Below are 115,343 nucleotides of genomic sequence, written 5' to 3'. Positions count from 1 at the left end.
GGTTGTGGCAGCAGGCGTGCAGCACGACGATCGAGCCGGACGGCAGGGCGTTCAGGTCTTCCAGCAGGCCGGTACGGTTAACGTCGTGGGTCGCGGCGTCGTAGTAACGATAGTTCTGCACCGGGAAACCAGCGGTTTCGAACAGCGCGCGGTGGTTTTCCCAGCTCGGGTCGCTGATCGCCACGACGGCGTTCGGCAGCAGTTGCTTGAGGAAGTCGGCACCGATTTTCAGCGCGCCAGTACCGCCAACGGCCTGAGTGGTGATGACGCGGCCAGCAGCGATCAGCGGCGAGTCATTGCCAAACAGCAGTTTTTGCACGGCCTGGTCGTAGGCAGCGATGCCGTCGATCGGCAAGTAGCCACGGGAAGCGTGTTGAGCGACGCGAATCGTCTCGGCTTCGACAACGGCGCGCAGGAGTGGAATTCGCCCCTCCTCGTTGCAGTAAACACCGACCCCCAGGTTGACCTTGTTGGTACGGGTATCGGCGTTGAATGCTTCGTTGAGGCCCAGGATTGGATCGCGTGGTGCCATTTCGACAGCGGAGAACAGGCTCATTTTTGCGGCGGCTCTGAATGGAGTGTGGAGGGACGTGTCGCGCTCCAGCCGAATGCACTAGAGCGGTGCACAAACGGGGAGCTAGTATAGAGGTCATCCGCGATTGATGGCGACAGTCGATTCGGCTTTTACCGTAAGTTTTTCCGATTATTTTTCGACCGTTAGTCGATTGATCGCGTCAGAGGCTTCAAGGGATGTAGGACGTTTGCCTTGAAAGAGAGGGCAATCGACTCCACATTGAGCACAATCCAGTTTTTTCCTCGGGCGACGTCGGTCGTTTGCGGTCTTTCTCGTTCCTGTCCGGTTTGACCGCGTACGGGTGAACCCAGAGGTATTTCATGTCTGAATTCCAGCTAGTCACCCGCTTCGAGCCCGCCGGCGACCAGCCGGAAGCCATCCGCCTGATGGTCGAGGGCATCGAAGCCGGGCTGGCGCACCAGACGTTGCTTGGTGTGACCGGTTCGGGCAAGACGTTCAGCATCGCCAATGTCATCGCCCAGGTTCAGCGCCCGACGCTGGTACTGGCGCCAAACAAGACCCTGGCCGCGCAGTTGTACGGCGAATTCAAGGCGTTTTTCCCGAACAACGCTGTCGAGTATTTCGTTTCTTACTACGACTACTACCAGCCTGAAGCGTATGTGCCTTCCTCGGACACCTTCATCGAGAAAGACGCCTCGATCAACGATCACATCGAGCAAATGCGACTTTCGGCGACCAAGGCGCTGCTGGAGCGCAAGGACGCGATCATCGTCACCACGGTGTCGTGCATCTACGGTTTGGGCAGTCCGGAAACCTATTTGAAAATGGTGTTGCACGTGGATCGTGGCGACAAGCTCGATCAGCGCGCCTTGCTGCGTCGTCTCGCCGATCTGCAATACACCCGCAACGACATGGATTTCGCCCGTGCGACCTTCCGCGTGCGCGGTGATGTGATCGATATCCACCCGGCTGAATCCGATTTCGAAGCGATCCGTATCGAGCTGTTCGACGACGAAGTCGAGAGCCTGTCGGCCTTCGATCCGCTGACGGGGGAGGTGATTCGCAAGCTGCCGCGTTTCACCTTCTACCCGAAAAGCCACTACGTGACGCCGCGAGAAACCCTGCTCGATGCCATGGAGGGGATCAAGGTCGAATTGCAGGAGCGCCTGGAATACCTGCGTTCCAACAACAAACTGGTGGAAGCGCAGCGCCTCGAACAACGTACCCGTTTCGACCTGGAGATGATTCTCGAACTGGGCTACTGCAACGGCATCGAAAACTATTCCCGCTACCTCTCGGGTCGCGATCCAGGTCAAGCGCCGCCGACCTTGTTCGATTACCTGCCGGCCGACGCCTTGCTGGTGATCGACGAATCCCACGTCAGCGTGCCGCAAGTCGGCGCCATGTATAAGGGCGACCGCTCGCGTAAGGAAACGCTGGTGGAATACGGCTTCCGCCTGCCGTCAGCGCTGGACAACCGGCCAATGCGCTTCGACGAGTTCGAAGGCATCAGCCCGCAAACGATTTTTGTCTCGGCCACGCCGGGCAACTACGAGGCGGAACACGCCGGGCGTGTCATTGATATGGTGGTGCGTCCGACCGGCCTGGTGGACCCGCAAATCGAAATCCGTCCGGCGTTGACTCAGGTCGACGATCTGCTTTCGGAAATCACCAAGCGCGCTGCAGTGGATGAGCGGGTATTGGTCACAACGCTGACCAAGCGCATGGCCGAAGACTTGACCGATTACCTGGCCGACCATGGCGTGCGCGTACGTTATCTGCACTCGGACATCGACACCGTGGAGCGCGTGGAAATCATCCGCGATTTGCGCCTCGGCACCTTCGATGTGCTGGTGGGGATCAACCTGTTGCGTGAAGGCCTGGACATGCCGGAAGTGTCCTTGGTGGCGATTCTCGATGCGGACAAGGAAGGCTTCCTGCGTTCCGAGCGCTCGCTGATCCAGACCATCGGTCGTGCGGCGCGTAACCTCAACGGTCGGGCGATTCTGTATGCGGATCGCATCACCGGTTCCATGGAGCGGGCGATCGGTGAAACCGAGCGTCGTCGCGACAAGCAGATCGCCTTCAACCTGGCCAACGGCATTACGCCGAAGGGTGTGTTCAAGGACGTCGCCGACATCATGGAAGGCGCCACCGTGCCGGGTTCGCGCAGCAAGAAGCGCAAAGGCATGGCCAAGGCTGCCGAGGAAAACGCCAAGTACGAAGCGGAATTGCGTTCGCCGGGGGAAGTCGCCAAGCGGATCAAGGCGCTGGAAGAGAAGATGTACCAGCTGGCTCGCGACCTGGAATTCGAAGCGGCGGCGCAGATGCGCGACGAGATTGCCAAGCTGCGGGAGCGGTTGATCGCGGTTTGAGTGTTGTGGTGACTGGGCTTGCCCGCGAAGAGGCCAGTAAAAGCACCACAAAAACTCAGTGTGCTTCGCCAGCCTTCAATCCCGCCGGCAACTGCTTGGTCAACAACACCGCAATCATGCTGATCCCCAGCGCAATCCCGACAAAGTGAAACGCATCGTTGTAAGCCATGATCGACGCCTGCTGATGCGCAATCTCACTGAGCTTGCCCAGCGCCGCCGCTTCACTGCCTAACCGGTCCGTCAGCGACGCCATGCGCTCGGCGACCTGCGGGTTGCTCGGCACAATCGATTCACGCAAATAATCAAAGTAGGTCTTGGTTCGCGCATCCAGCAACGTGGCGAGGAGGGCGATGCCAATGGCGCCGCCGAGGTTGCGCAGGATGTTGAACAGGCTCGACGCCGAGCCCGCGTCCTGCGGCAGGATATACGCGGTGGCGATCAGCGAGATGGTCACCATGATCAGGGGCTGGCCGAGTGCGCGGATGATCTGGATCTGATTGAACTGCGGCCCGGCGAAATCCGGGTTCAGCACCCCCGAGGAAAAACTCGCCAGGCCGAACAAGCCGAAGCCCAGGGTGCACAGCCATTTCGGCGAGATGACCTTCATCAACTTCGGCACCAGCGGGATCAGGAACAGCTGCGGCACGCCCATCCACATGATCACTTCGCCGATCTGCAGGGCGTTGTAGTTCTGGATCTGCGCCAGGTACAGCGGCAACAGAAAGATCGAACCGTACAACCCGACCCCCATTCCCAGGCTGGAAATACTCGATAAGCCGAAGTTGCGATTGCCCAGGATCCCGAGGTTGATCAGCGGATTGGGTTTGGAAAACTGCACGATCACAAAGGTGATCAGGCTGATCAGCGCGATGCTGCCCAGGGTCACGATCAGGTTTGATTCCAGCCAGTCCTTGCGATGGCCTTCCTCCAGAAAAACCTGCAGGCAGCCAAGGCCGATACCGAGCGTAAGAATCCCCATGTAGTCGGTGCTTTTCAGCAGTTCCCAGTGCGCTCCTTTTTTCTCCAGGCCATACATCAGGCCGGCGATCATGATCAGGCCCGGCGGAATGTTGATGTAGAAGATGTATTCCCAGCCCCAGTTTTCCGTCAGCCAGCCGCCGAGCGTCGGGCCGATGGAGGGCGCGAACGTTGCGGTCATGGCAAACATGGCCATGCCTTTGGCGCGATGGTGTTCGGGAAGCTTGATCAGCGTCAGGGTGAACGCCAGCGGGATCAGCGCGCCGCCGGTGAAGCCTTGCAGCGCGCGGAAAATGATCATGCTTTCCAGGCTCCACGCCATCGAGCAGAGCAGGGACGAGGCAAGAAATCCAAGCGAAACCCACACCGCCAGACGGCGTGCGGACAGCAGCTGCACCAGCCACGCCGTGAGCGGAATCATGATGATTTCCGCGACCAGGTACGACGTGGAAATCCATGAGCCTTCTTCCAGCGTCGCCGACAGCGCGCCCTGAATGTCCTTGAGCGACGAGTTGGTGATCTGGATATCGAGCACCGCCATGAAGGCGCCGAGCATCACGCTCATCACGGCGATCCAGTCCCGCCGGGTCGGTTCGCCGGCCGGGCGGATCAGTTGATCACCGGCCATCGTCAGGGGTGTCTTTGATGTTCACTTTGGCGGTGACCGACATGCCCGGACGAATCTTGCCGTGCAGCGGGTTGTCCGCGGCGAAGGTCAGTTTTACCGGAATCCGTTGTACGACTTTGGTGAAGTTGCCCGTGGCATTGTCTGGCGGCAGCAGGCTGAACTGTGCGCCCGAGGCGGCGAACAGGCTGTCGACCCGCGCTTCGATTGGCGTGTCGCCGTAGGCGTCGAAGGTCAGTTCGGCTTTCTGGCCGGGCTGCATGTGGCCGATCTGGGTTTCCTTGAAGTTGGCCTGAATCCAGATGTCCTGATCCGGGACGATCGACAGCAAATAAGCGCCGGCCTGCACGTATTGGCCTTCGCGGGCGGCACGCTGGCCGATCATGCCGCTGATGGGTGCGTGGATTTCACTGCGGGTCAGGTTCAATTCAGCCTGGGCCAGATCGGTCTTGGCGTTGGCGATCATCGCGTCGAGGCGCTTGATCTCGGCGCTGAGGGAGTTGACTTGCTGGCGCTGACTTTGTGCGTCTGCCTGGGCCTTGGTCACCTGCGAGCGGGCGATGTGGGTATCGGCGGAAAGGGTGGTCACGCGCTCTTCCGACACGTAGCCGGGTTTGCGCAGGGTTTGCGCGCGGGACAGGTCAATCTGCGAGCGACCGAGGCTGGCTTGGCTGGACGCGACTTGCGCCTCACTGGAGGCGATCAGGCTGGCTTGCTGCGTCAGTTTGCTCTGGGCTTGCAGGCGTTCGGCCTGGCGGGTGGCGAGGGCGGCGTTGGCGCGGTCGACAGCGAGGTGGAAGTCATCGCCTTCGAGCTTGATCAGCAACTGGCCCTTTTCGACGTGCTGGTTGTCCTGCACCAGCACCTGATCGATGCGTGCGCCCAGCTGGCTCGACACACGGGTGATCTCGCCCTGGACATAGGCGTTATCGGTGCTTTCATAAAACCGTCCTTTGAAGAACCACTGGGCAAACAAGGCCCCGGCAATCAGCAGGACGATCAGCAGGAAAAAAGACAGGCGACGCTTGAGTTGGGCAGGCATGGGGCAAACTGTAGTCGAGAAATTGTAAGGAAAGTTATCAGCAGGCGAATTTGTCATACAGTCGATAGTGGGTAAATGCCATCGGCTGATAATCCACCATTCATCCCGGCCCAGGCCCGTTGTAGACGCAAACTTGGCTTAAATGCCCTGCTCACTGGAGCCGGGCGGGCAACGCCTGTTACCATTCGCCCTTTGTTTTATCTTCATTTCGAGACTTGCCATGACCACCGTCCGCACGCGCATCGCGCCATCGCCTACCGGGGACCCCCACGTAGGTACCGCTTACATCGCTTTGTTCAACTACTGCTTTGCCAAGCAGCACGGCGGTGAGTTCATCCTGCGGATCGAAGACACCGATCAGTTGCGTTCGACCCGCGAGTCCGAACAGCAGATTTTCGACGCCCTGCGCTGGTTGGGCATCGACTGGAGCGAAGGCCCGGACGTCGGCGGCCCGCACGGTCCTTACCGTCAAAGCGAGCGCGGCGACATCTATCAGAAGTATTGCCAGCAATTGGTCGAGATGGGCCATGCCTTCCCGTGCTTCTGCACCGCTGAAGAGCTGGACCAGATGCGCGCCGAGCAAATGGCTCGCGGCGAAACCCCGCGGTACGACGGTCGTGCACTGCTGCTGTCCAAGGAAGAAGTTGCACGTCGCCTGGCCGCTGGCGAACCGCACGTGATCCGCATGAAAGTGCCGAGCGAAGGCGTGTGCGTGGTGCCGGACATGCTGCGTGGCGACGTCGAGATCCCGTGGGATCGCATGGATATGCAAGTCCTGATGAAGACCGACGGCCTGCCGACGTACTTCCTGGCCAACGTGGTCGATGACCATCTGATGGGCATCACCCACGTGCTGCGTGGCGAAGAATGGCTGCCTTCGGCACCGAAACTGATTCTTCTGTACGAATACTTCGGCTGGGAACAACCGGAGCTGTGCTACATGCCGCTGCTGCGTAACCCGGACAAGAGCAAGCTGTCCAAGCGCAAGAACCCGACCTCGGTGACGTTCTACGAGCGCATGGGCTTCATGCCGGAAGCGATGCTCAACTACCTGGGGCGCATGGGCTGGTCGATGCCGGACGAGCGCGAGAAGTTCTCGCTGCAGGAAATGGTCGACAACTTCGACCTGAGCCGTGTCTCCCTCGGCGGGCCGATTTTCGACATCGAGAAACTGTCGTGGCTCAACGGCCAGTGGTTGCGTGACCTGCCGGTGGAAGAGTTCGCCAGCCGCTTGCAGACCTGGGCGCTGAACCCCGAGTACATGATGAAGATCGCGCCGCACGTGCAGGGCCGCGTTGAAACCTTCAGCCAGGTCGCACCGCTGGCCGGATTCTTCTTCGCCGGTGGCGTGAACCCGGATGCCAAGCTGTTTGAATCGAAGAAATTGTCGGGTGATCAGGTTCGTCAGTTGATGCAGTTGATTCTGTGGAAGCTGGAAAGCCTGCGTCAGTGGGAGAAGGACAGCATCACCGCGACCATTCAAGCGGTGGTCGAGTCCCTGGAATTGAAGCTGCGTGACGCCATGCCGCTGATGTTCGCAGCGATCACTGGCCAGGCGAGTTCGGTGTCGGTGCTGGATGCGATGGAAATCCTCGGCCCGGACCTGACGCGTTTCCGTCTGCGCCAGGCCATCGACCTGCTCGGTGGCGTGTCGAAGAAGGAAAACAAGGAGTGGGAAAAACTCCTGGGCAACATCGCCTGATGAACACCGTCCTGTAGGAGCGTTGCTTGCTCGCGAAGAACGATGACGCGGTGTGCCAGACACACCGAGGCGTCCCGTTCGCCGGCAAGCCTGGCTCCTACAGATCGATGTATACCCCGGATTTACGGGGGGAGGGCGGTAAGTGATTGTTATGTCGGCAAAAAACTTTGGAAATTGTTAAAAATAAATTTGACACGTTTCCGAAGCGCCATTAAGATTCGCCCCGTCCTCAGCGATGAGGGGCTATAGCTCAGCTGGGAGAGCGCTTGCATGGCATGCAAGAGGTCGACGGTTCGATCCCGTCTAGCTCCACCAATTTACACTTCAAGGTCTGGCCACACCGGCCTTGAAGCGATCAACACTCAGCGTTGATCTGTTGTATAGAAGGGTTTGCGTCCCCTTCGTCTAGTGGCCTAGGACACCGCCCTTTCACGGCGGTAACAGGGGTTCGAGTCCCCTAGGGGACGCCAGTTTTACAGAAGCGATGTCGCAAGATGCCGCTCCGCCGCGAGGCGAAAAATCCGGGGCTATAGCTCAGCTGGGAGAGCGCTTGCATGGCATGCAAGAGGTCGACGGTTCGATCCCGTCTAGCTCCACCAATTTTACAGTTCAAGGTCTGGCCACACCGGCCTTGAATCGATCAGCTCTCAGCACTGATCAGTTGTATAGAAGGTTTTGCGTCCCCTTCGTCTAGTGGCCTAGGACACCGCCCTTTCACGGCGGTAACAGGGGTTCGAGTCCCCTAGGGGACGCCACGATTACCCGCTCTGCGGGATTTTATAAGGGTCATTCAATTATTGAATGGCCCTTTTGTTTGTCTGGCGTTTGGCCAAATCCCCCATTTCTCTCAAACTGTTCTTCAGACCAGCGGTCACATCTACGACTTGCGGAAAATTATTATGAGAATAATATTCTAGTCGTAATATTCGGAGGCAACGATGAACGATAAAAAAGCTCAAACCCGCGAACGCATTCTCAAGGCCGCCAGCGCAGCGCTGATTCAGCGTGGCCCGGCCGAACCGAGCGTGGGTGAAGTGATGGGCGCAGCCGGCCTGACGGTTGGCGGCTTCTATGCGCACTTCGAAAGCAAGGACGCGATGATGCTGGAAGCGTTCAAGCAACTGCTCGGTCACCGCCGTAGCTTGATCGCTGACATGGACGCCGAGTTGACCGGTGAAGAGCGTCGCGCGTTGGTGGCGGCGTTTTACCTGTCACGCAAACACCGGGATTCCTCTGAATCCGCGTGCCCGATCCCAGCCTCCGTCGGCGAGCTGGGACGCCTGCCGGACGCATTTCGGGTGGCGTTGAATGAGCATGTGGAAATGATGGTCGCGCAGTTGGCGGCCAGCCCGGAAGACACCGACAAAGCCCTGGCCGACATGGCCTTGATGGTCGGTGGATTGGCTCTGGCGCGGGCGCTGGGGCCGGGAGAGTTGTCTGATCGATTGCTGCGTGCCGCCAAGTCGGCGGTGCAATGACCTGAAGGCAATGGCCTGAGGAGTGAGAGCGATGAGCACGTTAAAGTGGGTTCGTGGCGTTAATGGCACCTTGGGCTGGTTTGCACCGAAACTGGTCGCGAGCAAAATGCGACTGGCGTTCATGACGCCGCGGGATCTGCCGCCGCGTGATTGGGAATTGCCGTTATTGGCGAAATCCGAGCGCATCACACTCCGTTTCGGACTCTCGGCGTTGCGCTGGGGGCAAGGCCCGGCGGTCTTGCTGATGCACGGTTGGGAAGGTCGGCCTACGCAGTTTGCCAGCCTGATCACCGCGCTGGTTGACGCCGGCTACACCGTAGTCGCCCTGGACGGTCCGGCTCACGGTCGCTCGCCGGGCAACGAAGCCAACGTTGTGCTGTTCGCCCGGGCCATGCTTGAGGCCGCCGCCGAGTTGCCGCCGCTGCAGGCGGTCATTGGTCACTCGATGGGCGGTGCCAGCGCCATGCTCGCCGTTCAGTTGGGCCTGCGCACCGAAACCCTGGTGACCATCGGCGCTCCGGCGCGGATTCTAGGGGTTCTGCGCGGTTTCGCCCGCTACGTGCGGCTACCGCCAAAAGCCCGTTCGGCGTTCATTCGCCAAGTCGAAAAAGACGTCGGCATGCGCGCGGCTGCATTGGATGTCTCGCGCTATCAGCTCGACATGCCTGGCCTGATCGTTCATGCCGAAGACGACAACTTCGTCCCGGTCAAGGAATCCCAACTGATCCACGAGGCCTGGTTCGACAGTCGCTTGCTGCGGCTGGAGGAGGGCGGTCATCAACGGGTGCTTGCCGACCCGCGGGTGATTGATGGCGTGTTATCACTGCTGGCCGGTCGCAGCCTGCAATCGCGCCAATCGGCCTGAGCATCCGTTACACTGCCCCGGTCGACATCATTTGACCGGGAGTGGGGCATGGGCTGGGATCGGGCAACGCCATTTATAATTGATCTTGCGGTGGACGCCGAGGACATCGACGGGTTGGGGCACGCGAATAACGCGGTGTACGTGACCTGGCTCGAACGCTGCGCCTGGCGCCACTCGCAGCGGCTCGGCCTCGATCTGGTCGAGTACCGGCGGCTGGATCGGGCGATGGCGGTAGTGCGGCACGAGATCGATTACCTGGCGGCGGCCTATGAAGGCGATGAGTTGCAATTGGCGACCTGGATCGTCGATTGGGACCAGCGCCTGAAAATGACTCGACACTTCCAGCTCAAGCGCCCGAGCGACAACACCACGTTACTGCGCGCGCAAACCACGTTTGTCTGCATTGAGCTGTCCACGGGCAAACCCAAGCGCATGCCGGCGGAGTTCATCGAAGGTTACGGCCCGGCGTTGCAAGTCGCGATTTGAGTGTCTTTGCGGGCCTCTTCGCGGGCAAGCCTCGCTCCTACAGGTTTTGTGTCGTTCGCATAATGGCGGAACGACACAAAACCTGTAGGAGCGAGGCTTGCCCGCGAAGGCGTCCGCACAATCAACACCGCCCGGTCTGACGAAATACCTTCTAACCGCCGAAACCAGTAGACTGCCGCACGTTTTTCGTCGAGTGTGTTTTTCATGCAAATTGCTTTGGCGCCCATGGAGGGGTTGGTCGACAACATCCTGCGGGACGTGCTGACCCGTGTGGGCGGTATCGATTGGTGCGTGACCGAGTTCATCCGGATCAACGACCAACTGCTCACCCCTGCCTATTTCCACAAGTTCGGTCCTGAACTGCTGACAGATGCGCGCACCGCGTCCGGCGTGCCATTGCGCGTGCAGCTGTTGGGTTCCGACCCGGTGTGCCTGGCGGAAAACGCCGCGCTGGCCTGCGAGCTGGGTTCCGAAGTCATCGACCTGAACTTCGGCTGCCCGGCCAAGACCGTCAATAAATCCCGTGGCGGCGCGGTACTGCTCAAAGAGCCCGAGCTGTTGAACCAGATCGTCGAGCATGTCCGTCGCGCCGTCCCGGCGCACATTCCGGTCACCGCGAAAATGCGCCTCGGCTTCGACAGCCCTGACGGTTCGCTGGTCTGCGCCACGGCCCTGGCCGAAGGCGGCGCGGAGCATATCGTGGTGCATGCGCGGACCAAGATGGACGGCTACAAGCCGCCGGCGCATTGGGAGTGGATCCCTCGCGTGCAGGAAGTGGTCAAGGTGCCGGTATTCGCCAATGGTGATATCTGGAGCGTCGAAGACTGGCGCCGCTGCCGCGAAATCAGCGGCGTGGAAGACATCATGCTCGGTCGCGGGCTGGTGTCGCGTCCGGACCTGGCCCGACAGATCGCCGCCGCCCGTGCTGGTGAAGAGGTGGTGGAGATGACCTGGGCCGAACTGCTGCCGCTGATTCAGGACTTCTGGCTGCAAGCCAAAGCCCAGATGACGCCACGCCAATCGCCCGGTCGCCTGAAGCAGTGGCTGGCGATGCTGACCCGCAATTATCCCGAGGCGGTTGAGCTGTTCACCCTGCTTCGCCGTGAAACCGAACTGGATCAGGTTTCGCGTTTGCTGGGGTTGCAGGTAGCCGAAGCGGCCTGAAAAAAATCTCGAAATAATCTCTTGAAATGCAATCAGCGGTCCCTATCTAAGGATTACGCGATGCCGAATTCGGGTCGCGGAGACAAAAAACTTGCTGATTGTTTTCAGGAGATTTGAACCATGACTACTGCATTTTCCCTGGCCCCACTGTTCCGTTCCTCGGTAGGCTTCGACCGTTTCAACGACTTGTTCGAAACCGCCCTGCGCAACGAGCCAGGCAGCACCTATCCACCTTACAACGTGGAAAAACACGGTGACGATCAATACCGCATCGTTGTAGCGGCCGCCGGTTTCCAGGAAGAAGACCTGGACCTGCAAGTCGAGAAAGGTGTGCTGACCATCAGTGGCGGCAAACGCGACGCAACTGAAGGCGTGACCTTCCTGCACCAAGGCATCGCCCAGCGCGCGTTCAAACTGTCGTTCCGCCTGGCCGATCACATCGAGATCAAGGCCGCCGACCTGAGCAACGGTCTGTTGAGCATCGACCTGCTGCGTGTCATTCCGGAAGAGGCGAAAGCCAAACGCATCCCAATCAACGGGACGCAAAAACCCGCTTTGCAGCACTAAGGCGGAGCAATGAAAAAGGGCGCCAATGGCGCCCTTTTTTGTGCCCGCTGTTCTCCTGTAGGAGCAAGCTTGCTCGCGATGGACTTCTGGGCAACGCGTTTATCCAGGCAGTACACGTCATCGTTGACGTCCATCGCGAGCAGGCTCGCTCCTACAGGGTGCGGGTTATTTCAGGAGTTTCTGGAACGCCTCCACCGGCAGCGGCTGGCTGTGCAGATAGCCCTGATAAAAATGGCAGCCCAGTCCCTGCAAAAACTCCAACTGTTCCGGCGTCTCCACCCCTTCGGCAATCACTTTCAACTCCAGGCTGCGGGCCATGGCGACGATGGCGCGGATGATCTCGGCGTCGTTCGGGTCGGTAGTCGCATCGCGAATGAACGACTGGTCGATTTTCAGGGTGTCGACCGGCAATCGCTTGAGGTAAGTCAGCGAGGAATAACCGGTGCCAAAGTCGTCCATAGCGAAGCTGATGCCGAGTTTTTTCAGGCGGCGCATTTTGCTGATGGTGTCTTCCAGATTCTGGATGACGATGCCTTCGGTGATCTCCAGTTTCAGCAGCGAGCAGGGCAGGCCGTGGGTGGCGAGGCTGAGCTCGATGCGCTCGACGAAGTCGTTCTGGCGGAATTGTCGTGGGCTGATGTTCACGCACAGGCTGAAGTCGAGCGGGTCGATCAGGCCCTTGGCGATCAACTGTTTAAAGGCATCGCAGGCTTCGTCGACGATCCAGGTGCCGACTTCCAGAATCAGCCCGCTGTCTTCCAGGACCTTGATGAATTCAGTCGGCGATTGCGCGCCCAATTCCGGATGGTTCCAGCGCACCAGCGCTTCGGCGCCGACGATGCGATTGTCGCGGGCGTCCACCTGCGGCTGGTAATGCACGTCGAATTCTCCCCGGGAAAGGGCCAGGCGCAGGTCGGTTTCCATGCGCAGGCGTTCACTGGCGGCCTTCTGCATGGTGTTGTGATACATCTGGGTGGTGTTGCGTCCCGAGTCCTTGGCCCGATACAGCGCGATGTCGGCGCGTTTGAGCAGGTCGGTCGGGGTCGAACCATGATCGGGAATCAGCGCGATACCGATACTCGGTGTCACTTGCAGGCGCTGGCCGTCGAGGAACATCGGTTCCGACAGCAGTTCGCGCAAGGTGTCCGCCAGTTCGCGGACCTGCTCGCTGACTTCATTGCGCGAACCTTCCAGGCCGCTGAGCAGCACCACGAATTCGTCACCGCCCAGGCGTGCCACGGTGTCTTCCATGCGCACGCTGGCTTCGAGGCGCGCAGTGATGATCTTCAGCACCGTGTCACCCACCGGATGGCCGAGCGAATCGTTGATGTGCTTGAAGTGGTCGAGGTCCAGAAACATCAGGGCGCCGCGCAGGTTGTGGCGTTTGAGCAGGGCGATCTGCTGGCTCAGGCGATCCATCAGCAGTGCGCGGTTGGGCAGGTTGGTCAGCGGGTCGTGGTAGGCCAGGTGGCGGATCTGTGCTTCGGCGTTTTTCAACAGGCTGACGTCCCGCGCGGTCAGCAGCAGGCACGCGGTTTCATTGAGGGTGATCGGTTCTACCGAGACTTCGACGGTCAGCAAGTCGCCATGCTTGTTGCGCCCAAGCATTTCCTGGTGATGCACGCGGCCCTTGATCTGCAGCTCGGCCAGCAGCGCCGAGCGTTGTTTTTCTTCGGCCCAGATGCCGACCTGGTACACCGTGCGGCCGACGACTTCATCGGCGCGGTAGCCGGTCAGGCGGCAGAAACCGTCGTTGACCTCCAGATAGCGCCCGGTGTCGCGTTCGGTGATGGTGATGGCGTCGGGGCTGGAGTGGAAGGCCTTGGCGAACTTCTCCTCGCTGGCCTTGAGCGCCGCTTCCGAACGTTGTTGCTGGGTGATGTCACGCAAAGTGGTAACGATGCACGGCTGGTCGCCGACACTGATCTGGCGGCTGGAAATCACGCAGGTCAGCGACTGGCCGTCCTTGTGCTGGACGATGATGGCGACGTTGTTCAGGCCTTGTTCGCGGATGACTTGTTCGATCCGGCGCAGGCTTTTCGCCGAGGCGTCCCACAGACCGATTTCGTCGGCGCTGCGACCAATCACCTCGGCGGTGCTCCAGCCAAAGGTCTGGGTGAAACTGGAGTTGATCTCGATGAACTGGCCGGTGTCCTGGCGAGTAACGCAGATCGGGTCCGGGCTGACCTGGAACAGGGTGGCAAATTTCTCTTCGGAGGCGACCAGCTTCTGTTCGCGTTCGACCTGATCGGTAATGTCCAGCAAGGTCCCCGCCATGCGTAGCGGTGCGCCGTTTTCATCGCGGTAGAGGCGGGCGCGGCTTTCCAGGTAACGCGAAGTGCCGTCCTCCAGCTGCACGCGGTAGGTCAACTGATAGTTGCCGGCCGGACCTTCGCGCAGGCTGCGATAGGCATCGCGCATGCTGTCGCGCTCCTCGCCGGGCACGCCTTCGAAAAACTCGTCGAAGGATTCATGGAACGGTATGGGGTCCAGTCCGTGCAACTGCGCGGCGCGGGCCGAGCCATACAACATGCCGCTGGGAATGTGCCAGTCCCAGGTGCCGAGCTGCGCCGAGTCCAGCGCCAGATCGAGGCGCTCCTGGCTGTCTTTCAAGGCGAGTTCGGCAGCCTTGCGTTCAGTGGTGTCGAGGAAAGTGCTGAGCAGATAGGGCTGGCCCTCGAGCTCGACTTTTTGCGCGCTGAGAATGCCATCGTGGACCTGGCCATTACTGGCGCGGAACTGCACCTCCATGCTGACCAGCTCACCTTTGGCCTTGGTCGCCTTGACCAGTTTCTCCCGTTGCTCCGGGTGCACCCACAGGCCCAGTTCGAGCGTGGTGCGGCCAATCGCGTTTTGCACCGGCCAGCCGAACAGGCTTTCGAAATACTGGTTGGCTTCGGTGATCAGGCCATCTTCCTGGCGAGTCAGTAGCACCATGTTCGGGCACAGGTGAAACAGCGTCGCGAAGCGTTTTTCCGAGCTGCTCAGCGCCTGTTCGCGCTGACGCTGGTGGGTGATCTCGCGGATCACCCCGATCATGCGTGGTCGCCCGTGTTTGTCCGGCAGCAGGCTGCCGTTGATCTCCAGCCAGTGCAGGCTGCCGTCGGGCCAGCGAATGCGGTGATGCATCGCCTGTTCCAGTGGCGCGCCGGCGATTACCGCGTGGAAGGCACGGAGGGTTTTCGCTCGATCCTCCGGGGGCAACAGGTCGAGGTATTCCAGATCCGCCGGCAACGGTTGCCGGGGGTCGAAGCCGAACAGCGCCTGCGTACCCCGCGACCAACTGATCTGCCCGCGTTCGATGTCCCAGTACCAGGCGCCCAAACGTGCTCCGTTCAGGGCGGCCAGCAGCTGCGGCGCACTCTCCCAGCTCTGCTCGGATCGTTTCGGGTCAAGCGCCTGAATACGTGGCATCGGCGGAATACGGTCAACAGATTTCGGCATTGGCAGGCCTTGGGCTGAATGGGGCGTTAGGCGCAGGTATTTGAGGCTCTATAGGAGTAGCACAAATTAGCCTTGAGTCCCTGGCAGATCGAGTTGTGCATCCAGCAAGGCCATAAAAGCCCGTGCTGCGTTCGACAGCGTCCGTTCGGTGTGCAAGATATAGCCTAGCTGGCGAGTCAGTTGTATGCCGGGCAAAGGTATTCGCGCAACCTGATCGTCAAGCATTGTGCGCGGCAAAACGCTCCAGGCCAGGCCGATCGACACCATCATCTTGATGGTTTCCAGATAATTCGTGCTCATGGCGATGTTCGGCGTCAAGCCTTGGGCTTCGAACAGGCGCCGCACGATATGGTGAGTAAAGGTGTTGCCACCGGGGAACACCGCCGGATGCAGGGCGATGTCCGCCAGGCTGACCGCGCCATTGCTGATCAGTGAATGCTCCGGCGCGGCCACGAAATCCAGCGGGTCGTCCCACACCGGCGTGGCCTTGACCAGGGCATGAGGCTCGGGCGCGAGGGTGATGACGGCCAACTCGGCACGACCGTGGAGGATTTCTTCGTAGGCCACTTCCGAATCGAGGAACTGAATATCCAGCGCCACTTGTGGGTAGCGTCGGGTGAATTCCCTTAACAAGGGCGGCAAACGGTGCAGGCCGATGTGGTGACTGGTGGCCAGCGTCAGGCGGCCGGTCACTTCGCCAGTCAGGTTAGTCAGGGCGCGGCGGGTGTCGTCCAGCACGTTCAGAATCTGATAAGCCCGTGGCAGCAGGGCGCGTCCGGCTTCGGTCAGGCCGACTTCGCGGCCCAGTCGATCAAACAGTCGCACCTTCAATTGCTGCTCCAGCCCGGCGATCCGTTTGCTGATAGCCGGTTGCGTCAGGTGCAGCCGTTCGCCGGCACCGGAGAAGCTTCCTGTCTCGGCAATGGCAATAAAGGCATTAAGGTTGGCCAGGTCCATCGTAGTATTCCAGTTGGTTATCCAAAGCATAAAAAATATGAATTTGAGTTATTTAATGTAACCCCCTAGGATCGACCTCACAAGCCAAAGGGTTATTGAATCTCTCAAGACCCAGGGCATAGAAACACGCTGATGAGGACCGTCTGATGGCCGGCAAAACGCTTTACGACAAGCTTTGGGATTCCCATGAAGTGAAACGGCGCGACGATGGGTCGTCGCTGATCTATATCGACCGCCACATCATCCATGAAGTGACTTCGCCCCAAGCTTTCGAAGGCCTGCGCCTGGCCGGGCGCAAGCCTTGGCGCGTCGACTCGATCATCGCCACGCCGGATCACAACGTACCGACCACTCCGGATCGCAAGGGCGGCATCGAAGCGATTACCGACCAGGTCTCGCGTTTGCAGGTTCAGACCCTCGACGACTACTGCGATGAATATGGCATCACCGAATTCAAAATGAATGACGTGCGCCAGGGCATCGTTCACGTGATCGGTCCGGAGCAGGGCGCAACCTTGCCGGGCATGACCGTGGTCTGCGGCGACTCGCACACCTCGACCCACGGTGCATTTGGCGCCCTGGCCCATGGCATCGGCACTTCCGAGGTCGAGCACGTGTTCGCCACACAGTGCCTGGTCGCCAAGAAAATGAAGAATATGCTGGTGTCGGTCGAAGGCAAACTGCCGTTCGGCGTGACCGCCAAGGACATCGTGCTCGCGGTCATCGGCAAGATCGGCACCGCCGGCGGTAATGGCCACGCCATCGAGTTTGCCGGCAGCGCCATTCGCGACTTGTCTATCGAAGGCCGCATGACCATCTGCAACATGTCCATCGAGGCCGGCGCTCGCGTAGGCCTGGTGGCGGCGGATGAAAAAACCGTGGCGTACGTGAAAGGCCGTCCGTTTGCCCCGAAAGGCGCGGAATGGGACCTCGCTGTCGAAGCCTGGAAAGACCTGGTTTCCGATGCTGATGCGGTGTTCGACACCGTCGTCGAGCTCGACGCCACTCAGATCAAGCCTCAAGTCAGCTGGGGCACTTCGCCCGAGATGGTGTTGGCGGTCGATCAGAACGTGCCGGACCCGGCGAAGGAAATGGACCTGGTCAAACGCGGTTCCATCGAGCGCGCCCTGAAGTACATGGGTTTGACCGCCAATCAGGCGATCACCGACATTCAGCTGGACCGCGTGTTCATTGGCTCCTGCACCAACTCGCGGATCGAAGACCTGCGCGCTGCGGCGGTGATCGCCAAGGGCCGCAAAGTGGCTTCGACCATCAAGCAAGCCATCGTGGTGCCGGGCTCGGGCCTGGTGAAGGCGCAAGCCGAAGCCGAAGGCCTGGACAAGATTTTCCTCGAAGCCGGTTTCGAGTGGCGTGAACCGGGTTGCTCGATGTGCCTGGCGATGAACCCGGACCGTTTGGAGTCGGGCGAGCATTGCGCATCGACCTCCAACCGCAACTTCGAAGGGCGTCAGGGCGCCGGTGGCCGTACGCACCTGGTCAGCCCGGCCATGGCCGCGGCGGCTGCCGTCAACGGTCGTTTCATCGACGTTCGCGAACTGATCTGAGGAACCGCACATGAGAGCTTTTACCCAACACACCGGTTTGGTCGCGCCATTGGATCGTGCCAACGTCGACACCGACCAGATCATTCCGAAGCAGTTCTTGAAGTCGATCAAGCGCACCGGTTTTGGCCCGAACCTGTTTGACGAATGGCGCTACCTGGACGTGGGTTATGCCTACCAGGACAACTCCAAGCGTCCGCTGAACAAGGATTTCGTCCTCAACGCCGAGCGTTACCAGGGCGCCAGCGTCTTGTTGGCCCGCGAGAACTTCGGTTGCGGCTCCAGTCGCGAGCACGCGCCGTGGGCGCTGGAAGAGTACGGTTTCCGCAGCATCATTGCGCCGAGCTATGCCGACATCTTCTACAACAACAGCTTCAAGAACGGCTTGCTGCCGATCATCTTGAGCGACGCTGAAGTGGATGAACTGTTCCAGCAGGTCGAGGCGAATCCTGGCTACGAGTTGAAGATCGACCTGCAAGCCCAGACCGTGACCCGGCCGGACGGCAAGGTCTACAGCTTCGAGCTCGACGAGTTCCGCAAGCATTGCCTGGTCAACGGTCTCGATGACATCGGCCTGACTTTGCAGGATCACGAGGCGATTGCATCGTTTGAAGCCAAGCATCGTGCGAGCCAGCCTTGGTTGTTTCGCGACGCTTGATTTGAAATTGATGTAGTCAGGGCTGGCCTCATCGCGGGCAAGCCTCGCTCCTACAGGTATTGCGCTGTCCTTGTAGGAGCGAGGCTTGCCCGCGAAGAGGCCCGAAAAAACACCCCAAGACTCACCCGAAAAAGGAAGTCCACATGACCAGCACCGCCCAGCACAGCCAGGTAGTCCAAAAGCAATTCGGCGAACAGGCCTCGGCCTACCTGAGCAGCGCCGTCCACGCTCAAGGCACTGAATTTGCGCTGCTACAGGCTGAGCTGGCCGGGCAGGGCGATGCCCGCGTGCTGGACCTCGGTTGCGGCGCCGGTCACGTGAGTTTTCACGTGGCGTCGCTGGTCAAGGAAGTGGTGGCTTACGATCTTTCGCAGCAAATGCTCGATGTGGTCGCCGGTGCTGCCGCTGATCGTGGGTTGGGCAACGTGTCCACGGTCCTGGGTGCCGCCGAGCGGTTGCCATTCGCCGATGGCGAATTCGACTTCGTCTTCAGCCGTTATTCGGCGCACCATTGGAGCGATCTCGGCCTGGCCCTGCGTGAAGTCCGGCGGGTGTTGAAGCCGGGCGGCGTGGCGGCGTTCATCGACGTGTTGTCACCGGGTAGCCCGTTGTTCGACACTTACCTGCAAAGTGTCGAAGTGCTGCGCGACACCAGCCATGTGCGCGATTATTCCGCCGGCGAGTGGCTGCGTCAGGTCAGCGAGGCGGGGTTGCACACTCGCAGCACCACGCGTCAGCGCCTGCGTCTGGAGTACACCAGCTGGGTCGAGCGCATGCGCACACCACAAGTGATGCGCGCCGCGATCCTCGAATTGCAGCAGTCGATGGGTAACGAAGTGCGCGAATATTTTGAGATTGAGGCCGATGGTTCGTTCAGTACCGATGTACTGGTGCTGATGGCAGAACGATAAGCTCGGAAACATAAGCACCGAGCGATAGAATTTTTCCGGGCGTGCCCAAGGGCACACCGACTGATGACATGAGGAAAGCATGAGCAAGCAGATTCTGATTCTCCCAGGTGACGGTATTGGCCCGGAAATCATGGCCGAAGCGGTCAAGGTGCTGGAACTGGCCAACGACAAGTACAACCTGGGCTTCGAACTGAGCCACGACGTGATCGGCGGCGCCGCCATCGACAAGCACGGTGTGCCTCTGGCCGACGAAACCCTGGAGCGTGCTCGCGCCGCCGACGCTGTTTTGCTGGGCGCCGTGGGCGGCCCGAAATGGGACACCATCGAGCGTGACATCCGTCCTGAGCGTGGTCTGCTGAAGATTCGTGCGCAACTGGGCCTGTTTGGCAACCTGCGTCCGGCGATCCTGTACCCGCAACTGGCCGAAGCTTCCAGCCTGAAAGCCGAAATCGTTTCCGGCCTGGACATCCTGATCGTTCGCGAGCTGACCGGCGGCATCTACTTCGGCGCGCCGCGTGGCACCCGCACCCTGGAAAACGGCGAGCGTCAGTCCTACGACACGCTGCCGTACAGCGAAAGCGAAATCCGCCGCATCGCCCGTGTCGGTTTCGACATGGCCATGGTGCGCGGCAAGAAGCTGTGCTCGGTGGACAAGGCCAACGTGTTGGCTTCCAGCCAACTGTGGCGTGAAATCGTCGAAGAAGTGGCCAAGGATTACCCGGAAGTCGAACTGAGCCACATGTACGTCGACAACGCCGCCATGCAACTAGTGCGCGCACCGAAGCAGTTCGACGTGATCGTCACCGACAACATGTTCGGCGATATCCTGTCCGACCAGGCGTCGATGCTCACCGGTTCCATCGGCATGCTGCCGTCGGCATCGCTGGATACCCACAACAAGGGCATGTACGAGCCGTGCCACGGTTCGGCTCCGGACATCGCGGGCAAGGGCATCGCCAACCCGCTGGCGACCATTTTGTCGGTGTCGATGATGTTGCGTTACAGCTTCAACCAGTCGGATGCAGCGGATGCCATCGAGAAGGCCGTGAGCCTGGTGCTGGATCAGGGCCTGCGGACGGGCGACATCTGGTCGACCGGTTGCACTAAAGTCGGTACGCAGGAAATGGGTGACGCAGTAGTCGCCGCGCTGCGGAATCTGTAATCTCTCGGGCCCGCTGCCACTTTCCACTTCGAAAGCAGCGGCCCACTTTTCAAGAAGGTGTAGTTGCGATGAAACGTGTAGGTCTGATCGGTTGGCGCGGTATGGTCGGTTCCGTGCTCATGCAGCGGATGCTGGAAGAGCAGGATTTCGATCTTATCGAGCCGGTGTTTTTCACCACTTCCAATGTCGGTGGCCAAGGCCCGTCCGTGGGTAAGGACATTGCTCCGCTCAAGGACGCTTACAGCATTGAAGAGCTGAAAACCCTCGACGTGATTCTGACCTGCCAGGGTGGCGACTACACCAGCGAAGTCTTCCCGAAGCTGCGCGAAGCCGGCTGGCAGGGTTACTGGATCGACGCCGCTTCCAGCCTGCGTATGCAGGATGACGCGGTCATCGTGCTGGACCCGGTCAACCGCAAGGTCATCGACCAGCAGCTCGACGCGGGCACCAAGAACTACATCGGCGGCAACTGCACCGTCAGCCTGATGCTGATGGGCCTGGGCGGTCTGTTCGAAGCCGGTCTGGTCGAGTGGATGAGCGCCATGACTTATCAGGCAGCCTCCGGTGGCGGCGCGCAGCATATGCGTGAACTGATCAAGCAAATGGGCGTGACCCACGGCGCTGTCGCCGATCAACTGGCCGACCCGGCCAGCGCCATCCTCGACATCGACCGTCGTGTGGCCGAAGCCATGCGCAGCGACGCGTACCCGACCGAGAACTTCGGCGTACCGTTGGCCGGCAGCCTGATCCCGTGGATCGACAAGGAACTGCCGAACGGTCAGAGCCGCGAAGAGTGGAAGGCCCAGGCCGAGACCAACAAGATCCTCGGTCGCTTCAAGAGCCCGATCCCGGTCGATGGCATCTGCGTGCGTGTCGGCGCCATGCGCTGCCACAGCCAGGCACTGACCATCAAGCTGAACAAAGACGTGCCGATCGCCGACATCGAAGGGTTGATCAGCCAGCACAACCCTTGGGTCAAGCTGGTGCCGAACAACCGCGACATCAGCATGCAGGAGCTGAGCCCGACCAAGGTTACCGGCACCCTGAATGTTCCGGTTGGCCGTCTGCGCAAGCTGAACATGGGTTCGCAGTTCGTCGGCGCGTTCACCGTCGGCGACCAGCTGCTGTGGGGCGCGGCCGAGCCGCTGCGTCGCATGCTGCGAATTCTGCTTGAGCGTTGATCGATTGAAGCAATGAAAGAACCCGTGCCCTGAAAGGGGCGCGGGTTTTTTTATGGAAGTTGTGTCGCCAGAAAGGGCCTCTTCGCGGGCAAGCCTCGCTCCTACATGGGGTCGCGCCGCACCTGTAGGAGCGAGGCTTGCCCGCGAAGAGGCCGGTACCGGCACCGCAAATCCCCGGCAGAAATTGCCTGCACACCCTCCACCCGGTAAAGTGCCGCTCCCCCCGTTTCGCCAGAGGTACACCCATGAGCCAGTCCTTTGATATTGCCGTGATCGGCGCCACCGGTACTGTCGGCGAAACGCTCGTGCAGATTCTCGAAGAACGCGACTTTCCGGTCGGTAACCTGCACCTGCTGGCCAGCAGCGAGTCCGCCGGTCATTCGGTGCCGTTTCGCGGCAAGAACGTGCGGGTGCGGGAGGTCGATGAGTTCGACTTCAGCAAAGTACAGCTGGTGTTCTTCGCCGCAGGTCCGGCGGTGACCTTGAGTTTCGCCTCGCGTGCCACGGCGGCCGGTTGCTCGCTGATCGATCTGTCCGGCGCCTTGCCTGCCGATCAGGCGCCGCACGTGGTGCCGGAAGCCAATGCTCAGGTTCTGGCCGGTCTGAAAAAGCCATTCCAGGTCAGCAGCCCAAGCCCGTCGGCCACCACCTTGGCCGTGGTACTCGCACCCTTGCTCGGTCTGCTCGATCTGCAGCGCGTCAATGTGACCGCCAGCCTGGCCGTTTCTGCCCAGGGCCGCGAAGCCGTCACGGAACTGGCCCGGCAAACCGCCGAGCTGCTCAATGTGCGTCCGCTGGAGCCGAGTTTTTTCGATCGGCAGATGGCCTTCAACCTGCTGGCGCAAGTCGGCAAGCCGGATGAAAACGGCCATACGCTGCTGGAAAAGCGTCTGGTGCGTGAGCTGCGTCAGGTCATGGCCTTGCCTTCATTAAAGATTTCCGTCACTTGCATTCAAGCCCCGGTGTTTTTTGGCGATAGCTTTAACGTGACCCTGCAGTCTGCAAGCGCTGTGGACCTGGTAAAAGTCAACGCGGCGCTGGAAGACGCTCCGGGTATCGAGCTGGTGGAAGCCGGCGATTACCCGACGCCGGTCGGCGATGCGGTAGGGCAGGATGTGGTCTACGTCGGTCGGGTTCGCGCTGGAATCGACGACCCGTCGGAACTTAATGTGTGGCTGACGTCAGATAACGTACGCAAAGGCGCGGCGCTCAATGCTGTGCAGGTGGCTGAATTGTTGATAAAAGACCTGCTGTAAAAGATACTTGGCAACAATTTGCAGAATGATTCTGGTCGGGCGTCATGCTCGACCGGATTGCTGAAGGCAAGCCACCCTGCGAGGCTTTCCGGGGCATGAAAGAAATGATCGCGCGCGACGACCCTTCGCCGCCGCGCGCAATGCCTTACGGCAGCGACTATCAACACCTTCTCGCTGGCCGAGGAATGTTCAAACAAAGGATGAGGCTATGGTTCAAGTTCGCAAACTGGTGTTAGCAATAGCGGCCGCCTCGGCGCTGTCCTCCGGTATGGCGCATGCGCTCGGGCTCGGGGAATTGACCCTGAAGTCGTCGCTGAACCAGCCGCTGGTGGCGGAAATCGAATTGCTCGACGTCAAGGAACTCACGGCCGCCGAATTGGTGCCGAGCCTGGCGTCGCCCGAAGATTTCGCCAAGGCCGGTGTCGACCGTCAGGCATTCCTCAATGACCTGAGCTTCACCCCGGTGCTCAACGCCAGTGGCAAAAGCATCTTGCGCGTGACCTCCAGCAAGCCGCTGTCCGAACCGATGGTGAAATTCCTGGTTCAGGTGATGTGGCCCAACGGTCGCCTGCTGCGCGATTACAGCGTGCTGCTCGATCCGTCCAAATTCTCGCCGCAAACCGCTGAAGCGGCTGCGCAGCCGGCGCCGACTCAGACTGTCGCTGCACCGGTGACCGGCGCTACCAAGCCGACCCAATACACCACCACGCCGCGCGATACCCTCTGGGAAATCGCTGCGAAGGCGCGCAATGGCGGCTCGGTTCAGCAAACCATGCTGGCCATCCAGGCGCTGAACCCGGATGCCTTCATCAACGGCAACATCAACCTGCTGAAAACCGGTCAGGTGCTGCGCCTGCCGGATCAGACGCAAGTCGCCAGCGTGCCGCAACCCAAAGCCATTGCCGAAGTCGCTGCGCAGAACACTGCGTGGCGTCAGGGGCGTCGCTATGTAGCGAAGCCTGGAGCAGGGCAGCAGCAACTCGACGCCACCAAGCGCCCTCGCGCTGAAGGCGCTCCTGTGCAGCCTGCCAAGGACAAACTGAGCCTGGTGTCTGCCGAGTCCGGCAAGGCCGGTGGCAAAGGTGCTGCAGGTGATGCGAAGGCCTTGAGCAACAAACTGGCCCTGGCCCAGGAAAGCCTCGACACGACCCGTCGTGACAACGCTGAACTGAAAAGCCGCATGACCGATCTGCAAAGTCAGCTGGACAAGCTGCAACGCCTGATCGAGCTGAAGAACAATCAACTGGCCAAGATGCAGGCCGAAGGTGCTGCGGGTGCGCCGGCTGCTGCTGTCGCGGCGGCCCCGGCGATCTCGGCCGAATTGACGCCGAGCCCTGCGCCCGCAACGCCAGCCCCGGTGGCGGCCGCTCCTGAGGCGGCGCCAGCTCCGGCTGAAACGCCTGTCGAGCCAGCGCCGGCCGCGTCTGGCGATCAGAAATTCAATGACCTGCTGACCAATCCGGTGCTGCTGGGTCTGGTCGGCGGCGGGGCAGTGGTTCTGCTGCTGTTGCTGCTGTTGCTGGCCCGTCGCCGCAAAGCCCAGCAGGAAGCCGAGAAACACCTGCGGATGGCCCGTGCCTTGTCCGAGGAGCAGGATTTCTCCGCTGATCTGGATTTGCCTGAAAGCAGCTTCGAAGGTCTGGAAGTGCCGCCGCCAAGCGTGAAGCTCGCGACCGCGCCAGCTCCTGCACCCGCGCCAACCCCGGCTCCCGCTCCGGCACCGGTCATTGAGCCAGTGGTGGTCATGCCGCCGATTGCCGCGCCACTGGTCGCGCCTGCCGCTGATCGTGATGACGACGTGCTGACCAAGGCGCAGTCGCACATGGCCGCCGGTCGCCTGAATCAGGCGGCGGCGTTGCTGGAAGATGGCATCAAGCAGGAGCCTCAGCGCAGTGACCTGCGTCTGAAGCTGATGGAAGTCTATGGCCAGCAGGGCGACCGCGACGCGTTCGTGGCCCAGGAGCGTCAGCTCGTGGCCAACGGCGAAAACTTCGCCCGTGTCGAAGAGCTGAAAAGCCGCTTCCCGGCCATGGCGGTCGTCGTGGCGGGTGGTCTGGCTGCTGCGGCCGTCGCTGCCGAACTGGACGCCGAATACGTCAAAGAGCTGTTGATGGACGAGTCCGAAGAGCCGGCGCCGGCACTGGCCGATGACGACTTCGACAGCGCGTTTGATTTGAGTCTGGATGATCTGGAAAACGTCGTTCCTGTGGTGGCTGCGCCTGAGCCGACGCCTGAGCCAGAACCAGAGGCTTTGGCCGAACTGGATGAATTCCCGCTGGACGACGACCTGAGCTTTGAGTCGGTGTTGCAGCAACAGACTGAAATCAAGGAAAACCTCGACGACCTGTCGGACTTCGATCTGGACATGGACCTCGGTGCCGATCCGTCGCCAGGGATCCTCGATGAAGACGATTTCCTGTTGAGCCTGGATGACGACGTCAAGGACTTGCCTGCCGTGGAAGTGCCAGCCGCCGCTCCTGAGGTCGCGCTGGATGATCTGGAGCTGCCGGCGGATTTCGATCTGTCGCTGGCCGATGAAATGGACGCTCCGGATGCATTTGCCGCTGAGCTGGATGACGTCAACGCCGAGCTGGATCGTCTGTCGCAGAGCATTGGCGAACCGACCTTCACTGCCGAAGACGCATTGGCTTCCGCCGCTGATGAGCCGGAATTCGATTTCCTCTCCGGCACCGACGAAGTCGCCACCAAGCTCGACCTGGCCCAGGCCTACATCGACATGGGCGACGCCGACGGCGCGCGGGACATCCTCAATGAGGTGGTCAGCGAAGGTGACGCGGGTCAGAAGAGCGAAGCCAAGGAAATGCTTTCGCGTCTGGCTTGAGTGATCGGTAAGGCATAAACAAAACGGCAGCCCATTGAGGCTGCCGTTTTTGTTTTATCGATAATGCGATGGAGTCTGTTGAGGTGTCTTCGCGGGCAAGCCTCGCTCCTACAGGAGTTGTGGATTCCCGTAGGAGCGAGGCTTGCCCGCGAAGCTTTTCGGTTCAGGCCAGCAAATCCTCATAAAACGCACCAAACGGCCGGGTAGGGTGGGCGATCTGGATTTCCAGAATCCATAACCCCACATTCGGACATTCCTCGAAATTCCCCAGATCCCCGGCACGATAAATCGCATGGGGGAAATCACTGATCCGGTGCCCCTTGATTTCCAGGTTCAGCTTCCAGCCCATCGCCGTCGCCTGTTCGTCGGCGTAGCGATACAGCTCGGGACCGGCCACCTGCCGGGTTCGCCAGTAATCGTGAACCTGATCGAACAAGGTCTTCGCGGCCGTCGCGCACGCCTTCATCTCGGAATCAGCGCCGACGACGAACGTTGCGCCGGAGTCGCCTTCATGGCGATCCCAGACCACGCCAAGGTCGATAAAGAATATGTCGTTCTCGGCCAGTACCGGATCGCCTTCGGAGCGCTGCTTGAAGGTTTTCAGGGTGTTTTCGCCAAAGCGGATCTTTGACGGGTGCCAGATGCGGTCCATTCCCAGCTCGTTCAATACCTCAAGGCTCATGGCCAGCGCTTCGGATTCACGCATACCGGGTTTGATGCGTCTGGCCATTTCGTCGATGGCTTCCCACGTCTTGCGTTTGGCGTGCAGCATGCCTTCCAGGCTGTACGCCAGGCCGACGGCTTCTTTGAGAGGTGCATTCATCATCAGGTCTCGGTGGTGTTCTGTTTTTTTTCGTTGTGTAGTTATCTATATAGCGAAGTCTGTATGGACACTGCAACGGCACAAACGACACACGCCTCTGGCGTCCCGGTCCGGCGGCCTTATAATGCCCGCCTTTGCGTAGATCAGCAGGCTGTCACTCCTTGGCAAATATAGATAACCCGGCCGCCGAAATGGCGGCCGACGGCTTTTTCCGCATCGCGTTGGGCGTTGAATACAAAGGCTCTCGCTATCGCGGCTGGCAGCGTCAGGCCTCCGGCGTGCTCACGGTGCAGGAAACCCTGGAAAACGCCTTGTCCAAAGTTGCCGACTCACCCGTGTCGCTGCTGTGCGCCGGGCGCACGGACGCCGGCGTGCATGCGTGCGGGCAGGTGGTGCATTTCGACACGCAGGTCGAGCGGTCGATGAAAGCCTGGGTCATGGGTGCCAACATCAACTTGCCCCACGACGTCAGCGTCAGTTGGGCCAAGGTCATGCCGGCGCATTTTCATGCGCGGTTCAAGGCCATCGCCCGGCGCTATCGCTACGTGATCTACAACGATCAGATCCGTCCGGCGCACCTGAACGAAGAAATTACCTGGAATCACCGTCCGCTCGACGTCGAGCGCATGGCTGAGGCTGCGCAATACCTGGTCGGCACCCACGATTTCAGCGCTTTTCGCGCTGGCCAGTGCCAGGCCAAATCGCCGGTCAAGGAGCTGCATCACCTGCGCGTCACGCGTCACGGCAAGATGATCGTGCTGGATATCCGCGCCAGCGCCTTCCTGCACCACATGGTGCGTAACATTGCCGGTGTATTGATGACCATCGGCGCCGGCGAGCGTCCGGTGGAGTGGATGAAGGAAGTGCTGGAGAGCCGCATTCGCCGTTCCGGTGGGGTAACGGCGCATCCATTCGGCCTGTATCTGGTGCAGGTCGAGTACCGCGACGAGTTCGAATTGCCTGAACGTTACATTGGCCCACACTTCCTGACCGGTTTCACCGAACTTGACGGCTGACGCCCTTGAACGCATTTGTTACCATCCGGGACTTTCTCGGATTTACCCTGAGGTTTTATCGACATGTCAGCCGTTCGCAGCAAGATTTGCGGGATTACCCGCATAGAAGATGCGTTGGCGGCGGTCGAGGCCGGGGCTGATGCCATCGGGTTTGTGTTTTACGCCAAGAGCCCGCGGGCTGTGACGTTCCAGCAGGCCCGCGACATCATCAAGGCGCTGCCGCCGTTCGTGACGACCGTGGGTTTGTTCGTCAACGCCAGCCGTTGCGAGTTGGGAGAGTTGCTCGACGCCGTGCCGCTGGACCTGTTGCAGTTCCATGGCGACGAAACCGCTGCCGACTGTGAAGGCTGGCATCGACCGTACATCAAGGCGCTGCGGGTCAAGGCCGGCGACGACATTGCGGCGGCATGCAATGCGTTTCCAAGTGCCAGCGGTATCCTGCTCGACGCCTACGTTGAAGGTGTACCTGGCGGAACCGGCGAAGCGTTCGACTGGTCTCTGATACCGCAAGGCTTGAGCAAGCCGATCATCCTGGCGGGCGGTTTGACGCCGGACAACGTCGCCGAAGCGATTACCCGGGTTCGGCCTTACGCCGTGGACGTCAGTGGTGGAGTAGAGGCGAGCAAGGGCATCAAGGATCACGCAAAGATTCAGGCATTCATTAACGCAGTACGCAGCAGCAAGTAGTTGATGTGACGGCTGGCAGACTGCCGCCGTCCCAAAATGCACTGCGCTGCACAAAGCAGGCACGGCTGAGGATTGATGGGTTGTACGCAGGTCACGCTTCACTGACCCGGCCACCCACCGATCATCGCCACACACATGAATTTAGCTCAAGGGCATACGCGGGGCTGCGAACCAGAGCGTTCGGGCCGCCGGTACTGGAGAAAGAAAGCATGAGCAACTGGTTAGTAGACAAACTGATCCCTTCGATCATGCGTTCCGAGGTCAAGAAGAGCTCGGTGCCTGAAGGTCTGTGGCACAAATGCCCGTCTTGCGAGGCTGTGCTGTATCGTCCGGAGCTGGAAAAGACCCTGGATGTTTGCCCGAAGTGCAACCACCACATGCGTATCGGCGCCCGCGCCCGTATCGACATCTTCCTCGACGCCGAAGGCCGCAGCGAGCTGGGTGCGGACCTGGAGCCAGTCGACCGTCTGAAATTCCGTGACGGCAAGAAGTACAAGGACCGCCTGACCGCTGCGCAAAAGCAGACTGGCGAGAAAGACGCGCTGATCTCCATGAGTGGCACCCTGCTGGGCATGCCGGTGGTGGTTTCGGCCTTCGAATTCTCCTTCATGGGCGGTTCCATGGGTGCGATCGTCGGTGAGCGCTTCGTACGCGCCGCCAACTACGCCCTGGAAAACAAATGCCCGATGATCTGCTTCGCCGCTTCCGGCGGTGCGCGGATGCAGGAAGCCCTGATTTCCCTGATGCAAATGGCCAAGACCTCTGCGGTACTGGCGCGTCTGCGTGAAGAAGGCATTCCGTTCATCTCCGTGCTGACCGATCCGGTCTACGGCGGCGTCTCCGCCAGCCTGGCGATGCTTGGCGACGTGATCGTCGGCGAGCCGAAAGCCCTGATCGGCTTCGCCGGTCCACGCGTGATCGAGCAAACCGTTCGCGAAAAACTGCCGGAAGGCTTCCAGCGCAGCGAATTCCTGCTGGAGCACGGTGCGATCGACATGATCATTCACCGTCAGGAGCTGCGTCCGCGCCTGGGTAACCTGCTGGCGCAACTGACCGGCAAGCCGACGCCGAAATTCGTCGCCGCGCCAATCGAGCCGATCGTCGTTCCGCCGGTGCCTGCAAACATATGACCCAACGAACCCTTGGCGAGTGGCTCGCCTACCTTGAGCAGTTGCACCCTTCGGCCATCGACATGGGCCTTGAGCGCTCGCAACAGGTAGCGTCCCGCATGGGGCTGGGCAAGCCGGCGCCTCGGGTGATCACGGTCACTGGCACCAACGGCAAGGGTTCCACCTGCGCATTCGTGGCTTCATTGCTGCGAGCGCAGGGTCTGAAGGTTGGTGTCTACAATTCTCCGCACCTGCTGCGTTACAACGAGCGGGTGCAGGTCAACGGTGTCGAAGCGACGGATGCCGAGCTGTGCGAAGCCTTTGCTGCGGTAGAGGCAGGGCGTGGCGAAACCTCCCTGACTTACTTCGAAATGGGCACCCTGGCGGCGTTCTGGCTGTTTCAACGGTCAGCGCTGGATGCCGTGGTGCTGGAAGTCGGTCTGGGCGGGCGGCTGGACACGGTCAACGTGGTGGATGCCGACATGGCGCTGGTGACCAGCATCGGCGTGGATCACGCGGATTATCTGGGCGACACCCGTGAGTCAGTGGCCTATGAAAAGGCCGGCATCTTCCGCCAGGGCGCGCCTGCGCTCTGTGGAGACCTGAATCCTCCTCAACCTCTGCTGGACAAGGCGCGCGAGCTGGCTTGCCCGTTTTTCCTGCGGGGACGCGATTTTGACCTCGGTGTCACCGATCACAACTGGCAATGGCGCGGTCTTGACGCTCAAGGGCGTGTAGTCGAGTTGCATGATCTGCCGTTGCTCGATCTGCCGATGGAAAACGCCGCGCTGGCGTTGCAGGCGTACCTGTTGCTTGGTTTGCCCTGGGTCGATGCGCAGATTATTGATGCGCTGAAAGCCACGCGAGTGGTCGGTCGCCTCGACCGCCGCCAGTTCGACTGGCAGGGCAAGCGTCTGAACCTGTTGCTGGATGTGGGGCATAACCCTCACGCCGCCGAATACCTGGCCCGTCGTCTGGCGAGCCGACCGCCGGCCGGCAAGCGTCTGGCGGTGTTTGGGTTGCTGGCGGACAAGGATCTGGATGGTGTTGTCGGCGAATTGAATGCTAGTGTCCAGCACTGGGCTGTTGCGCCGCTGGATTCGCCGCGGGCACGGCCGGTCGCCGAATTGCACGGGGTGTTGCACAACCTCGGTGCTTCAGTCGCGTCCTATGACAGCGTGGCCGCCGCCCTGGAAGGGCAGTGCGCGCTGGCGACGAGCGACGACGAAATTCTGTTGTTCGGATCATTTTATTGTGTTGCCGAGGCCCTTGAATGGCTGGCCCGGCGCTCCACGGAGGAAGCGGCAAATGGCATTGCTGGATAAGGCTTACAAACAGCGCATGGTCGGCGCCCTGGTGCTGGTGGCGCTGGCGGTGATTTTCCTGCCGATGCTGTTTTCCCGTCAGGATGAGCAGCGTCAGGTGACGGTCGAAGCGCCAGCCGCCCCGCAAGCGCCTTCGGTGCCGCAGGTGCAGGTTGAGCCGGTGGCGGTGCCTGAGCCGCAAGTCTTGCCGCAGGAGCCTGTGCCGAGTGATGACGACATCGCGCAGCAGGAAGAGCCCGTAATGCCGATCGCGCCGACTGCGCCCGTCGCACCTGCGCCTGCCGCAAAACCGGTAACGCCGCCTCCGGCACCGGCTCCGGTCAACAAACCGACGACTGCGCCGAGCCAGCCGATTACCGCCGCACCGGGTAAGCCGGATACTACTCAAAGCCGCGTCGACGCCAATGGCCTGTCGGTCAGCTGGTCGGTGCAACTGGCTAGCCTGTCGAGCCGCGCCAGCGCAGAAAACCTGCAGAAAACCCTGCGCAGCCAAGGCTACAACGCCTACATTCGCACGGCTGACGGCAAGAATCGGGTGTTCGTAGGGCCGTTGATCGAGCGTGCGGAAGCCGATCGTCTGCGCGACTTGTTGAACCGCCAGCAGAACCTCAAGGGTTTTGTGGTGCGCTTCCAGCCTGAGCGCGGTTGAAAACTATCGACCCGATTTGAAATGCACTGACAATCGCAGCTTACCGATAAGCATGGGCTCTGCTAAAATGCGCCGCCTTATCCGTCTGTAGGCTGCACTGTGCCATTTACCTGGGTTGACTGGGCGATCGTTGCAATCGTCGCCATCTCCGCATTGATCAGTCTGAGCCGCGGCTTCGTCAAAGAAGCATTATCGCTGGTGACCTGGATCATCGCAGGAGTCGTCGCCTGGATGTTCGGTGGTGCATTGTCCGAATACCTCGCCGGATACATCGAAACGCCATCGGCACGTGTGATCACGGGCTGCGCAATAATGTTTGTCGCCACGCTGATCGTAGGCGCAATGATCAATTATCTTATCGGCGAATTGGTTCGCGTCACCGGGTTGTCCGGGACCGATCGATTCCTCGGCATGGCCTTCGGCGCCGCGCGTGGCGTGTTGCTGGTGGTCGTGGCGGTCGGGCTGTTGAGCCTGGGGCCGGTACAGCAGGACGGGTGGTGGCAACAGTCGCAACTCGTGCCAAAATTTCTATTGGTCGCAGACTGGTCCAAAAACCTGATTCTCGGGTGGAGCAGTCAGTGGCTTGCCAGCGGTATCAGCGTACCCGCTGAAATACCGTTCAAGGAGCACCTCTTGCCGACGGCCAAAACGCCTCAGTGAGTTGTGTTCAGTTCAGATCCATTAAGTAGGGGTTGCGTCGCATGTGTGGCATCGTCGGTATCGTCGGTAAGTCGAACGTCAATCAGGCGCTGTATGACGCGCTAACCGTCCTCCAGCACCGCGGCCAGGACGCTGCCGGTATCGTGACCAGCCATGACGGCCGGTTATTCCTGCGCAAGGACAATGGCCTGGTGCGTGACGTGTTCCATCAGCGTCACATGCAGCGTCTGGTCGGTCACATGGGCATTGGCCATGTGCGTTACCCGACCGCGGGCAGCTCGACCTCGGCCGAAGCTCAACCGTTCTACGTCAACTCGCCTTACGGCATCACCCTGGCGCACAACGGTAACCTGACCAACGTTGAACAGCTGGCCAAGGAGATTTACGAATCTGACCTGCGCCACGTCAACACCAATTCCGATTCGGAAGTGCTGCTCAACGTGTTCGCGCACGAACTGGCCCAGCGTGGCAAGTTGCAGCCTACCGAAGAAGACGTGTTCGCTGCCGTCACTGACGTGCACAACCGTTGCGTCGGTGGTTACGCCGTCGTGGCGATGGTGACCGGTTACGGCATCGTCGGTTTCCGCGACCCGCACGGCATCCGTCCGATCGTTTTCGGTCAGCGTCACACCGACGAAGGCGTGGAGTACATGATCGCCTCCGAAAGCGTGTCCCTGGACGTGCTCGGTTTCACCCTGATTCGCGACCTGGCACCGGGCGAAGCGGTCTACATCACTGAAGACGGCAAGCTGCACACCCGTCAGTGCGCGACCAACCCGTCCTTGACCCCGTGCATCTTCGAACACGTCTACCTGGCGCGTCCGGACTCGATCATCGACGGTGTCTCGGTTTATAAGGCCCGTCTGCGCATGGGTGAGAAGCTCGCCGAGAAGATCCTGCGCGAGCGTCCGGATCACGACATCGACGTGGTTATCCCGATTCCGGACACCAGCCGTACCGCTGCTCTGGAGCTGGCGAACCACCTGGGCGTCAAGTTCCGCGAAGGCTTCGTGAAGAACCGTTATATCGGCCGGACCTTCATCATGCCGGGCCAGGCCGCACGGAAAAAATCCGTACGCCAGAAGCTCAACGCCATCGAACTGGAATTCCGCGGCAAGAACGTGATGCTGGTGGATGACTCGATCGTTCGCGGCACCACTTGCAAGCAAATCATCCAGATGGCCCGCGAAGCTGGCGCCAAAAACGTCTACTTCTGCTCCGCGGCACCGGCCGTTCGCTACCCGAACGTCTACGGCATCGACATGCCGAGCGCCCACGAGCTGATCGCCCATAACCGTTCGACCCAGGACGTCGCGGATCTGATCGGCGCAGACTGGCTGATCTATCAGGACTTGCCTGACTTGATCGAAGCGGTCGGTGGCGGCAAGATCAAGATCGACAAGTTCGATTGCGCGGTGTTCGACGGCCAGTACGTGACCGGCGACGTCGACGAGGCTTACCTGAACAAGATCGAGCAGGCACGCAATGATGCCTCCAAGGTCAAGACGCAGGCAGTCAGCGCGATCATTGATCTGTACAACAACTGAGTAAACGCGCGGCCTGTAGGAGCGAGGCTTGCCCGCGAAGCTTTTGGTGTTCCCAAAGGCCCCTTCGCGGGCAAGCCATGCTCCTACAGGCCGTTTTTGTATCTATTAGCGAGTAGGGCAAGGAGTGACAGCATGAGTCAGGATTGGGATGCCGGTCGGCTGGACAGCGACCTCGAAGGCGTAGCGTTCGATACCCTGGCCGTACGCGCCGGTCAGCACCGCACGCCGGAAGGCGAACACGGTGATCCGATGTTCTTCACTTCCAGCTATGTATTCCGTACCGCCGCCGACGCGGCCGCACGTTTTGCCGGGGAAGTGCCGGGCAACGTTTACTCGCGTTACACCAACCCTACCGTGCGCGCGTTCGAAGAGCGCATTGCCGCGCTGGAAAGCGCCGAGCAAGCCGTGGCCACCGCCACCGGCATGGCCGCCATCATGGCGGTGGTGATGAGTCTGTGCAGCGCCGGCGACCATGTGCTGGTCTCGCGCAGCGTGTTCGGTTCGACCATCAGCCTGTTCGAGAAGTACTTCAAGCGCTTCGGCATCGAAGTCGATTACGTGCCTCTGGCGGATCTGTCCGGCTGGGACGCGGCGATCAAGGCCAACACCAAATTGCTGTTCGTCGAGTCGCCGTCCAATCCGCTGGCCGAGCTGGTGGATATCGCCGAACTGGCGAAAATCGCTCACGCCAAAGGCGCGATGCTGGTGGTCGACAACTGCTTCTGCACGCCTGCGCTGCAGCAGCCGCTGAAGATGGGCGCGGACATCGTTGTGCACTCGGCGACCAAGTTCATCGACGGCCAGGGCCGTTGCATGGGCGGCGTAGTGGCCGGTCGCAGCGAGCAGATGAAAGAAGTGGTCGGTTTCCTGCGCACCGCTGGGCCAACCTTGAGCCCGTTCAACGCATGGATCTTCCTCAAAGGCCTGGAAACCCTGAACCTGCGCATGAAGGCGCACTGCGCCAATGCCCAGCAACTGGCCGAGTGGCTGGAGCAGCAGGACGGTATCGAGAAAGTCCATTACGCCGGCCTGAAAAGCCATCCGCAACACGCGTTGGCACAGCGTCAGCAGAAAGGTTTCGGCGCCGTGGTGAGTTTCGAGGTCAAGGGCGGTAAAGAGGGCGCGTGGCGCTTTATCGATGCAACCCGATTGATTTCGATCACCGCCAACCTTGGCGACAGCAAGACCACCATCACCCACCCGAGCACCACCTCCCACGGCCGTCTGGCGCCGCAAGAGCGTGAAGCAGCGGGCATTCGTGACAGCCTGATCCGCATTGCGGTCGGTCTGGAAGACGTGGCCGACCTGCAGGCTGATCTGGCGCGCGGGTTGGCTGCCTTGTGATCGAGTTGTCCACGCCGACTACCAGTTCCAATGGCCGCGTCGCACTGGTGACCGGTGCTGCGCGGGGCATTGGTCTGGGGATTGCGGCCTGGCTGATCAGCGAAGGCTGGCAGGTGGTGCTGACGGACCTGGATCGGGTGCGTGGTTCGAAGGTGGCGAAGGTGCTGGGCGACAACGCCTGGTTCATCGCCATGGACGTCTCGAACGAAGGGCAGGTGGCGTTGGGTGTTGCCGAAGTGCTGGGGCAGTTCGGGCGTCTGGATGCGCTGGTGTGCAACGCGGCAGTGGCCGATCCGCACAACATCACCCTGGAAAGCCTCGATCTGGCTTACTGGAATCGGGTACTGGCGGTAAACCTCAGCGGGCCGATGCTGTTGGCCAAGCACTGTGCGCCGTACCTGCGTGCTCACAGCGGTGCGATCGTCAACCTGGCCTCGACCCGCGCCGGGCAGTCAGAACCCGACACGGAGGCCTATGCGGCGAGCAAGGGCGGACTGCTGGCCTTGACTCACGCCTTGGCAATCAGTCTTGGGCCGGAAATTCGCGTCAACGCCGTCAGCCCTGGCTGGATCGATGCGCGAGACCCTGGGGTGCGGCGTGCCGAACCCCTCACAGAAGCCGACCATGCGCAGCATCCGGCGGGCAGGGTAGGGACGGTCGAGGACGTGGCGGCGATGGTTGCCTGGTTGCTGTCGAAGAATGCGGGTTTCGTCACGGGCCAGGAGTTTGTGGTCGATGGCGGCATGACCAAGAAGATGATTTACAGCGAATAGCAGTGCGGGGGCGGTCTTCTGCATTGATGCCGAATGTGCCGGCCTCTTCGCGAGCAGGCTCGCTCCCACATAAAAACGCGGCCCACTGTGGGAGCGAGCCTGCTCGCGAAGCGGTCTGACGGCCGCGCACATCCCCGGGGATGACACGATTTTGTCTTTTTCAGAAAAACTTCAATCCTGCTATTGACTTAGCTTCGTTAGGTGCGTAAATTTCGCGGCCTCAGAGAAGCAAAGGGTGATTAGCTCAGCTGGGAGAGCGTCTGCCTTACAAGCAGAATGTCGGCGGTTCGATCCCGTCATCACCCACCACTTCTTGAGACTCTTGCGAAAGCAGGAGGGAAGCTGAAAAGCCTCCACCGACGCGCAGCGGTAGTTCAGTCGGTTAGAATACCGGCCTGTCACGCCGGGGGTCGCGGGTTCGAGTCCCGTCCGCTGCGCCATATTTTCCGAGTCAGGTTTATCCCTGATTTGAGATTGAAAGAGAGATTGAAAAGTCTCGGAGCCTCAATCAGACGAGTTAGGACGCAAGTCCAAAGCGATACGCAGCGGTAGTTCAGTCGGTTAGAATACCGGCCTGTCACGCCGGGGGTCGCGGGTTCGAGTCCCGTCCGCTGCGCCATATCTGCCTCAAGGCCCACTGAACGCCTTGGAGCTACGAAGAAGCCTCTGGTGATCTTCGAGTCGATAGCAAAGACCCTGGTCGAAAGACCGGGGTTTTTTGTGTCTGAAATTTGGCTTTTATGCCGCTTCACGCTTACCCATATGACCTTTCTGCGCGTCCGTTGCATAAAGGGCTTCCTTCGTAGCTCTGACATTAATTAGAATCACTCTCATTTACGATAACTCCTTGGCACAGGGCTTCTTGAGATGAGTGATGCAGCGATGCTGAAGGAGCAAACCCTCCACGACCTGTACCGCGATCACCGTGGCTGGCTGGAAGGCTGGTTGAGAAGGCGCATGGGCAACGGCTGTGATGCGGCGGATTTGAGCCAGGATACGTTCCTGCGCGTGCTCGCCAGCTCTCAGCGCATCGCTGACTTGCAAGAGCCCCGTGCCTATCTGCTGACCGTCGGCAAACGCCTGCTGAGCAACTTCTATCAGCGTCGCAGCCTTGAGCAAGCCTATCTGGCTGCGTTGGCGTCGATGCCTGAAGACTGTGCGCCATCACCCGAACAGCGCTGGCTGCTGCTGGAAACCCTGCAAGCACTGGATGAGCTGCTCGACGGACTGCCAAGGGCGGTGCGCCGAGCGTTTCTCTGGAGTCAGCTTGAAGGCTTGAACTACCAGCAAATCGCCGAGCGCCTGCGGGTGTCGGAGCGCACGATCAAACGTTACATGGCGCAAGCCTACGAGCATTGCCTGTTGGTGGAGCTGTGAACAGTCAGTCTTCTTCCGATCCCCGTCAGGCCGTCCGGGCTGCCGCGCAATGGCTTGCGTTGCTCGAATCTGGTGGCGCCAATGAGCAGGACCGCGCGAACTTGCAGCGTTGGCGTGACACCTGCGCCAGTCACGAGCAGGCGTGGCAGAAGGCCCAGGCTTTGCGTCAGCGTTTCGCCGATCTACCGTCGGCGTTGGCGTTGAGCAGCCTGGACCGTCCTGATCCGGGCCGACGCGCAGTGCTGAAGCGCGCATTGGGCGCCGTGGCGTTGGTGCCGACGGCCTGGCTGATCAGTCGACAATTGCCTCTGGACGTCTGGCGTGCCGACCTGCACACCGCCACTGGCGAGCGCAAAAAGGTGCAGCTCGCCGATGGCAGTTCCTTGCAGCTCAATACCGCCAGCGCCGTTGATGTGGATGTGCAGAACCGCCGCGTGAAGCTGATAGAAGGCGAGCTGTCGCTGAAGGTGCCGGGCATTGCGCCGCTGACGATCCAGACGAAGTTCGGCAACGTTATCCTCAGCCAGAGCGAAGTCTGCGTGCGCCAGGAGGCATGGGGCTGTCGGGTGTCGGTGTTCAACGGTAGCGTGCAGTTGCAGCCCCTGCATGGGGCGGCACTGGCATTGCGCGAGGGGCAGCAGGTCAGCCTTGAAGCGGCGGGTGTCGGCGCGATCACGCCATTCGATGCGCTTGCACTAGGTTGGCGTGAAGGCGTGCTGATGGCGAAGAACCAGCCGCTGGGGGATTTCCTGCGCGAACTCGGCACTTACCGACCGGGCGTTCTGCGCTGGGAGCCTGAACTGGAAAGTCTGCGTGTCACCGGCAGTTTCCGTCTCGACGACACGGATCGCGTCCTCGCGCTGCTTGCGGCCAGTCTGCCGCTGGAGGTGCATTCCCGAACCCGCTACTGGGTCACGTTGCTGCCGCGCAAAAATAGTGTGTAAAGCCTGTCCCCTTTTTTCGACTCGCTTGTCATTCAAGGCATGTGAACGAATCAAGAGAGCAAATTCAATGCCTGCACCTTGTTATCCGCGTCTGCGTCCGTTGTTGCACCTGAGTCTGCTGCTTGGCCTGAGTGCCAGTCCATTGTTCATAACCGCAAGCTGGGCCGAAGACAGTGCCCGACGCAGTTATCAGGTGCCTGCCGGCAGCCTGAGTGATGCGCTGACCCGTTTCGCGGGGTTGTCTGGGGTCAATCTCTCGGTTGATCCGGCGCTGGTCAGCGGTCGCAACAGTACCGGGCTGTCTGGCGATTACGCGGTCGAGGAGGGCTTTGCGCGACTGTTGCAGGGTTCCGGTCTGCAGTTGCAAGCGGTGGGCGAGCAGGCGTACATCCTGACCCCGGCGCCAGAAGGCAGCAGCCTGCAACTGGCCCCGACCTCGATTCTCGGTGCCACCGGCGGGGCGGACGGCGAGGTGTATGCCGGCGGTCAGGTTGCGCGTCGCGGCTCGCAAGGTTTGCTGGGCTCGAAAGACTTCATGGAAACGCCGTTCAGCATGACCACCTACACCAGCGAGGCGGTCAAGAACTTGCAGGCGCGCACCCTGGGCGAGCTGATCGCCAGCGATCCTTCCGTTCGCGCCACCAACCCGGCCGGTGGGCGCTATGAGCAGTTCACCATTCGCGGGTTCAGCCTGTTCAACAGTGATGTCGCCTACAACGGCCTCTACGGCGTTTTGCCGACCTATACGATCGACATGGAAATGGCCGACCGTGTCGATATTCTCAAAGGCCCGAGCCAGCTCATTAACGGCATCTCGCCGCGAGGTGCCGTGGGTGGCGGGATCAACGTGGTGCCCAAACGCGCGACCGACAAGCCGATCACTTCGTTTACCGGCAACTACGCGTCTGACAGCCAGACCGGCGGTGCCGTGGATATCGGCAGGCGCTTCGGCGAAGACAACAAGTTCGGCATTCGTTTCAACGGCGTAAAACAGTCCGGCGACACCGAATGGGATCACCAGAATGTCGACCGCGAGATGGCCGTGCTGGGTCTGGATTTTCGCGGTGAGCGTCTGCGACTCTCGACCGACCTGGGGCGCACTGAACGCGATACCGACGCCCCGCAGGAGCGCGTGCAAGTCGGTGCCACCGCGCAGGTTCCGCATGCCAGCGATGTCCGCCACAACTATGCGCAGCCCTGGAGCAAGGCGAGTACCAACGACACGTTCGGCACGGTGAACGGTGAGTTTGATGTCAGCGATAACGTGATGCTGTACGGCGGTGTGGGCGCGCGCGAAAGCAATCATGACTTCCTCCGTCATGCTGTTGCGGTCACCAATAACCGGGGCGACTTTAGCGTTCAACCCCGTGACTTCACCCGAGACGAAAGTGTCCGGACGGCTACCGCCGGGGTGCGCAACTGGTTCCATACCGGGCCCGTGAGTCACGAGGTCAACCTGGCTGCCAGCTATTTCTACATGGACTTTGAAAATGGCGGCGCCCGTTATGCCACGGCTAACAGCAACCTCTATAACCCGGTAGTAACGCCGACGCCTGTCAGGCCCACTCGACTCGATTCGAAGGTCTACACCGAGAACCGCTTCAGCGGTCTGGCGCTGTCCGACACGCTGGGGTTCTTCGATGATCGCCTGTTGCTGACCCTCGGCGCCCGCTGGCAGCGGGTGAAGGTTGACGACTGGACGGACGATGTCAAAGGCGACACGGCCTACGATGAAGAAAAGGTTTCGCCGTCGGGCGGCATCCTCTTCAAGGCAACCGACAAGCTGTCGCTGTACGCCAACTACATGGAAGGCTTGAGCCAGGGCAAGATCGCGCCATCGACTTCAGTGAACGAGGACGAAATCTTCCCGCCGTTTATCAGCCGTCAGGTCGAGGTTGGCGCCAAGTATGACGCAGGTGCGTTTGCCGTCACCGCCGCAGTGTTCCGGATCAAGCAGCCGGCCTATGAAACCAACGCCACGACCCGCGTCTTCGGCCCGAACGGCAAGCGCCAAAACGAAGGTGTGGAACTGAGTGTGTTTGGTGAGCCGCTCAAGGGTTTCCGCTTGCTCGGCGGTGTCATGTACATCGACAGCGAGTTGACTGATACCGCCAACGGCACCTTCGACGGTAACCGCGCGCCGGCGACGCCGAAATACAACGTCAACCTCGGCGCCGAGTGGGATGTGCCGACCATGCAGGGGCTGACGCTGACCAGTCGCGGCATCTATTCCAGCTCGCAGTATCTGGACCAGTCCAACGTGAAGGAAATCGATTCGTGGGAGCGTTTTGATGTAGGCGCCCGCTACGCGTTCAAGGTCGAGGAAAAGAACATCACCTTGCGCGCCAACATCGAGAACGTGGCGGGCAAGCGCTACTGGAGTTCGGCCGGTGCTTCGGATGACAGCGAGCCGGGATTGACGCTGTCGACGCCGCGCACGTACTTGCTTTCGGCGACTGTCGATTTCTGAATCGGACCTGTGGGAGCGAGCAGGCTCGCTCCCACAAAGTAGTGCGGTGTTGCTCAGTAGCCGAACTTGTCTCGCAATCCGTAGTACCAGGCGCCCAGCGCCGCAAACGGTGTGCGCAGCAATTGCCCGCCAGGGAAAGGGTAGTGCGGCAAGTCGGCAAACGCGTCAAAACGCTCAGCCTGACCACGCAACGCTTCGGCCAACACTTTGCCCGCCAGGTGCGTGTACGTCACGCCGTGACCACTGCAACCCTGGGAGTAGTAGATGTTGTCGCCCAGGCGTCCGACCTGCGGAAGACGCGACAGGGTCAGCAGGAAATTGCCGGTCCAGGCGTAATCAATCTTCACGTCCTTGAGCTGCGGGAAAGCCTTGAGCATCTTCGGTCGGATGATCGCTTCAATATTCGCCGGGTCCCGCGCGCCGTACACCACGCCACCGCCGAAAACCAGGCGCTTGTCGCCGGTCAGACGGTAATAGTCGAGCAGGTAGTTGCAGTCTTCGACACAGTAATCCTGCGGTAACAGGCTCTTTGCCAACGCTTCGCCCAATGGCTCGGTGGTAATCACCTGGGTTCCGCACGGCATCGACTTGGCTGCCAATTCCGGCACCAGATTACCGAGGTAGGCGTTGCCCGCCACGATGATGAACCTGGCTCTGACCCTGCCCTGAGGCGTGTGCACTATCGGGGTTGCGCCGCGCTCGATGCGTACCGCCGGCGACTGCTCATAAATCGTACCCCCCAACGACTCGACCGCCGCAGCTTCGCCGAGTACCAGGTTCAGCGGATGAATGTGCCCGCCGCTCATGTCGAGCATGCCGCCAACGTATTGCTCGCAGTTCACCACTTCACGAATGCGGCGTTGATCCAGCAGCTCAAGCTGCGTGTGACCGAAACGCTCCCACAGACGCTTTTGAGATTCCAGATGGCCCATCTGCTTGCCGGTGAGCGCGGCGAACACACCGCCGTCCTTCAGGTCGCACTGAATATTATATTTGGCGACCCGCTCACGAATGATCCGCCCACCCTCGAACGCCATCTGCCCCAACAACTGCGCCTGCTTGGGGCCAACGCTGCGCTCGATGACATCGATGTCGCGGCTATAACTGTTAACGATCTGGCCACCGTTACGACCCGATGCGCCGAAACCCACCTTGGCGGCTTCCAGCACCGTGACCTTGAAACCGTTTTCCAACAGAAACAGGGCAGAGGACAGACCTGTGTAACCGGCACCGATCACACAGACATCAGTCTCTACATCACCCTGCAAGGCCGGGCGCGGCGGAACCGCATTGGCCGATGCGGCGTAGTAGGACTCTGGGTAGGGTGTGTTCGCCATCCTGCTGCCTCTGTTTAATATATTTTACGAGTGCATCGATCCTACCCGAGTTAAAAATCGACCGCCAGCCACCGCAAAATCTTCCTTACAGCCGCGAAATTAAATATTTTGCATATTCATAGGGTTAGCTCGAAAAAGGTGTTGACACCCCTCCGGAATTCCGTAGAATGCCGCCTCACAGCAGGCACGTAGCTCAGTTGGTTAGAGCACCACCTTGACATGGTGGGGGTCGTTGGTTCGAGTCCAATCGCGCCTACCAAACAAAATCCGCTCTGCTGGGCGGTCTAGAAGGGCTCACCGAAAGGTGGGCCCTTTTTTGTTGTCTGCGATTTGAAAAACTCCCAGCTCAGAACGCCAATTCGGCACTTGCCTCCAGGTACTCGATCTTCTTTTCGTCGTGCCCCTCCTGATAGTGCTTCGTCATCCTCTCGTTCGCATGCCCCATCAACGCCTGAATGTACTCCTGTGGGAAGCTTGCTGCTCGTACAGCCATCTGAAGTGCGGATCTCGTGAAAAGAGGGGGGCTCGCCGGCTGGCATATGGTCGTAGGCGCGCGCTGCATCCGGGGCCTTGCTGAGCTCCTTGGTCAGGTAGTGCGGGGTTGCCGACGCCCGGTGGTCCTTTGCGTCGATCTGTTCTCGGCGCCGCGCCTTGGGCTTGTAGTGGATCAGGCGTGGCGGCACCAGTGGCGACCGCTCCGTGAGCTGGAGCAGGCCAGGCAGCCTCTGAGGCCGGAGGGGAGGGGAGGCACACATTTTTCAAGGGTGTGCCTTGACCGGAGATTGGTATGGAATCCTGTGGCTACGTTGGACTTGTAGCCTGTCTGGCGCTTTCCAATACCCTTTTTTTAGTAAGCTTCGAAATCGGCAACTCGATGAAGGCAAAGCTCCACCAAGAAAACACCATAATCAAAGAACAAGTAATTATTAGTGTAAGCGTCAGGTTTAAATCAAAGTGATTTTTTGCGCTCAGCATGTACCAAATCACTATCGGATGGATGAGGTATGTGGAGTACGAAAAATCACCTAATTTGGTAAGTATTGAAAGTTTAGGAAGATATCTTTCTTGCGATATGATCGCGATCACGATTATTGCGCTCGGAATCCCAAGCCGCATTGGGTCATGAGTGTCGGTGTCTGGCATTAATGCTACTGCTGCAATCGATATTGCTACCAGAGGAATGGCAGCCATCGGGTTGATTCGTTTAAGTAACCCAAGCTGGTAAATGATGGAGATTATTATCCCCAGCAAGAATTCATATACTATTGGGGCCCCGTAGAATAAGAACGATCCACCCATTTTCGGCAATATGTAAGTCGATATGATAACCCCGAAAAATATCGCAGGAGCTAGAAGGGCGCGGGGCAGGAAAAGAGATAAAAAGAATATCGCATAAAAAAGCACTTCGTAATTTAGCGTCCATCCTACTGTGAGGATCGGATATATTCCTATGCCAGACGGATTTGGGGTGGGAATGAAAAAAAGACTTTTTAGCAGGGATATGCTATCGACGCCCAATAAGGGCATTATGGATGGAGCCCAGTAAATCGTCGCAGCGGTAATTAGGGTGAAAATCCAGTATGCCGGTACTATTCGAGCGGCTCTTTGTATGAAAAATTCTCCAGGTGTCAACGATCTCTGGGAGGCAGAAGTAAAAATGACAAAGCCACTGATTACGAAAAAAATATCAACCCCGATAGATCCGTATAGCGCGATGATATTTGATACTTCATTACTTTTTCCATAACCGAAAATCTGAATGTAGTGGTGGAATACTACAATCCATGCGGCGAGAGCTCTAAGAATCTGAACTGAATTTAGCATTACGATTTCATTCGAAAAAATTGAGTATACCGATAAGCGATCAAATCCGCCTCTTCTCTGGTGGTCCCCACGGTCAATCGTCTGCTGCGGACGCCTGAGCTGCTGGAACAGACCGAGTGGGCGGCGAAGTCGGCGGCGTGGTTCTGGAATTCGAGAAGCCGGAACGTGCCGGCCGATGCCGGAATTTGAGGCGCAAGCGGCGAACGAAGCCGGGGAGCGCGAAAAAGGAACAATCCCTCAACAGTCAATCAACACAGCGATTCAAGATGGTGTCTAGTCCTGAATAAGGTTTACACCTGTTTCAGGACTGGACACTGAGATTTGCAAAGCCCTCGCCGCGCTACATCATCAGGTCGGCTCTAGCCTTCATGTAAGCCGTGGGCTTACATTTGTCGGAAGACCAAAAGCCAGGACCTGGAGCCGCCGATGGTTACTGAGCGGCTTGATTAAAAGTTTTACGGATGTCGGTGCCGAGTATTTCGGTGATCTTTTGATAGCCTTCAAAGTTCGGATGGACTGCGTTATCCCAGAAATAGCTTTGGCTGTTTGGAAGCTTCCTGAACTCGGAGCCCAAGTCGATTATTTTGCAGTCGCATCCCTCGCCATTCCACGCAAGTAACAATCTGTTCACTTCTTCATTGTGTGCATCATGTTCGTCAAGCCGAGGAAGCAGGGTAGAGATGATGACCTGTCCGCCTTTTTCGTTCAGTGCCTTCGCAATCGCTTTCAGGTTTTCAATCGTTTTCGGTGGCGCCCAAAAATTCCAATCGTTTGTTCCTGCAAGCACAAAGTAATAATTGGATGGTTTGATTTTGTCCAAGCGGTCAATGACTTGCTGGGTATTGTTGCCACCTTCACCGGCATGGCCATAACCAACCACATCGGTGTGAGGCCCTACAAACTGCACTCCAGGCAACTCTGGGGCGAGTAGGCAACGGAAATAGCGGCCGTAGCTCCACCAGGTAATCGAGTCGCCTACCATCGTCAGGGTTTTAGCGTTTTTCACGGGTTCTGTTTTAAGGGCGTAAAACTCGTAGGTCCCGGTTTTTTTCGGAGCTTTTCCGGATTCCCACTCAACGTTCCCGACATAAGAAACCCCGTCAATCAGGAAAGCCTCACCCACACGGAATCTCGCAGATGATTTGCCGGAATCCATTTCATAAAGAGTGTCAAAGTCGAACACTGCATTCTTGCCAGTGATGTCGCCGGTCTCCGGCGAGAATTTGATCGCGTCGGATTTCAGCCTTTTCGTCTCAAAAGACCCAATCAGGGTTTTCCCGACGATGGTTGTGGGTTGCATCTCGCAGGCTGCTTGCGCTGTAGAGGCGCACAGCATGAGGAAAAATATTATTTTGCGCATTGGAGCGATCAAATCCATGCCGAATTATGAGCGGGAGTCTACAAGGAGAATGATCGGGTGTCTGTCACATGGCCATCATTGCAAACAAGCGCAGCGCCGGCCTGAGTGACGATCTTCTTTGCACCTGCTTGCAGCTCGCGAATGACCTTGTTTCTGTACTTTGTTTACGTCTCTCGCGTGGGGGAGGGGCAGTCCCCGATTTAATGGGCTACTACTGACAGGCTGATCCAACTCAAACCTGACTGGAGTATCTCGATGCTTGCCCACTGGTTTTTTGCGGCGATTCATCTCTTGGCGTTCGCCCTGGGTTTCTGGGCTGTACTGACCCGCGGCAGCGCTTTTCGGCGGTTAGCCACGGGGCTGGGTGAGGCGCGCAGCGTCTTGATTGCAGATAATCTGTGGGGCATTTCAGCGGTCATTCTGCTGGTCACCGGTGGGATGCGAGCCTTTGCCGGGTACGAAAAGGGCACTGACTACTATCTTCACCAGCCATTGTTTCATCTGAAGATGACACTTTTCGTACTGATTCTGCTACTTGAAATCGCGCCGATGATCACCCTGATCAAATGGCGGATTGCGCAGGCGCGTGGCGCAGCCATTGATGCCAGTCGTGCGAAGCTATTCGCGCGGATCAGCCATATCGAAGCGCTGCTAGTGATGTTGATGGTCGTGGCGGCCACGGGCATGGCGCGGGGAGTGACGTTTGGTTAGCCGAGTACGAATGCATACTTCCCCAGGCTTAATCCGAAACGTCCGACAGCCATGACGTGAGACATGCCGGTAGTATCGGCTTCACGTTCGGGGATGGGGCGGGATGCAGGAGTGATCGCTGTGCGTGAATCTTTAGCCAGCCGTGGTTCGGGGACGAACAGGCTGGCTACTGACTGCAGCAGGATTCAGGATTGCGGCTTGTCCGGGGCGGTCAGGCCTGCCTGAATGCGCTGATAGATTTCTTCGCGGTGTACCGCAACGTCTTTCGGGGCGTTGATGCCAATTCTGACTTGCTGGCCGCTTACGCCCAGAATGGTGATCGTAATGTCATCGCCAATATTTATGCTTTCACCGACTTTGCGGGTGAGTATCAGCATGGTCTTCTCCTTGATTGCTTTGTAGGGCACCTGATTCGGACAGTGCAGAGGTCGGTGGTATCTATAGATTAGTGCGAAGTTTCACGGTTTGGGTGCCTCTTTCTGACGCGCAGATGCTGCATTGATTCCCAAGGCGTAACTATACAGAGGCCGCCTCCATGATTCTCGTTGTTTTGCGCCCATTTTGCGGCACTCGAGAAGTATTCATGGGTGTTAAAATCTCCGCTTTCAGCATTCAGAGGGAAGCGTTGTGCGCAAAATGGCTTTGGTAATCGCAGTACTGGCATTGGCGGGATGCGGTGAGGATAAGCGCGCTGATGCGCCAAAGCCGCAGCCAGCCGTGGCGGCAGCGCCAGCGGCGGTATCTGCGCCGCAGTGGGATCTGGAAGTGCGAGGTGAAATAACCCAGGCTGTCAGCGACCTGAGTGGCTGGCTGATCGAGCACAGTTTCGTTTCCAGCGTGATCAAGGAAAATGGCAAGACCCGCATCCTGATGGGGCCATTCAATTCCAAAGCCGAAGCTGAAGCCAAGCAGGAAGAAGTGCGCGCGGCGCTGACCCGGGCGAAAAAACAGAACATCGAACTGCTGGTCATCGAGCATCCGGTGACTCAGTAAGACGTCATCGGCCGCCCAAACGCTTGGGCGCCAGCAGCACGATTGAAAACGAAAAAGGCCTGGGGCATTCAACCCCAGGCCTTTTTGTTTTCAACAAGCGCTTAACCGCAAGCTTTCATGTCCACCGGCCCGACAAACTCGTTGCCGCGCCCCATCACGCACGCCACGCTCTGATTGCGCTGACGTTCCCAGGCCTGTACCGGATAGGTTTTGTTCCATGCTTCGTACAGTTGCCGATCCTGTTTCGACAGGCGCAAACCGTACTGCTTGCTCATGTAAAAGTACGTTCGGGCGATCATTCCGCGAATGGAAGGGCGGGGCATGACCTTTTTTGCCTTGAAGTCGACCTGGGTCAGGCATGAACCGTATTGACCCGATTGCTCCGGCAACCAGCCAAAACTGAAATTGCTGCGATCGCCATTCACCTCGCCGATGCTCGGCACCAGATTATGCAAGTCGGCCTCGGCCTTCTGGTAAGTCGGGTCGTAGCGCGTGCAGTTCTTGCGTCCGCCTTCCTGCCAGCACTGACGCTGATGGCCGATCTGCCAGGCGGGGACGATGTGCTCCCACTCGATGCGCGAAGCGCGCTTGGCATTTTTGCGTGGCACATAACCGCAGGCCGACAGGTCCACCTTGTTGCCGGTGTATTTACAGCCGCAATAGAACTCGGTGGATTGTGGGGCGTACAGCTTCCAGGCGACTTTCTTGGCTTCGTTGAAGGTGCGCGGGGCGTCAGCTTGCGCGCCCATCGCGAAGAGCAAAAACAGCAAAGCAAAAAAACGGACACTCATTGACTCAATCTTCCTTCGGCACAACCCAGAAAATCTGCACACCGCCATCGTCGCGGTAGGCGAGGGTGACGTTGTCGTTTTCGTCGATTTCTTCGAGTAGTTGCTCCCACTCATCCACTGGCTCGTCCGGAAGTCGGAAGATCAGGGCCGCCTTGGCTTTCTGGGCGGTGGGGGAGTTGATGATTTTCTGAACGCGCATACCCATGCGTACATAGGCATCAGGAGAGGCAGAGGTGGTGGCCACGGAATTGTCCTTATTAAGCTGTACGTGCATACAGTATTTAACTGTAGGCATTTTCGCAACTGCTTAAAATTCAAGAAAATCCTCTGACAGCAGTTTTTCCCGATTGGTGTAGGACGAAGGAGATTTTTTTATCAGACAAGAGACCACTCGCCACGGCCGGCGAGTGGTGAAAGCGGTGCCCGACCGGAACCGGTCGGGCGAGGGCGAATCAGTATTCCCAGAACATCCGTTGCAGCTCTTTGCTGTCATTGGTCTTGGTCAGCGCGACCATGGCCAGGATGCGGGCCTTCTGTGGGTTCAGGTCATGGGCCACAACCCAGTCGTACTTGTCGTCTGGCTGTTCGGCGTTACGCAATACGAAGCCACCGGCGTTGACGTGGGAGGAGCGAATGATTTGTACGCCATCCTTGCGCAGGGCTTGCAGAGCTGGGACCACGCGCGAAGACACCGAACCGTTGCCGGTGCCCGCGTGGATGATGGCTTTGGCGCCGGATTGAGCCAGCGCTTTGTAGGCGGTATCACTCACGTTGCCGTAGGAATAGGCGATTTCGACGTCAGGCAGGCTCTTGATGTTCTTGATGTCGAACTCCGAGTCCATGGTGTGACGCTTGGCCGGAAGGCGGAACCAGTAGGATTTGCCTTCGACCACCATGCCGAGAGGACCCCAGGCACTTTTAAACGCCTCGGTCTTGATGTTGATCATCTTGCTGACGTCGCGACCCGACTGAATTTCATCGTTCATGGTCACCAGTACGCCTTTGCCGCGCGCGTCTTTGCTGCCGGCTACGGCCACGGCGTTGTACAGGTTCAGCATGCCGTCTGCGGACATCGCGGTGCCTGGGCGCATGGAGCCCACGACGATGATCGGCTTGTCGGTTTTTTCCACCAGGTTCAGGAAGTAGGCAGTTTCTTCCAGGGTGTCGGTGCCGTGGGTGATGACGATGCCATCGACGTCTTTGCTGTCAGCCAGTTCGGCCACGCGACGACCCAGTTGCAGCAGGTTGTCGTTGGTAATGCTTTCGGAGGCGATCTGCATGACCTGTTCGCCGCGAACATTGGCCAATTGGCTCAGTTCCGGAACGCCGGCGATCAACTGTTCGATGCCGACTTTCGCCGCTTGATACGTCGCGCTGTTGGCGGCGCTGGCGCCCGCGCCGGCAATGGTGCCGCCGGTGGCCAGGATCACCACGTTCGCCAGTTTCTGTTTGGTTTCGACTTCTTTCGCCTGAAGGGCTGTCGGAAGGAGTAGCAGGAGGGCCAAGGCGCCCGGAACAAAAGTCTTGAAAGCAGATGTCATTATTTTTCTCTCTAGTAGTGAGACGGTGCGGATGCAGGTTCATCTAGATGCGCCCCGGACAGATCTGAATGTCTGGGGTGAATGAGAGGGAGCAGGATCTGTACCAGTCATGTCTGGAAATAAAAAATAGCTTTAACCCAATGATTTGTATCAATTATTCGGACTGTGTTGAGCGAGGTTTAAACGTCCTGTTGTCCGGTTTTCCGAATATGTTTGTCATTTGCGTTCGGCTCTCCGAAAAGGGCTACGACTTCTGTTGAACAGGTCTTCTTGCCAGACGGCAAATCATTGCTAAAGAAACCCGCGCGCAGGTCGATGCCTCTCTGAAGGATCTTTTTATTCAGGAGTTCACATGTCGTTTTCGATAGGCTTTCCCAATGCAGGCGCAATCACCATCGGTGGCAAATCCACCGCAACGATCAAAGCCTTGAGCGAATCAACTTCCGAGGCTTCGACACTGGCGTTGGGTACCGAGGAGGAGGGTGGCGCCACCAAGGTCCGGACCGGCGGCGCGGTGATCGAAACGAAAACGGAAAGCGATAGCGAAAGCGGCAGCGACCAAAGCGTCGTGGTGAAGATGTTGCTCAAGCGTATGCAGGAGCTGCAGCAGCAACTGCGCGAACAACAGCAACAATTGGCGGCGGCTCAAGTGGCGAATTACCCGACACCGGAAGCCAAGACCGATGTCGTCATGTCGATTCAGGGGCAAATTGCCAACACCAGCGGGGCGCTGGCGGAAGTCACAGGCAATCTGGTCAAGGAACTGGCCAAGAGCTCCGGCTCGGGCGGTGTGATCAGCACCACGGCATAAGCGGTTTTGTTACCGCAAGCACAAACCGTGTTTTTCGGCCGTTGACAAATAGCGGCAGGGTTCGCATAGTTCGGTCTACGCAAACGTTTGCGCGGCACTGCCGATGGCTTGTTCCATCGGTTTGCGCGGTGAAACTCATGCCAGCGCAAGCGTTGCTCAGAATAATCATAAGATCGGAGTGAACCCATGAAGCTGCCATTCGCTGGACGTCTTCTCGCTGTCGCTATGCTGGCTGCCGCATCCGCCGCGTTGCCTGTCTCCTCGGCCTTCGCCGACACTGAAAAACCCAAAGTCGCGCTGGTCATGAAATCCCTGGCCAACGAATTCTTCCTGACCATGGAAGACGGCGCCAAGGCCTACCAGAAAGATCACTCCGCCGATTTCGACCTGATCTCCAACGGCATCAAGGACGAAACGGACACTGCGGGCCAGACACGTATCGTCGAGCAAATGATTCTGGCCAAGGTCAATGCACTGGTGATCGCACCTGCTGACTCGAAGGCCATGGTCCCGGTGATCAAGAAAGCCATCGATGCCGGCATCACCGTGGTCAACATCGATAACCAGCTGGATCCAGCGGTCGTCAAAAGCAAAAACATCAATGTTCCGTTCGTAGGTCCCGACAACCGCAAGGGTGCGCGTCTGGTGGGTGAGTACCTGGCCAAGCAGCTGAAGGCCGGTGACGAAGTCGGCATCATCGAAGGTGTGTCCACCACCACCAACGCCCAGGCCCGCACTGCAGGTTTCAAGGATGCGATGGAAGCGGCGCAGATCAAGGTCGTGTCCCTGCAATCCGGTGATTGGGAAATCGATAAAGGCAACAAGGTCGCCGCGTCGATCCTCAGCGAATACCCGCAAGTCAAAGCCCTGCTGGCCGGCAACGACAGCATGGCTGTCGGCGCAGTGTCTGCCGTGCGTGCCGCGGGCAAGGCCGGCAAGGTGCAAGTGGTCGGCTACGACAACATCAACGCCATCAAGCCGATGCTCAAGGATGGCCGTGTCCTGGCCACCGCTGACCAGTTCGCTGCCAGGCAAGCCGTGTTCGGCATCGAGACGGCGCTGAAGATCGTCAAGGGTGAGAAAGTCGACAGCGGCACCAACGGCGTAATCGAAACTCCGGTAGAGCTGGTTACCAAGTAGTCCTTCTGGCGACACAACGGTGCTCGCCCGTCCGGGCGAGCGCATGGAGAGTTTTTATGTCTGTTTGCGCTCCGAACGCTGTCCTCTCGGTCAGCGGTATCGGCAAGACCTACGCGCAGCCTGTCCTCACCGGTATCGACCTGACGCTGATACGCGGCGAAGTGTTGGCGCTGACCGGCGAGAACGGCGCCGGCAAAAGCACGCTGTCGAAGATCATTGGTGGATTGGTCACCCCGACCACCGGCCAGATGCAATTCCAGGGGCAGGATTACCGCCCCGGCAGCCGTACCCAGGCTGAAGACCTGGGTATCCGAATGGTCATGCAGGAACTCAATCTGTTGCCGACCCTGTCGGTGGCGGAAAACCTGTTTCTCGATAACCTGCCCAGCAACGGCGGCTGGATCAGTCGCAAGCAATTGCGCAAGGCCGCGATCGAAGCCATGGCTCAGGTCGGGCTCGATGCGATCGACCCGGACACCCTCGTCGGCGAACTGGGCATCGGTCACCAGCAAATGGTCGAGATCGCCCGCAACCTGATCGGCGATTGCCATGTGCTGATCCTCGACGAACCGACCGCGATGCTGACGGCCCGTGAAGTCGAAATGCTGTTCGAGCAAATCACGCGCCTGCAAGCTCGTGGCGTGTCGATCATCTATATCTCCCATCGCCTCGAAGAGCTGGCGCGGGTGGCTCAGCGCATTGCGGTGTTGCGCGACGGCAATCTGGTTTGCGTCGAGCCGATGGCCAACTACAACAGTGAGCAATTGGTGACCTTGATGGTTGGCCGTGAGCTCGGTGAACACATCGACATGGGGCCGCGCAACATCGGCGCTTCGGCGTTGACGGTCAAGGGGCTGACCCGTTCCGACAAAGTGCGCGACGTCTCCTTCGAAGTGCGCGCCGGCGAGATCTACGGGATCTCCGGTTTGATCGGGGCAGGGCGCACCGAGTTGCTACGCCTGATCTTCGGCGCCGACATAGCGGACAGCGGCACGGTTGCGCTGGGTTCGCCGGCACAGGTCGTGAACATTCGTTCGCCGGCGGACGCGGTCGGTCATGGCATTGCCCTGATCACCGAAGACCGCAAGGGCGAGGGCTTGCTGCTGACGCAATCGATCAGCGCGAATATTGCCCTGGGTAACATGCCGGAGATTTCCCGCGGCGGTTTCGTCAACAACGGTGACGAGATGTCGTTGGCCCAGCGTCAGATCGACGCCATGCGCATCCGCAGTTCCAGCCCGACGCAATTGGTCTCGGAGTTGTCCGGCGGCAATCAGCAGAAAGTCGTGATCGGCCGTTGGCTGGAACGCGATTGTTCGGTGTTGCTGTTCGACGAGCCGACTCGCGGCATCGACGTCGGCGCCAAATTCGACATCTATGCACTGCTCGGTGAGCTGACTCGTCAGGGCAAGGCGCTGGTGGTGGTGTCCAGCGACCTGCGCGAACTGATGCTGATCTGCGACCGCATTGGCGTGTTGTCGGCGGGGCGTCTGATCGAGACATTCGAGCGCGACAGCTGGACCCAGGATGACTTGCTTGCCGCTGCTTTTGCCGGCTATCAAAAACGTGATGCGCTGCTCAACGAAGCAGCGCCTAGGGATCTTTCATGAAAACTGCAACATCTGCCGGTAAACGTAGTGGCAATTTTTACGGCCTCGGCACCTATCTGGGCCTGGCCGGTGCCTTGCTGGCGATGGTCGCGCTGTTCTCGGTCCTGAGCAGCCATTTTCTGTCTTACGACACGTTCAGCACCCTGGCCAACCAGATTCCGGACTTGATGGTGCTGGCGGTCGGCATGACGTTCGTGTTGATCATCGGCGGCATCGACCTGTCGGTGGGCTCGGTGCTGGCACTCGCGGCGTCGACGGTCAGCGTGGCGATTCTCGGCTGGGGCTGGAGCGTATTGCCGGCAGCATTGCTCGGTATGGCGGCGGCCGCATTGGCAGGGACGATCACCGGTTCGATCACCGTGGCGTGGCGGATTCCTTCGTTCATCGTCTCCCTCGGCGTGCTGGAAATGGCGCGTGGTGTGGCGTATCAGATGACCGGCTCGCGCACCGCCTATATCGGTGATGCCTTTGCCTGGCTGTCCAACCCGATCGCCTTCGGCATTTCGCCGTCGTTCATCATTGCCTTGCTCATCATCTTCATTGCCCAGGCCGTGTTGACCCGCACGGTGTTCGGGCGCTACCTGATCGGTATCGGCACCAACGAAGAAGCCGTGCGTCTGGCAGGGATCAATCCGAAACCCTACAAGATTCTGGTGTTCAGTCTGATGGGGCTGCTGGCCGGTATCGCCGCGCTGTTCCAGATTTCCCGCCTGGAGGCGGCGGACCCGAATGCCGGGTCCGGCCTGGAGCTGCAAGTGATCGCCGCGGTGGTGATTGGCGGCACCAGCTTGATGGGCGGGCGCGGTTCGGTCATCAGCACGTTTTTCGGGGTGTTGATCATCTCGGTACTGGCGGCCGGTCTGGCGCAGATCGGCGCAACCGAACCGACCAAACGCATCATCACCGGCGCGGTCATCGTGGTGGCGGTGGTGCTTGATACCTATCGCAGTCAGCGCGCAAGCCGGCGGACCTGAGTCATGGCAACAATCAAGGATGTGGCAGCGCTCGCGGGGATTTCCTACACCACGGTTTCCCATGTGGTGAACAAGACCCGGCCTGTCAGCGAAGAAGTGCGGATCAAGGTCGAAGCGGCAATCAAAAGTCTCGACTACGTGCCCAGCGCCGTGGCCCGCTCATTAAAAGCCAAGACCACCGCGACTATCGGTCTGCTGGTGCCCAACAGCCTCAACCCGTACTTCGCCGAGCTGGCGCGCGGCATCGAGGATTACTGCGAGCGCAATGGCTATTGCGTGATCCTCTGCAATTCCGATGACAACCCGGACAAGCAACGCAGCTACCTGCGCGTGTTGCTGGAAAAACGCATAGACGGGCTGATCGTGGCATCGGCCGGTGGGGACGCGGTGCTGGCAGAAGGTCTGGCGGGCGTGCGCACGCCGATGGTGATTGTCGACCGTGGGCTGGAAGGGGTTGATGCGGACCTGGTGCGCATCGATCACGAGTACGGCGCTTATCTGGCGACCCGTCATCTTCTGGAATTGGGGCATCGGGACATCGCCACCATTGGCGGGCCGGCCAGTACCAGCGTCGCGCAGATGCGTCTGGCAGGTTATTGCCGCGCCTTGAAAGAGGCGGGCGTCGAAGTACCTCGCGAACGCATGCTGGAAAGCGACTTCACCAGTACCGGCGGTTACAGCGCGGCTGCGATCCTCCTGGACAACAATCCGCCCAGCGCTATCTTCGCCGGTAACGACATGATCGGCATCGGCGTGTTGCGCGCCGCCGCCGAGCGCAATATTCGTGTGCCGAGCGAACTGTCGGTGATTGGCTTCGACGATATCCAGATGAGCCGTTATGTCTACCCGGCGCTGACCACCGTGGGGCAGTCGATCCTGCAGCTCGGCGAGATGGCGGCCGAAGTGCTGTTGCGCAGGATCGCCACCCCGGCCATGGCCACCGATCAACGGATCGTGACGCCCAGCATTGTGCTGCGCGAATCGACTGCGCCGCTGGCCGGTGTGTTTGACCACTTCCGTTAAACAGAAAGCACCGTTGAAATTGCATTTATGAGTAGTGATGTATGCCAGCAAAAGTAGTGGTGATAGGCAGCCTGAACATGGACCTGGTGACCCGCGCGTCACGGTTGCCCCGTGGCGGTGAAACGCTGATTGGTGAGTCGTTTGCCACGGTCTCCGGTGGCAAGGGTGCGAATCAGGCGGTTGCTGCGGCGCGACTGGGTGCGCAGGTGTCGATGGTCGGTTGCGTGGGCAGCGATGCCTATGGCGAGGAACTGCGCGGAGCGCTGTTGGCCGACCGTATCGATTGTCAGGCGGTCAGCACCGTCGATGGTGCCAGCGGTGTGGCGTTGATTGTGGTCGATGACAACAGCCAGAACGCGATCGTGATTGTCGCCGGTGCCAATGGTGCACTGACGCCGGCAGTGATTGACCGCTTCGATGCGGTGTTGCAAGCGGCGGATGTGATCATCTGTCAGCTCGAAGTGCCGGATGCCACGGTCGGTCATGCGCTCAAGCGCGGTCGTGAACTGGGGAAAACCGTGATTCTCAACCCGGCGCCCGCCAGCCGACCGTTGCCGGCAGACTGGTATGCGGCCATCGACTATCTGATCCCTAACGAGAGCGAAGCCTCGGCCCTTAGCGGTTTGCCGGTGGATTCACTGGAAACCGCCGAAGTCGCGGCGACCCGATTGATCTCCATGGGGGCCGGCAAGGTGATCATCACCCTCGGTGCCCAAGGCTCGCTGTTTGCCAATGGAAACAGCTTCGAACACTTTCCGGCGCCGAAGGTAAAGGCGGTCGATACCACGGCGGCGGGCGATACCTTTGTCGGTGGCTTTGCTGCCGCACTGGCCGCCGGCAAAAACGAGGTGCAAGCGATCCGTTTCGGCCAGGTCGCTGCGGCGCTGTCAGTGACCCGTGCCGGCGCGCAACCCTCGATCCCCACTTTGTCCGACGTACAGGCCTTTAAAGCACCATGAAAAAAACACCGTTGCTCAACATCGCGCTGTCGCGACTGATCGCTTCCCTGGGGCATGGCGACATGGTCGTGATTGGCGATGCCGGCCTGCCGGTTCCGTCGGGTGTCGAGCTGATCGACCTGGCCTTGACCCACGGCGTTCCGGATTTCATCAGCACGTTGAAGGTTGTGCTCAGCGAAATGCAGGTCGAAAGCCATGTCTTGGCCCAGGAGATTCTGGACAAGCAGCCGTCGGCGCTGGTGACACTGGATGAGCTGAATGCCGAAGGTGCGCTGGGTCGGCGTGAGCTGCTCAGTCATGACCAATTCAAAGTCCTGAGCCGACAGGCGCGGGCGATTGTTCGTACAGGCGAATGTCAGCCGTACTGCAACGTCGTGCTGGTGGCCGGGGTCACGTTCTGATTCGTTTTCGTCTATCTGCTTTTCCACGCACAAGGAGTGCGCTATGTACCGCTATGCTCAGAAACTGCACCATCTGCTCCGGAGTCTGCTGCTTTTGTCCCTGATTACCGCAACAAGCGCCCAGGCGGCGGAAAAGATCGACTTGATCATCGACACCGACCCGGGTGCCGACGACGTGGTCGCTTTGCTGTTTGCGCTGGCGTCACCAGAAGAACTGAACATCCGCGCGTTGACCACCGTCGCTGGTAACGTACGTCTGGACAAGACCTCGCGTAATGCGCGGCTGGCCCGCGAATGGGCGGGGCGCGAGGATGTGCCGGTTTATGCCGGTGCGCCGAAACCGCTGATGCGTACGCCGATTTATGCCGAGAACATTCATGGTAAAGAAGGCCTGTCGGGCGTCACCGTGCATGAGCCAAAGCAAGGTTTGGCAAAGGGCAATGCAGTCAATTACCTGATCGACACCTTGAAAACCGCCAAACCCCACAGCATCACCATCGCTATGCTCGGTCCACAGACCAACCTGGCGCTGGCGTTGATCCAGGAGCCCGAAATCGTTCAGGGCATCAAGGAAGTGGTGATCATGGGCGGTGCTCACTTCAACGGTGGCAACATCACCCCGGTGGCCGAGTTCAACCTGTTCGCCGACCCGCAGGCTGCTGAAGTGGTGCTGAAAAGTGGCGTCAAACTGACCTATCTGCCATTGGACGTGACCCACAAGATCCTCACCAGCGAAGCGCGCCTGAAGCAGATCGCCGCACTGAACAACAATGCCAGCAAGCTGGTGGGCGATATTCTCAACGAGTACGTCAAAGGCGACATGGAGCACTACGGTCTTCCGGGTGGCCCGGTGCATGACGCCACGGTCATTGCCTACCTGCTCAAGCCCGAGCTGTTCACTGGCCGTTCGGTCAATGTGGTGGTTGATAGCCGCGAAGGCCCGACCTTCGGTCAAACCATCGTCGACTGGTATGACGGCCTGAAAGCGCCGAAAAACGCTTTCTGGGTCGAAAGCGGTGATGCCCAGGGTTTCTTCGACCTGCTGACCCAGCGTCTGGCTCGTCTGAAGTAAGTTGTACTCCCGCAGGTGCCAGCCTGCGGGGTTACTCCCTTTCGTTGTATTCAGCGCCCTTGTAGTCGGCCGGGTACTTCTCGAATATCTGTGCGATGAAGGTTTGCGCCGCTTCAGTCCCCAGTTCCTTGACCAATAGATCGATACCAATGATTGCCAGCTCTTCCGGACTGCCCGGGCTGTAAGAGCTGTGGCCTTGTGGCCACTTGGCTTTGATGTCGGCGTCGATGCTTACGGTGGTCATGTTGGCGCTCGTGAATTCGGGAAAGTCTGGGGGGTGAGTTAAGCATTTTGCAGAGTGTTTGGCACTCCGACTTAGGCATGAGGGAAAGGCTATGCGACACTTGGTTTTTGATGATTTTTCAAGGACCGTGCTGTGCAGATTGATTTGAACTCTCCTGACGGCTTGACCCTTGAGGCGGTGCGCCAGCTGCTGGCCTCTGCCAGTGATGATGAGCACACCCAATTGCGGGTGACCAAGGGCGGCATCGCTTACATTTCATCGGGTGTCGTGGGCGGCACTGACATCGGCGGGCTGCTGTTTCGTCTGGAGACGTGGGCCAAGGGCTCGGGGTATGTGGGATTGGTCGCGGCCAGTGACGAAGTGTGGGTCATGCAGATCTTCAATGCGCTGAAAGAGAACTGGCCATCACCACCATTCGATTACATCGATATTTATTGAGCGCAGGTCATATTCAGTCACGATTGCGGGGTGAATGACCGGGAGTGCTCAGGCAAACTCGCCGCTTGTCCGGGTCGAGGGCAGGGCGCTGGCGCTGCCTGTGAAACCAAACTCCAGATTGGCGGTCGCACGATCTCAGCTTAACTATTGAAAAAAGGAGGCTTCATGCCTTGGAAGCTCGCGTCATTGGGTACTTTGTTGGCCGCTAGTCTGCTGGCAGGTTGCAGCAGCACATCTACCGAATCGGCAACAGACCCTGTCACGACGACGGATACCGGCCACAGTCGATGCGAAGCAAAGGCTGCCGAATTCACCATTGGCAAAAAGGCTTCGCCCGCGCTGCTGGAACAGGCGCGTGTTCGCGCAGGTGCGCAGAATGCCCGTATCCTCAAGCCTGACGATATGGTGACGCTGGAGTACCGCTCCGACCGCTTGAACCTGAACACCGATGCCAACCTGGTGATCACGCGCATCAACTGCGGCTGATAGCGTCCGGCTTTTGCTTCACCCATAAAAAACCCCGTCACATGGACGGGGTTTTTTTAGTGCGCCAAGAAATTACTCTGGGCGAACTTGAGCAGCTTGCATACCCTTTTGGCCTTTCTCAGCCACGAAGGAAACAGTCTGGCCTTCTTTCAGGCTTTTGAAACCGTCGCTTTCGATAGCTTTGAAGTGTACGAACAGGTCGTCACCGCCACCTTGAGGAGTGATGAAGCCGAAGCCTTTTTCATCGTTGAACCATTTAACGGTGCCGGTTTGGCGATTAGACATGGTGTATCTCCAAGAAACATATATTTTCAGTAGTACTGTGCTGCTCAGGCCAACTGGGCACACCGGGGTATCATAGTCGAAATGTTCGCTTTGGGAGCCCCCCGGACGTGCTGTTTGCCCTACAGTCGCGCTTTCTTTGTTGCCTGATGTGGCTGAAAGCCCCGATTTAAAAGGCTTTCAGCCGAAAGTAAAGACGATAAAAAAACCTGTAAAACCTGCATAAATTGTCGAAAAAAGCGGTTTTCAGATGCCTTTTACCGGCGCGAAACCCTTTTTTGACACCTTGTCGGGCTTATTTTTTCTGCGGATTATTGGCCTTGCACTTGGAAATCTGGGTCAGGGCCTGTTGTTTCAGGGCGTCACTGGCCTGGTTGTCCATCAGCGACTGAATGTCGCTGGCCGGGTATGACTTGATGGCATCGGCACCACAAGCGCAGTGGGCTTTTGCAGCCGCAGCGCCGATCTGAGGGGTGGCCGCTTGAGTGCACTGAGCCATGTATTTCTCGCGCTCGCCCTTCGGCCAATCGGCATGGGCGGCCAACGGCAGCAACAGGACGATGGGGGCGACTACTGCGAACAAACGATTCAGACGCATGCTGGGATGCTCCTTGTGGGTCAATGTCTTGTTATCTGAGGGGTAAAGCGGGGTTCAAGTTCAGCACTCTGGCATAAAAAGGACTGATTTGCCCCAGCAGAAAACCTCGGCACCGCGACGACCGTTCATCTGTGCTAGCATGCCTGGCTCGAGTATTTGCAAGCTCCGCAGACCTTCAGTCGCGGTGGCGGCAGATGTTCGAATAACCCTGATTTGAATCCCAGTCACTCTGGTTCGGTTTTCCGGTTGGCCGCAAGGCTCCTGCCGCTGTAAGGCAGGCGTTCGTCATTGAATGGCCTGGACCGGATCTTGTACTGGCTCATCCCAACCCACGTGACCTTTGGTAGGGGTCACCACTAGGAGAGGAGGCGCCATGCCAACTATTACTCTTCCCGACGGCAGTCAACGTTCATTCGATCACCCGGTTTCCGTAGCCGAGGTCGCCGCATCCATTGGTGCAGGTCTGGCCAAGGCCACCGTGGCCGGCAAGGTCGATGGCAAGCTGGTCGACGCCAGCGACATCATCAGCGCCGACGCTACGCTGCAAATCATTACGCCAAAGGATGAAGAGGGGCTGGAGATCATTCGCCACTCTTGCGCCCACCTGGTTGGCCATGCGGTCAAGCAGCTGTATCCGACCGCCAAAATGGTCATCGGCCCGGTCATCGACGAAGGCTTCTATTACGACATCGCCTTCGAGCGTCCTTTTACTCCGGACGACCTGGCCGCCATCGAACAGCGCATGCAACAGCTGATCGAAAAAGATTACGACGTGATCAAGAAAGTCACTCCGCGCGCCGAAGTGATCGAAGTGTTCAAGGCCCGTGGCGAAGACTACAAGCTGCGCCTGGTCGAGGACATGCCGAACGAACAGGCCATGGGCCTGTACTATCACGAAGAATACGTCGACATGTGCCGCGGTCCGCACGTGCCGAACACCCGCTTCCTGAAATCCTTCAAGCTGACCAAGTTGTCCGGCGCCTACTGGCGTGGCGATGCCAAAAACGAGCAATTGCAGCGCGTCTACGGCACCGCATGGGCGGACAAGAAGCAGCTGGCGGCTTACATCCAGCGCATCGAAGAAGCTGAAAAGCGCGATCACCGCAAGATCGGCAAGCGCCTGGGCCTGTTCCACACCCAGGAAGAGTCGCCGGGCATGGTGTTCTGGCACCCGAACGGCTGGACGCTGTATCAGGTACTCGAGCAGTACATGCGCAAGGTTCAGCGCGACAACGGCTACCTGGAGATCAAGACTCCACAAGTCGTTGACCGCAGCCTGTGGGAGAAATCCGGGCACTGGGCCAACTACGCCGACAACATGTTCACCACTCAGTCGGAAAACCGCGACTACGCCATCAAGCCAATGAACTGCCCTTGCCACGTGCAAGTGTTCAACCAGGGCCTGAAAAGCTACCGCGAGTTGCCGATGCGCCTGGCCGAGTTCGGTGCCTGCCACCGTAACGAGCCATCGGGTGCACTGCACGGCATCATGCGTGTGCGTGCGTTCACTCAGGACGACGCCCACATCTTCTGCACCGAAGAGCAGATGCAGGCCGAATCCGCTGCGTTCATCAAGCTGACCATGGACGTCTACGCCGACTTCGGTTTCAAAGATGTCGAGATGAAGCTGTCCACTCGTCCGGAAAAACGCGTCGGTTCCGACGAGCTGTGGGACCGCGCCGAAGCCGCATTGGCTGCAGCCCTTGATAGCGCTGGCCTGCCGTACGATCTGCAGCCGGGCGAGGGTGCGTTCTACGGTCCGAAGATCGAGTTCTCGCTGAAAGATTGCCTTGGTCGCGTCTGGCAGTGTGGTACCCTGCAGCTCGATTTTAACCTGCCTGTCCGTCTGGGAGCCGAATACGTCTCCGAAGACAACAGTCGCAAGCATCCGGTGATGTTGCACCGGGCGATCCTCGGATCCTTCGAACGTTTCGTCGGAATCCTGATCGAGCACTACGAGGGTGCATTCCCTGCGTGGCTGGCTCCGACCCAGGCAGTGATCATGAACATCACTGACAAACAGGCCGATTTTGCCGCCGAGGTTGAAAAAACTCTCAACGAAAGCGGATTTCGTGCCAAGTCTGACTTGAGAAATGAAAAGATCGGCTTTAAAATCCGCGAGCATACTTTGCTCAAGGTTCCCTATCTCTTGGTTATCGGAGATCGGGAAGTCGAGATGCAGACTGTCGCTGTGCGTACTCGTGAAGGTGCTGACCTGGGCTCGATGCCCGTCGCCCAGTTCGCTGAGTTTCTCGCGCAAGCGGTTTCCCGGCGTGGTCGCCCAGATTCGGAGTAATTATTATTAAGCGTGAAATGAGACAAGATAAACGAGCTGCACCGAAAGCCCCGATCAACGAGAATATCTCGGCACGCGAGGTTCGGTTAATTGGGGCTGAAGGTGAACAGCTTGGGATTGTGTCAATTGAAGACGCGCTTCTTAAGGCTGAAGAGGCCAAGCTGGATTTGGTGGAGATTTCCGCCGATGCAGTACCCCCTGTTTGCAAACTGATGGACTACGGCAAATCGATCTTCGAGAAGAAGAAGCAGATTGCCGCGGCCAAGAAAAACCAGAAGCAGATTCAGGTTAAAGAAATCAAGTTTCGTCCAGGGACGGAGGAAGGGGATTACCAGGTAAAACTGCGCAACCTGGTACGTTTCCTGAGTGATGGGGACAGGGCCAAGGTATCCTTGCGATTCCGCGGCCGTGAGATGGCCCACCAGGAGCTGGGGATGGAACTCCTCAAGCGAGTTGAAGGTGACTTGCTCGAGTACGGTTCGGTCGAACAGCATCCTAAGATGGAAGGACGCCAGCTGATCATGGTCATCGCCCCGAAAAAGAAGAAGTAATCAACAGGGCACGGCAGGCCTTCTGATTATGTTTATCAACTGAATGCGGAGTATCCGAACATGCCAAAAATGAAAACGAAAAGTGGTGCTGCTAAGCGGTTTCTGAAAACTGCTAACGGTATCAAGCACAAGCACGCTTTCAAGAGCCACATCCTGACTAAAATGTCGACCAAGCGTAAGCGTCAACTGCGCGGTAGCAGCTTGCTGCATCCGTCTGACGTGGCAAAAGTCGAGCGCATGCTGCGCCTTCGTTAATTTTAGTCAAGAATAGAGGAAGTAACTCATGGCTCGTGTAAAGCGTGGCGTCATTGCCCGTAAACGTCACAAAAAAATTCTGAAACTTGCTAAAGGCTACTACGGCGCTCGCTCGCGCGTATTCCGTGTTGCCAAGCAAGCGGTAATCAAGGCAGGCCAATACGCCTACCGTGACCGTCGTCAGAAAAAACGTCAGTTCCGCGCTCTGTGGATCGCTCGTATCAACGCTGGTGCACGTATCAACGGTCTGTCCTACAGCCGTTTCATCGCCGGCCTGAAAAAAGCGTCCATCGAGATCGACCGTAAGGTTCTGGCTGATCTGGCAGTGAACGAAAAAGCGGCGTTTGCTGCGATTGTCGAGAAAGCTAAAGCCACCTTGGCTTAAGTACCCCCGACAGTCACCCGGCCTCACCTCTGTGGGGCCAGGTGTTAAACGTCATAAATAGGGGAAGAGCCTTCAAGCTCTTCCCCTATTTTGTATCTGGAGTCTGTACATGGAAAACCTGGATGCGCTCGTCTCTCAAGCACTAGAGGCTGTGCAAAGCGCTGAAGATATCAATGCCCTGGAGCAAATCCGGGTTCACTACCTTGGCAAAAAGGGCGAATTGACTCAGGTGATGAAGACCCTGGGGAATTTGCCGGCAGAAGAGCGTCCGCAAGTCGGCGCCCTGATCAACGTTGCCAAGGAGCGTGTCACAGAGGTTCTCAATGCCCGCAAGGCACTGTTTGAAGAGGCCGACCTGGCCGCCAAACTGTCTGCCGAGTCCATTGACGTGACCCTGCCTGGCCGTGGCCAGACCTCGGGTGGTCTGCATCCGGTTACTCGCACTCTGGAACGTATCGAACAGTTCTTCACCCACATCGGCTACGGCATCGCCGAAGGCCCTGAGGTCGAAGACGATTACCACAACTTCGAAGCGCTCAACATCCCAGGCCATCACCCGGCCCGGTCGATGCATGACACCTTCTATTTCAATGCCAACATGTTGTTGCGCACCCATACCTCGCCGGTACAGGTCCGCACCATGGAATCGAAACAGCCACCGATCCGCATCGTCTGCCCAGGCCGTGTGTATCGTAGCGACTCCGATATCACCCACTCGCCGATGTTCCACCAGGTCGAAGGCCTGCTGGTCGATCGCGATATCAACTTCGCCGACCTGAAAGGGACCATCGAAGAATTCCTGCGCGTGTTCTTCGAAAAAGAACTGGCCGTGCGTTTCCGTCCTTCGTACTTCCCGTTCACCGAGCCATCCGCTGAAGTCGACATGGAATGCGTGATGTGCAGCGGCAAAGGCTGCCGTGTCTGCAAGCAGACTGGCTGGCTGGAAGTGATGGGCTGCGGCATGGTTCACCCGAACGTGCTGCGCATGTCCGGGATCGACCCGGAAGAGTTTTCGGGCTTTGCCTTCGGCATGGGCGTTGAGCGTCTGGCCATGCTGCGTTACGGCGTGAACGACTTGCGTCTGTTCTTCGACAACGACTTGCGGTTCCTCGCGCAATTTCGCTAGTCGTAACGAATTCTTAGGAGAGCAGGATGAAATTCAGTGAACAATGGCTGCGTGGCTGGGTTAGCCCGCAGGTAAGTCGCGACGAGCTGGTTGCCCGTCTGTCGATGGCCGGTCTTGAGGTCGATAGCGTTACGCCGGCCGCCGGTGAATTCAGCGGTGTGGTGGTGGGCGAGGTGCTGAGCACCGAGCAGCACCTGGACGCTGACAAGTTGCGTGTTTGCCAGGTCAGCAATGGCTCGGAGACTTTCCAGGTCGTGTGCGGTGCGCCAAACGTGCGTCCGGGCCTGAAGATCCCGTTTGCCATGATCGGTGCCGAACTGCCGGGCGACTTCAAAATCAAGAAAGCCAAGCTGCGTGGCGTTGAGTCCAACGGCATGCTGTGCTCGCAAGCTGAACTGCAAGTGGGCGAAGGCAATGATGGCCTGATGGAGTTGCCGGTCGATGCGCCGGTCGGTCAGGACATTCGTGAATACCTGAACCTGGACGACGCCAGCATCGAGGTCGACCTGACCCCGAACCGCGGCGACTGCCTGTCCCTGGCCGGTCTGGCCCGTGAAGTCGGCGCGCTGTACGCCGCTGAAGTCACCCGCCCGGTCGTGGCGACCGTTCCAGCCGTGCACGATGAAGTGCGTTCGGTTGAAGTGCTGGCACCAGCCGCTTGCCCGCGTTACCTGGGTCGAGTCATCCGCAACGTCGACCTGTCCAAGCCTACGCCGCTGTGGATGGTCGAGCGTTTGCGTCGCGCCGATGTGCGCAGCATTGATGCGGCCGTCGACATCACTAACTACGTGATGCTGGAACTGGGTCAGCCGCTGCACGCGTTCGATCTCGCCGAAATCAATGGCGGCATCCGCGTACGTATGGCCGAAGAGGGCGAGAAGCTGGTGCTGCTCGACGGTCAGGAAGTCAGCCTGCGTAGCGATACGCTGGTGATCGCCGACCACACCCGCGCCCTGGCAATCGCCGGCGTAATGGGCGGCGAGCACAGCGGCGTCAACACCGCGACCACTCGTGACATTTTCCTTGAAAGTGCGTTCTTCGATCAGATCGCCGTGGCTGGCAAGGCTCGTTCCTACGGCCTGCACACCGACGCCTCGCACCGCTACGAGCGTGGCGTGGACTGGCAACTGGCCCGTGAAGCCATGGAGCGCGCCACTGGCCTGCTGCTGGACATCACTGGCGGTGAAGCCGGCCCGATCATCGAGACCGTCAGCGAACAGCACCTGCCTTCGATTGCGCCGGTTACCCTGCGTGCGCAACGCATCACTCAGATGCTGGGTATGGAAATGGATTCGGCCGAAGTCGAGCGCCTGCTCAGCGGCCTGGGTCTGAAGATTTCTGCCGATGGGGCAGGGCAGTGGCGCGTTGAAGTGCCGAGCCATCGCTTCGACATCAGCCTCGAAGTCGATCTGATCGAAGAGCTGGCCCGACTGTACGGTTACAACCGTCTGCCGGTTCGCTATCCGCAAGCCCGTCTGGCGCCGCAAGCCAAGGCTGAAGCGCGTAGCGATCTGCCTGAACTGCGTCGCCTGCTGGTGGCTCGCGGTTATCAGGAAGCGATCACCTACAGCTTCATCGATCCGAAACAATTCGAGTTGTTTAATCCGGGTGTCGAGCCGCTGCTGCTGGCTAACCCGATTTCCAACGACATGGCGGCCATGCGCTCGTCCCTGTGGCCTGGTCTGGTCAAGGCGCTTCAGCACAACCTGAACCGTCAACAGGATCGCGTGCGTCTGTTCGAAAGCGGTCTGCGTTTTGTCGGTCAGCTGGAAGGCTTGAAGCAAGAGCCGATGCTGGCAGGTGTCGTTTGCGGTACTCGTCTTCCGGAAGGCTGGGCGCAAGGCCGCGACGTCGTGGATTTCTTCGACGTGAAAGCTGACGTGGAAGCGGTTCTGGGCTTCGCCGGTGCACTGGATTCGTTCACGTTCGTGCCGGGCAAACACCCTGCGTTGCACCCGGGTCAAACCGCGCGCATCGAGCGCGAAGGCCGTTTGGTAGGTTTCGTTGGCGCAATCCACCCTGAATTGTCGAAAACCCTCGGTCTCGACCGTCCGGTCTTCGTTTTCGAGCTGGTTCTGGCCGAAGTGGCGTTGGGTAAAATGCCTAAATTCCAGGAGTTGTCGCGCTTTCCTGAAGTGCGTCGTGACCTTGCGCTGATCGCCGAAAAAGACGTCGCAGCCAGTGCTGTACTGGACGTAATCCGTGAAAATGCAGGGGAATGGCTGACGGACCTCAGGCTATTTGACGTGTATCAGGGTAAAGGCATTGATCCTGATAGAAAAAGCCTTGCAGTCGGCTTGACCTGGCAGCATCCATCGCGCACTCTTAATGACGATGAGGTGAATACCACGACGCAAAACATCCTCACCTCGCTCGAACAAAGGTTGAACGCCACGTTAAGGAAGTGACGTATGGGGGCTCTGACGAAAGCTGAAATGGCGGAACGTCTGTATGAAGAGCTGGGCCTGAATAAACGGGAGGCCAAGGAATTGGTCGAACTGTTTTTTGAAGAAATCAGGCACGCTCTTGAAGACAACGAACAAGTCAAATTGTCCGGTTTCGGCAATTTCGACCTTCGGGACAAACGCCAGCGGCCTGGCCGCAATCCGAAAACGGGTGAAGAAATCCCGATCACGGCTCGCCGTGTGGTCACCTTTCGTCCAGGGCAGAAGTTGAAGGCCCGAGTTGAGGCTTATGCTGGAACCAAGTCATAACGACGAGCTACCCGTCATCCCAGGCAAACGCTACTTCACCATTGGTGAAGTCAGCGAGCTGTGTGCGGTAAAACCGCACGTGCTGCGCTATTGGGAGCAGGAGTTTCCTCAACTCAACCCCGTCAAACGGCGCGGAAACCGCCGGTATTATCAGCGACAAGACGTGCTGATGATCCGGCAGATCCGCGCGCTTCTTTACGATCAAGGGTTCACCATCGGCGGCGCACGCTTGCGTTTGTCCGGCGATGAAGCCAAAGACGACACCACTCAATACAAACAGATGATTCGGCAGATGATCGCCGAATTGGAAGATGTGCTGGTGGTCCTCAAGAAATAAATTCATGCGTTTGAATACTTCCAGTTTTCAAAAGCTTGCGATATATTCTTGAGCGTTCTTCGAGATGAAGGACGAGTTTCACGCCTAGTCGGGGCGTAGCGCAGTCCGGTAGCGCACTAGCATGGGGTGCTAGGGGTCGAGTGTTCGAATCACTCCGTCCCGACCATATTTATCAGTAACTTAGCCGAACTCTAGCCAGTTCGGCTTTTTTACGCGTAGGGACTTTTGCAGGGCTCATCCCGCTTTCCTCCTCAAGATGGTCAGTGCCGGTCCTCGCGAATCGGTGGCTGACACTTTGTTTGCCGCGTCGATCACTTGTCCAGTTCATGCCGGTCGACGGCGACGCCTTGTTTTCCAATGGGAAATTCACGGATGTGCGGGCGTACTTCTGCGTCAAATACCGCACGACACATGCGCAGGTACGCCGGCGCCTGCTTAGCCCGGATGAAACGGGGGAGAAGTGATAGATCCGCAGCCATCACTCTCACTCTCACTCTCACCTCTCCCGATTGACGTGGCTGGCGGCCTCTGCGTCCAGTTTCAATTTGAAATGGCTATTACGAGTGGTGGTTCAATGGTGATAAATTTCGCGTCGTTAGCAAGATGGATGGACGAGAAGGGCGCTCCTAGTCCTGGGATCGGACGACTGCACAACTTTACTTGGCTACAGAGCAGCACTTGTTCCGGTGGACGGTGTATTCGCGCTAACCATTGAGAGACCGAGCAATGCCCGGCAGAAGGGTTACTGGATGCTGAAGAAAAAGCCGGAAAGTAAAGCAGCGGCGACCGCTGCAGAGATTGAAAGATCAATCCAAGCCCTGAGTAAAATGGCTGAACGCCTCTGGGGTGAGGGCCGAGAAGCTGAGGCGAAAGCCCTTCTCGATGCTTTGGATGCATTAAACCGGGCGCTTGATCGGATCAGGATTGGAGAGAGTCGCAGGATTCTCCATTGAGGGTACAAATCAGCTGGCGGCCCAGTTGAGAGCTGGTGATCCGGCAAAAAAGGCAGATATCTGATGTGGCTACTTGAACTTTTATCCCTTCTCGGCGACCTCGGCAATATTCCGCATTACGAAAAACCTCGCAGGGTCTTCACTCGGGGATTTGTCGCATTCTGCGTGCTGGTGGCTGTTTTTGAGCTGATAGTGCTGAACCAGTTCTATGGCACGCGTGGCTGAATTCTTCTGGTGCTGGGAAAAAAGGGGGGCTGAAGAACCGCAAGACCACGCGCTCGGACGCAGCCGGGGTGGCCTGACGACCAAGATTCACATGCTGTGCGATGCCAATGGCGTGCCTTTGCACTTCCTGCTTTCAGGCGGGCAGGCCAGCGATATCGCCTATGCTCAACCGGCGCTGGATGAGGCTTACGTCCCAAGCCTGCCCGGCCGTCCCCGCAAACGCTGCCGTTGGTTGTTGGCCTACAAGGGCTATGGCGCCGAGGCTCTACGTTGTTACTGCGACCGCTACCGGATGCAACCGGTAATCCCGCTGCGCAGCATGAAGCGCAAGCCCAGCCGGGTTTGCCGAGACTGTTTGACCGCCCCAAGTACCGGCAGCGCAACATCATCGAGCATATGTTTGGCTGGTTGAAGGAGAACCGCCGCATCGTTACGCGTTTCGACAAGCTTGCGAGAAGTTATGCGACGATGGTCTCACTGGCTTGTGCCACGCGGTGTTTGCGACATTGCTTTTCGTACAGAGCCTAGGGGGCGAGTGTTCGAATCACTCCGTCCCGACCATATAATTCAAAGGGGTCGCGAGATTTTATCTCGCGGCCCCTTTTTATTTGTTGTCGTTTTCACCCTCAAAAAACGGTTGGCTCTGGGGGAGTCCTCACACTCCAAAGCGCGATTCTCGGCTTTGACGCCTTCTTGTGATCCATAGACGCCGTTTTCTTCCTTTCTTGGAACGCCGAGCATCCAGGGTGTGCTTCCTCTGGTGACCGAAAGGTTAGTTATCAGGGGCGCGCCCCTCCAGGCTTGGTGCTGAAGTGGCACGACTCTGCGGCGACAGTCGAATTCACAGGCAGTGCGTCCGCTAATTCCCTCATTTTTCTATCTCTCGGATCGAACAAGCTGCCTCCCTAAGGCTTGACGTAATAGACTTTTAAATCCATTATGGAAAAATTAATCCATGGCGTGATCAGACAAATCAAAGGTGAAGCCCATAGTAGGTTTCTGCGTGAAGGAGAACTGAATACTCATACCCATCGACCAGCTTTGAACCGATAACAGAAATGATCAGCCACTAGAAATTTTCTGGAGATTTACAATGGATAAAAATTCTAAAAAACGAACATCTGTATTCTCAAAAGGTTTGTTACTCACAAGTTTAGTGTGGGTAACGGCTTGTAATGCCGCGCCTTTCTCAAGTGCCCATGAAGTAGATGACGTTATGGGTTTCCTCATGAGGGAGCAGCGTATCCCTGGGGCGGCAATTACAATTCTTAAAGATGGCAAGCCACTTTATACTTCCGCTTATGGATTTAGTAATCTGGAGAGCAAAACGCCTGCAACGACGGCGACTGTCTTCCAGTCTGGTTCGGTCGGAAAGATGTTTACTTCCTCCGTCATCATGCTGTTGGTACAAGACGGAAAGCTTCAGCTTGACGATCCTATTGCACCCTATTTTCCTGAAGCCAAAGGTATGTGGGACGGAATAACCATTCGCCAAGTCATGCAACAGCGTTCTGGCATACCCGACTATGAGCAATTCAATAGTATCGATATAAAACAAGACTACACAGACGAGCAACTCATTGGCCTTCTCGCATCCAAGAAACTGGATTTCTCTCCGGGGACTCAGTATCGCTACAGCAACTCAGGCTATGTCGCGCTGGGAATGTTGATCAAGCGTGCAAGCGGGAGATTCTACGGCGATCTTCTGCGGGAAAGGCTGTTCAGTCAGTGCGATATGCAAACGGCGCAGGTCAACGTGTTGAAAACCGTTATCCCGAATCGGGCGGCCGGTTACGTTTCCAATAACGGACAGTTGGAAAATCCGGGGCCCGTCTCGCAGAGCCTGGCTCAAACCGCCGATGGAAGCCTGCTGCTGACGATCAATGACCTGGCTGCCTGGGACGCATGCTTGTCCAAAAATAAACCGTTGTCTAAAGAGTCAATCGACGCCGAGTGGGAAGTGCCTTTGATGGCCGACGGGACTCCACCCATTACCGGTTATGGATTTGGTTGGCGCAACAATATTGTGAACGGACATCGGCTTATCGATCATGGTGGGTCGTTTCAGGGATTTCATGCGCACTATGCCAGGTTTGACAATGGCCTTTCCATTGGCTTTTTGGCAAACCTTGAGACTGCTCGTAGCAATTATATAGTTAAGCGTATCGCTGGTATTATTGATCCAGGCCTATTGCCTCTTGAAAAAGAAATTGAAGGTTCAGCGGCTACCACTGAAAAAACCAAAACGGCAATAGTTGCCTTGATGGGTGGCAAAAACGATCCTTTACTGAGTTCCGATATACGCAAGGTGTTTGATGAAAAACACGTAACAGAAATAGAGGCGTCATTTAACAAAGTCACCAATGACACTCAGTTGGTGCAAGTCGGAGAAGAAAAAATTGACGCTGTCACTCACCGTACTTACAAAGCCAGCTCTGGAAAAGTAAATTACATAGATGTTGCAGTGTTGGAAAACAAGATCGTAGGATTGAAATTTTCCTCTGAGTAGTTGGTGATTTTACAGAGGACCGCATCAAGTCCGATAACTTGATGCGGTGGTTCACTACTAGATCCGAAACTGGCTAATCAAACGACCTAGGCGATTACCTAACTCACTGAGACTTCTGGAGGTTTGTGCACCATCTTTGGCGTCCCCGGCGACCACATCAGCCGCCAGGGAGATGTGAGTCATACTACGGTTTACTTCCTCGGCCACAGCGGTCTGCTCTTCGGACGCGCTGGCGATCTGAGCGTTCATGTCGTTAATTGTATAAATCAATTGGCTGATGGCATCCAGCGACAATCCCGCCCGGTTTGCCAGTTCCCCTGTTGTTCGGCCTGTTTCGCTGGAGCGGCCCATCGTGATCATGGCATCTTGGGTGCCTTTTTGAAGCAGGCTGATCATCCCGTGGATTTCCTGGGTACTCTTTTGCGTACGGCTGGCCAGGGCTCGAACTTCGTCGGCGACCACTGCAAAACCACGACCCGCATCGCCAGCCCTTGCTGCTTCAATGGCAGCGTTCAAAGCCAATAGATTGGTTTGCTCCGCAATAGAGCGAATGACGTCAACTACACCGGCAATCAACTGCACGTCCTTGTTCAAGCTGTCCAGAGACGAGCTACTTTGTCCTATTTCCTCAATCAACGAATGAATGCTTTCGATGCTTTTGTTGACGACATCTCTTGCCTGCCCACCAACATCGCTGGTTTCTCGTGCTGCTTGCGAAGCACCTTGGGCGCTGACGGAGACCTGATGCGCAGCCGTGGACATTTCATGAATGGCTGTCGCCACTTGATCAGTCTCTTGGCGCTGACGATCCATGGCCTGCTCTGAGCGCTGGGCCTGGGCCGACATATCTTCGACCAGTGCCGTCAGTTGCCCGGTCATCTCCACGATTTGACGCACAAGGTTATGAATTTTTTCCACAAACAAGTTGAACGAGTGAGCCAAATCACCCAGCTCATCGTTGCTCGAAACTGGCAGGCGGTGTGTCAGGTCGCCATCTCCAGCGGCGATGTCGTCCAGGTTCTTCTTGATGGCCAGTAAAGGTTTCACAATGCTGTTTCCTAGCCAAATGCCAATCAGTGCCACAAGGAGCAGCACGCAAACGGCGAGGAAAAGGATGTACGCGGTGTACTGACCGATTCGCTCATAGCGCTCACTGGCGATGGCCTGTACCTGAACTTCAAGATCATCCAGATTCACTTGCGTGCCCACGATCAAGTCCCACTTCTCCAGATAAACGGTGTAACCGAGCTTGGGCGTAGGTTTCGGGCTGACGGGGGTTTGCCAGTCGTACCGGAAAAAATGTGTACCCGTCTTGGCCGCTTCAACCAGCCCTCGAATCACATACACGCCGTTGGCATCTTTGCTATCAACAAAGCTCTTGCCGATATCGGTGTTCAGGTTGGCGGAGAACACTCGAACAGACGAAGAGTCATAGCCGTAAAAATAGTTTTGTTTAGCGAAACTCAGCGTTCGCAGAATCTTCACAGCCTGATCCCGAGCGTCGGAATCCCCATATTTGGAAGCGTCATATATCGGCTGAATCGACGCTTGGGCAATTTCCATATAGTGCTTCAGTGAAGTTTTTCGCTCATTGATCAAGAGGTCGCGCGTCTGCTCAACCTCCTCGGATGCCAGCTTTTGCAAAACCCAAAAAGTGATGCCGCTGATCACTGCAGCCAGCAAAAGGCCAGGGATGATCGTCAGAAGGATGACTTTGCTACGAAGACTTAACGTCACGATGAGTTTCGCCTCATTCAAGAGATTTTATTTTTATCCACCCATTTTTATCTCGGCCAAGGCTGGCTCGACGACGCATAAAAGGAGGGAAGCTTTTAGGTTGGAGCGGTTGAGCCTGGAGCGATTTAAGGCCTTCTTTTGTTAAAAACACTATTAATGATCGATCGATCAATAGTAGTCTACGCTCAGCTCAAACGGCTTGTCGATGGCCGGTGAGGACGATGGCTGAGTCACCTTCAAGCCAGGTGCTGATATTGGAGATGAGCAGGCGCGATGCACAAAGGTGGGTGCCGGCAATGAGGTATCTCGCTCAATTGCGCGCCATTGACTCAAGAGGGGACGTTGACTACGCCGCGCATCTTTTGCGCAAGACGCAACGTCACGTTGCGTCCTGCCCATATTCTCTCGAGGGGGAGTGCCGCCTATTTTGTTGACCTGACAAACAGTAAAGCGAGTGACCTTTCATTGGAAAGTCACCGCTGTCGAACTTCAGGAGTCTATGGCATGGGCGTTTCTACAAGTGGTACAGCAACGACGATACAAAAAGCTTCAATGACCAGAGGGCTGGTGCTTCTGTTTGCGTTTTGTTGCGGTGCCATCGTGGCCAACATCTATTACGCACAACCGATCATCAGCTTGATTGCCCCGGATATCGGTATGTCGAGTGGCCACGCGAGCCTTATTGTTTCGCTGACTCAGATTGGTTATGCACTCGGATTGTTTTTCCTGGTGCCCTTGGCGGACCTGGTCGAAAACCGCCGACTGATGATAGCGACGATCGTGATTACGATCTTCAGTCTGCTCGCCGCTGGTTTAGCCCGGCAGCCGAGCGTATTTCTTGTCGTATCGGCGCTCATCGGTTTCAGCTCGGTCTCCGTGCAAATGCTTATTCCATTGGCCGCGCATCTGGCACCGGAAGAGTCTCGCGGCCGAGTGGTTGGCGGGATCATGGGCGGCTTGCTGCTGGGGATTTTGCTTGCGCGGCCGCTGTCGAGCCTGATTGCTGATCATTTGGGCTGGCGGGCAGTGTTTATCGGGGCTGCTGCCTTGATGCTCATCATCTCCATAGTGATCGGCATGACCATGCCCAAATGGCAGCCAGCCCATCGTGCGTCGTATGGTCAACTGCTGATGTCCCTTGGACAACTGTTTTGCCGCGAACCCGTATTACGTCAGCGAGCGCTTTATCAAGGGCTGATGTTTGCATCGTTCAGTTTGTTCTGGACCGCCGTACCGCTGGTGTTGAGTCGTGAGTTCGGCCTCACGCAAAGTCAGATTGCGATGTTTTCTCTGGTCGGCGCCATCGGTGCAGTCGCTGCACCTATCAGTGGTCGACTCGCTGATGCAGGGCACACTCGACGAGCCTCACAGTTGGCCATGGTGCTGGGCGTGGTGAGTTTCCTTCCAGCCTTCATTAATCCCTTTTACGGTGTGATTGGTTTGGCTGTCACCGGTGTTGCTCTGGACTTTGCTGTGCAGATGAACATGGTGCTTGGCCAACGAGCCGTCTACGCCTTGGGCACCGCCAACAGAGGCCGCCTGAATGCGTTGTACATGATCAGTATCTTCGTTGGCGGTGCAATCGGTTCCTCGGTGGCCAGTTCGCTTTATGAACATGCCAGCTGGTTGGCGATTGCAGCGGTGGGAAGCGCCTTGTCGCTGGTCGCTCTGATCGCCTTCTCGATTGTTTCTCGTCGAGCCGGGCAGGTTCACTGAGTCGATCGGTCGCTGGAACGCGCAATGCCCAAGATGAGAACGGGGATAGTCGAGGAGTGTCATGGACAAGTTGCTCGCATTGAAAATGTTCGTCCAGGCTGTGGATTCGAAGGGCTTTTCTTCCGCTGCTCGACAGTTGGGCCTGGCGACGTCTTCCGTGACCCGGATGATCGACGGGCTTGAGGCTGAGCTGGGCGCTGTCCTGCTTAACCGTTCCACGCGGCAAATCTCATTGTCAGATGCCGGGGCCGCCTACTACTTGAAAGCGCGGGAGGTGTTGAACGCTGTAGCCGAAGCGGATGCTTCGGTCACTGACCGTGGGGAAGTCCCCGCAGGGCATCTTCGTATTTCCGTACCTGTGGCACTGGGACGTCGTCTGATTGCGCCGCATATCGCCGCGCTTTTGAAGCGTTACCCGCAACTCGTGTTGGACATGACGCTTTCAGACGACATTGTTGAGTTGTTGGGTGAGCGCGTCGATCTATCGATCCGGTTGGGCTCCGCAGCAACAATGGACGGTGTAGTCAGTCGTCCTGTCGGTCATTTCAGTCGTAGGGTGGTTGCCAGTTCCGAGTACCTGAATGCGCATGGTTTCCCCGAACATCCTATGGACCTCATGCAGCACGAATGCATGCGCTTTAGTTATGGCCAAAAGCAACAGGTTTGGAGTTTCTTAAAGTCCGGTGAGAAGACTCGAGTCCCTATTGAAGGCCGCTTTAAAAGCAACAATGCGGAGGTTTTGCGCGAGGTCGCGCTGGCGGGCGGAGGGGTGGCTCTTTTACCTGATTGGCTCGTCAACGATGATATTGGTAGCGGTCACCTGACGTCATTGTTCGAGTCTTTTGTTGTCAATCCGAACGACGCGAGTTCGGTTATCTCTGCGCTGTATCTCCCCAATCATCGCGGCTCCAGGCGCGTCAATGCATTTATCGATTTCATCAGCGAGTTGCTCGGGCCTGAGGGCTTGCCAGTGAGCTGATCTCGTTACCGTTGATTAATTTAAAGCGTTGGATTTCGACGTAATGGACCACTTTCGCTGTGTAGATACAGCAGACCCGGGAGGTTTGAATGAGCGCCGCAACATTGCATTACGTGTACGACCCGTTCTGTGGCTGGTGCTATGGAGCGGCACCAATGATCACGGCGGCCACCACGATTCCTGGCCTGGAAATTCAGGCTCATGGTGTAGGCATGTTATCGGGAGACAAAAGCAAGTTTGTGTCGGGTGAGTGGCGCGATTTTGTTCGTCCCCACGAAGCTCGGATTACCGCGTTCAGCAAACAAACCTTCGCAGACGCTTACGTCCAGGGCGTACTCGACCATGAAAACGTTTACCTGGACTCTTCACCGCCCATTGCAGCCATGATGACGGCTCAACAGCTGTCAGGACGCGGCATTGAAATGCTCAAGCGTTTGCAAGTCGCGTACTACCAGGAGGGACGGGCCATTGCTGACCGTGGGGTGATTGCCGACATTGCCGGCGAGCTTGGCTTTGAATCAGATACGTTTATGGCGGCTTTTGATTCGGTCACCGCAGACTCATTGCAGGATCATCTTGAGCGCAGTAACGGGATGCTGGAAGCCCTGAGTGCGCGTGGCTTTCCAGCATTTGCGCTGGAAATCGATGGTGAGATGGAAGTGTTGGCCATGGGGCATTATTTAAGTCGACCCACATTGTTCAAGACGGATATTGAAAGCCGCCTGGCCAAATAGGTGTGGTTCATAGCCAGCACATTCTTTTGTTTTGTATGATGCCTGAATGAAGCTCTAGTGAGGCGTTATGCAAGACTCAAAAAATGTGGACGAGAACGAGCCAGGCAAGTCAAAAGACTCCGCAAGCCTCGTCAAATCGACGACTCGACGCCTTTCGCCAGAGGTCAGGGAAAAGCAGATTGTGCAGAAAGCCATCGAGCATTTTGCGACGTGCGGATTCTCGGGGAGCACCCGTGAGCTGGCGCGACAACTTGATGTTACCCAGCCTTTACTCTATCGATATTTCCCTAGCAAAGAGGCGCTGATAGATCGCGTGTACGACGAGGTGTACCAGTGGGATACCTCGTGGGAAGCGATGATCAAGGATCGCTCGGAACCCCTTCAGTCTCGTCTGGTTCGTTTCTATACCTCATACGCAGGGGTGATTCTGCGGCGGGAATGGATTCGTATCTTCGTTTTCGCCGGGCTGACACGTGAAGGTATCAACGATCGGTATCTCGCCAAATTGCGTGAGCGAGTCTTCATTCCTGTCATCGCAGAGATTCGCCATGCTCATGGATTGGCACCCTCCTCAGGCGAAACGATCAATGACAAAGAGCTGGAATTGATCTGGAGTTTGCATGCCAGCATTTTCTATATCGGCGTGCGCAAATGGATTTACGATCTTCCAGTAACTGAGGACATTGATGCGCTGATCGAGCAGATGGTCGATGCATTCCTTAACGGCAGTCCCCACGTATTGCAACAAGTCGATAACGACCTCGGCGAGAAGCCTGGCTTGAATTGACCGGCTTCAATTTGAGTTGGTTTTTCTGCTTTATCCGCCCGCTGATCTTTTGCTTTGCCTCTCTTTTTTGTCGACCACTCATCACCTGTTTCAGTCTTCAGCTGATCAGGTGGTAGGGGGCGTACGCATGTCATTTTGCCCTGAAAAGCCCTTTCCCAACGCTTGAAACCCGCTTCCCCTTTGCGCCGCCATGACGTGGTTCAGGCCAGCCCTCAAAAATTTGACCCATCGGCTATTTACTTCAATTTCGTCAGGACGTATTGTTTATCGAGTGATAAATAAATACAAAAAACGTTGGAGGCACCATGCAAGTCCTGAAGCTCGCTCATTACTCGATCCGGTCGTTCGACCTGGAGAAGTCCAGCCGATTTTATGAAAGGGTGCTCGGTTTTACCCCTGGCTATCGGCCGCCGTTCGATTTTCCTGGCGTTTGGTTGTACATGGGAGGAGATGAGGAGGACTTTGGCACGGTCCACATTATCGGGATTGACCCTTCCAACCCCGAAGGTCTGAAGAACTACCTCGGCGATAAAGAAATCCCGCTGACAGGCACTGGAACCGTTGACCACATCGCCTTTCTGGTCACTGGCCTGGTTGCATTCTGGAGCGTCTTCAAGGCCGAAGGCATTGCCTGGCGTGATCGCACCGTTCCGAGCCTCGGCCTGCATCAGGTTTTCATCGAAGATCCGTCAGGTGTCACCATCGAGCTCAATTTTCCAGCCTCCGAGATTGAAGCGGTTGGTTCTTACGCCTCCCATGTAGCTGCCACTGTGGGAGAGCGGCCATGATCAATACGTTGAATAAACCCCGCGCTATTGTCGTGGGCGGTTCGCTGGGTGGCCTGTTTGCAGCAAATATGCTGTTACGCAAAGGTTGGGATGTTGAGGTTTTCGAACGTGTTCCGGATGAACTCGCTGGACGAGGCGCCGGGATCGTTACCCACCCTGAATTGTTCGAGGCGATGGCCGCTGCGGGAATTCCCCTCGATGCATCTGTCGGTATCAATGTGCTTTCGCGTGTCACGTTGGCCCAGGATGGCGATGTGGTACTTGAAAACGCGCTCCCACAGACGTTGACCGCGTGGGGGAAAATGTACCAGGTTCTTCGCGCCGCATTTCCGGACTCGCTTTACCGCAGCGGTGGTAGCGTCATCTCGGTTGAAAGCACTGACACGCATGCCAGCGTCACGTTGGCCGATGGCACAACTCATCAAGCGGACGTCATTATTGCCGCTGATGGATTTCGGTCGACAATCCGCCAGCATTTTTTACCTGACGTACACCTGCAATACGCTGGATATATCGCATGGCGTGGGTTAGTCGATGAAAGTGCGCTATCGGACTCTGCCCACGCAGCGCTATTCGATAAATTCGCTTTTTGTTTGCCGCCACACGAGCAGATCCTGGGGTATCCAGTTGCCGGGCACTCCAACAGCACTCTTGTAGGCGAACGCCGTTATAACTTCGTGTGGTACCGCACCAGTGACGACGACGATTTGCGCGATTTGTTGAGGGACGAAAGCGGGAAACAATTTGAAGGTGGAATTCCTCCGGCGCTGATACGTCGTGATGTGCTCGACACTATGTACCAGTCCGCCGAGACATTACTTGCCCCGCAGTTCGCCGAAGTTGTAAAGAAAGCCGCGCAACCTTTATTCCAGCCCATTTACGACCTGGAAGTACCGAAGATGAATTTCGGGCGTGTCGCTTTGCTTGGCGACGCGGCATTTGTGGCGCGTCCCCATTGTGGAATGGGTGTTACCAAGGCCGCCGGTGATGCGTTGGCAATCGTCGAAGCACTTGAGCGACATGCATCCGTCGAAGAGGCATTGGCGGACTATAGCGAGCAACGCTGTCGTTTCGGGGCGTCGATTGTTCAGCATGCCAGGCATTTGGGTGCGTATATGCAGGCGCAACTGAAAAGCGAGGAAGAGCGCGAAATGGCTGAGTTGTACCGAACCCCGGAAGCCGTAATGCGCGAGACAGCGGTGCCCGTGAAGTTTTAATACAGCCAAAAGCCCTTTGCAGGAGACAACCATGGAACATGCATATCCGCAAGACGGTGGCTCGGCCCTGTCCGCTGAACAGGTTGATAACGCTATTCAAAACCCGATTCTCGAAAATCCGGAGTTTCGTGCTTTGGTAAAACAGCGACGGATATTTTCGTGGAGTATGACTGCCCTGATGTTGGCAGTTTATTTCGGATTTATTCTTTCTCTAGCCTTTATACCGGCCCGTTTGGGTACACCTATCATCGAAGGGCAACCGATGACATGGGGCGTTCCAATTGGCTTTGGAATGCTCGCCTTCACGATTCTTCTCGTTGCTGTCTACGTATGGCGAACTAATACCTGCTACGACCCTAAAATAAAAACAATCATCAGGAGCTTCAACAAATGAAGCGTCTACTTATTGCAGTCTCAGCCATCCTGGCGTCGGTAGCGGTATACGCTGCCGACGCTCCGAGCACAGTCCACAAACATAACCCCATTGCCATCGGCATGTTTCTAGCGTTTGTTATTTTTACTCTGTTTGTCACACGATGGGCCGCACGTAAAAACAATAGCGTTGCCGATCACTATGCCGCAGGCGGAAAAATTACCGGCTTCCAAAATGGTTGGGCCATCGCCGGAGACTATATGTCCGCGGCGTCTTTGCTGGGTATCTCCGCGTTGGTGTTTACCAGCGGTTTTGATGGACTGATCTACTCAATCGGTTTCCTTGCAAGCTGGCCGATCATTCTGTTCCTGATTGCCGAGCCATTACGCAATCTAGGTCGCTACACGCTGGCGGACGTACTGTCCTATCGCCTGAAACAACGACCCATAAGAGCGTTTGCGGCGTCCAGTTCGATCGTGATCGTTCTGCTTTATCTGGTTTCTCAGCTGGTAGGCGCTGGAAAGCTGGTGGAATTGCTGTTCGGTTTCGATTACACCGCCGCTGTGCTTCTCGTCGGTACGCTAATGGTCATCTATGTTTTCTTTGGCGGGATGCTGGCAACCACCTGGATTCAGATCATCAAGGCAGTCTTACTGCTGACTGGCTGTGTCTTCATGGCTTTCATGGTCTTGTCCGAATTCGGATTCAGCCTGAACCAGCTGTTCACTCAAGCTACCCAAGTGCATCCATCCCATGTAGCAATCATGAGTCCAGGAGGGCTGATTACTGACCCTGTGTCTGCGATTTCCCTGGGGCTGGCATTAGTCTTCGGTACGGCAGGTCTTCCACATATTCTCATGCGGTTCTTCACCGTCGGTAACGTCAAGGCTGCACGCCAAAGTATTCTTTATGCCACCGGTCTTGTCGGCATAGGGTACGCACTGATCGTCATCATCGGTTTCGGCACCATCGCCCTGGTTGCCAGCAATCCTGCCTATCATGATGCGTCAGGTGGAATATTGGGTGGCGTTAATATGGTTGCGATTCACCTCGCACATAACGTCGGCGGCAATGTCTTCCTCGGGTTTATGTGTGCGGTATCGTTCTCGACAATATTGGCAGTAGTGGCAGGGTTGACCCTTGCAGGCTCGTCTGCCGTTTCTCATGATCTTTATGCACATGCCTTGCGCCGTGGTACCGCAAGCGACCGTGAAGAAATGCGCGTCTCTCGTGTTACAACCATCGTGCTGGGTGTGTTGTCGATTCTGCTGGCGATTGCTTTCGAGAAACAGAACATCGCATTTATTGTGAGCTTAACGTTCTCCATCGCCGCAAGTTCCAATTTTCCAGTGCTGTTGTTGTCGATTTACTGGAAGGGTTTAACGACGCGTGGCGCCGTGATTGGCGGATCGTTGGGGCTGGTGTCTGCAATTACCCTGTGCATTCTCAGTCCTACTGTTTGGGTCAAGATTCTCCATCATCAGCAAGCCTGGTTCCCGTATGAATACCCGGCCCTGTTCTCAATGGCTGTCGCATTTATCGGTATTTTCTGGTTCTCCATTACTGATCGTTCCGCCAGCGCTGTAGTTGAACGCAGTCGATTCGAAAATCAGTTGGTCGATACGGAGTTGGGTACGCCGGCAACATGGAAGGCGCAACTTAAAGCTGATTAAGCCAGATGATGGCTGTCTGCATTAAATAACTACAAGTTTCTGCATGAACGTGTAGCTCCTGCAACGCTGGTCGCGAGAAGTTGAATTTTAATAAGCGAACTATGGTTTGGCTGTGTGCTTCTCGCGCACCATAAGCTGTCGGAATACCTACGTCTGGAAAGTCGCTTAATAGTTCATACAAAAATAACAAATTAAACTTGGGTGAAAATAAATGAAGTGTACTTTTGCTGTTGCGGCAGCCATGTGTGTATTGGCGCAGCAAGCCCATGCGGCTGGTTTTGTCGATGATAGTAAGGCTGCGATTAAACTGCGTAACTTCTATATCAATAGCGATTACCGAGACTCGGCAACACCCGCTCAGAAAGCAGCCAACCAGAGTTATCAAGCGGAGTGGGGGCAAGCCTTTCAACTCGAATTCATCTCGGGTTATACCCCGGGGCCTGTAGGTTTTGGTGTTGATGCGTTGGGCATGCTGGGCGTCAGGCTGGATTCAAGCGCCGGTAAACATGGCAATCCGACGGGTACGAACTACGGTGGCGTGGTATTTCCAAGTGACGGCGACCATGCGGTTGACGATTTCTCCAACTTGGGGCTGACCGGGAAAATGAAAATATCCAAGACCGAACTGAAGCTTGGAACTCTGGTCCCAAAACTGCCGGTGATCTTCAGCAATGACGGGCGTTTGTTGCCTCAAACCTGGCAAGGAACCCAGGTTTCTTCGGCCGACATCAAAGACCTGACCTTGATCGGTGGGCAAATTGAAGAGGTGAAGGGGCGCAACTCCAGCAACAATGAAAATATGTCCATTGCAGGCGCCAATAATGCGGTCACTGGCCGCTTCAGTAATAAATTCATTTACGCCGGTGGCGATTACAAGCTGACTAAAGATCTAACCTTGCAGTACTACTACGGCAATCTCAAAGATTTTTATAAGCAGAATTTTCTTGGCCTGATTCACAACTGGGCAATCGGACCTGGTGTGCTGACCAGTGATGTTCGATACTTTAATAGCAAGGATGATGGTGCAAACGGCCATGATCCTGCGTATTTTACGACGGGCTACTATGGCGGTAACACGCTGAAAGGAAAAGTCGATAACGATTTGTACAGTGGGTTGTTTACCTACGCGGTTGCGGGTCACACTTTCGGAGCAGGCTATGAGGTCAGTGATGGGAAAAGTGACTTCCCTTATTTAAACCAGGGGGACGGCCCCACCACCTACACCATCACGGAAATGCAGGTTCAGAAGTTTGTTCGTGCTGGCGAGAAGTCGTGGCAAGCCCGTTACTCTTTTGACTTCGCAAAACTGGGTCTGCCTGGTGCGACGGCAGGTGTTGTGTATGTTAAAGGTAATGATATCAATACTGTCGCATCTAGCAATTCCAGCGAATGGGAACGTGATATTACGCTCGCCTATGTCGTGCAATCAGGCCCCTTCAAAGGCTTGGGCGTCATGTGGAAAAATGCAATGGTGCGGAATAATATCCCGAACGCCCGCCAACAAGACGAGAATCGCGTGATTATAAATTACCAGTTGGCATTGTTTTGATTTTTAAACGCAGGCGATAGTTTGTAGCGGAAACTATGCGGTGAGTCAGTGCTGTTGTGACTGGCCACTGTAACTGACAGGCAGCGCTTTAACAGGTGTTGCATGTACATGTCGTTCTCTTCCAACGGCATGTTTTTAAGTAGAGTAACGTTTCCCTTAGTTGGGGTAGGGCGGTGCAAGTGATCCTTCACCGCCCTTTTTTATTCTGCACGGGGGTCGTTCATGATCCCAGAGCATCCAGCCAACCACGTCGCGCCAACGGCAGATCGAGCAAGCGCTTGCCGACGGCATCACTGATGGCGTTGCCCAGCGCCGCGGCCATGGGGCCCTGGACGATTTCCGCCGCGCCGAGGAATGGCTGGCCGGGCTGATCAATCATGTGCACCTCGACCTGTTTCGGCAACTCGGGAAAACGCATGATCGGATAGCCGCTCCAGTCGAAGCTATGCATGCCGCTGGCGTCATAGAGGATTCGTTCATAGAGCGTCCAGCTGGCGGACTGAACGATGCCACCCTGGACCTGATTGAGTAGCCCATCGGGGCTGACTATTTGCCCCACATCGACGGCGGCCACCACCCGATCAATCGTCACTTGCCCGGTCTGTCGTTGCACATGCAGCTGCACGGCGATGGCGCAGTAACCCATGATGTTTTTATAGCGAGCGAAGGCGAAGCCGATTCCGCTGCCGGGGCCAGTTGCCTTTTGCGGCCAACCGAAGCTGCTGGCCACACGTTCCACCACTGCCCGTGCTCGTGGATCGCTCAAGTGATTGAGGCGAAATTGCACCGGGTCCACGGCGGCCTGCGCTGCCAGTTCATCGACAGTGCTCTCGATGGCGAACACGTTGATATGGGCGCCGAGCGAACGCATGGCCGAGGTCCTGAACGGCATGGTCAGAACGAAGTTCAGATCGACCTGCAGGTTGGGTATCTCGTACAACGGAACCGAGTTACGGTCGCCGTCACCCTCGGGCTGGGCAATAGGGATCGAAGGGGCTGGGGTGAAGGGCCTGGCCAACAGCCACGCCGGTAACAAGCGCCCGGCATTGACGATACGTTCGTTGTGCGGCGTGCTCCAGAGTTCGTATTTCCAGTCCCGAAGGCGCCCGCCGTCGTCCAGTCCTGCTTCCACTTCGGCAAGCATTGCCGAGCTGTAGGGCTCCCAAAGATTTTCCTGCTCGCGCATCCATTGCACCCGTATCGGCTTGCCGGGTATGGCCATGGCGATCAGCGCGGCATCGGCTGCGGCGTCATCCGCGCCGTTATGGCCATAGCAACCGGAGCCTTCGGCGTGGATGCAACGCACCTGTGCCACCGGCAGGCCGACCATCTCGGCGATGCCCATGCGCAGAGGATAGACGCCTTGAGTGTGAGTCCAGACAGTGAGTGTTCCGTCCTGAAACCAGGCCATTGCACACGACGGCCCGATGGAGCCGTGCATGAGGTATTGCTTGGTCACCCGTGCCTTGTAGGCGCGTGGCGCAGGTTGCGCGAGGTTGCCCTTGGCACTCACCGGGTAGCGTCGCGCTGGCAACTCGGTGAGGAGTTGATGGATATGTGTTGAGTCGGGCAGCGGATTACCTTCTGTCCAGCGGGCAGAGGCGTAGCCTTCGCGCATCGCTTTGACTGCCAGCCATTCATCGGTGGCGACCACGGCGAGGTAACTGCCGTTGCGGACCAGTTTCACCACTCCGGGGAGTTTTTTGAGGGCCGCCTCATCGATGTCCAGCAGCTGACTGCCGCGCCGGGGTGGGCGTATCACACGGGCATGCAGCATGTCGGGCAGACGCATGTCTTGCACATAAGCCGCACCGCCGCTGACCTTGGCTGGAATGTCCAGTCGAGGCAATGATGTGCCGATCAGTGTGAAGCTGCTGGCAGGCTTGAAGGGCGAGCTGGCCGATGCGAAGCGATGCAGTTGAACCCCGACAACCGCTTGCACGTAGGTCATGCTGCGACCTTGCGCATCGTAGATCACGGCGTCCCGCGTGCTCAGGCTGTCGACTTTCTGCTGCCATTGCCGTGCTGCGGATTCGAGTAATAGCTGACGCACCTGGGCCGCGGCGTTGAAAAGCGCAGTGCCGCTGTCGACGATTGTATGGCTGCCGGCGGTATAGCCTTCATTGGGTGTCAGCGCGGTGTCGGCGGTGAGAAAACGGATGAGCCCGGGCGACACTTCCAGGCGCTCGGCGGCGATCTGCAGGAGCGCCGTTTTGACGCCGGTACCCAGCTCCACTTTGCCGGTGTAGACGGTGATGCCATCTTTCGCGTCAATGCGGATCCAGGCGTCCAGATAGGGCGTGGCCCGCAGGCTGCCCGGCAGGTCAGGTGCCAGGATTTGCGTGCCCAAGGTGTCCACTTCGGTGTCGGCGAAGGCGCGCGGAATGCCTGGGAGCATCGCGAAACCCATCACCAACGTGCCATTGATCACGAAAGCACGGCGGCTCAGATTGACGTTTTGCGTCGAGGTTTTCATACCTTGGCTCCCTGCGCGATGACCGACTTGATAGCGGCGAGGATCCGCACATGGGTGCCGCAGCGACACAGGTTGGGTGCCATGTGGCGACGGATCGTTTCATCATCCGGATGAGGGTTGGCCTCCAACAAAGCCTGCGCCCGTACGATCATCCCCGCGATGCAATAACCGCACTGGGCCGCCTGTTCGTCGATAAAGGCCTTCTGCAACGGCCCCGGTTGGTCGGCGCTGCCCAGGCTCTCCACGGTGCGCACAGATTTTCCCGCCAGCGCGCCGCACGGTGTCAGGCATGAAAACACCGGTTTGTCGTCTACTAAAACCGTGCAGGCGCCGCACTGACCCAGGCCGCAGCCGTACTTGGCACCATTGAGCCCCACCTGGTTGCGCAAGGCATAAAGCAGCGGCATGTCTTGCGCAATGTCCAGTACATGAGTCTTGCCGTTGATGTCGAGTGTGATCACGGTTGCTGCTCCTGAGCCCGAATGCTCTTGATAGTTTTCTCCAGGTCCGTCCAGGGTCTGGTCGCGCAGCTGTCGGTGCGCAAATACTCGGCAATGGCGGCCAGATGGCTATCGTCGAGGTTGTGTGCAAAGGCCGGCATGTAGTGGCTGGGAGCGGCACTGGACATCGGGATGCCTTGCAGGATGGTTTGGATTAAATTGCGTGGTGAGTCCGCCGTTACTGCCGAAGTGCTGGCCAGAGCGGGCCTCGATTCAATGGCGCGCATCGGGGCGGCGGTGCCGTGGCAGCTCGCGCAGGCACCTTCGAATAACGAGGCGCCCAGAAGCGCCTTGGCACTGGGCTTTGCCTCAGAGGTACAGGGCGGCAACGTCGCATCCGGTGAGGTTTTCTTGAGGTCAAGAATGTACTGCGCGATGGCATGGGCATCTTCCTCCGGCATCTGCGCGATGCTCAGGCTGACCGGCAACATAGGGCCCGCTGCTGCGCCGTGTCCTTCGGCGACCTCGCCGGTCAGGTAGGCGACCAGTTGGGCTTCATTCCAGGGATGTTGCGCAGAGGCCATTGCGCGCAGGGCAGGGGCCGTCCAGCCGTCGACGATACCGCCGTTGAACAGCTCGCTGCTTTTCTCCCCGCCAATCAAATTCAGGGGCGAATGGCAGGATGAACAGTGTCCCGCGCCCTCGACCAGATAGCGTCCGCGGTTCCATTGCGCTGTTTGCCCGGGAAGTGTTTCCAGCGGATCCCCATGCAGGAACAGCAGGTTCCAGAAAGACACCAGCGGACGGAAATTCATGGGAAAGACCATATGGTTTTCCGGTGCGGTGTAGTTGACCGGGTCCACGCTCATCAGGAAGGCATAGGCATCCGCAATATCTGCATCGCTCATCTTTCGGTAATGCACGTAGGGGAACGCCGGATAGAGAAAATGGCCGTCGCGCGCGATGCCTTCACGCATGGCCCGTTCAAAGGCGTCCAGCGACCACTGGCCGATACCGGTTTCCCGGTCTGGGGTTATGTTGGTGGTGAAGAGTGTTCCGAAGGGCGTTACCAGCGGCAATCCTCCCGCCATGTAAGCGCCGCCAGGTCGTGTGTGGCAGACCGCACAATCGCCCGCTTCGACGACGCGTCGGCCTCTGTCCAGGGTCTCGCGATCTGCATTTTCGGGCGGGCTGACAGTGGCGATTTCCGGTCTCCACATCATCCAGAATGCAAACCCTATCCCCACGATGCCGATTGCCAGAACGGCACCGATGATCGTATTGCGCTTCATCGCCTTACCTCTCGAGCTCAGTTAACGACAGATTTTTCAATCCGCCGCGTGCGATTGGCGTACGGCGACTTTCTGTGGCGTGAGCTTAGAGAGGGCGGTTGTGATGGAGTACCCCATCAAGGCGCAACGCTACATTGCGCCCAGCGCAACGACGTCAGAATTAACAACCGTTAACTCGCGCCACTTGCGCGCTTGTCCAAAGATGGATCCTCAAGGAATGTACCGATGGCATTGAAGGAGTTTCATGGACAAGCTGCTCGCACTGAAAATGTTCATCCAGTCGGTAGATTCCAAGGGCTTTTCGGCGGCCGCCAGACAACTCAATCTGGCGACTTCTTCAGTGACCAGAATGATCGACAGGCTTGAGGGTGACCTCGGTGCCGTGCTGCTAAATCGCTCTACCCGGCAAGTCACGTTGACGGATGCCGGGAGCGCTTATTACTTGAAAGGCCGGGATATTCTGAATGCCATGGCGGAGGCTGACGAGTCGGTTTCGGATCGTGGTGAAGTGCCCGCAGGGCAGCTGCGTATTTCGGTCCCCGTGGCGTTTGGACACCGCCTCATCGCCCCTCATATCTCCACGCTTTTAGAGCGTTACCCAATGCTCATGCTGGATATGACGTTATCTGACGACATCGTCGATCTGCTCGGCGAAAGCATCGATCTATCGATCCGGATGGGGTCGCCGGCGGCGATGGAAGCTGTGGTCAGTCGCCGCATCGGCAGCTTTCGACGCCGGGTGGTCGCCAGTGCCGAGTACCTGAATGCTCGCGGACTTCCTGACCAACCCATGGACCTCATGCGATACGAGTGCATGTGCTTCAACTACGGTGCACCGCAGCAGGTCTGGACATTTACAGGCAAGGGACAAGCGATTCGCGTGCCCGTCGACGGGCAGTTCAAGAGCAACAATGCCGAGGTTTTGCGTGACGTGGTACTGGCCGGTAGCGGGGTGGCGCTTTTGCCCGATTGGCTGGTCAATGATGATATCGACAGTGGTCGATTGACGTCCTTGTTCGACGCTTTTGTCGTCAATCCGGACAGCGCAAGTTCGGCGATCTCGGCCCTGTACCTGCCCAACCACCGCGGCTCGAAACGTATCAATACGTTTATTGATTTCCTCAGTGAATTACTCGGATCGGAGTGTCAGCTCGTGAGCTGATCGCCCCACCTTTGCGTTTTGCGAAACGCAACGTTGTGCAGAAGGTGGATTCTCTGGCGGGGACCGGGCGCCTACCGTGGGGGTGTGAAAACATTCAACCACGGAGACTGCCATGAGTTTGCACTCATCCAAGATTCAGGTGACTTACGACTTCATCTGCCCATGGTGCTGGATCGGTGAGGAAAATCTCGAACGCGCGCTTGCCGCTTCGGATTATTCAGCTGACGGCCACATTACGTTCCTGCCTTATCAGTTGAACCCGGACATGCCTGTTCAGGGCATGGATCGTAAAGCCTACCGCTCTGGCAAGTTCGGCAGCTGGGCGCGTAGCCAGGCCATGGACGCACAGGTGACCCACGCCGGCAAGGCTGTCGGTCTGGAGTTCGATTACCAACGAGTCGAAAAAACCCCCAACACCTTGGCAGGGCATCGGCTGGTATGGCGAGAGCAACTGGCGGGTAGAGACGCTTCCCTCCTGATCAAGGCCATTTTCAAGGCGTACTTCAGCGAGGGGCGGGATATCGGCGACCTCAATGTGCTGGCCGACATCGCTGCCGAAACGGGGCTGGACCGGGGGGCTGTTGTCGACTTTCTCAGCACCGAGGAAGGCACCGCTGAAGTCCTGAAGCTGGAGGCCATAACCAAGGCCTCCGGTGTGCGCTCGGTACCGAGTATTCAGATCGCAGACGACGTCATCAGTGGTGCTCAGCCCATCGAAGTAATGATCCAGATACTAAGACGAAGCCAAGCGGCTTAAGCCGTTTTTTCAATCCCTATTCATTCAGGAAATCATCATGACTCATCACTTGTTCAGCCCGATCAAACTCGGCCTGCTCACCCTTGATCATCGCGTCGCCATGGCCCCTTTGACTCGCTCCCGTGCGGGCCAGCCTGGCAACGTACCGACCTCAATGAACGTCGAGTACTACCGTCAGCGTGCCAGTGCCGCGTTGATCATCACCGAGGCTACGCAGATTTCGCAGCAGGGGCAGGGTTACGCCTGGACGCCCGGCATCCATAGCGACGAGCAGATTCAGGGCTGGAAAGCTGTCAGCGAAGCCGTGCACGCAGAAGGCGGGCGCATCTTCCTGCAGCTCTGGCATGTGGGGCGGGTGTCGCACCCGGTATTTCAACCTGACGGCGGCCTGCCGGTGGCACCGACCGCGCAACCGGTCCCCGGCAAGACGTTCATCCTGAATGAAAAGGGCGAGGGGGTCTGGGGTGATGTACCGGTTCCTCAGGAACTGGACATTCCAGGCATTGAAGCGATCGTCGCCGACTTCCGCAAGGCCGCTCGCAATGCACTTCTTGCCGGTATGGACGGTGTGGAGATTCACGCAGGCAATGGCTATCTGCTTGACCAATTTATCAACAGCGCCAGCAACCAGCGTAGCGATCGCTACGGTGGAAGTATCGAAAACCGCGCGCGGCTACTGCTCGAAGTCGTGCAAGCCGTGACCGAAGAAATAGGCGCCGAACGTGTTGCTGTGCGCCTGACACCGATGGGGCGTTTCATGGGCATGGGCGATGACACTCCGGAACAGACCTTTGGCTACATCGCATCCCGGCTCAATCACTGGAATCTCGCTTACCTGCACCTGGTAGAACCGATGATGGTCGGCACGGTGCTCGACGAAAGTAACGATCCCCGCTGGGACGCCATCATCAAGCAGCTGCGTACTGACTTCCATGGCGTTCTGATGCTGGCGGGTGGTTACACCGGCGAAACGGCCGAGCAGGCCATCGCGCAGGGGCGTGCCGACCTCATCGCTTTTGGTCGCCCGTTCATTGCCAACCCCGACTTGCCAGCGCGTTTGCGTGGCCGTACCGAACTCAATCCGGCGGACGGCAACAGCTTTTTTGGCGGCGACGCCAAGGGGTACATCGACTATCCGGTGTTGGCATAACGCAACGTCGAATCCAGAGGCTGTGGGAATCACCCTGCTACGAGGAGAGAGGTAATGAAGAGTTCAGGCGTTCCGAAGGCCTTGGTCATTGGTGGTTCCCTGGGAGGACTGTTCGCCGCCACGGCGTTGCGTGCGATTGGCTGGCACGTCGATATTTTCGAGCGATCCCCCGCGGCGATGGATAGCCGTGGTGGAGGCATTGTTCTGCAAGCAGATGTTCTTCAGCATTTTCGCTATGCCGGAATCAAACCTGCCAATGCACTTGGGGTCCGCTCCCATGATCGTCTGTATTTGAATCGAGCTGGCACCGTCGTGCATAAAGAGCCGATGCCGCAAACTCAGACGTCCTGGAACACGCTCTACAACTCATTGTTCTCTGCCTTTCCTGCCGAGCACTATCACCGTGGAAAGACGCTGGTTGATCTGACTCAAAATGAGCAACGAGTGACTGCGAATTTTGCAGATGGCAGCAGTGCTGAGGGAGACCTGCTGATTGGTGCCGATGGTGCGGGTTCAACCGTGCGAAGTCTGGTGTTGCCTGGTGCGCAATACACCTATTCGGGGTATGTAGTCTGGCGTGGTCTGGTTGATGAAGACGGACTTCCAGAGTTCGCCAAAGCGCAGCTTTACGAAGACTTTGTCTTTCAACAAGACCCTGAATCGTTGATGTTGGAATACATGGTGCCGGGCTTGAATGGCTCGGTTAATCCTGGCGAGCGACGGTTCAACTGGCTCTGGTATTTGAAAGCTGCCCAAGGCGCAGCATTAGATGCTGTGCTTACTGATAACAATGGTCATCGGCGTAGTCACTCCATTCCACCGGGAGCCTTGGCCGCTCAGCAGGATGCTTACCTGCGGGACATGGGTGAGCAGCATGCCAACCCGGCTTTTCGTGAACTGATTCGCCAGACCAAGGATATTTTCGTTCAAGCGATCCTTGATCTGAAAGTCCCCCAAATGGTGTTTGGTCGCGTGTTGCTGACTGGCGATGCCGCTTTTGTGCCGCGTCCTCATACGGCCGGCAGCACGGCCAAGGCCGCCCGCAATGCACTGTCCCTGGCTCAAGCGATCGACGACATTGGCGACATCGATAAAGGCTTGCTGGTCTGGCAGCAACTGCAACTTGCAGAAGGCAAGCGTATGGCGGATTGGGGGGTGAGAATGGGTGACCGGATCATGGGCATCAACTGATCCTGATTCAGCAGCTTTAACTGGATAAAGTTCGTTTACAGGCGGGGTGTTGTTGCCGTATTTCCAGTCTGGAATATAAAAAGAGGAGAAAGCTTCAGCTCGAAGCTTTCTCCTCTTTTTGGCATCTGCATGTTTTAAGGCATTAACCATTCAGGCAAGCGCTACCGAATATCTTGTATTGCAGGTCGTGCGTTGCGCCCTTGTGATCCACATACACCATGTGCGCATCCACCGGGCCGCAAGCGTTATTTGTGTCCTCGGCGGTAGTGATGTTGATGACTTTGGCGATATCCATGTGTTCGGAGTAGTTGTAGTGCTCAGGTTCAGGAGTGGCGACCTTGACGTTGGAAGCGCTTTGGGCGGAAGCGTAAACGCTGAACATCATGAGTGAGGCGAGCATTGCGTATTTCATGAGGGTGATTTCCAGAGGTTGTTTAAGAAGGAACTCTTTGTGTGCTTCTGGAGTTAATTGTGATGTCGAGCGTTAGTTTATAAAAATACCCAATTCAAATACCGGTAATTACCACAATTGATGTGTCACCAACGTGCCTGACAACAAGTGACTGATAAGTTGCATGATCGACAAAGCGCCAGGTATTGCTCACTTGTCCACTTCGTCATGAAGGCTTGAATCGGAGCAAAAAAAAAGGCCGGTCAGACCGGCCAAAGGGAAATTGAGTGTTTCGCTAAAGTTATCCGCGGAGTCCGAGGATTCTGGCCGCGTTTCCACCGAGCACTGCAGCCTTCTCGCGGGGGCCCAGACCTACGCTTTCTACAAAACGCACCGGTTGTTCGTATCCCATGTCGAAGCAGTAGTCGCTGCCCAGTACCAGATGGTCGATACCGACATTGGCGATCAAATAGTCCAGAACCGGCCCGGAGTGTGAAACGGTGTCGTAGCTGAATCGCGTCAAATAGCTGCTCGGCTTTTGAGCCAGGCGCCGCGTCTCTGGACGTGAATTCCAGCCTGCGTCGAGACGCCCGACGAGTATTGGCAATGCTCCACCGGCGTGGGGCAATGACACATGCAGCTGTGGGTATCGATCCAGTACTCCACCGAGAATCAGGTGTGAAGCCGCGATAGCGGTATCAAACGGGTTGCCCAGCAGGTTGCTCAGGTAATAGTTACTCAAGCGGCTGCCGCCAACCGTTTGTTGCGGGTGCAGGAACACTGGCAGTCCCAGCTGTTCAATGCGGGCAAAGACTGGTGCAAAGCGTGGATCGTCCAAGTCCAGACCGTTGATATTGGTGCCCATATAAACGCCCCGCACCCCGGGCAGTTCGGCTGTGCGTTCCAGCTCGATAATGGCGTCGTGCACATCCAGCATCGGCAACGTCGCCAGCACCACAAAACGCAGCGGGTGTTGGCGATGAACAGTTGACGCGGCATCGTTCCAGGCACGTGCCAGGCGAGCATTGAGTTGACGATCTGCCCAGTACACCATCGGCACGCTCAAGGACAGCGCCTGAACATCGACGCCTGCGCGATCCATGTCGAGCAAGCGCGCTTGCACATCGATAAATTTCAGGGGCAAAGGCCCTAATCCGCCAGCCGGGGTAGCGAAGCTGAATGAGTTCTCCTGGCGGGTATAGCTTCCACCGAAAGCTTTGCCATCACCGCCCAAGAGGTGCAAGAACTCTTCAGGATAGTAATGCGCATGGATGTCCACCGATCTCACCGGGATGTCGGCACCCCTCTTGATCGGCCCCGCCGAGGCGGGTACCAAACGGGTGACCAGCAGGCCGCCCGCAGTAGCTGCCATGATGCCTAGCAGTTGGCGACGGGTCTTCGAGAGACAGCAGGGACATTGCATGGTCAATCTCCTTTTTATTGTTTTTGTTGGGCGATGAACGCCGAGACGCCTTTATTGATCAGTCGATTACTTTTGAATTTTGATTATCAATCGATAAATTGAAATAATGCAAGGGGCTTCAATTGGCCCTCGTTCTCAATCGGAATCATGGGGGGAGCGTTGGTGGTGATGTACGTTCTGCTATAGTCGCGAGCTTACTGATCGCTCGATAAAAAGAAGTGGCAATGACTGACTCTACGTCTGATCCGATAGACGCGCTTGATTGGCGGAGTCGCCGCAAGAGCGACCGCGCAGGTAGTCAGAAGCCATGCAAGCCCAAACCCGCTACCGATTGAGCACAGCCATGCAAGACGCCCACCGCCTGGTCATGCACAGTCGTTACCTTTACTTTTCGATCTCGGAATCCGTTCATGGATAAGTTGCTGGCGCTCAAAATGTTTGTCGAAACGGTTCGCTGCGGTGGTTATTCGGCAGCGGCGCGCAAGCTCGGCATCTCCACTTCGTCAGTGACGCGACAGGTAGCCGGACTGGAAAGTGAGTTAGGCGCCAGCCTGCTTAACCGCACCACGCGCAACACCAGCGTCACGGTGGCGGGCCAGAACTATTTTGATAAAGCCGTGGCGATCCTCGAGGCCATCGACGAAGCCGATGCCGTCGTTACCGACCGCGGCAGTGAAGCCCAGGGGCGATTACGGGCCAGCGTCCCGGTGGAATTCGGCCGACGTATCATCGCTCCCCATCTGGGGCGGTTGCTTGAGCGCCATCCTGGCCTGGAGATCAGCCTTTCGCTGAGCGACGAGGTCAGTGACCTGCTCAGCGAGCAAATCGATGTGTCCGTGCGTCTTGGTTCATCGGTTGTCAGTGATGACATCGTCAGCAAGCGAGTCGGTGATTTCCAGCGTTGGGTGGTGGCAAGTCCCGAATACCTGACGCGTACCGGGCTGCCCCGGCACCCGCGTGACCTGTTGGAGCATCAGTGTCTGCGTTTTGATTACCGCACGGGTCACCACAATTGGACCTTTCAGGGCGACGAAGAAGTTATCCGCTTGAATGTGCAGGGACGGTTGCAAAGCAACAACGCCGACATTCTGCGCGAGGCGGCGTTGGCCGGTGGCGGGGTGACGCTGTTGGCCGATTGGCTGGTGCGTGACGACGTCAGCGCAGGTCGGCTCACGCGCGTGCTGGAGCAGTATGAGGTCAACCCTGGCAGTGCAAGCACCTGCATCAATGCGTTGTATCTGCCCAATCATCGTGGTTCCAGCCGCATCAATGTGTTCATAGAGTTTCTCAAGGAAATACTCGCCCCCTAAGCACGTCCTGTGCATTTGACCAGACGGCGTTGCGCGTCGCTTTTGACCGAATCGAAATGCCGGCCGATGCCATCGCGGCGCACAGCGTGCTGCCTTGATTGCGCGTTCGCGCAACAGCAGCGTTGCCGAATGCGCAACGAAGCCTTGCAGTGGGCAGCGATTCTCCCGGCGTGCCCGGGTTCGTAAAGTGATGCCCATCAACTGACCCCGGTCGTCAACGCGCCACCCCGCGGCACTGACAAATTTTTTCAATTGGAACTCGCCCCGATTCGGCCGGCTACGGCCCGCTATCGCCTGGCGAAAGTATGAGGAATGTCCCATGAAACCCCTGCAGACGGTTCCCTTGATCCTCTCGGCTCTGGCGCTGGCGGTCGTGCTCGCTGGCTGCAAGCAAGAGGCCCCCGCACAAGCTGTCACACCGCCACAGGTTGGTGTCGTGACGCTTCAATCACAAACGTACACAGTGCAAAGCGAGCTACCGGGGCGTACCGCGCCGTTCCGCGTTGCAGAAGTGCGGCCGCAAGTGGACGGTATCATCGAGCAGCGTCTGTTTGACGAGGGCAGTGAGGTGAAACCCGGACAGCCGCTGTACCGCATTGATCCATCACCGTACGAAGCAGACGTAGCCCGCGCCCGCGCATCGTTTCAACAGGCCCGTTCCCTCGCAGACCGTTATCGACAGCTGATCGGAGAAAAGGCGGTGAGCCGTCAAGAGTTCGAGGATGCACAGGCGCGACAACTGACGGCGGAGGCTGACCTCAAACGTGCCGAGATCAACCTGCGTTACACCCGTGTGCTCGCACCGATTGCTGGCCGCATCGGCCGCTCCAGCGTGACCGAAGGTGCGCTGGTGAACAACGGCCAGGCAGCGGCCATGGCATCGATTCAGCAACTCGACCCCATCTATGTCGATATCACCGAGTCATCTGCAAACCTGCTCAAACTGCGTGATGATCTCAAGCAAGGGCGCCTGGAGACGGCGGGGGCGGACGCCGCCGTGGTGAGCCTCGCGCTGGAAAATGGCAGTGCCTATGGACTGCCAGGGCGCTTGAAGTTTTCTGAGGTGTCAGTCGACCCCTCCACCGGTTCGGTGATCCTGCGCGCCGTGTTTCCCAACCCGGAGCACCTGCTACTCCCAGGCATGTTTGTGCGTGCAAAACTTCAGAGCGGCGTCCGACAAGCCGCCATCCTTGCTCCGCAGCAAGGGGTGACCCGCGACCTGAAGGGTAATCCCAGCGCACTGGTGGTCAGCGCTGATGGAACCGTTGAACAGCGTCCCCTGACGGCCAATCGCACAGTGGGCAACCAATGGCTGGTGGAGCGTGGCCTCGAAGCGGGCGATCGATTGATCACTGAAGGGCTGCAGTTCGTCAAGCCAGGCATGAAGGTCTCCGTGACTGCCGCGCAAAACGTGGCACCGGTGTTGGCCGGTGCCGTGGCTGGGGGGAACTGAACATGTCCAGGTTCTTTATCGATCGGCCCATTTTTGCCTGGGTACTCGCATTGATCGTCATGCTGGCGGGCGGGCTGGCGATCCTCAAGCTGCCCGTCAACCAATACCCTGACATCGCTCCGCCAGCGATTTCGATTCAGGTGACCTACCCAGGAGCATCGGCCCAGACCGTGCAGGACACCGTGGTCCAGGTCATCGAGCAACAGCTCAACGGCATCGACAACCTTCGCTACGTCAGTTCGGAAAGCAACTCCGATGGCACCATGGCGATCACGGTTACGTTCAACCAAGGGACGAACCCCGACATCGCTCAGGTTCAGGTGCAAAACAAACTCAACCTGGCCACGCCCTTGCTTCCGCAGGAAGTGCAGCAGCAGGGGATCCGGGTGACAAAAGCGGTCAAGAACTTCCTGATTGTGATTGGCGTCGTTTCCGAAGACGGCAGCATGTCCCGCGAGGACCTGGCCAACTACGTGGTATCCAACATGCAGGATCCGCTGTCGCGCACTTCCGGCGTCGGTGACTTCCAGGTGTTCGGCGCGCAGTACTCCATGCGGATCTGGCTTGATCCTTCGAAGCTGGTCAGTTTCGGCCTGACGCCCGTCGATGTGAAAAGTGCGATTCAAGCCCAAAACGTGCAAGTGTCTTCCGGTCAGATTGGCGGCCTGCCTGCACTGCCGGGCCAACAGCTCAACGCCACCATCATTGGCAAAACCCGCTTGCAGTCAGCAGAAGAATTCAAGGACATCCAGCTCAAGGTCAATCCTGACGGCTCCGAAGTGCGTCTGGCCGATGTGGCCGATGTCGCATTGGGCGGTGAAACCTACAGCGTCAACGCCCAGTTCAACGGTATGCCGGCGTCCGGCATCGCCATCAAGCTTGCTCCCGGGGCTAACGCGCTGGACACCACCAAGGCGATCCACGACACCCTTAACCAACTGCAACCGTTTTTCCCTCGCGGTATGAAAGTGGTCTACCCCTACGACACCACGCCAGTGGTGCGCGACTCGATCCATGGTGTGTTCCATACTCTGGGTGAGGCGATCGTGTTGGTGTTCCTCGTGATGCTGCTGTTTCTGCAGAACCTGCGCGCGACCATCATCACCACGCTGACCGTTCCTGTCGTCCTGCTGGGTACGTTCGGTGTTCTCGCGGTCGCCGGTTTCACCATCAACACCTTGTCGATGTTCGGCATGGTGTTGGCCATCGGCCTGCTGGTGGATGACGCCATCGTCGTGGTCGAGAACGTCGAGCGTGTCATGCGTGAGGAGCGGTTGTCGGCGAAAGAAGCCACGATTCGCTCGATGAAACAAATCCAGGGCGCGCTCGTGGGCATTGCCATGGTGTTGTCGGCGGTGCTGTTGCCGATGGCATTTTTCGACGGGTCAACCGGCGTCATCTACCGTCAGTTTTCCCTCACCATCGTGTCGGCGATGGCCCTGTCGGTGCTCACCGCGCTGGTGTTCACGCCTGCCTTGTGCGCCACGATGCTCAAGCCCCATGACCCGACGCATGGGCTCGCGCGTCTCGGCTTCTTCCGTGCTTTCAATCGCGGGTTTGATCGCGGCGTGCAACGCTACGAGCGTGGTGTCGCCGGGATGTTGCGGCACAAGGCGCCGGCATTCCTGGCCTACCTGTTGATCGTCGTTGGCATGGTCTTGCTGTTCAGCCGCATCCCCACTGCGTTTCTGCCCGATGAAGATCAAGGCGTGATCTTTACCCAAGTGCAGACCCCCGCCGGGTCCAGTGCTGAGCGCACGCAAATGGTGCTCGACAGTGTGCGTCAGTATTTGCTCGCCACTCCTGAGCAGGGGGGAGAGGCTAACGCTGTAGACGCCGTGTTTACCGTGAATGGATTCAACTTCGCGGGGCGTGGGCAAAGCTCGGGCATGGCTTTTGTTCTGCTCAAGCCGTGGGAAAAGCGCGGTCCTGAAGATGCGGCGCTCGCGTTGGCCAAGCGCGCTCAAGCGAAATACAGGGGCATGCGCGATGCAATGGTCTTCGCCGTGGTGCCTCCAGCAGTGCGTGAGTTGGGCAACGCTTCGGGCTTTGATTTATTCCTGCAGGATCAGGCCGGCGTCGGTCACGAAGTCCTGGGGCAGGCGCGCAATCAGTTCCTGCGTCTGGCCTCCGAAAGCAAAGTGCTGACAGCGGTTCGACTCAACGGCCTGAGTGATGAGCCCCAGTATCGGTTGAAGATCGATGACCGGCGGGCGAGGGCGCAGGGCGTTTCACAAACAGACATCAACACCACGCTCTCTGTGGCCTTCGGCGGCAACTACGTCAATGATTTCATTGACCGTGGCCGAGTCAAAAAAGTGTTTGTACAGGGCCAGGCCAGCGCGCGCATGTCCCCTGAAGATCTGGACAAATGGTACGTACGTAACGCCGCCGGGAAGATGGTGCCGTTCTCCGCTTTTGCCTCCGGCGAGTGGGTCTTCGGTTCTCCCAAACTGGCGCGCTACAACGGTGTGCCGGCAGAGGAAATACTGGGTGGTCCGGCACCGGGTTACAGCACGGGTGATGCCATGGCTGAAGCACAGGCCATCGCTGCTCAGTTGCCGCCTGGTGTCGCGCTGGCGTGGACGGGCTTGTCGTATGAAGAAAAGCTATCCGGGTCTCAAGCGCCTGTCATGTATGCGCTTTCGCTGCTTGTAGTGTTCCTCTGTCTCGCGGCCCTTTACGAAAGCTGGTCCATTCCCTTGGCCGTGATGCTGGTGGTACCGCTGGGTGTTGTGGGGGCATTGCTTGCCACGACCTTGCGCGGCCTGTCCAACGACGTGTTCTTTCAGGTAGGCCTGCTGACGACAGTCGGGCTGGCGGCGAAGAACGCCATCCTGATCGTGGAGTTCGCCAAGGAACTGCATGAGCAGGGCATGGGCTATGCCGAAGCGGCGATTGAGGCGGCGCGGCTTCGTTTGCGTCCCATTGTCATGACCTCGCTTGCGTTCATCCTCGGGGTTGTGCCGTTGGCTATCTCCACCGGTGCAGGTTCTGGCAGTCAGCATGCCATTGGCACCGGTGTGATCGGCGGCATGCTGACCGCCACCGTCCTGGCCATCTTCTGGGTTCCACTCTTTTATGTGTCGGTGTCGTCACTGTTCGCACGTCGATCGTCCGTCGCTCTGGCCGCAGTCGCTCACGAAGAGGTCATGTCATGATCAAACCATTCAGTTTTCTGGTCCTGAGTTCGTTGTTGTTCAGTGGATGCTCTCTGATCCCGGAGTACCAGCAACCTCAGGCACCGGTGGCGGCGACTTACCCCTTGGCGCCAGTGTCACGTGATGAGAGTGCCGCAGCGCTCGATTGGCGCGAGTTCTTTTCCGATCCGGCCTTGCATCGATTGATCGAGACCGCACTGGCCAACAATCGGGATATCAGGATTGCCACGTTGAACGTCGAGGCCTATCAGGCGCGCTATCGCATTCGTCGCGCGGATCTGTTGCCGGACGTCTCGACGGCGGGCAGTGGTAGTCGTCAGCGAGTTCCGGCAGATCTGGCATCCGGTGATAAAGCCACGATCGAGAGTCAGTACTCTGTCGGGCTGAACGTGAGTTATGAGGTGGATTTGTTCGGCCGTGTGCGCAGCCTCGATCAAGCAGCATTGCAGCGTTACCTGGCCAGTGAACAAGCACAGCGTTCAGCCCGTATCGGGCTGGTGGCAAGCGTTGCAAATGCCTGGCTCATTCTGCAGGCCGATCAAGCGCTGGAGCGACTGACCAGCGATACCCTCGACACCTATGAAAACAGCTACCAGCTGACACGTCGCAGCGTTGAAGTAGGTACCGTTTCAGATTTGGCGTTGAGCCAGGCACAAACCCTGGTGCAAGGCGCTCGCGGCTCGATGGCCCGGTATCGTCGGCAGGTTGCCGAAGACCGAAACCAGTTGGTGTTGTTGATTGGAGGTGAACTCCCCACCGATCTGTCGAGCGGTGATTGGGAGCGACAATCCTTACCTGAGGTGCCAGTGGGATTGCCGTCGGATCTGCTCAACCGTCGGCCCGACATAGTGGAAGCAGAGTTATTGCTCAAGGCTGCCAATGCGGATATCGGCGCAGCCCGGGCTGCGTTCTTTCCCCGAATCAGCCTGACGGCGGATGCTGGCACCTCGAGCGAAGAACTGTCAGGGCTCTTCAATGGAGGCTCGGGTGTCTGGAGCTTTTTCCCCCGGATCAGTCTGCCAATCTTCAATGCAGGCCGCTTGCAAGCCAGCCTGGACGTCACTCAAGTCGAGAAAGACATACAAGTGGCGCGTTACGAAAAGGCGATCCAGTCTGCCTTCAGGGAAGTCAGTGATGGACTGGCTGCAACGCAGACCTTTGGACAGCAGATTGAGGCGCAACAAGGGCTGGTCAGCGCGAGTGCCAAATACTATCGGCTGGCGGAAAGTCGCTACCTGACAGGTATCGACAGCTCTTTGACTCTTTTGGACGCGCAACGGACGCTGTTCGCTGCACAGCAAGCGTTGATCAGTGATCAGTTGGCCGAACGAGCGGCAACTATCGATTTGTACAAAGCGCTGGGAGGAGGGTGGCAGGGCTGACATGACGACCACGGATCCTCCTTTTGGCCATGAAATGGATTACTCCTGCTTTTACGCCCCACAACACAGTAGCGCCTAAGTATTCGTCTGCGCAGCGCCAAAGCAGAGGGGGCGGGAATTGGACAGAGTGATGGCCATTGGCTAACGTCATGTAGCCTCCCTCCGAATCACAAAACGGCGGATTACCAAGGCATGCAAATCGATCTACCGCCCGAGCCGGGAAGCGAATCAAGGGAGATAGAGGCATGGAGAGTGCTGGGGCGGACTTTGATTTGATCGAGGTTTCTGGAGGTCCTCGGTTCCGACCTGGAGAATCCCTTGCTCGCAAGTGAAGCTTTTTCTCAGCTCCCGAAAGCAACTCACGACACGATCAAAATCACGTTTTAGAGTTGGTTGATATTGGTAGGTTGTTGTTAGTCCCGTCGTTAGTGCCAGATAATTTGATGTTGATGGAAAAGCTGGAGAAAAGTCGGGGGCAGCAGGTGGCCCAGAAGAATACTGAAGAGGCGAGGTAACGTGGAAGTGCGATGTTTGCCATCTTTAATGGCAAATTTTTCGTCTTTCAAGGAAGGCTTAATATGCGCTTTCTAATTCTTGTGTTTCTTGTTCTCACGCTGCAAGCCTGCGCTCCGATATCGTATCGCGAAACCGATGAGGGAAGGTTTGAAGGCGCCTTGGATGTGCGCTGGATCAAGAATGACTATTTTCTGTTTGTTCCAAGCAAGGATGATCCGTTTCGATTTACACGTTCTAATGGTGAAGTAATTCGCCCTGGCCCCATGTATACCGATGGGGGGTCAATTCCTCGATTTTTATGGGGCGTCAATGGTTATTCCCCTTGGGGGTACGCCCCCGCTTATATCATTCACGATTGGCTTTTCGTGGCTCATGAGTGTGGTTACCCCGGGTACAAGGATTACTCGTTCAAAAATACGCACATCGTCCTGGCAGAGGGTTTGAAGGCGGTGATGGAGGTAAGTCCTGAGATTCGAAATTACTTTGTTTTTGAATCGGTGGTTGCAGCCGTCAGTTCGCCCATAGCGAAACGGCTCTGGGAGAAGGGTATATGCAACGAACCCGTAGCTTTCAACCTGCTGGGCATTCCTGAACAAACGCCTCCTGGGGAGTTGCTGATGACAATAAAATTCAAATAGTGGCTGACGCGCAGTTCCACTCAGCTGCCCGAGGTCAATGCCGGAGTCGTGACGGGTGATGCTGTCGTTTTTGCGGCTCAGAAGCGCCTTTCGGCTTGTTACAGGCAGGTGATATCAACCCTGACCAAGAAGCCCACGGATGCCGGTCAAACATTTGCCCGCTACAATGCGTGCCTCGACCGTGACAAACCAGATAAAAAAATATGTCCTTGCCCAAACATCACCTGGAACTGCTCAGCCCTGCCCGTGACGTGAGCATCGCTCGCGAGGCGATCCTGCATGGTGCCGACGCCATTTATATCGGTGGCCCGAGCTTCGGCGCCCGCCACAATGCCTGTAACGAAGTGAGTGAGATCGCCGGACTGGTGGAGTTCGCCCGGCGCTACCACGCCCGGGTGTTCACGACGATCAACACGATCCTGCATGACAATGAGCTGGAGCCAGCCCGCAAGCTGATCCATCAGCTCTACGATGCCGGCGTCGATGCGTTGATCGTCCAGGACCTTGGCGTGATGGAGCTGGATATTCCGCCGATCGAGTTGCACGCCAGCACCCAGACCGACATCCGCACCCTGGCACGGGCGAAGTTTCTTGACCAGGCGGGCTTCTCCCAACTGGTACTGGCCCGCGAGCTGAATCTGCAAGAGATTCGCGCCATCGCCGACGAGACCGATGCGGCCATCGAATTCTTCATCCATGGCGCGTTGTGTGTGGCGTTCTCCGGCCAGTGCAACATCTCCCACGCACAGAACGGTCGCAGCGCCAACCGTGGCGACTGTTCACAGGCCTGTCGTTTGCCGTACACCCTCAAGGACGACCAGGGCCGCGTCGTCGCCTACGAAAAACACCTGCTGTCGATGAAGGACAACAACCAGAGCGCCAACATTCGCGCGTTGGTGGAAGCCGGCGTTCGCTCATTCAAGATCGAAGGGCGCTACAAGGACATGGGCTACGTGAAGAACATCACGGCCTACTACCGCCAGCGCCTGGACGACGTTCTTGAAGATCGTCCGGACCTGGCCCGTGCGTCCAGTGGCCGCACTGCGCATTTCTTTGTGCCTGACCCGGACAAGACCTTCCACCGTGGCAGCACCGACTACTTTGTCACCGACCGCAAGGTCGACATCGGTGCCTTCGATTCACCGACTTTCACCGGCCTGCCAGTGGGCGTGGTGGAGAAGGTGGGCAAGCGTGATTTGCAGGTGGTGACCTCTGAGCCGCTGTCCAACGGCGACGGTCTCAACGTGCAGATCAAGCGCGAAGTAGTGGGCTTTCGCGCCAACATCGCCGAGCCTAAGGGTGAGTTCCTCGAAGAGGGCGAGAAGCGTTATCGCTACCGTGTCGAGCCCAACGAGATGCCGGACGGGATGTACAAGCTGCGGCCCAACCATCCACTGAGCCGCAACCTGGACCATAACTGGCAGCAAGCCTTGCAGAAGACTTCCGCTGAACGTCGTATCGGCCTGGCCTGGGTCGCACAGCTGGACGAGCAGCGCCTGCAACTCACCGCCACCAGCGAGGAGGGCGTCAGTGCCAGCGTGTCTCTGGACGGTCCGTTCGGTCTGGCCAACAAGCCGGAGCAGGCCCTGGACCAACTGCGTGATCTGCTCGGTCAACTGGGCACCACCGACTACCACGCCACCGGCATCAAGCTGGAAGCAACCCAGGCGTTCTTCATCCCCAACTCGCAGCTCAAGGCCTTGCGTCGGGAAGTGATCGAAGCGCTGACCGCGGCCCGTCTGCTGGCCCACCCACGGGGTGGTCGCAAGGCCGAGACAAACCCGCCGCCGGTGTACCCGGAATCGCACCTGTCGTTCCTGGCCAACGTCTACAACCAAAAGGCTCGCGACTTCTATCACCGTCACGGCGTCAAGCTGATCGATGCAGCCTTCGAGGCCCACGAGGAAACCGGAGAAGTGCCGGTGATGATCACCAAGCACTGCCTGCGTTTCTCCTTCAACCTCTGCCCCAAACAGGCCAAAGGGGTCACCGGCGTTCGCACCAAGGTCGCGCCGATGCAACTGGTGCACGGTGATGAGGTGCTGACGTTGAAGTTCGACTGCAAACCTTGCGAAATGCACGTGATCGGCAAGATCAAGGGCCACATCCTTGACCTGCCGCTACCGGGCAGCGTCGCGGAGCCGGTCGTCGGTTACATCAGCCCTGAAGATCTGCTCAAGACGATTCCTCGCGCGCCCCACTGAAAGGTGGGCTAACCCGCATCAGGGACAGGGACGTTTCTTGATCGGTGTCAAACGGGTGGGGCGGGCAGCTCTGTATTCTGTGAAGCAACACTCGCGCGCCCTTGCGGATGAACGCGCGAGTTCCCATTGGGCCGAAGTTCACCGGCACTGGCGACACAATGGGATTGATGTTCCTCTCGCTGAGTCATCAGAGCCATCCCTCTCATGGTCTATCCCGTTTTTTTGACATTGCACCTGTTCGCCGCGCTGATCTTCATCGGCACGGTGTTCTTCGAGGTCCTGTTTCTGGAAAGCATCCGCAAGCAATTGCCCGACAGGGTAATGATGCTGGTCGAGCAGGGGATCGGTCGTCGAGCACGGACGCTGATGCCGTGGGTGTTGCTGGTGTTGTTCGGCGCGGGGATCGGCATGGTCTGGCAGCGCTACTTGCCCGCTCTTGCCACGCCGCTGGCGTCCTCGTTCGGCACGTTGCTGATGGTGAAAATCGTCGTTGCCGTGAGCGTGCTCCTGCATTTTCTGGTGGCCATGATTCTGTTCAAAAGCGGGCGCATGAACGCTCGTTACCTGCAATTCATCCACGGCAGTCTGTTCTGCCATATGGTCGCCATCGTCTTGCTGGCCAAGGGCATGTTTTACCTGACGTGGTGACCGATGGTCGGCCTCTGCAAGCACTTGGCTGGCGGCTTGATACAAATCAAGGAGCGATGATTGCCGATCCCGGACACTGAAGATCTGCAGCCAGTCTGGGAGACCCGTCATGCTCGATTTCTTTCACAACCCTGGCGAGCTTGTCGCTCGGTGCGATCAGGGTGTGCTCGACCCCAACTGCCATGCCGATACGCAAAAGTTTCACAACGGCATCGGCTCTCTGGATTTGCTTCGTGCCTTGCGCGTCAGCCGCCAGAAACGCCGGCCGCTCTCCCTGAACTTGCGCCTGCCTTCCAGCCTCAAGCCATCCTTTTGCACCCTTGCTGATGCCTGTGGCGAGCAGGGCGCCATCGAGCAGTACCTGCGGCGTCTGGAGCACGAGATCGACCTGGTCGGTTGCCACACCCATCCAGAGCAACGGGTCGAGCAATTTCACCTGGGCGGTGGAACGCCCACCATCGCCCATATTCAGCGACTGATGGGGCATTTGCGTCGCCGGTTCAACTTTCTGGCGCATGAGTCTGGTGACTACAGCGTTGAAGTGGATTTGCATCACACCGATTGGTCGACCATGGGCGTGCTGCGTGACCAGGGATTCAATCACGTCAGCATTGGCGTTCCGGACATCGACACCGAGTGCGAGATGTCCGTGGCTTGCTACCAGAATCCGGCGCCGATCCATTCGCTCATCGATGCCGCGCGCACGTTTGGTTATCGCTCCATCAATGTCGATCTGGGATTTGGCCATGCCTGGCAAACGCCGGACAGTTTTGCGCTGAAGCTGACGACGATTATCGAGCTGGAGCCCGACCGCCTGATGGTGTTCGACTACGCACGGCCGCCACGCCGCTATCGGCCTGTGCTCGGTGACAAGGCCAGGGCGTTGTGCAGCCAGGACGACAAAGGCGCGATGCGTCAGATCTGCTTCGAGCAATTGCTGGCAGCGGGGTATCACTACATCGGCATGGGGCAGTTTGTCCGGCCCGATGATGACCTGGCGATCGCTCAGGAGCGAGGCCGCTTGAGCCGCACCTGCGACGGTTTCACCCGTCACGGCTATTGCGACCACATCGGGTTCGGTGTGGGCGCCATCAGCCGGATCGACGATTTGTACACGCAAAATACCGACGCCATTGAGCGCTATCAGCGTCAGCTGGACAACGACCAGCTGCCGACTGCTCGTGGCTGGCGTTTCGAGGCGGGGGAGCAGATCAGGCAAATGGTCATGGAGCGACTGGCGTGTGATCAGGAGCTGGATATCCGTGCCATCGAGCGGCGCTATGGGCTGGTGTTCCCCATGTATTTCTCATCCGTCTGGCCGTTGCTGGAGCAATTGAGTCGTGACGGTTTGATTGAATTGTCAGAGCGTTTCATCAGCATCCTTCCCGCCGGCCGGCAGGAGGTGGATGCTATCTGCAGCCTGTTTGAAAAGGAGGTGGACAGTGCAAAACATTAACCCACCTGCGAGTTGATTAATCATGAAGCCTTCATTCGATTTCAATCGTGCCCTGGTCGAAAAATATGACCGGCCCGGGCCGCGCTACACCTCTTACCCGACGGCCCCGCAGTTTCATCAGGCGTTTGCCGTTGACGACTATCAGCGTGCCGCCCACGACAGCAACCAGGCCGCAGTGCCGAAACCGTTGTCGGTGTACATCCACATCCCGTTCTGCAAAAGCCTTTGTTACTACTGCGCCTGCAACAAAATCATTACCCAAAAGACCCATCGTGCCGTCGAATACCTGACGTACCTCAAGCGTGAAATCGCCATGCAGGCCGCGCTGTTCGACAGCACGCGCAAGCTTACGCAACTGCATTTGGGCGGGGGCACACCGACGTATTTGACCCAAGAACAACTGGCCGACCTGATGGACTGCCTGCACCAGGCATTCGACATGGACGACAGCGATGACCATGAGTTTTCCATCGAGGTCGACCCGCGCACCATCAGCAGCGAACAGATCCACTCGCTGCGCCAATTGGGCTTCAATCGCCTGAGCTTTGGCGTGCAGGACTTCGATCCCGACGTCCAGGCGGCGGTCAATCGCCAGCAAAGTGAAGCGCAGATTTATGCGCTGGTCGCGGCGGCGCGCGAGGCGCAATTCAAGTCGATCAGCGTCGATCTGATTTACGGCCTGCCCCTGCAAACGGTGCAGAGTTTTGACGTCACCCTCGCCAAGATCATTGCCCTGCGCCCGGACCGGATTGCTGCCTACAGTTATGCGCATCTGCCGGAGCTGGTGCGCGCGCAACGGCTGATTCGCCCGGAGGACATGCCACCGCCGGAGCGCAAGCTGGAGTTGCTCGAACTGACCATTCGCCGTTTGACCGAGGCCGGTTATGTCTACATCGGCATGGACCATTTCGCCTTGCCGGATGACGAGCTGGCGCTGGCCCGCGCCCATGGCACGCTGCAACGCAATTTCCAGGGGTACTCGACCCATGCCGACTGCGACTTGATCGGCCTCGGGGTGTCTTCGATCGGCAAGGTCGGCGACAGCTACAGCCAGAGCGTCAAGGAGCTTTCGCAGTACTACGCGCGCATCAATCAAGGTCTGCTGCCGGTGCATCGGGGTTATCGCCTGAGCGCTGACGACCTGTTGCGCCGCGAAGTGATCAGCGACCTGATGTGTCATGGCCGGATCGATTTCGCCAAGTTCGAAGCACGTCACGCGATCTGCTTCACCGAGTATTTTGCCGAGTCATTGGCCCAACTCGGCGAGCACGTTCGCGACGGGCTCTTGCAGATTCACCGTGACGAGCTGGTGCTGTTGCCGCAAGGGCATTTGATGATGCGCAGCGCCGCGATGGCGTTTGATGCCTACTTGGGCGATCAGCAAAAAGGCCAGTTTTCGCGCACTGTTTGAGACATTCGGGCGCTCTGGAACGGGGATTGTCGGCAAGTTGATTTCAATCAAGGGACGGGGGCGCAATGCTCCCTAACATGACCGCAGACCCTTTGAAATCAGCCCGCTCATGACAATCTCTTCGCCTTCGATACCTGGCAACCTGCGCATCTGGAGCGTTGGTCTGGTGGTGACGGTCTTGCTGATACTCGCGATGTTCGCGGTGGTTGAGGCCAAGTCATACGGCGACATCGAGCAGCAGCGTATCGAGAAGGTCTTCCCGCAAACCGATTCGGTTTCCGCAGCGGAAGGCCCGTTCAAGGTGCGGACGATATCAGCGGGCGGCAAGGTCATCGGTTATGTCTTCCAGAGCCTGGACGTGGTGGACATTCCGGCCTACTCGGGCAAACCGATCAATACCCAGGTGATCCTCGACACCGCCGGTGTTATTCAGGATGCCTACGTCCTGGAACACCATGAGCCGATTCTGCTGATCGGCATCCCCGAAGAAAAACTCCACGGTTTCAGTGCCCGCTACACAGGGATCAAGGTCAGCCAGCGAGTGGTTGTCGGCCACTCCAGTGACCCGAGTGCGGTCACCGTGGATGCCATTGCCGGCGCAACCGTCACCGCCATGGTGGTCAATGAAGTCATCATGCGGGCCGCCCATGAAGTGGCCGTATCGCTCAAGCTGATCGAAGACAAGGGGGCAGTGGCGAGCAAGCCCGCCACTGTGCGCCAGGACTTTTTCGAGCCTGCCACCTGGGAGCAACTGAGCGGAAACGGCGCCATCCGTCGCTTGAACCTGACCCGTGGACAGGTCGATGCCGCCTTCAAAGGCACCGAGGCCGAAGGCGTCGACACGGCCGCGCCTGACCAGGTCGATGACACCTTTATCGAGCTGTACACCGCCGACCTGAACCCGCCGACCATTGGCCGCGCGTTGCTGGGTGACATTCAATACCGTGTCCTCATGCAAGAGCTCAAGCCCGGCGAGCAAGCCATTGCTGTATTGGGACGCGGCTTGTATTCGTATAAAGGCTCGGGTTATGTGCGCGGCGGGATTTTCGACCGGGTGCAATTGCGCCAGTTCGGCAATGTCATCAGCTTTCGCGACATGGACCATCAGCGCCTCTCCGACGTGTTCGCCAAGGGCATGCCCGAGTTCAATGAGATGTCGGTGTTCATTGTGCGCAAGCAGGCGGGTTTCGATCCAGGATCGCCCTGGTCCCTGGAGTTGCTGGTACGGCGTCAGACCGGTCCGGTCAGCGGCATGTTCAGCAGCTTCGAACTGTCTTATCAATTGCCCGAGCAATACCTTGAGCGCCCCGCACCGAGTGCCGAAGAACTGGCTGCCATCGAGGAAGCCAACCGGCCGATGTGGTTGACGATCTGGTATCAGAAACACTTCCAGGTCGGTGTACTCGCCACCGCGTTGTTGCTGCTGACCGCGATCCTGTTCCTGCAGGACAAGTTCACCCGCCGCCCGCATTTCCTGCACTGGCTGCGTCGCGGTTACCTGATCTTCACCGTGGTGTTCCTCGGCTGGTATGCGCTGGGGCAGCTGTCGGTGGTCAATGTCCTGACCTTTGTCCATGCGTTGTTCGAGCACTTTCGCTGGGAGCTGTTTCTCACCGACCCGCTGATTTTCATGCTGTGGGTGTTCACCGCCGCGAGCATTCTGTTGTGGGGGCGTGGGGTGTTCTGCGGCTGGTTGTGCCCGTTTGGTGCCTTGCAAGAACTGATCAACGAAGCCGCGCGCAAACTGAAAATCCCCCAATACGAATTGCCCTTCGCGGTGCATGAGCGGTTGTGGGCAATCAAGTACATCATTTTGCTGCTGCTGTTCGGTATCTCCCTGGAATCCATGTCCACCGCCGAACTGTTCGCCGAGGTGGAACCGTTCAAGACCGCCATCACCCTCAGGTTCGACCGCCAATGGTGGTTTGTCCTTTACGCGGTGGCGCTGCTGGTCATCAACATCTTCACGCGCAAAGTCTATTGCCGCTACATCTGCCCGTTGGGTGCCGCGTTGGCGATCCCGACCAAGCTGCGCCTGTTCGACTGGCTCAAGCGCCGCAAGGAATGCGGCAACCCCTGCCAGTTGTGCGCCAAAGAATGCGAGATCCAGGCGATTCACCCGGATGGGCGGATCAATGCCAACGAGTGCCACTACTGCCTCGATTGCCAGATGACTTACCACAACGAACACAAATGCCCGCCGCTGATCAACAAGCGCAAGAAGCGCGGCAAACCGGCTCCTGTGGCGGCGCAACTGATACCTGTCGTGGAAGTGACCGCCCCTGAATGACGCGCCCTTGTAGGAGTGAGCCTGCTCGCGATGGTCGCTAACGTTGACGCGTAATGACTGGCTCAACGCGGCGCTCTTGAGTCCATCGCGAGCAGGCTCGCTCCTACAGTTGACCGAGTTCTACCCGCACACCGTTTTATCCCTTCAAGGAGTACGCAGCATGACTGACACAGAATCCACAAAACCGGTGCAGGAAGAAGAGCACACCGGACTCAGCCGTCGCGGTTTTCTCGGTAGCAGCGCCGTCACCGGGGCGGTGCTGGCAGGGGCCACGACATTGGGCGGGGCGGTGTTCAGCCGCGAGTCATGGGCGGCTGCGGTCAAGGATGCGCAGGCGAAAACCCATGTCGGCCCCGGCGAGCTGGACGAATACTACGGCTTCTGGAGCGGTGGACATCAGGGCGAAGTGCGGGTGCTGGGCGTGCCGTCGATGCGCGAGTTGATGCGTATTCCGGTGTTCAACGTCGACTCGGCCACCGGTTGGGGCCTGACCAACGAAAGCAAGCGCATCATGGGCGACAGCGCGAAGTTCCAGAACGGCGATTGCCATCACCCGCACATCTCCATGACGGACGGCAAGTACGACGGTAAGTACCTGTTCATCAACGACAAGGCCAACTCCCGTATTGCGCGCATCCGCCTGGACATCATGAAGTGCGACAAGATGCTCACGGTGCCGAACGTGCAAGCCATTCACGGCCTGCGCCTGCAAAAAGTGCCGTACACCAAGTACGTGTTCGCCAACGCCGAGTTCGTCATTCCGCACCCCAATGACGGCCACACCTTCGACCTGCAAGACAAGAACAGCTTCACCATGTTCAACGCCGTCGATGCCGAAAAAATGGAAATGGCGTTTCAGGTGATCGTCGACGGCAATCTGGACAACGCCGACATGGACTACACCGGCAAGTACGCCGCGTCCACCTGCTACAACTCGGAGAAGGCCTACGACCTCGGCGGCATGATGCGCAACGAGCGCGACTGGGTCGTGGTGTTCAACATTCCGCGCATCGAAGCCGCGATCAAGGCCGGCAAGTTCATCACCCTGGAAAACTCGAAAGTGCCGGTGGTCGACGGTCGTAAAACCGATGGCAAGGACTCCGAATTCACCCGTTACATCCCGGTGCCGAAGAACCCCCACGGCCTCAACACCTCATCCGATGGCAAGTACTTCATTGCCAACGGCAAGCTGTCGCCAACCGTATCGATGATCGCCATCGACCGCCTGGACGACCTGTTCGCCGATAAATTCAAGGACCCGCGCGAAGTCATCGCCGCCGAGCCGGAATTGGGCCTGGGCCCGTTGCACACCACCTTCGACGGTCGCGGCAACGCCTACACCACGCTGTTCATCGACAGCCAGGTGGTGAAGTGGAACATGGCGGACGCGGTACGTGCCTACAAGGGCGAGAAGGTCAATTACATCAAGCAAAAACTCGACGTGCATTACCAGCCCGGCCACAACCACGCGTCGCTGACCGAAACCAGTGAGGCGGACGGCAAGTGGCTGGTGGTGTTGTGCAAGTTCTCCAAGGACCGCTTCCTGCCGACCGGGCCGCTGCACCCGGAAAACGACCAGTTGATCGATATTTCCGGCGAAGAAATGAAGTTGGTGCACGACGGCCCGGCGTTTGCCGAACCGCACGATTGCATCCTCGCGCGGCGGGATCAGATCAAGACGCAAAAAATCTGGAACCGTAACGACCCGTTCTTCGCCGCCACCGTGGAGTTGGCCAAGAAGGATGGCATCAACCTGGAGACCGACAACAAGGTGATCCGCGACGGCAATCATGTGCGGGTCTACATGACCTCCATGGCACCGGCGTATGGCCTGACCGAGTTCACCGTCAAGCAGGGCAACGAAGTGACCGTGACCATCACCAACATCGACCAGATCGAGGACGTGTCCCACGGTTTCGTCATGACCAACCACGGCGCGAGCATGGAGATCAGCCCGCAGCAAACCTCGTCCATCACCTTCACCGCCGACAAGGCCGGCCTGCATTGGTATTACTGCAGCTGGTTCTGCCATGCGCTGCACATGGAAATGGTCGGCCGCATGAAGGTCGAGCGGGCCTGACGGTTGAGCATCGACAGGAGCGGACCGATGACCGACATCAAGGGAAACCCGATCAAGGTGATCGCGCTTGCGCTCCTGCTGATGCCCGGCAGTGTGCTGGCGGTGCAACCCATTACCACGCTGCCGTTGCGCCTTGACGCCGAGCAACGCTGGCACGTGCCGGCGGGCGAATACCGTGGCTCGTTCAGCGTCGATCAGCCGATGCAGATTGTGTGCGAGCCCGGCGCGGTTTTTCAGGCGCAAGGGCAGGGCAACGGGGTGATTGTCAGCGCACCGGACGTCGGGATCGAGGGCTGCACTTTTCTGGACTGGGGGCATGACCTCACGGCCATGAATGCGGCGGTGTTCCTCCAGCCCAAGGCCCGTGGCGCGGTGATCAAAGGCAATCGACTGCAAGGCCAGGGTTTCGGGATCTGGGTCGATGGGACTCAGGATGCGAGCCTGATCGACAACCGCATCCAGGGCGATCCGGCGATGCGTTCACAGGATCGCGGTAACGGCATTCACCTGTATGCAGTACATGGCGCCAGGGTCATCGGCAACCAGGTGCGCGACACCCGCGATGGCATCTACATCGACACCTCCAACGGCAACCTGCTGCAAGGCAATACCCTGGAAGACCTGCGTTACGGCGTGCATTACATGTTCGCCAACGACAACCAGCTGATCGGCAACACCACCCGCCGCACCCGCACCGGCTACGCCCTGATGCAAAGCCGCAAGCTCACGGTGATCGGCAACCGCTCCGAACAGGATCAGAACTACGGCATCCTGATGAACTACATCACCTACTCGACCTTGCGCGACAACTTCGTCACCGACGTGCGCGACGGCTCGACCGGCGACAGCATGATCAGCGGCGCCGAGGGCAAGGCGCTGTTCATCTACAACTCGCTGTTCAACCGCATCGAACACAACCACTTCGAGCACAGCGCCGTGGGCATTCACCTCACCGCCGGCTCCGAAGACAACCGCATCGCCGACAACGCGTTTGTCGGCAACCAGCGCCAGGTCAAATACGTCGCCACCCGCTTGCAGGAATGGTCGGCGGATGGTCGGGGCAATTACTGGAGCGACTATCTGGGCTGGGACCGCAACAACGATGGCCTGGGCGATATCGCCTACGAACCCAACGACAACGTCGACCGCCTGCTGTGGCTGTACCCGCAGGTGCGGCTGTTGATGAACAGCCCCGGGATTGAACTGCTGCGCTGGGTGCAACGGGCGTTTCCGGTGATGAAATCGCCGGGCGTACTCGACAGCCATCCGTTGATGAAATCCACCACGCACACCCTGACCAAGGAGCCCGTCACATGAATGTCGTCGATCTGGAAGGCGTCAGCCAGCGTTATGGGCACACCACGGTGTTGCATCAGTTGAGCCTTAGCCTGGCCGAAGGCGAAGTGCTGGGTTTGTTCGGGCACAACGGCGCGGGCAAGACCACCAGCATGAAACTGGTGCTCGGTTTGTTGCAGGCCAGCGAAGGGCAAGTCAGGGTGTTTGGCCGCTTGCCCAGTGATCCGAATGTCCGGCGTCTGCTCGGCTATTTGCCGGAGAACGTGACGTTTTATCCGCAAATGAGCGGTCTGGAAACCTTGCGTCATTTCGCGCGACTCAAAGGGGCCGCGTTCGCTCAGGTGGACGGGCTGCTGGAGGAAGTTGGCCTGGCAGGGGCGGCGCATCGACGGGTCAAGACCTACTCCAAAGGCATGCGCCAGCGCCTCGGACTGGCGCAAGCGTTGCTCGGCGAACCGCGCCTGTTGCTGCTCGACGAGCCGACGGTCGGCCTCGATCCCATCGCCACTCAAGACCTGTATCGGTTGCTCGACCGTCTACGCAGCCAGGGCACCAGCGTCATTCTCTGCTCTCACGTTTTGCCGGGGGTCGAGGCGCATATCAATCGTGCGGCGATCCTGACCCAGGGGCGTCTGCTGGCCCTCGGCAGTCTGCGCAGCCTGCGCGAGGAAGCCGGGTTGCCGACGCTGATTCGCGCCAACGGGCTCAAGCATGCCGGCCCCTTGCAGGCCTCGTGGAACATTGCAGGGCATGTCACTCAACGTTGGGGCGTGGAGGGCCTCGAAGTGGCCGCGCTCAATGGCAGCAAACTGGGCCTGTTGCGCCAGTTGCTCAATGAGGATGAGCCGGCTGACGTGGAAATCACTCCGCCGTCCCTGGAAGACCTCTACCGCTATTACATGGGACGGGCCGCTGCGACCCACAGTGGAGAGATTCTATGAACCCGATCTGGAACATGGCCCGCAAGGAATTCAATGACGGTTTGCGCAACCGCTGGTTATTGGCGATCAGCCTGTTGTTCGCGGTGCTGGCCACCGGCATTGCCTGGTTGGGCGCGGCGGCGTCCGGTCAGTTGGGCTTTACCTCGGTGCCCGCGACCATCGCCAGCCTGGCCAGCCTGGCGACGTTCCTGATGCCGCTGATCGCCTTGATGCTGGCGTATGACGCCATTGTCGGCGAGGACGAAAGCGGCACCTTGCTGCTGTTGTTGACCTATCCACTGGGGCGCGGGCACATCCTGCTCGGCAAGTTCATTGGCCACGGGTTGATCCTGGCGCTGGCGACGCTGATCGGTTTCGGCTGCGCGATGCTCGCGATCGCCGTGCTGGTGGACGACGTCGAGCTGAGCCTGCTGCTCTGGGCCTTCGGACGATTCATTGTGTCGTCGACGCTACTGGGCTGGGGCTTCCTGGGGCTGGCTTATGTGCTGAGCAGCGTGGCAGCCGAGAAATCCACGGCCGCCGGTTTGGCGCTGGGCGTGTGGTTCTTTTTCGTGCTGGTGTTTGACCTGGCGCTGCTCGCCCTGCTGGTGCTCAGCGAAGGGCACTTCAACCCGAAAGTGCTGCCCTGGTTGCTGCTGTTCAATCCCGCCGACCTCTATCGCTTGATCAATCTTTCCGGTTTTGACGCCGTCGCCAGTACCGCTGGTGTGCTGACCCTGGGCAGCGATTTGCCTGTGCCGGGCTCGATGCTCTGGCTCTGCCTGCTGTTGTGGGTGGCGGCGCCGTTGGGTACGGCCTGGCTGCTGTTCCGTCGACGGGCGACTTGAATTCTTACTTTGGTTTTTTGGAGCACCTGATGATGAGAACGCTTGATTGGAAGACGCTGCGCAACCTGGCGGGCCTGATGGTCTGTGTGCTGCTGACGGCGTGTGACAAACCCGTGCAAGCCAGCTACAGCGATGCCCCCAGCGCCTTTCATCCCAGTGATGAGTGCCATGTCTGCGGCATGATCATCGACGGCTTCCCCGGCCCCAAGGGCGAAGTGGTCGAGCACAGCGGCATCAAGAAATTCTGCTCCACGGCGGAAATGATCGGCTGGTGGTTGCAACCGGAAAACCATCATGGCGATGCCAGGCTGTATGTCCACGACATGGAGCACAGCCCTTGGAATTCGCCGGATGACACCCAACTGATCGATGCCAAAGATGCGTATTACGTGGTCGGCACCCGGCTCAAGGGGGCGATGGGTGTGGTGTTGGCGTCGTTCTCCAGCCAGCAGGCTGCTGAAAAACTGGCCACGGAGCAGGGCGGTCGCGTGCTGCGGTTCAGCGAGATCGATCAGTCGGTGCTGCAACAACCGGCCATGTCGCACTCGACTCATTGAGCTGTCGATCCATTGAGAAAATCTGATCGCCGTCAAGTCGGTATTTTTGCATCTGTTCAAAGATAGGGTCCCGCCAGGTCCCCAGTGCTTGGCATCGACGATGCCCAGGAGAACATGATGCAAACCGAGTTTCAGGATCGTTTGGCCGTGATCACCGGCGCCAGTTCCGGGATTGGCCTGGCCTTGTGCGCGGCGCTTTTGCCGCGTGGGGTCAGGGTGTTGGCGATGTCGCGCACCGTCGGTGACTTGCCGGCCTTGCAGCAGATCTATGGTGAACGGCTGCAATGGTGTGCCGGGGACGTTACCTGCGAGGACGATCTGCAAGGGTTGGCCCGGCGGGCGGCGACGTTGGGGCGGGTGGATTATCTGGTGCCCAACGCCGGCATTGCCGAAATGGCCGATAGCCTGGATATGCCGGCCTTTCAGCGGCAATGGGCGGTCAACGGTGCGGGTGCGTTGAACACCTTGGCGGCGTTGCGCGGTGAGTTGGCGAACCCGGCGTCGGTGGTGTTTGTCGGCAGCTTCCTGACGGGGTCGAGTTTTCCCGGTCTGGCGGCCTGCATTGCCAGTAAGGCCGCACTCGCGGCACAGGCGCGCACTTTGGCGGTGGAGTTTGCCCGTTTCGATGTGCGCATCAACCTGGTCTCGCCGGGGCCGACCGCGACCTCGATGTGGGACAACCTGGGCTTGAGTGATGGTGAGCTTGACGATGTTGCTGACACGCTTGGCAAGCGTCTTTTGCCGGGGCATTTTCTTGATGCGTCTGCGGTGGCCAACGTGATTATTTTTCAGCTGTCCCAGGGGGCGCGGGGGGTTTATGGACAGGACTGGAAGGTTGATAACGGTTATACGTTGGGCTGAGGGGGGCTGAGGGGGCT

General features: G+C 58.1%; 100 protein-coding genes, 9 tRNA genes and 3 pseudogenes (1 of these 112 running past the window's edge). 89 read left to right on the top strand and 23 right to left on the bottom strand.

Annotation, left to right across the window (positions count from 1 at the left end; translation table 11 throughout):
* Positions 1-556, bottom strand: partial view of an amino acid aminotransferase gene (locus tag KGA97_RS02705; protein ID WP_008028323.1) — the 5' portion only. It extends 641 nt beyond the left edge of the window; only the first 556 of its 1,197 coding nucleotides appear in the window; its start codon is at positions 554-556; its stop codon lies beyond the left edge, outside the window.
* Positions 557-894: 338 nt separating this feature from the next.
* On the opposite strand from KGA97_RS02705, the gene uvrB reads away from it, so the two are divergent.
* Positions 895-2,910, top strand: a complete 2,016-nt coding sequence (uvrB, locus tag KGA97_RS02700; RefSeq protein WP_223480169.1) for an excinuclease ABC subunit UvrB — start codon at positions 895-897, stop codon at positions 2,908-2,910.
* Positions 2,911-2,965: 55 nt separating this feature from the next.
* Here uvrB and KGA97_RS02695 read toward each other — a convergent pair whose 3' ends face one another.
* Both KGA97_RS02695 and KGA97_RS02690 read right to left on the bottom strand, forming a co-directional pair.
* On the bottom strand, positions 2,966-4,456 hold the full coding sequence (locus KGA97_RS02695; protein WP_223480172.1) for an MDR family MFS transporter: 1,491 nt from the start codon (positions 4,454-4,456) through the stop codon (positions 2,966-2,968).
* Positions 4,457-4,505: 49 nt separating this feature from the next.
* The gene (locus KGA97_RS02690; protein WP_192416862.1) at positions 4,506-5,555 is read right to left on the bottom strand and encodes an HlyD family secretion protein; all 1,050 of its coding nucleotides are present in this window, start codon (positions 5,553-5,555) and stop codon (positions 4,506-4,508) included.
* A 220-nt stretch (positions 5,556-5,775) separates the two neighbouring features.
* Here KGA97_RS02690 and gltX point away from each other — a divergent pair, with 220 nt between their 5' ends.
* The 10 genes from gltX (at position 5,776) to KGA97_RS02640 (ending at position 11,817) form a co-directional block, all read left to right on the top strand.
* Positions 5,776-7,257: a glutamate--tRNA ligase gene (gene gltX / locus KGA97_RS02685; RefSeq protein WP_008037650.1), complete on the top strand. Its 1,482-nt coding sequence runs from the start codon at positions 5,776-5,778 to the stop codon at positions 7,255-7,257.
* 239 nt (positions 7,258-7,496) lie between these two features.
* Positions 7,497-7,572: transfer RNA gene (locus KGA97_RS02680), tRNA-Ala, on the top strand.
* 79 nt (positions 7,573-7,651) lie between these two features.
* A tRNA-Glu gene (locus KGA97_RS02675) sits at positions 7,652-7,727 on the top strand.
* 53 nt (positions 7,728-7,780) lie between these two features.
* Positions 7,781-7,856, top strand: a tRNA-Ala gene (locus KGA97_RS02670).
* 80 nt (positions 7,857-7,936) lie between these two features.
* Positions 7,937-8,012, top strand: a tRNA-Glu gene (locus KGA97_RS02665).
* A gap of 183 nt (positions 8,013-8,195) precedes the next feature.
* Complete coding sequence (locus KGA97_RS02660) at positions 8,196-8,735, top strand: TetR/AcrR family transcriptional regulator (RefSeq protein ID WP_008037648.1); 540 nt, start codon at positions 8,196-8,198, stop codon at positions 8,733-8,735.
* Positions 8,736-8,766: 31 nt separating this feature from the next.
* Positions 8,767-9,600, top strand: a complete 834-nt coding sequence (locus KGA97_RS02655) for an alpha/beta fold hydrolase (RefSeq protein ID WP_008037646.1) — start codon at positions 8,767-8,769, stop codon at positions 9,598-9,600.
* 48 nt (positions 9,601-9,648) lie between these two features.
* Positions 9,649-10,086: an acyl-CoA thioesterase gene (locus tag KGA97_RS02650; RefSeq protein ID WP_008037643.1), complete on the top strand. Its 438-nt coding sequence runs from the start codon at positions 9,649-9,651 to the stop codon at positions 10,084-10,086.
* A 204-nt stretch (positions 10,087-10,290) separates the two neighbouring features.
* The gene (locus tag KGA97_RS02645) at positions 10,291-11,250 is read left to right on the top strand and encodes a tRNA dihydrouridine synthase (protein WP_192226348.1); all 960 of its coding nucleotides are present in this window, start codon (positions 10,291-10,293) and stop codon (positions 11,248-11,250) included.
* 120 nt (positions 11,251-11,370) lie between these two features.
* A complete protein-coding gene (locus KGA97_RS02640; protein ID WP_008028306.1) occupies positions 11,371-11,817 on the top strand; it encodes an Hsp20 family protein in 447 nt (148 codons plus the stop codon).
* A 165-nt stretch (positions 11,818-11,982) separates the two neighbouring features.
* Here the strand turns inward: KGA97_RS02640 and KGA97_RS02635 are convergent, their stop codons facing one another.
* Positions 11,983-15,261: a PAS domain S-box protein gene (locus KGA97_RS02635; RefSeq protein WP_008028304.1), complete on the bottom strand. Its 3,279-nt coding sequence runs from the start codon at positions 15,259-15,261 to the stop codon at positions 11,983-11,985.
* A 66-nt stretch (positions 15,262-15,327) separates the two neighbouring features.
* Positions 15,328-16,218, bottom strand: a complete 891-nt coding sequence (locus KGA97_RS02630) for a LysR family transcriptional regulator (protein ID WP_008028303.1) — start codon at positions 16,216-16,218, stop codon at positions 15,328-15,330.
* Positions 16,219-16,364: 146 nt separating this feature from the next.
* On the opposite strand from KGA97_RS02630, the gene leuC reads away from it, so the two are divergent.
* The 7 genes from leuC to KGA97_RS02595 all read left to right on the top strand — a co-directional run bounded on the left by leuC (position 16,365) and on the right by KGA97_RS02595 (position 25,790).
* The gene (gene leuC / locus KGA97_RS02625) at positions 16,365-17,783 is read left to right on the top strand and encodes a 3-isopropylmalate dehydratase large subunit (RefSeq protein WP_008028300.1); all 1,419 of its coding nucleotides are present in this window, start codon (positions 16,365-16,367) and stop codon (positions 17,781-17,783) included.
* A gap of 10 nt (positions 17,784-17,793) precedes the next feature.
* Entirely contained in the window at positions 17,794-18,438 is a 645-nt protein-coding gene (gene leuD, locus KGA97_RS02620) for a 3-isopropylmalate dehydratase small subunit (RefSeq protein ID WP_008028298.1), read from the top strand.
* A 143-nt stretch (positions 18,439-18,581) separates the two neighbouring features.
* Entirely contained in the window at positions 18,582-19,349 is a 768-nt protein-coding gene (locus tag KGA97_RS02615; protein WP_192226352.1) for a class I SAM-dependent methyltransferase, read from the top strand.
* Positions 19,350-19,428: 79 nt separating this feature from the next.
* Complete coding sequence (gene leuB / locus KGA97_RS02610; RefSeq protein WP_008037639.1) at positions 19,429-20,511, top strand: 3-isopropylmalate dehydrogenase; 1,083 nt, start codon at positions 19,429-19,431, stop codon at positions 20,509-20,511.
* A 68-nt stretch (positions 20,512-20,579) separates the two neighbouring features.
* Entirely contained in the window at positions 20,580-21,692 is a 1,113-nt protein-coding gene (gene asd / locus KGA97_RS02605) for an aspartate-semialdehyde dehydrogenase (protein ID WP_008037636.1), read from the top strand.
* A 245-nt stretch (positions 21,693-21,937) separates the two neighbouring features.
* Positions 21,938-22,948 (top strand): aspartate-semialdehyde dehydrogenase, encoded by a 1,011-nt coding sequence (locus tag KGA97_RS02600; protein WP_207285153.1) that lies wholly within the window; start codon positions 21,938-21,940, stop codon positions 22,946-22,948.
* Positions 22,949-23,156: 208 nt separating this feature from the next.
* Positions 23,157-25,790 (top strand): FimV/HubP family polar landmark protein, encoded by a 2,634-nt coding sequence (locus KGA97_RS02595; protein ID WP_223480168.1) that lies wholly within the window; start codon positions 23,157-23,159, stop codon positions 25,788-25,790.
* Between the two features lie 163 nt (positions 25,791-25,953).
* Here the strand turns inward: KGA97_RS02595 and KGA97_RS02590 are convergent, their stop codons facing one another.
* A complete protein-coding gene (locus tag KGA97_RS02590; RefSeq protein ID WP_223480171.1) occupies positions 25,954-26,613 on the bottom strand; it encodes a M24 family metallopeptidase in 660 nt (219 codons plus the stop codon).
* A gap of 191 nt (positions 26,614-26,804) precedes the next feature.
* Between KGA97_RS02590 and truA the strand changes: the two genes are divergently transcribed.
* The 15 genes from truA (at position 26,805) to KGA97_RS02515 (ending at position 40,514) form a co-directional block, all read left to right on the top strand.
* The gene (gene truA, locus KGA97_RS02585; protein WP_032828713.1) at positions 26,805-27,629 is read left to right on the top strand and encodes a tRNA pseudouridine(38-40) synthase TruA; all 825 of its coding nucleotides are present in this window, start codon (positions 26,805-26,807) and stop codon (positions 27,627-27,629) included.
* A 63-nt stretch (positions 27,630-27,692) separates the two neighbouring features.
* Entirely contained in the window at positions 27,693-28,316 is a 624-nt protein-coding gene (locus tag KGA97_RS02580; protein ID WP_223434816.1) for a phosphoribosylanthranilate isomerase, read from the top strand.
* A gap of 209 nt (positions 28,317-28,525) precedes the next feature.
* The gene (gene accD / locus KGA97_RS02575) at positions 28,526-29,446 is read left to right on the top strand and encodes an acetyl-CoA carboxylase, carboxyltransferase subunit beta (RefSeq protein ID WP_008028281.1); all 921 of its coding nucleotides are present in this window, start codon (positions 28,526-28,528) and stop codon (positions 29,444-29,446) included.
* The gene (folC, locus tag KGA97_RS02570) at positions 29,443-30,750 is read left to right on the top strand and encodes a bifunctional tetrahydrofolate synthase/dihydrofolate synthase (RefSeq protein WP_223480167.1); all 1,308 of its coding nucleotides are present in this window, start codon (positions 29,443-29,445) and stop codon (positions 30,748-30,750) included. Before accD ends, folC begins: the two co-directional genes overlap by 4 nt.
* Positions 30,734-31,399, top strand: coding sequence for an SPOR domain-containing protein (locus KGA97_RS02565; protein WP_008037624.1), 666 nt, complete (start codon positions 30,734-30,736; stop codon positions 31,397-31,399). Before folC ends, KGA97_RS02565 begins: the two co-directional genes overlap by 17 nt.
* 99 nt (positions 31,400-31,498) lie before the next feature.
* Positions 31,499-32,059, top strand: coding sequence for a CvpA family protein (locus tag KGA97_RS02560; protein WP_008028275.1), 561 nt, complete (start codon positions 31,499-31,501; stop codon positions 32,057-32,059).
* Positions 32,060-32,100: 41 nt separating this feature from the next.
* The gene (gene purF / locus KGA97_RS02555; protein WP_007935163.1) at positions 32,101-33,606 is read left to right on the top strand and encodes an amidophosphoribosyltransferase; all 1,506 of its coding nucleotides are present in this window, start codon (positions 32,101-32,103) and stop codon (positions 33,604-33,606) included.
* A 132-nt stretch (positions 33,607-33,738) separates the two neighbouring features.
* Positions 33,739-34,950 carry an O-succinylhomoserine sulfhydrylase gene (locus KGA97_RS02550; protein WP_008037621.1) on the top strand — a complete coding sequence of 404 codons (1,212 nt, stop codon included), beginning with the start codon at positions 33,739-33,741 and terminating at the stop codon, positions 34,948-34,950.
* Positions 34,947-35,723, top strand: coding sequence for an SDR family oxidoreductase (locus tag KGA97_RS02545; RefSeq protein WP_008037619.1), 777 nt, complete (start codon positions 34,947-34,949; stop codon positions 35,721-35,723). Before KGA97_RS02550 ends, KGA97_RS02545 begins: the two co-directional genes overlap by 4 nt.
* A gap of 233 nt (positions 35,724-35,956) precedes the next feature.
* Positions 35,957-36,032: transfer RNA gene (locus KGA97_RS02540), tRNA-Val, on the top strand.
* 54 nt (positions 36,033-36,086) lie between these two features.
* Positions 36,087-36,163 (top strand) — tRNA-Asp (locus KGA97_RS02535).
* Between the two features lie 102 nt (positions 36,164-36,265).
* Positions 36,266-36,342, top strand: a tRNA-Asp gene (locus tag KGA97_RS02530).
* A gap of 248 nt (positions 36,343-36,590) precedes the next feature.
* Positions 36,591-37,100, top strand: coding sequence for a sigma-70 family RNA polymerase sigma factor (locus tag KGA97_RS02525; RefSeq protein ID WP_223480166.1), 510 nt, complete (start codon positions 36,591-36,593; stop codon positions 37,098-37,100).
* A complete protein-coding gene (locus tag KGA97_RS02520) occupies positions 37,097-38,044 on the top strand; it encodes a FecR domain-containing protein (RefSeq protein ID WP_223480165.1) in 948 nt (315 codons plus the stop codon). The genes KGA97_RS02525 and KGA97_RS02520 overlap by 4 nt, the downstream gene beginning before the upstream one ends.
* A gap of 67 nt (positions 38,045-38,111) precedes the next feature.
* On the top strand, positions 38,112-40,514 hold the full coding sequence (locus KGA97_RS02515; RefSeq protein ID WP_223480164.1) for a TonB-dependent receptor: 2,403 nt from the start codon (positions 38,112-38,114) through the stop codon (positions 40,512-40,514).
* 53 nt (positions 40,515-40,567) lie between these two features.
* Here KGA97_RS02515 and KGA97_RS02510 read toward each other — a convergent pair whose 3' ends face one another.
* Positions 40,568-41,851 carry an NAD(P)/FAD-dependent oxidoreductase gene (locus KGA97_RS02510; RefSeq protein WP_192226372.1) on the bottom strand — a complete coding sequence of 428 codons (1,284 nt, stop codon included), beginning with the start codon at positions 41,849-41,851 and terminating at the stop codon, positions 40,568-40,570.
* 182 nt (positions 41,852-42,033) lie between these two features.
* On the opposite strand from KGA97_RS02510, the gene KGA97_RS02505 reads away from it, so the two are divergent.
* Positions 42,034-42,110, top strand: a tRNA-Val gene (locus KGA97_RS02505).
* A gap of 542 nt (positions 42,111-42,652) precedes the next feature.
* On the opposite strand, the gene KGA97_RS02500 is transcribed toward KGA97_RS02505, so the two are convergent.
* Complete coding sequence (locus KGA97_RS02500) at positions 42,653-43,675, bottom strand: acyltransferase family protein (protein WP_008037601.1); 1,023 nt, start codon at positions 43,673-43,675, stop codon at positions 42,653-42,655.
* Between the two features lie 75 nt (positions 43,676-43,750).
* Between KGA97_RS02500 and KGA97_RS29520 the strand changes: the two are divergent.
* Positions 43,751-43,858: pseudogene (locus tag KGA97_RS29520) on the top strand (glycoside hydrolase family 19 protein); the annotation flags it as partial.
* 247 nt (positions 43,859-44,105) lie between these two features.
* On the opposite strand, the gene KGA97_RS02495 reads toward KGA97_RS29520, so the two are convergent.
* On the bottom strand, positions 44,106-45,053 hold the full coding sequence (locus KGA97_RS02495; RefSeq protein ID WP_223480163.1) for an SGNH/GDSL hydrolase family protein: 948 nt from the start codon (positions 45,051-45,053) through the stop codon (positions 44,106-44,108).
* Between the two features lie 237 nt (positions 45,054-45,290).
* On the opposite strand from KGA97_RS02495, the gene KGA97_RS02490 reads away from it, so the two are divergent.
* A complete protein-coding gene (locus tag KGA97_RS02490) occupies positions 45,291-45,746 on the top strand; it encodes a DUF2214 family protein (protein WP_223480162.1) in 456 nt (151 codons plus the stop codon).
* A gap of 185 nt (positions 45,747-45,931) precedes the next feature.
* On the opposite strand, the gene csrA is transcribed toward KGA97_RS02490, so the two are convergent.
* A complete protein-coding gene (csrA, locus tag KGA97_RS02485) occupies positions 45,932-46,123 on the bottom strand; it encodes a carbon storage regulator CsrA (protein ID WP_008028241.1) in 192 nt (63 codons plus the stop codon).
* Positions 46,124-46,373: 250 nt separating this feature from the next.
* Between csrA and KGA97_RS02480 the strand changes: the two genes are divergently transcribed.
* Positions 46,374-46,739 carry an SPOR domain-containing protein gene (locus tag KGA97_RS02480; RefSeq protein ID WP_223434824.1) on the top strand — a complete coding sequence of 122 codons (366 nt, stop codon included), beginning with the start codon at positions 46,374-46,376 and terminating at the stop codon, positions 46,737-46,739.
* Positions 46,740-46,840: 101 nt separating this feature from the next.
* Here KGA97_RS02480 and KGA97_RS02475 read toward each other — a convergent pair whose 3' ends face one another.
* From KGA97_RS02475 to KGA97_RS02465, 3 genes are all read right to left on the bottom strand, one after another.
* On the bottom strand, positions 46,841-47,530 hold the full coding sequence (locus tag KGA97_RS02475; protein ID WP_008028239.1) for an endonuclease: 690 nt from the start codon (positions 47,528-47,530) through the stop codon (positions 46,841-46,843).
* Between the two features lie 4 nt (positions 47,531-47,534).
* Positions 47,535-47,825 carry a DUF1654 domain-containing protein gene (locus KGA97_RS02470; RefSeq protein WP_008037577.1) on the bottom strand — a complete coding sequence of 97 codons (291 nt, stop codon included), beginning with the start codon at positions 47,823-47,825 and terminating at the stop codon, positions 47,535-47,537.
* A gap of 157 nt (positions 47,826-47,982) precedes the next feature.
* A complete protein-coding gene (locus tag KGA97_RS02465) occupies positions 47,983-49,071 on the bottom strand; it encodes an asparaginase (protein WP_008037575.1) in 1,089 nt (362 codons plus the stop codon).
* Positions 49,072-49,423: 352 nt separating this feature from the next.
* On the opposite strand from KGA97_RS02465, the gene KGA97_RS02460 reads away from it, so the two are divergent.
* The 8 genes from KGA97_RS02460 (at position 49,424) to KGA97_RS02425 (ending at position 57,061) form a co-directional block, all read left to right on the top strand.
* Positions 49,424-49,882 (top strand): hypothetical protein, encoded by a 459-nt coding sequence (locus KGA97_RS02460; RefSeq protein ID WP_008037574.1) that lies wholly within the window; start codon positions 49,424-49,426, stop codon positions 49,880-49,882.
* Between the two features lie 186 nt (positions 49,883-50,068).
* Positions 50,069-51,022, top strand: coding sequence for a sugar ABC transporter substrate-binding protein (locus KGA97_RS02455; protein ID WP_008028234.1), 954 nt, complete (start codon positions 50,069-50,071; stop codon positions 51,020-51,022).
* Between the two features lie 56 nt (positions 51,023-51,078).
* Positions 51,079-52,632 carry a sugar ABC transporter ATP-binding protein gene (locus KGA97_RS02450; RefSeq protein ID WP_223480161.1) on the top strand — a complete coding sequence of 518 codons (1,554 nt, stop codon included), beginning with the start codon at positions 51,079-51,081 and terminating at the stop codon, positions 52,630-52,632.
* Positions 52,629-53,606 (top strand): ABC transporter permease, encoded by a 978-nt coding sequence (locus KGA97_RS02445; protein ID WP_008028232.1) that lies wholly within the window; start codon positions 52,629-52,631, stop codon positions 53,604-53,606. The genes KGA97_RS02450 and KGA97_RS02445 overlap by 4 nt, the downstream gene beginning before the upstream one ends.
* A gap of 3 nt (positions 53,607-53,609) precedes the next feature.
* On the top strand, positions 53,610-54,629 hold the full coding sequence (locus KGA97_RS02440; protein ID WP_223480160.1) for a LacI family DNA-binding transcriptional regulator: 1,020 nt from the start codon (positions 53,610-53,612) through the stop codon (positions 54,627-54,629).
* 41 nt (positions 54,630-54,670) lie between these two features.
* Positions 54,671-55,588, top strand: a complete 918-nt coding sequence (gene rbsK, locus KGA97_RS02435; RefSeq protein WP_223480159.1) for a ribokinase — start codon at positions 54,671-54,673, stop codon at positions 55,586-55,588.
* Positions 55,585-55,989, top strand: a complete 405-nt coding sequence (rbsD, locus tag KGA97_RS02430; protein WP_223480158.1) for a D-ribose pyranase — start codon at positions 55,585-55,587, stop codon at positions 55,987-55,989. The genes rbsK and rbsD overlap by 4 nt, the downstream gene beginning before the upstream one ends.
* Positions 55,990-56,032: 43 nt before the next feature.
* Positions 56,033-57,061, top strand: coding sequence for a nucleoside hydrolase (locus KGA97_RS02425; protein ID WP_008037564.1), 1,029 nt, complete (start codon positions 56,033-56,035; stop codon positions 57,059-57,061).
* Positions 57,062-57,092: 31 nt separating this feature from the next.
* Here the strand turns inward: KGA97_RS02425 and KGA97_RS02420 are convergent, their stop codons facing one another.
* On the bottom strand, positions 57,093-57,305 hold the full coding sequence (locus KGA97_RS02420) for a hypothetical protein (RefSeq protein WP_223434830.1): 213 nt from the start codon (positions 57,303-57,305) through the stop codon (positions 57,093-57,095).
* Between the two features lie 132 nt (positions 57,306-57,437).
* Here KGA97_RS02420 and KGA97_RS02415 point away from each other — a divergent pair, with 132 nt between their 5' ends.
* A complete protein-coding gene (locus tag KGA97_RS02415) occupies positions 57,438-57,743 on the top strand; it encodes a hypothetical protein (protein ID WP_008023976.1) in 306 nt (101 codons plus the stop codon).
* A 165-nt stretch (positions 57,744-57,908) separates the two neighbouring features.
* Positions 57,909-58,229 (top strand): I78 family peptidase inhibitor, encoded by a 321-nt coding sequence (locus tag KGA97_RS02410; RefSeq protein ID WP_008037562.1) that lies wholly within the window; start codon positions 57,909-57,911, stop codon positions 58,227-58,229.
* Positions 58,230-58,301: 72 nt separating this feature from the next.
* On the opposite strand, the gene KGA97_RS02405 is transcribed toward KGA97_RS02410, so the two are convergent.
* Together KGA97_RS02405 and KGA97_RS02400 are read right to left on the bottom strand one after the other, a co-directional pair.
* Complete coding sequence (locus tag KGA97_RS02405; protein WP_003179963.1) at positions 58,302-58,514, bottom strand: cold-shock protein; 213 nt, start codon at positions 58,512-58,514, stop codon at positions 58,302-58,304.
* Between the two features lie 292 nt (positions 58,515-58,806).
* Positions 58,807-59,109 (bottom strand): hypothetical protein, encoded by a 303-nt coding sequence (locus KGA97_RS02400; RefSeq protein ID WP_192226388.1) that lies wholly within the window; start codon positions 59,107-59,109, stop codon positions 58,807-58,809.
* 373 nt (positions 59,110-59,482) lie between these two features.
* Between KGA97_RS02400 and thrS the strand changes: the two genes are divergently transcribed.
* From thrS to KGA97_RS02355, 9 genes are all read left to right on the top strand, one after another.
* Positions 59,483-61,405: a threonine--tRNA ligase gene (thrS, locus tag KGA97_RS02395; RefSeq protein ID WP_008023971.1), complete on the top strand. Its 1,923-nt coding sequence runs from the start codon at positions 59,483-59,485 to the stop codon at positions 61,403-61,405.
* Positions 61,405-61,956, top strand: coding sequence for a translation initiation factor IF-3 (gene infC / locus KGA97_RS02390; protein WP_172435341.1), 552 nt, complete (start codon positions 61,405-61,407; stop codon positions 61,954-61,956). The genes thrS and infC overlap by 1 nt, the downstream gene beginning before the upstream one ends.
* A gap of 60 nt (positions 61,957-62,016) precedes the next feature.
* A complete protein-coding gene (gene rpmI, locus KGA97_RS02385) occupies positions 62,017-62,211 on the top strand; it encodes a 50S ribosomal protein L35 (protein WP_002553160.1) in 195 nt (64 codons plus the stop codon).
* Positions 62,212-62,239: 28 nt separating this feature from the next.
* Positions 62,240-62,596 (top strand): 50S ribosomal protein L20, encoded by a 357-nt coding sequence (gene rplT / locus KGA97_RS02380; protein WP_007905879.1) that lies wholly within the window; start codon positions 62,240-62,242, stop codon positions 62,594-62,596.
* A gap of 109 nt (positions 62,597-62,705) precedes the next feature.
* The gene (gene pheS / locus KGA97_RS02375; protein ID WP_007905876.1) at positions 62,706-63,722 is read left to right on the top strand and encodes a phenylalanine--tRNA ligase subunit alpha; all 1,017 of its coding nucleotides are present in this window, start codon (positions 62,706-62,708) and stop codon (positions 63,720-63,722) included.
* 26 nt (positions 63,723-63,748) lie between these two features.
* Positions 63,749-66,130 (top strand): phenylalanine--tRNA ligase subunit beta, encoded by a 2,382-nt coding sequence (gene pheT / locus KGA97_RS02370; RefSeq protein WP_223480157.1) that lies wholly within the window; start codon positions 63,749-63,751, stop codon positions 66,128-66,130.
* A 3-nt stretch (positions 66,131-66,133) separates the two neighbouring features.
* A complete protein-coding gene (gene ihfA / locus KGA97_RS02365) occupies positions 66,134-66,436 on the top strand; it encodes an integration host factor subunit alpha (RefSeq protein WP_002553164.1) in 303 nt (100 codons plus the stop codon).
* Complete coding sequence (locus KGA97_RS02360) at positions 66,417-66,773, top strand: MerR family transcriptional regulator (RefSeq protein ID WP_003179985.1); 357 nt, start codon at positions 66,417-66,419, stop codon at positions 66,771-66,773. The genes ihfA and KGA97_RS02360 overlap by 20 nt, the downstream gene beginning before the upstream one ends.
* 89 nt (positions 66,774-66,862) lie before the next feature.
* A tRNA-Pro gene (locus tag KGA97_RS02355) sits at positions 66,863-66,939 on the top strand.
* 68 nt (positions 66,940-67,007) lie between these two features.
* On the opposite strand, the pseudogene KGA97_RS02350 reads toward KGA97_RS02355, so the two are convergent.
* A pseudogene (locus KGA97_RS02350) lies at positions 67,008-67,094 on the bottom strand (integrase); the annotation flags it as partial.
* A gap of 428 nt (positions 67,095-67,522) precedes the next feature.
* On the opposite strand from KGA97_RS02350, the gene KGA97_RS02345 reads away from it, so the two are divergent.
* The 4 genes and pseudogenes from KGA97_RS02345 (at position 67,523) to KGA97_RS02330 (ending at position 70,460) form a co-directional block, all read left to right on the top strand.
* Entirely contained in the window at positions 67,523-67,726 is a 204-nt protein-coding gene (locus tag KGA97_RS02345; protein ID WP_223452328.1) for a hypothetical protein, read from the top strand.
* A 63-nt stretch (positions 67,727-67,789) separates the two neighbouring features.
* On the top strand, positions 67,790-67,951 hold the full coding sequence (locus tag KGA97_RS02340; RefSeq protein ID WP_223452330.1) for a hypothetical protein: 162 nt from the start codon (positions 67,790-67,792) through the stop codon (positions 67,949-67,951).
* Between the two features lie 2 nt (positions 67,952-67,953).
* Positions 67,954-68,479: pseudogene (locus KGA97_RS02335) on the top strand (IS5 family transposase); the annotation flags it as partial.
* A gap of 565 nt (positions 68,480-69,044) precedes the next feature.
* A complete protein-coding gene (locus KGA97_RS02330) occupies positions 69,045-70,460 on the top strand; it encodes a serine hydrolase domain-containing protein (protein ID WP_223480156.1) in 1,416 nt (471 codons plus the stop codon).
* A 57-nt stretch (positions 70,461-70,517) separates the two neighbouring features.
* On the opposite strand, the gene KGA97_RS02325 is transcribed toward KGA97_RS02330, so the two are convergent.
* Positions 70,518-72,197, bottom strand: coding sequence for a methyl-accepting chemotaxis protein (locus KGA97_RS02325; protein ID WP_223480155.1), 1,680 nt, complete (start codon positions 72,195-72,197; stop codon positions 70,518-70,520).
* A gap of 504 nt (positions 72,198-72,701) precedes the next feature.
* On the opposite strand from KGA97_RS02325, the gene KGA97_RS02320 reads away from it, so the two are divergent.
* The 9 genes from KGA97_RS02320 to KGA97_RS02280 all read left to right on the top strand — a co-directional run bounded on the left by KGA97_RS02320 (position 72,702) and on the right by KGA97_RS02280 (position 82,013).
* Positions 72,702-73,913: an MFS transporter gene (locus tag KGA97_RS02320; protein WP_207286480.1), complete on the top strand. Its 1,212-nt coding sequence runs from the start codon at positions 72,702-72,704 to the stop codon at positions 73,911-73,913.
* A 61-nt stretch (positions 73,914-73,974) separates the two neighbouring features.
* The gene (locus KGA97_RS02315; protein WP_223434846.1) at positions 73,975-74,892 is read left to right on the top strand and encodes a LysR family transcriptional regulator; all 918 of its coding nucleotides are present in this window, start codon (positions 73,975-73,977) and stop codon (positions 74,890-74,892) included.
* Positions 74,893-74,981: 89 nt separating this feature from the next.
* Positions 74,982-75,626, top strand: a complete 645-nt coding sequence (locus KGA97_RS02310) for a DsbA family protein (RefSeq protein ID WP_223480154.1) — start codon at positions 74,982-74,984, stop codon at positions 75,624-75,626.
* 67 nt (positions 75,627-75,693) lie between these two features.
* Positions 75,694-76,413 carry a TetR/AcrR family transcriptional regulator gene (locus KGA97_RS02305; RefSeq protein WP_223480153.1) on the top strand — a complete coding sequence of 240 codons (720 nt, stop codon included), beginning with the start codon at positions 75,694-75,696 and terminating at the stop codon, positions 76,411-76,413.
* Positions 76,414-76,718: 305 nt separating this feature from the next.
* Positions 76,719-77,201: a VOC family protein gene (locus KGA97_RS02300; RefSeq protein ID WP_223434848.1), complete on the top strand. Its 483-nt coding sequence runs from the start codon at positions 76,719-76,721 to the stop codon at positions 77,199-77,201.
* Positions 77,198-78,418 carry an FAD binding domain-containing protein gene (locus KGA97_RS02295; protein WP_223480152.1) on the top strand — a complete coding sequence of 407 codons (1,221 nt, stop codon included), beginning with the start codon at positions 77,198-77,200 and terminating at the stop codon, positions 78,416-78,418. The genes KGA97_RS02300 and KGA97_RS02295 overlap by 4 nt, the downstream gene beginning before the upstream one ends.
* A 31-nt stretch (positions 78,419-78,449) precedes the next feature.
* Positions 78,450-78,812 carry a DUF485 domain-containing protein gene (locus KGA97_RS02290; protein ID WP_008037511.1) on the top strand — a complete coding sequence of 121 codons (363 nt, stop codon included), beginning with the start codon at positions 78,450-78,452 and terminating at the stop codon, positions 78,810-78,812.
* Positions 78,809-80,464 (top strand): cation acetate symporter, encoded by a 1,656-nt coding sequence (locus KGA97_RS02285; protein ID WP_008037510.1) that lies wholly within the window; start codon positions 78,809-78,811, stop codon positions 80,462-80,464. The genes KGA97_RS02290 and KGA97_RS02285 overlap by 4 nt, the downstream gene beginning before the upstream one ends.
* A 211-nt stretch (positions 80,465-80,675) precedes the next feature.
* Positions 80,676-82,013: an OprD family porin gene (locus KGA97_RS02280; RefSeq protein WP_032832366.1), complete on the top strand. Its 1,338-nt coding sequence runs from the start codon at positions 80,676-80,678 to the stop codon at positions 82,011-82,013.
* Positions 82,014-82,233: 220 nt separating this feature from the next.
* Here KGA97_RS02280 and KGA97_RS02275 read toward each other — a convergent pair whose 3' ends face one another.
* Genes KGA97_RS02275 through KGA97_RS02265 form a run of 3 tightly spaced genes read right to left on the bottom strand, consistent with a single transcriptional unit; the run spans position 82,234 to position 86,221 of the window.
* Positions 82,234-84,489, bottom strand: coding sequence for a xanthine dehydrogenase family protein molybdopterin-binding subunit (locus KGA97_RS02275; protein WP_223480151.1), 2,256 nt, complete (start codon positions 84,487-84,489; stop codon positions 82,234-82,236).
* Positions 84,486-84,950, bottom strand: coding sequence for a (2Fe-2S)-binding protein (locus KGA97_RS02270; protein ID WP_008037507.1), 465 nt, complete (start codon positions 84,948-84,950; stop codon positions 84,486-84,488). Before KGA97_RS02270 ends, KGA97_RS02275 begins: the two co-directional genes overlap by 4 nt.
* Positions 84,947-86,221, bottom strand: coding sequence for a c-type cytochrome (locus KGA97_RS02265; RefSeq protein ID WP_223480150.1), 1,275 nt, complete (start codon positions 86,219-86,221; stop codon positions 84,947-84,949). The genes KGA97_RS02270 and KGA97_RS02265 overlap by 4 nt, the downstream gene beginning before the upstream one ends.
* Before the next feature lie 244 nt (positions 86,222-86,465).
* Here KGA97_RS02265 and KGA97_RS02260 point away from each other — a divergent pair, with 244 nt between their 5' ends.
* From KGA97_RS02260 to KGA97_RS02245, 4 genes are all read left to right on the top strand, one after another.
* Positions 86,466-87,383 carry a LysR family transcriptional regulator gene (locus KGA97_RS02260; RefSeq protein ID WP_223480149.1) on the top strand — a complete coding sequence of 306 codons (918 nt, stop codon included), beginning with the start codon at positions 86,466-86,468 and terminating at the stop codon, positions 87,381-87,383.
* 112 nt (positions 87,384-87,495) lie between these two features.
* Complete coding sequence (locus KGA97_RS02255; protein WP_008037502.1) at positions 87,496-88,140, top strand: DsbA family oxidoreductase; 645 nt, start codon at positions 87,496-87,498, stop codon at positions 88,138-88,140.
* Positions 88,141-88,177: 37 nt separating this feature from the next.
* Positions 88,178-89,290 carry an alkene reductase gene (locus tag KGA97_RS02250; RefSeq protein ID WP_207286470.1) on the top strand — a complete coding sequence of 371 codons (1,113 nt, stop codon included), beginning with the start codon at positions 88,178-88,180 and terminating at the stop codon, positions 89,288-89,290.
* 54 nt (positions 89,291-89,344) lie between these two features.
* A complete protein-coding gene (locus KGA97_RS02245; protein ID WP_223480148.1) occupies positions 89,345-90,481 on the top strand; it encodes an FAD binding domain-containing protein in 1,137 nt (378 codons plus the stop codon).
* A 142-nt stretch (positions 90,482-90,623) separates the two neighbouring features.
* Here the strand turns inward: KGA97_RS02245 and KGA97_RS02240 are convergent, their stop codons facing one another.
* Positions 90,624-90,881, bottom strand: coding sequence for a DUF2790 domain-containing protein (locus KGA97_RS02240; protein WP_223434853.1), 258 nt, complete (start codon positions 90,879-90,881; stop codon positions 90,624-90,626).
* A gap of 292 nt (positions 90,882-91,173) precedes the next feature.
* Entirely contained in the window at positions 91,174-92,295 is a 1,122-nt protein-coding gene (locus tag KGA97_RS02235; RefSeq protein WP_219739999.1) for an amidohydrolase family protein, read from the bottom strand.
* A gap of 410 nt (positions 92,296-92,705) precedes the next feature.
* On the opposite strand from KGA97_RS02235, the gene KGA97_RS02230 reads away from it, so the two are divergent.
* From KGA97_RS02230 to KGA97_RS02155, 16 genes are all read left to right on the top strand, one after another.
* Positions 92,706-93,605, top strand: coding sequence for a LysR family transcriptional regulator (locus KGA97_RS02230; protein WP_223480147.1), 900 nt, complete (start codon positions 92,706-92,708; stop codon positions 93,603-93,605).
* Between the two features lie 319 nt (positions 93,606-93,924).
* Positions 93,925-95,058 (top strand): efflux RND transporter periplasmic adaptor subunit, encoded by a 1,134-nt coding sequence (locus KGA97_RS02225; protein WP_223480146.1) that lies wholly within the window; start codon positions 93,925-93,927, stop codon positions 95,056-95,058.
* A gap of 2 nt (positions 95,059-95,060) precedes the next feature.
* On the top strand, positions 95,061-98,219 hold the full coding sequence (locus KGA97_RS02220; protein WP_223480145.1) for an efflux RND transporter permease subunit: 3,159 nt from the start codon (positions 95,061-95,063) through the stop codon (positions 98,217-98,219).
* Positions 98,216-99,601, top strand: coding sequence for an efflux transporter outer membrane subunit (locus KGA97_RS02215; protein ID WP_223480144.1), 1,386 nt, complete (start codon positions 98,216-98,218; stop codon positions 99,599-99,601). Before KGA97_RS02220 ends, KGA97_RS02215 begins: the two co-directional genes overlap by 4 nt.
* Positions 99,602-100,128: 527 nt before the next feature.
* A complete protein-coding gene (locus KGA97_RS02210) occupies positions 100,129-100,755 on the top strand; it encodes a DUF1353 domain-containing protein (RefSeq protein WP_223480143.1) in 627 nt (208 codons plus the stop codon).
* A 203-nt stretch (positions 100,756-100,958) separates the two neighbouring features.
* Positions 100,959-102,959, top strand: a complete 2,001-nt coding sequence (locus KGA97_RS02205) for a peptidase U32 family protein (protein WP_032832365.1) — start codon at positions 100,959-100,961, stop codon at positions 102,957-102,959.
* Positions 102,960-103,163: 204 nt separating this feature from the next.
* A complete protein-coding gene (locus tag KGA97_RS02200; protein WP_008032069.1) occupies positions 103,164-103,607 on the top strand; it encodes a CopD family copper resistance protein in 444 nt (147 codons plus the stop codon).
* Positions 103,608-103,716: 109 nt separating this feature from the next.
* Entirely contained in the window at positions 103,717-105,063 is a 1,347-nt protein-coding gene (locus tag KGA97_RS02195; protein WP_008037459.1) for a coproporphyrinogen III oxidase, read from the top strand.
* A 22-nt stretch (positions 105,064-105,085) separates the two neighbouring features.
* Positions 105,086-106,474 (top strand): oxygen-independent coproporphyrinogen III oxidase, encoded by a 1,389-nt coding sequence (gene hemN / locus KGA97_RS02190; RefSeq protein WP_008037456.1) that lies wholly within the window; start codon positions 105,086-105,088, stop codon positions 106,472-106,474.
* Between the two features lie 109 nt (positions 106,475-106,583).
* On the top strand, positions 106,584-108,764 hold the full coding sequence (nosR, locus tag KGA97_RS02185; protein ID WP_223480142.1) for a transcriptional regulator NosR: 2,181 nt from the start codon (positions 106,584-106,586) through the stop codon (positions 108,762-108,764).
* A gap of 160 nt (positions 108,765-108,924) precedes the next feature.
* Complete coding sequence (gene nosZ / locus KGA97_RS02180; RefSeq protein WP_008037454.1) at positions 108,925-110,844, top strand: TAT-dependent nitrous-oxide reductase; 1,920 nt, start codon at positions 108,925-108,927, stop codon at positions 110,842-110,844.
* 27 nt (positions 110,845-110,871) lie between these two features.
* A complete protein-coding gene (locus KGA97_RS02175; RefSeq protein ID WP_008032076.1) occupies positions 110,872-112,161 on the top strand; it encodes a nitrous oxide reductase family maturation protein NosD in 1,290 nt (429 codons plus the stop codon).
* A complete protein-coding gene (locus KGA97_RS02170) occupies positions 112,158-113,081 on the top strand; it encodes an ABC transporter ATP-binding protein (RefSeq protein ID WP_008037453.1) in 924 nt (307 codons plus the stop codon). The genes KGA97_RS02175 and KGA97_RS02170 overlap by 4 nt, the downstream gene beginning before the upstream one ends.
* On the top strand, positions 113,078-113,908 hold the full coding sequence (locus KGA97_RS02165) for an ABC transporter permease (RefSeq protein WP_008032080.1): 831 nt from the start codon (positions 113,078-113,080) through the stop codon (positions 113,906-113,908). Before KGA97_RS02170 ends, KGA97_RS02165 begins: the two co-directional genes overlap by 4 nt.
* Before the next feature lie 32 nt (positions 113,909-113,940).
* Positions 113,941-114,465, top strand: a complete 525-nt coding sequence (locus KGA97_RS02160) for a nitrous oxide reductase accessory protein NosL (protein ID WP_008037451.1) — start codon at positions 113,941-113,943, stop codon at positions 114,463-114,465.
* Between the two features lie 117 nt (positions 114,466-114,582).
* Entirely contained in the window at positions 114,583-115,326 is a 744-nt protein-coding gene (locus tag KGA97_RS02155; RefSeq protein ID WP_223480141.1) for an SDR family NAD(P)-dependent oxidoreductase, read from the top strand.
* Positions 115,327-115,343: the final 17 nt, after the last annotated feature.

The sequence above is a fragment of the Pseudomonas sp. BF-B-15 genome (assembly GCF_019946675.1).
Lineage (GTDB): Bacteria > Pseudomonadota > Gammaproteobacteria > Pseudomonadales > Pseudomonadaceae > Aquipseudomonas > Aquipseudomonas migulae.
This window is presented reverse-complemented; position numbering and strand designations above follow the sequence as displayed.

Coding starts and splice junctions, on each gene's coding strand:
- KGA97_RS02305 (WP_223480153.1), top strand. CDS start 75,694: ATGCAAGACTCAAAAAATGTGGACGAGAACGAGCCAGGCAAGTCAAAA.
- KGA97_RS02340 (WP_223452330.1), top strand. CDS start 67,790: ATGTGGCTACTTGAACTTTTATCCCTTCTCGGCGACCTCGGCAATATT.
- KGA97_RS02280 (WP_032832366.1), top strand. CDS start 80,676: ATGAAGTGTACTTTTGCTGTTGCGGCAGCCATGTGTGTATTGGCGCAG.
- KGA97_RS02550 (WP_008037621.1), top strand. CDS start 33,739: ATGAGTCAGGATTGGGATGCCGGTCGGCTGGACAGCGACCTCGAAGGC.
- nosR (WP_223480142.1), top strand. CDS start 106,584: ATGACAATCTCTTCGCCTTCGATACCTGGCAACCTGCGCATCTGGAGC.
- KGA97_RS02650 (WP_008037643.1), top strand. CDS start 9,649: ATGGGCTGGGATCGGGCAACGCCATTTATAATTGATCTTGCGGTGGAC.
- leuD (WP_008028298.1), top strand. CDS start 17,794: ATGAGAGCTTTTACCCAACACACCGGTTTGGTCGCGCCATTGGATCGT.
- KGA97_RS02205 (WP_032832365.1), top strand. CDS start 100,959: ATGTCCTTGCCCAAACATCACCTGGAACTGCTCAGCCCTGCCCGTGAC.
- csrA (WP_008028241.1), bottom strand. CDS start 46,123: ATGCTGATACTCACCCGCAAAGTCGGTGAAAGCATAAATATTGGCGAT.
- rbsD (WP_223480158.1), top strand. CDS start 55,585: ATGAAAAAAACACCGTTGCTCAACATCGCGCTGTCGCGACTGATCGCT.
- KGA97_RS02465 (WP_008037575.1), bottom strand. CDS start 49,071: ATGACATCTGCTTTCAAGACTTTTGTTCCGGGCGCCTTGGCCCTCCTG.
- purF (WP_007935163.1), top strand. CDS start 32,101: ATGTGTGGCATCGTCGGTATCGTCGGTAAGTCGAACGTCAATCAGGCG.
- KGA97_RS02320 (WP_207286480.1), top strand. CDS start 72,702: ATGGGCGTTTCTACAAGTGGTACAGCAACGACGATACAAAAAGCTTCA.
- KGA97_RS02230 (WP_223480147.1), top strand. CDS start 92,706: ATGGATAAGTTGCTGGCGCTCAAAATGTTTGTCGAAACGGTTCGCTGC.
- KGA97_RS02310 (WP_223480154.1), top strand. CDS start 74,982: ATGAGCGCCGCAACATTGCATTACGTGTACGACCCGTTCTGTGGCTGG.
- KGA97_RS02600 (WP_207285153.1), top strand. CDS start 21,938: ATGAGCCAGTCCTTTGATATTGCCGTGATCGGCGCCACCGGTACTGTC.
- KGA97_RS02470 (WP_008037577.1), bottom strand. CDS start 47,825: ATGCCTACAGTTAAATACTGTATGCACGTACAGCTTAATAAGGACAAT.
- KGA97_RS02690 (WP_192416862.1), bottom strand. CDS start 5,555: ATGCCTGCCCAACTCAAGCGTCGCCTGTCTTTTTTCCTGCTGATCGTC.
- KGA97_RS02240 (WP_223434853.1), bottom strand. CDS start 90,881: ATGCTCGCCTCACTCATGATGTTCAGCGTTTACGCTTCCGCCCAAAGC.
- KGA97_RS02345 (WP_223452328.1), top strand. CDS start 67,523: ATGCTGAAGAAAAAGCCGGAAAGTAAAGCAGCGGCGACCGCTGCAGAG.
- KGA97_RS02500 (WP_008037601.1), bottom strand. CDS start 43,675: ATGCTAAATTCAGTTCAGATTCTTAGAGCTCTCGCCGCATGGATTGTA.
- KGA97_RS02170 (WP_008037453.1), top strand. CDS start 112,158: ATGAATGTCGTCGATCTGGAAGGCGTCAGCCAGCGTTATGGGCACACC.
- KGA97_RS02285 (WP_008037510.1), top strand. CDS start 78,809: ATGAAGCGTCTACTTATTGCAGTCTCAGCCATCCTGGCGTCGGTAGCG.
- KGA97_RS02210 (WP_223480143.1), top strand. CDS start 100,129: ATGTTTGCCATCTTTAATGGCAAATTTTTCGTCTTTCAAGGAAGGCTT.
- accD (WP_008028281.1), top strand. CDS start 28,526: ATGAGCAACTGGTTAGTAGACAAACTGATCCCTTCGATCATGCGTTCC.
- KGA97_RS02460 (WP_008037574.1), top strand. CDS start 49,424: ATGTCGTTTTCGATAGGCTTTCCCAATGCAGGCGCAATCACCATCGGT.
- pheT (WP_223480157.1), top strand. CDS start 63,749: ATGAAATTCAGTGAACAATGGCTGCGTGGCTGGGTTAGCCCGCAGGTA.
- KGA97_RS02410 (WP_008037562.1), top strand. CDS start 57,909: ATGCCTTGGAAGCTCGCGTCATTGGGTACTTTGTTGGCCGCTAGTCTG.
- folC (WP_223480167.1), top strand. CDS start 29,443: ATGACCCAACGAACCCTTGGCGAGTGGCTCGCCTACCTTGAGCAGTTG.
- KGA97_RS02300 (WP_223434848.1), top strand. CDS start 76,719: ATGCAAGTCCTGAAGCTCGCTCATTACTCGATCCGGTCGTTCGACCTG.
- KGA97_RS02360 (WP_003179985.1), top strand. CDS start 66,417: ATGCTGGAACCAAGTCATAACGACGAGCTACCCGTCATCCCAGGCAAA.
- KGA97_RS02515 (WP_223480164.1), top strand. CDS start 38,112: ATGCCTGCACCTTGTTATCCGCGTCTGCGTCCGTTGTTGCACCTGAGT.
- asd (WP_008037636.1), top strand. CDS start 20,580: ATGAAACGTGTAGGTCTGATCGGTTGGCGCGGTATGGTCGGTTCCGTG.
- thrS (WP_008023971.1), top strand. CDS start 59,483: ATGCCAACTATTACTCTTCCCGACGGCAGTCAACGTTCATTCGATCAC.
- KGA97_RS02660 (WP_008037648.1), top strand. CDS start 8,196: ATGAACGATAAAAAAGCTCAAACCCGCGAACGCATTCTCAAGGCCGCC.
- KGA97_RS02155 (WP_223480141.1), top strand. CDS start 114,583: ATGCAAACCGAGTTTCAGGATCGTTTGGCCGTGATCACCGGCGCCAGT.
- gltX (WP_008037650.1), top strand. CDS start 5,776: ATGACCACCGTCCGCACGCGCATCGCGCCATCGCCTACCGGGGACCCC.
- KGA97_RS02595 (WP_223480168.1), top strand. CDS start 23,157: ATGGTTCAAGTTCGCAAACTGGTGTTAGCAATAGCGGCCGCCTCGGCG.
- hemN (WP_008037456.1), top strand. CDS start 105,086: ATGAAGCCTTCATTCGATTTCAATCGTGCCCTGGTCGAAAAATATGAC.
- KGA97_RS02220 (WP_223480145.1), top strand. CDS start 95,061: ATGTCCAGGTTCTTTATCGATCGGCCCATTTTTGCCTGGGTACTCGCA.
- KGA97_RS02295 (WP_223480152.1), top strand. CDS start 77,198: ATGATCAATACGTTGAATAAACCCCGCGCTATTGTCGTGGGCGGTTCG.
- KGA97_RS02275 (WP_223480151.1), bottom strand. CDS start 84,489: ATGAAAACCTCGACGCAAAACGTCAATCTGAGCCGCCGTGCTTTCGTG.
- KGA97_RS02290 (WP_008037511.1), top strand. CDS start 78,450: ATGGAACATGCATATCCGCAAGACGGTGGCTCGGCCCTGTCCGCTGAA.
- KGA97_RS02250 (WP_207286470.1), top strand. CDS start 88,178: ATGACTCATCACTTGTTCAGCCCGATCAAACTCGGCCTGCTCACCCTT.
- KGA97_RS02580 (WP_223434816.1), top strand. CDS start 27,693: ATGTCAGCCGTTCGCAGCAAGATTTGCGGGATTACCCGCATAGAAGAT.
- KGA97_RS02455 (WP_008028234.1), top strand. CDS start 50,069: ATGAAGCTGCCATTCGCTGGACGTCTTCTCGCTGTCGCTATGCTGGCT.
- KGA97_RS02330 (WP_223480156.1), top strand. CDS start 69,045: ATGGATAAAAATTCTAAAAAACGAACATCTGTATTCTCAAAAGGTTTG.
- KGA97_RS02315 (WP_223434846.1), top strand. CDS start 73,975: ATGGACAAGTTGCTCGCATTGAAAATGTTCGTCCAGGCTGTGGATTCG.
- KGA97_RS02235 (WP_219739999.1), bottom strand. CDS start 92,295: ATGCAATGTCCCTGCTGTCTCTCGAAGACCCGTCGCCAACTGCTAGGC.
- KGA97_RS02640 (WP_008028306.1), top strand. CDS start 11,371: ATGACTACTGCATTTTCCCTGGCCCCACTGTTCCGTTCCTCGGTAGGC.
- KGA97_RS02475 (WP_008028239.1), bottom strand. CDS start 47,530: ATGAGTGTCCGTTTTTTTGCTTTGCTGTTTTTGCTCTTCGCGATGGGC.
- KGA97_RS02265 (WP_223480150.1), bottom strand. CDS start 86,221: ATGAAGCGCAATACGATCATCGGTGCCGTTCTGGCAATCGGCATCGTG.
- KGA97_RS02400 (WP_192226388.1), bottom strand. CDS start 59,109: ATGCGTCTGAATCGTTTGTTCGCAGTAGTCGCCCCCATCGTCCTGTTG.
- KGA97_RS02495 (WP_223480163.1), bottom strand. CDS start 45,053: ATGGATTTGATCGCTCCAATGCGCAAAATAATATTTTTCCTCATGCTG.
- KGA97_RS02200 (WP_008032069.1), top strand. CDS start 103,164: ATGGTCTATCCCGTTTTTTTGACATTGCACCTGTTCGCCGCGCTGATC.
- KGA97_RS02450 (WP_223480161.1), top strand. CDS start 51,079: ATGTCTGTTTGCGCTCCGAACGCTGTCCTCTCGGTCAGCGGTATCGGC.
- KGA97_RS02490 (WP_223480162.1), top strand. CDS start 45,291: ATGCTTGCCCACTGGTTTTTTGCGGCGATTCATCTCTTGGCGTTCGCC.
- KGA97_RS02195 (WP_008037459.1), top strand. CDS start 103,717: ATGCTCGATTTCTTTCACAACCCTGGCGAGCTTGTCGCTCGGTGCGAT.
- KGA97_RS02160 (WP_008037451.1), top strand. CDS start 113,941: ATGAGAACGCTTGATTGGAAGACGCTGCGCAACCTGGCGGGCCTGATG.
- KGA97_RS02525 (WP_223480166.1), top strand. CDS start 36,591: ATGAGTGATGCAGCGATGCTGAAGGAGCAAACCCTCCACGACCTGTAC.
- rplT (WP_007905879.1), top strand. CDS start 62,240: ATGGCTCGTGTAAAGCGTGGCGTCATTGCCCGTAAACGTCACAAAAAA.
- KGA97_RS02440 (WP_223480160.1), top strand. CDS start 53,610: ATGGCAACAATCAAGGATGTGGCAGCGCTCGCGGGGATTTCCTACACC.
- KGA97_RS02425 (WP_008037564.1), top strand. CDS start 56,033: ATGTACCGCTATGCTCAGAAACTGCACCATCTGCTCCGGAGTCTGCTG.
- KGA97_RS02420 (WP_223434830.1), bottom strand. CDS start 57,305: ATGACCACCGTAAGCATCGACGCCGACATCAAAGCCAAGTGGCCACAA.
- truA (WP_032828713.1), top strand. CDS start 26,805: ATGGCGGCCGACGGCTTTTTCCGCATCGCGTTGGGCGTTGAATACAAA.
- nosZ (WP_008037454.1), top strand. CDS start 108,925: ATGACTGACACAGAATCCACAAAACCGGTGCAGGAAGAAGAGCACACC.
- leuB (WP_008037639.1), top strand. CDS start 19,429: ATGAGCAAGCAGATTCTGATTCTCCCAGGTGACGGTATTGGCCCGGAA.
- rbsK (WP_223480159.1), top strand. CDS start 54,671: ATGCCAGCAAAAGTAGTGGTGATAGGCAGCCTGAACATGGACCTGGTG.
- KGA97_RS02225 (WP_223480146.1), top strand. CDS start 93,925: ATGAAACCCCTGCAGACGGTTCCCTTGATCCTCTCGGCTCTGGCGCTG.
- KGA97_RS02245 (WP_223480148.1), top strand. CDS start 89,345: ATGAAGAGTTCAGGCGTTCCGAAGGCCTTGGTCATTGGTGGTTCCCTG.
- KGA97_RS02215 (WP_223480144.1), top strand. CDS start 98,216: ATGATCAAACCATTCAGTTTTCTGGTCCTGAGTTCGTTGTTGTTCAGT.
- KGA97_RS02260 (WP_223480149.1), top strand. CDS start 86,466: ATGGACAAGCTGCTCGCACTGAAAATGTTCATCCAGTCGGTAGATTCC.
- KGA97_RS02445 (WP_008028232.1), top strand. CDS start 52,629: ATGAAAACTGCAACATCTGCCGGTAAACGTAGTGGCAATTTTTACGGC.
- KGA97_RS02615 (WP_192226352.1), top strand. CDS start 18,582: ATGACCAGCACCGCCCAGCACAGCCAGGTAGTCCAAAAGCAATTCGGC.
- rpmI (WP_002553160.1), top strand. CDS start 62,017: ATGCCAAAAATGAAAACGAAAAGTGGTGCTGCTAAGCGGTTTCTGAAA.
- KGA97_RS02165 (WP_008032080.1), top strand. CDS start 113,078: ATGAACCCGATCTGGAACATGGCCCGCAAGGAATTCAATGACGGTTTG.
- KGA97_RS02590 (WP_223480171.1), bottom strand. CDS start 26,613: ATGAATGCACCTCTCAAAGAAGCCGTCGGCCTGGCGTACAGCCTGGAA.
- KGA97_RS02655 (WP_008037646.1), top strand. CDS start 8,767: ATGAGCACGTTAAAGTGGGTTCGTGGCGTTAATGGCACCTTGGGCTGG.
- KGA97_RS02405 (WP_003179963.1), bottom strand. CDS start 58,514: ATGTCTAATCGCCAAACCGGCACCGTTAAATGGTTCAACGATGAAAAA.
- KGA97_RS02510 (WP_192226372.1), bottom strand. CDS start 41,851: ATGGCGAACACACCCTACCCAGAGTCCTACTACGCCGCATCGGCCAAT.
- KGA97_RS02630 (WP_008028303.1), bottom strand. CDS start 16,218: ATGGACCTGGCCAACCTTAATGCCTTTATTGCCATTGCCGAGACAGGA.
- KGA97_RS02255 (WP_008037502.1), top strand. CDS start 87,496: ATGAGTTTGCACTCATCCAAGATTCAGGTGACTTACGACTTCATCTGC.
- pheS (WP_007905876.1), top strand. CDS start 62,706: ATGGAAAACCTGGATGCGCTCGTCTCTCAAGCACTAGAGGCTGTGCAA.
- ihfA (WP_002553164.1), top strand. CDS start 66,134: ATGGGGGCTCTGACGAAAGCTGAAATGGCGGAACGTCTGTATGAAGAG.
- KGA97_RS02565 (WP_008037624.1), top strand. CDS start 30,734: ATGGCATTGCTGGATAAGGCTTACAAACAGCGCATGGTCGGCGCCCTG.
- KGA97_RS02645 (WP_192226348.1), top strand. CDS start 10,291: ATGCAAATTGCTTTGGCGCCCATGGAGGGGTTGGTCGACAACATCCTG.
- KGA97_RS02635 (WP_008028304.1), bottom strand. CDS start 15,261: ATGCCGAAATCTGTTGACCGTATTCCGCCGATGCCACGTATTCAGGCG.
- uvrB (WP_223480169.1), top strand. CDS start 895: ATGTCTGAATTCCAGCTAGTCACCCGCTTCGAGCCCGCCGGCGACCAG.
- leuC (WP_008028300.1), top strand. CDS start 16,365: ATGGCCGGCAAAACGCTTTACGACAAGCTTTGGGATTCCCATGAAGTG.
- KGA97_RS02175 (WP_008032076.1), top strand. CDS start 110,872: ATGACCGACATCAAGGGAAACCCGATCAAGGTGATCGCGCTTGCGCTC.